This window comes from Tahibacter harae (genome assembly GCF_024437735.1).
GTDB classification, from domain to species: domain Bacteria; phylum Pseudomonadota; class Gammaproteobacteria; order Xanthomonadales; family Rhodanobacteraceae; genus Tahibacter; species Tahibacter harae.
Genome location: NZ_JANFQO010000024.1, coordinates 1 through 95,687, shown reverse-complemented (window position 1 = coordinate 95,687; position 95,687 = coordinate 1). Strand labels below are relative to the sequence as shown.

Sequence of the window (95,687 nt, the reverse complement as noted above, 5' to 3'; positions counted from 1 at the left end):
TGCGACGGATGCGTCGTCGTCCAGCCCGGCACCAGCGCCTCGGATACCTGGAAATAGCAGTTCGACGGCGCCGCACTCGGCAGCTCGAAGCCCAGGTTGACGAAGGTGCGTTGCACCTGGGCCGCCGCGGAGCCCGCGGCCAGTCCCAGCAGCAAGCCCGCGGCAGCGCGCCGGGCCGTCGTCAGTAACGGTAGTTTCATTGTCGTATCCCCGAAAAAAACGTGGCCAGACCGCCGACTACGGCCTGCCCGCACCCGATCCGGAGTGCGGCGTCCGGGGATAATCGGAAAACCAGAAAAAACAGAGTCAGGAAATTTGCGGCCCGTTTTCCGGGCAAGGGACCGGACGGGAATTCACCCGCGCCGCGGGCTTTCCGGTCCGCCACGGGCTGGCCAGCGCCCACACGGTTTTGCAGCGCGACAAAGAAAAAGCGGCCCGCAGGCCGCTTTTTCCTTCTGCCCCTGCTTGCGCAAGGCTATTCGGAAATATCCACGTCCTTGGTCTCGCGCAGGAACAGGCTGCCGATGACGAAGGTGCCCAGTGCGACCACGATGGGATACCACAGGCCCTGATAGATATTGCCGGTGGCCGCGACCAGGGCGAAGGCCGTGGTCGGCAGGAAGCCGCCGAACCAGCCATTGCCGATGTGGTAGGGCAGGCTCATCGAGGTATAGCGGATGCGGGTCGGGAACAGCTCCACCAGCCAGGCGGCGATGGGGCCGTAGACCATGGTCACGTAGATGACCAGGATGGTCAGCAGGATGAACACCATGAAGTGGTTGATCTGGGCGGGATCGGCCTTGGCCGGATAGCCGGCCGCGGTGACGGCGTCGCCGAGATCCTTGGAGAAAGCGGTGTTCTTGGCCTTGAACTCATCCGCCGACAGGCCGGCACCGTCGAAGCTGGGAATGACCTGGCTGCCGACCTTGACGTTGGCCACGCTGCCGGCCGGCGCCGCTTCATTCACATACGGAATGTTCTTGCCGGCGAGGAAGCCCTTGACGATGTCGCAGGAGCTGCGGAAGGTCACGTGCGATTTCAGCTCGCCGGGCACGAACTGGAAGGCGCACTGGGCCGGATCGGCGACGACGGTGACCGGCGAGGTCGCCGCCGCGCTTTCCAGCGCCGGGTTGCCGTAGTGAGTCAGCGCCTTGAAGATCGGGAAATAGGTCAGCGCGGCGATCAGGCAGCCCGCCATGATGATGGGCTTGCGGCCGACCTTGTCCGACAGCCAGCCGAACACGACGAAGAACGGCGTGGCCAGGGCCAGCGCACCGGCCATGAGCAGGTTCGCTGTTGTCGCATCCATCTTCAGGGTCTGTGTCAGGAAGAACAATGCGTAGAACTGGCCCGCATACCAGACCACGGCCTGGCCGGCCGTGGCGCCGAGCAGTGCGAGCAGGGCGATCTTGCCGTTGCGCGAGAAGAAGCTCTCGGTGATCGGCGACTTGGAGCCCTTGCCCTCGGCCTTCATCTGCTGGAACAGCGGCGATTCGTTGAGCTGCAGGCGTATCCACACGGAAATGCCCAGCAGCACCACCGACAGCAGGAAGGGTACGCGCCAGCCCCAGGCTTCAAAGGCTTCCGAACCCAGCCAGGTGCGGCAGCCCAGGATCACCAGCAGCGACAGGAACAGGCCCAGCGTGGCCGTGGTCTGGATGAAGCTGGTGTACAGGCCGCGCTTGCCGTTGGGCGCATGTTCCGCGACGTAAGTGGCCGCGCCGCCGTATTCGCCACCCAGGGCCAGGCCCTGCAGCAGGCGCAGGGTGATCAGTATGACGGGCGCGGCTATGCCTATGGTCGCGTAGCTGGGCAGTATGCCGACGAGGAAGGTCGACAGGCCCATGATGACGATGGTGACGAGGAAGGTGTACTTGCGCCCGATCAGGTCGCCGAGGCGGCCGAACACCAGCGCGCCGAACGGACGCACGGCGAAGCCGGCGGCGAAGGCAAGCAGGGCGAAGATGAAGCCGCTGGTCGGGCTCAGCGCGGTGAAGAACTGCTTGGCGATGATCGCCGCGAGCGAGCCGTAGAGATAAAAGTCATACCATTCGAACACGGTGCCGAGGCTGGACGCGAAGATCACGCGCTTGTGGCCTTGGGTGAGCGGCGCACCGCTGCTGGCGGCGGCCGAGCCGTAGGGAACGCTTGCCATCGTGGATCCTCCTCAGAACGAGTACTTGGCCATGAACTGCAGGCGATCGATGTCGCCGTCGGCACCGCTTTCGAGTTCGCGCCGGCCCAGCATGTATTCGACGCCCACATCGAGCTTGGGCAGCGGCGAATAGATCAGGTTGAGGCGGAAGCTGGACGAACTCTTGGTGGCGCCCGTTCCGGTGTAGGCCACGGGGTTGTCGTAATCGCTGCGGGCGTACATCACGTTGCCGCGCAGTTGCTTGCTGAAGATGTGGCGCCAGGCGACGTAGCCGGCCCAGCCGTCGATGCTTTCGAGATTGTTGTCGGCATCCAGCACCGAATCGGCGGTGATGCCGAAGCCGATGTAGCGGCTCATGCTGCCGGCGCTGAGCTGGTAGCGGATGTCGTTCTTCTCGCCCAGGTTCCACTTGCCGCTGACGCTGAGCGCGCCGCCGAAGCGGCTGTCCTCGATCGCCGGCGCGGTGCCCGCGGCGGCGCGGTCCACGCGCAGGTCGCGCAGCAGCGCGGCGATGCCGAAGTGGCCCCAGCTGCCTTTCCAGGTATAGCGCGCGGCCAGGTCCGGCACGGCGCCGCGGTCGGAACTTACCGACGCGCCGCCGCCGCGCGGCATCACCGTGGTCTGCGGGTCTTCCAGCGAAATCTGGAAATTGCCGCTGGTATAGCGCACCTGCGGCTGGCGCACGAAGACCACGCCGTCGGTGGGACCGACGAAGTCGACCGCGTCGGGCAATGCGGCCGTATCCACGAAGGTGGACCAGGTCTGGCCGGCCAGCCACTTGTTCCAGTAGGCATAGGCATGGCGCAGGGTGACGCCGTAGGTGTTGGTCGCGTTCTCGTTGCCCAGCGCGCCGCCGAAGAAATCGAATTCGACGAAGGCGCCGAGCTTGTCGTTGTTCTCCGTGACCGTGTCCACGCCGATGTTGACGCGCGAGAACTTGGCGCCGGCGTCATAGTCGGTATTGGAATTGTTGCCGCCGACCGGCGTCTGGCCCGGCAGGTACAGGTCGCGGCCGGTGGCTGAATCGGCGAGCTGGCCGCTGTCGGTACGGGTAAGCATGAAATCGGTCTTGATGAAGCCGCCGATCTTGACCGTGGTGCCGGGGTTGGCGCCCGGCGTCAGGGTGGTGACCTGGATCGGCGCCTTCACGCCGGGTGCGGCCGGGCCGGCGGCCGCCGGTGCGGCGGCGGGTGCGGCGGCGCTGGCCTTCTTCTGGGCATCTACCGCGGTCTTGAGTTCGGCCAGCTGCTGTTCCAGTTGCGCGATGCGGGCTTCCAGCGCCGCTTCGCTGCGGCTGTCGGCCTGCGCCGCACCCGCCAGCGACAGGAACACAGCCGCGGCCAGGGCGCTGCGACGTAGTGAAAAATGAAGCGAGATAGCCATTGGACAACCCCTCCCAAGGTGTGTGGCCGGGCGAGGTTGCGCCGTGCGCCGTTTGGACGCCTATTCGCCATTGGTCGAAGCATGCCGGCGTTTCGACTAAAGTCGGGTTGGTTGCGTACGCCGCTGGGCTACTGTTGATGCGATGCAGCAGGGGAGGGCCGCCGCGCACGCGGGTACTTTGCTGCCAAATATGAAGTTAAAAAAGGATACTGAGAGATGAGCAACAAGATCTATCCGGTGGACGCGGCCTACGCCGCGCAGACGCGCATCACGCGCGCGCAGTACGAGGCGCTGTACGCCGAGTCGGTGGCCGACCCGGAAGGCTTCTGGAGCCGCATCGCGCAGCGGCTGGACTGGATCAGGCCGTTCACCCAGGTCAAGGACGTCTCCTTCGCGGTGGAGGACTTCCGCATCCGCTGGTTCGCCGACGGCGCGCTCAATGTCTCGGCCAACTGCCTGGACCGCCACCTGGCCAGCCGCGGCGACAAGACCGCGATCGTGTTCGAGGGCGACGACCCGGCCGATTCGCGCCGCATCACCTACCGCGAACTTCATGCCGAGGTTTGCCGCGCCGCCAACCTCCTGCGCAACCTCGGCATCGGCAAGGGCGACCGGGTCGCGATCTATCTGCCCATGATTCCCGAGGCCGCCGTGGCCATGCTCGCCTGCGCCCGCATCGGCGCCGTGCACTCGGTGGTGTTCGGCGGCTTCTCGCCGGATTCGCTGGCCGGCCGCATCGCCGATTCCCAGTGCAAGCTGGTAATCACCGCCGACGAAGGCCTGCGCGGCGGCAAGAAGGTGCCGCTGAAGGCCAATGTGGACGAGGCCCTGACCCGGCCCGGCACGACCTCGGTGGAAACCGTGCTGGTGGTGCGCCGCACCGGCGCGCCGATCGCCATGCAGACCCCGCGCGACCGCTGGTGGGCCGCCCTGGTCGCCGAGCAGGCGGCCGAATGCGCGCCGGAGGCGGTCAATGCCGAAGATCCCTTGTTCATCTTGTATACCTCCGGCTCCACCGGCAAGCCCAAGGGCGTGCTGCATACCAGCGGCGGCTATCTGACCTATGTCAGCTACACCCACGAATGCGTATTCGACCTGCGCGAGGATGACGTCTACTGGTGCACCGCCGACGTGGGCTGGGTCACCGGCCATTCCTACGTGGTCTACGGCCCGCTGGCCAACGGCGCCACCACGCTGATGTTCGAGGGCGTGCCCAACTGGCCCGACATCAGCCGCTTCTGGCAGGTGGTGGACAAGCACCAGGTGACCATCTTCTACACCGCACCGACCGCGATCCGCGCGCTGATGCGCGAGGGCGAGGAGCCGGTCAGGCGCACTTCGCGCCAGTCGATACGCCTGCTCGGCACGGTCGGCGAACCGATCAATCCCGAGGCCTGGGAGTGGTACCACCGCGTGGTCGGCGACGGCCGCTGTCCCATCGTCGATACCTGGTGGCAGACCGAGACCGGCGGCGCGCTGATCACGCCGCTGCCCGGCGCCATCGACGCCAAGCCCGGCTCGGCTACCCTGCCCTTCTTCGGCGTGAAGCCGGCCATCGTCGATACCAACGGCGCCGTGCAGGAAGGCGCCTGCGAGGGCAACCTGATCCTGACCGACTCCTGGCCCGGCCAGATGCGCACGGTCTACGGCGACCACGAGCGCTTCATCGACACCTACTTCCGCACCTACCCCGGCGCGTATTTCACCGGCGACGGCGCGCGCCGCGATGCCGACGGCTATTACTGGATCACCGGCCGGGTGGACGATGTCATCAACGTCTCCGGCCACCGCATAGGCACCGCCGAGGTGGAAAGCGCCCTGGTCGCCCATCCCAAGGTGGCCGAGGCGGCCGTGGTCGGCTGCCCGCACGATCTCAAGGGCCAGGGCATCTACGCCTACGTCACCCTCAAGGCCGGCGAGAACGGCAGCGAGGAACTGCGCAAGGAGCTGGTGCAGTGGGTGCGCAAGGAGATCGGCCCCATCGCCTCGCCGGACTACCTGCAATGGGCGCCCGGCCTGCCCAAGACGCGCTCGGGCAAGATCATGCGGCGCATCCTGCGCAAGATCGCCGAGAACGCGACGGATCAGCTCGGCGACACCTCGACCCTGGCCGACCCGGGCGTGGTGCAGAACCTGGTGGAGCAGCGCCTGATCCGCGCCTGAGCGCCGCCGCAGCGGTCGGACCCGGTGCCTGCACCGTGGCGCAGCCCACATTCGGCCGCGCCCGCCATTGCCGCGGGCGCGCGCCGGTGCCATGCTCGGACGCATGTCCGAAATCCTCATCGCCGACGACCATCCGCTGTACCGCGATGCCCTGCGCCGTGCCCTGAACCAGGCCGCGCCGGGCGCCACCCTGTACGAGGCCGCGACCGTGCCGGATCTGCTGGCCCTGGTCGAAGCGCACCCCGACGCCGAGCTGCTGCTGCTGGACCTGCACATGCCCGGCGCGCGCGGCTTCTCGGCCTTGGCGCATCTGCGCGGCCAGTATCCGGGCCTGCCGGTGATCGTGGTTTCCGCACATGAGGAAGGCAGCGTCGCACGCCGTGCCCTGGCGCACGGGGCGACCGGCTATATCCCCAAATCCAGCTCCGCCGAAACCATCGTCGAGGCGATACGCCAGGTGCGCGACGGCGAGGTCTGGCTGCCGCCGGCGCTGGGCGCGCAGACCACGCCGCTGAAGGACGACGAGGCCCGCGTCGCCGCCCGCGTGGCCGAACTCACGCCGCAGCAGTTCCGCGTACTGGCGATGATCGCCGAAGGCCTGCTCAACAAGCAGATCGCCTACGAGCTGGGCGTATCCGAAGCCACGGTCAAGGCGCATATGACCGCGATCATGCGCAAGCTCGGCTGCAACAACCGCACCCAGGTCGCGCTGGCGGCCAGCCAGCTCGCGCTGGAACCCAATACGGCGCTGCCGCCGATGGATCCGGACGAGGCCTGAGCGCCGTGCCGGTGCGGGACCGCAGCACGATCTGATTGCGAGGCCGCCCGCCGCCGGGCGTATCCACGCACAGCGGCTTGGCCAGGTCCCGTTTCGGCAGCAAGCGCAGCAACCGGCAAATCCGCGCACCGGCGCCGCCCGCTGCCGCCACCGTCAACCCAGCCCGTAGGCCTTGCGCTTGCGATACAGCGTGGACGCATCGATGCCCAGCTGGCGCGCCGCCACATCCAGCGTCGGTGTGGCCCCGAGCACGGCCTCGATATGCGCGCGTTCCAGTTGTTCTATGGTCACCGGATCGCCCGCGCGCGGCGTCGCGCTGGCCAGGCTCGCAGTCACGCCGGCGGCGGCGAACGGCAGGTGCTCGTAGGCGATTTCCTCGCCGGCGCAGAGGATCACCGCACGTTCGATCGCATTGGCCAGCTCGCGCACGTTGCCGGGCCAGGAATAGGCCAGCATGGCGTTGCGCGCCGATTCGGCGAAGCGCCGCGCCGGCCGGCGGTAGCGCGCGACCAGGCTGGCCAGCAGGCGGTCGGCGATGGCCGGGATGTCCTCCGGGCGCTCGCGCAGTGCCGGCACGGTCAGCGCGATCACGTTGAGGCGGTAGTACAGGTCGTTGCGGAAGGTGCCTTCGGCCACCGCGGCGGCAAGGTCGCGGTTGGTCGCCGCGATCAGGCGCACATCGGCCGTGCGCGTGCGCGGGTCGCCAACGCGCTCGTATTCGCGGTCCTGCAGGAAGCGCAGGAACTTGGGCTGCAGCGACAGTGGAAATTCGCCGATCTCGTCCAGGAACAAGGTGCCGCCCTCGGCCACCTGGACGCGCCCCTGGCGGTGATCGTGGGCGCCGGTGAAGGCACCTTTGACATGGCCGAACAGTTCGCTCTCCAGCAGTTCCGCCGACAACGAAGGACAGTTCACCGTGGCGAAGCCGGCCTTGCGCCGCATGCTCCACAGGTGGATGTTGCGCGCCAGCACGTTCTTGCCGGTGCCGCTCTCGCCCAGGATCAGCACCGTCGCATCGGTTTCCGCGGCCTGGCGCGCCATTTCCAGCAGCCGGCCCATGACCGGGTTGGCGCTGTCCAACTGCTCCGGCACGGTTTCGGCGCGCGAGGATTCCAGTTCCTCGATGCGCCGCTCCAGCCGCCGCGCCTGCACCTGCTGCGCCACCGCGTGCAGCAGTTTCTCCGGTTCGCAGGGCTTGATGAGGTAATCGGCCGCGCCGGCGCGCATGGCGCTGACGGCGATGGCCGCATCCGACTCGGCCGTGGCCATGATAATGCGCATCCACGGCGCCGCCGCGCGCAGCTGCGGCAGCAGGTCGAGGCCGAATTCCTCGCCGATGTGCAGATCGAGTATGCAGACGTCGAACACGCTGCGCGCAACCGCGGCCAGGGCGGAGCTGGTGTTCGGCGCGGTATTGACCTGGTAGCCCTCGTCTTCCAGGCACAGACGGAAGTTGCGCAGCACGGTCGCGTCGTCGTCGACCAGCAGGATGCGTTCGCGCGGTGAATTGATCGTTTCGCTCATTGCGGCTCCATTGTCGGCGGCGCCCCCTTGCAGTCTGCACGGGCCGTCTCCGGTTTCCTGCAATCCGCCGCCGGGCCGAACCGCAGGGATAATTCCAAAGTCATGAAAATAAAGAAGAATTTTTTGGCGACGGGGCTGGCATGCGGAATGACTTGTCTTATCCGACCACGGTGACCTGTCTTCGATCCGTGGAAACGGAAGCCAACCAGGAGAATCCCATGCTGCACTACGCCGTTGTTTTCTTCGTTGTCGCACTGATCGCCGCGGTGCTGGGCTTCGGCGGAATCGCCGGTGCAGCCGCAGGCATCGCCAAGATCCTGTTCTTCGTGTTCCTGGTCCTGTTCGTAATTTCCATGATCACGGGTCGGCGCCGCGTGTAGAGCGTGCCGCCGCCCGGAACGGCGCTTCGTCCACCTTTCGCAGCCAAGGAGAAATCCATGAGCACCAGCAGCAACCTGAAGGACCTGATCGAACTTCTCAACGATGGCGAGAAGTTCTATGCCGAGGCCGCCGCCAAGGTGAAGATCCCTGCCTACGCCAACCTGTTCCAGCGCATGGCGCAGCAGAAACAGGCCATCGCCAGCGATCTGTCGGCGCGCCTGTCCGCGCTGGGCGAGTCCGCCCCGCAGGGCGGCACCATGCTGGGCTCGCTGCGCAAGTTCTACACGGATGTGCGTGCCAGCATGAGCAAGGACAGCGAGGCAGTCTATGTCGGCCAGCTGGAACAGACCGAGGACCGCATCCTCGAAGCCTTCCGCGACGAGCTGACCCAGAGCGAGGATCTGGAACTGCGCCGCATCGCCGAACGCCACTATCCCGATCTCAAGCGCACCCACGACGAAATGCGCGATCTCAAGCGCCGTCTGGCCGCCTGATCCCGGAGCCGCCCCATGAACAAGGACATCATCCAGGGCAAGTGGAAACAGCTCGCCGGCCAGGCCCGGGTCAAATGGAACAAGCTGACCGAGGACGACCTGGGCGTGGTGGACGGCCACCGCGAATACCTCGTCGGCAAGCTGCAGGAGCGCTACGGCTGGGCGAAGGACCAGGCGGAGCGCGAAGTGAAGCAGTTCGAGTCCACCCTGTGACCCGACTGCTGCGAGCGCCGGCCGCCGCCGCAACGCGGCGCGCGGCCGGCGCGACGGGGCCTTGAAACCAGGCACCGAGGAGCCATATCGCTGACACGGATGTTGAATTCCCCAAGTGGATCGGTCACTGCTGAACCCTTCCCCGACCGACCGATCCAGCACCGCTGTGAAGCGGCGCGGCACCGCCCTACCCCAAGAGGGCCACGTGCAGACCCGAAGCGGCGACGTTCCCCTGCGTCGCCGCTTTTTTATGCGCGGGATTCGGGATTCGGGATTCGCAGGGAGTGTGCGGCGGAATCCGGAGTTTTTTGGTAAGTGAAATTTGCCGGATTTCTTCGAGAAATAGCGGAAAGCTCCGTCTCTCCGCGCAAGCGCGGGGAAGAGAGACAGTCCGCACATCGCAGTGGGGGCGGCGAAGAGGAAACGATGCAGCATCGTGGAGGAAACTACGGGGCCGGAACTGCGCCAGCGGTTCGGCGTCGCTCAACAAGGCTGGTCTGCCATCACCCAGAGATCCTGGCAGCGGCGCCAGGATTTCCCCGGCCTGGGCGCCTTGCCGTGAATCTCGGCGACCGGGTTGTCCAGGCGGTGCGTATCCTTCCGTTCGTGACGGCGGGAATCGACGGACTGGCCGGAACAGGAAACCGCGGCCAGCGCCAGGGCGAGCACATGGACCGCGTATCTCGCTGCGTTTGCGCACGGCCGAAGCACACGCGGAACCGGCCGCCCCCGTAGTCCGGCAGGCATGCGGCCGCTGTTTGCCGGGGAAGCGGCCTTGGACCGCAACGAAAAGCCGCATTCCCCAGCGGTGCCCCGGGCAACAGCCCCGCCGGCCCGCTCACGGCGCCGACGCATCCTGCACCCGCCGGTAGTACGCCCTGCCCGCTACATGTTCCACCGTCACGGCGCGCACCTTGCCGAACGCATCGCGGTGGAATTCGTACTGGGTCGCGAACACGCTGGGCGCGATGAAGCGTGTGGGGCCAAGGGCCAGCAGCTTGCCGGTTTCATCGGGAATGCTTACGGACAGCGTGCCGGCGCTGTGGCGGATCTCCAGTTCGTCCACGTCGAAGAAATCGGTGAGTGCGCGGCGCTGGTCCAGCGGGAAATCGCGCTCCAGGCGGTAGCGGCCGGCGAATCCGGCGATACCGGCAGCAACGGGATCCAGCGCGATGCTGTGCACCGGCGGATTCACGCCGCAGCCGATCGCATCGGAGAGTGCGTTGCGGATTTCGCCGCGCAGGCGCGCGCCGCTGTCGCTGTTGGTGAGGATGACGAAGCCGGCGCCGCTGTGCGGATAGCCTTCCATCCAGGCGTGGTAGCTGTCGTTGGATCCGCCGTGATGGAACACGCGCGTGCTGCCGGCGCCGTCCAGGCGCGGCCCCAGGCCGTGCCAGCTGGGCGCGACCTCGCTCATCATCTGCAGCGCCAGCGGCTGCGGCAGGTAATCGCTGCGGCCCTGGTAGCTGCGGATCAGCGCGGCGGTGAATTCGCCCAGTTCGCGCGCCGTGGTCCACCAGCCGGCCGGCGCCTGCTGCGGAAAGGTCTGCCAGCCGCGCGGCAGGGCTTCGGGCCGGCCGTCGCGGTCGTGGGCCTTGGCCACGTTGAGCGTGTCTGCCGGCAAGGGGCTGGCGAAGGTGCTGCGCGAGAGTTTCAGCGCGGCGGCGAGTTCGCGCCGGGCGACCTGCTCCAGCGCCTGGCCGCTGACATCCTCGATCAACAGCTGCTCGACCAGGGTGCCGCCGCCGGAATAGTCGCCGAGCAGGCCCGGCGGCCGCTGCAGGCGCACGGGCTCGTTGCGCGCCGGCGCCTTGCCGTCCAGCGACTGCAGCGTCGTCGGCACGGCTTCGCCGGGCAGGAAATCCGGGAAGCCGTGCACGTTCAGGCCCGCGGTATGCGACAGCAGCATGCGCAGCGAAACCTTGCCCGCGCCGGCCGCCGCGGCCGGCGGTATCTGCCAGGATTTGAGATAGCTGTTGACGTCGCGGTCCAGCTCCAGCTTGCCCTGGGCGACCAGGCGCAGGGAGATCGCGGCGGTGGCGATCTTGCTGATCGAGCCGACATTGAACAGGGTATCGGCATCCACGCGCGATTCGCCGCCGGCCTGCAGCACGCCATAGCCGGCTGCGGCCGCGACCTTGCCGTCGACGATGACGGCGACCGCAACACCGGGCACGTGCAACTGCACCATGCGCTGCCGCAGCGACCAAGCCGGCAAGGCTTCGCCCGGCTGCAGCACGCTGGGGCGCAGACCGTGCTGCAGGGCAGCCAGCAGTTCCTCGCCACGGGTTCCGCCTGGTGCGCAGACAGCGGCCGCGGCAGCTGGAACCGCCGCCGTATACGACAGCAACGCGGCGGCGACGGCGCGCGCCAGGCGAGGTGTTCGAGCCGGTTTGCTCATGATTTCGCTTCCCTGAAGTGATGGGGAAACGAATCTAGTGCGGACCCGGCTGCGCTTCGCGCGCGAGGCCGGCGAGTCGTGCGCAGCTTGCGTTGAGCCGGGATTCGGGATTGCGGATTCGGGGAGCGAGAGTGCGCTGGCGGATCCACGCCGTGCCCGGTTTGCCGGCGCTAGAGCCGGCTATGAAAAGCGGCCGGATCCGCCGCTGCGTATCCCGGCCGGAACCGGAATTGAGGATGCGGTGCCTGCGATTTGCCGGCGCGGGAGCGCGCCGGCAAATCCTCCCGTCATCGGCCCTGTGCACCGGGCAGCGATCGGGAAACGGAAAGCGCAGAAGCGGCTTTCCCGAATCCCGAACGACAAATCCCCGTCTTCAGAACCGCTGCCGATAACTCGCATACCAGAACCGCCCCGGCACATCGTTGTCCGGGATGGTGGAATTGAACTGGCTGGAGAAGGAGATCGGCGGATCGCGGTCGAAGGCGTTGCGCACGCCCAGGGTGAAACGCGCCTGCCAGGGCGCGTCCCAGCTGGTTTCCAGGTCGAAATAGGTGATGCTGCCGATGCGGTTCTGCGGCGCCGCCGTGGCGACGCCGGAGCCGTCGATGTCGATTTCGCGATCCGGGTTGGAGCACAGCCGGCGCAGTTCGGGCTGTTCCAGGAAATCGGCGGTCTGGGTCACGACGCTGCAATCCTCGTCGCTGGGCGAGAAATAGCGCACGCCGACGGAGCTGCTCCAGGCGTCGCGCTGCCATTGCAGGCTGAGGTTGGAGCGCAGGCGCCAGACCACGCCGTAGAAGCCGCCGGCGACGCGGTTCTCGGCGACGGTATTGCCCGAAGCCAGCGAACCGTCGGGCAGCAGCGCATTGCGCGGCGGCTGGTGCAACTCGCCGTAGTAGCTCACGTAGGCATTGTCCCAGGCGACGCTGAAATTGCCGATGTCGGTGCTGCGGCGGTAGGTCAGGCCGAAATCCACGCCCTCGGTTTCCAGCCCGCCGGGCAGGTTCTGCGCGACGGCGATGACCTTGGTCAGGCTGCCGTCGGCGCCGCGCTGTATGCGCGCGCAGGCGCCGGCGTCGCCGCGTTCGTAGCAGTCGGCCAGCACGCCTTCGACGGCACGGTTGCCGATCGCATCGCGGATCTGGATGCGGTACCAGTCCACCGTCGCCTCGAAACCTTCCAGCCACTGCGGCGAATAGACGAAGCCGGCCGAACGCGACAGCGCGCGCTCGGGCAGCAGGTGCGGGTTCGCGCCGAAGGTCACCAGCGCGTCGGTTTCCTGCACGTCGGCCGGCACGCCGGCGGCCTGGCAGCGCGTCAGCACCGCCAGCGTGGGCGAGTTGGCCGCGGCGCAGGGATCGCTCAGCGGGCCGATGCTGTCGTAGGCGCCGGAGAACAGATCGAACAGGCTGGGCGCGCGGAAACCTTCGGCGATGTTGGCGCGCACCAGCAGATCGCGCGCCGGTTTCCAGCGCAGGCCGAGCTGCGAATTGGTGGTGCCGCCGAACAGGGAATAGTCGGAATAGCGCGAAGCCAGCGACAGGTCCAGCAGCTGCGCCAGCGGTTTTTCGCTGAGCAGCGGCAGGTTCATTTCCAGCCAGGCTTCGTTGACCGTGTAGCGGCCTTCGGTCGCGTCGTAGGTGACGCCGGTGCCGTTGGCGTCGCCGCTGGCGATGACCTGGTCGGGACGGTTGTAGCCGCTTTCGGAGCGCCGCTCGTAGCCGGCGGCCAGGCTGACCGGGCCGGCCGGCAGGTCGAACAGCTCGCCTTCGGCATGGGCGACGAAATCGCGCGAGTCCGAACGCTTGCGGTTGTGCGCGGAGATGCCGACATAGGCCAGCATTTCCGGCGTGATCGAACCCGGCGGGCCGAACAGGTCCAGCGGCACGCATCCGTCGATCACCGCGCCGGGCCGGCCGCAGCGGGCTACGCCGGCGGCGTCGCGGAAGGATGGCCCCAGGGCCAGCGCAAGCCGCGCGTTGGCGGCGTAGGGCGAGACGAATTCGCGCTGCTCCGCCCGCGTCGCGCTGTAGTTCACGCCCCAGCTGAAATCGCGCGAACCGAGCTGGAACACGCCGTCGACACTGAGGTTGACGCGGGTGGTGTCCACTTCCTGCTCGAAGCGGCGCGGCCCGGCCTCGATGAAGCGGCGCGCGCCGGTGATGATGGCTTCGTCGAAGGGGTTGTAGACATTGTCGGCGCTGATGCCGATGGGCTGGCCGGCGGGATCCAGCACCGCGCGCGAGAACGACACCGTCGGCTCGGCCAGCTGCTGCGCGGAGCGGCGCTCGTTGCGCAGCACGCTGGCGCTCAGGGCGAGCTGCGGGCTGATCTCGTAGCGGCCCTGGCCGAACAGCGCGCGGCGTTCCTGCGGGGTCTGCAGATAATTCTGCAAAGTGTAGTTGTAGCCATCGGTAGCCGCATCCAGCGGGCGGAAATCGTCCGGGGAAGTACCGTTGCGGCCTTCGATCAGGCGCAGCAGTCCGGGAGCGGAAGCGGGCCGGAAGCGGGTATAGCCGGTGATGAGCGAACCGGTCGCGCTGATGGGCAGGCCGTAGACCGGCAGGCGGGTGATCTCGCGGTCGCGCGCGAAGATCGGTTCGTCCTTGCTGTAGGAGGCGCCGGCGGCGGCGCTCCAGCCTTCGCCCTTGCTTCCCCAGGTCAGCTCGTAGGCGCGGCGCTGGCCGTCGTTATGGTCGTTCTCGCCGAAGTACATCATCGCTTCGCCGCCGCTGTAGTCGCGCCGGGTGACGATGTTGACCACGCCGGCGATGGCGTCGGAGCCGTAGATCGCCGAAGCGCCGTCGCGCAGCACTTCCACGCGCTGCACCAGCGCCAGCGGGATCGCGGTCAGGTCCACCGCGCCTTCCAGACCGGAGACCACGCGGTGGCCGTCCAGCAGCACCAGGGTGCGGTTGTCGCCCAGGCTGCGCAGGTTGACGCGGGCCTCGCCGTTGCCGCCGTTGTTGACGTTGCGGTTGAGGGTCTGGCCGTTGCTGGTGATGGTCTGCAGGATGTCGGCGACATCGGTCAGGCCGGTCTTGAGCAGGGCTTCGCGTTCGATCACGAGTACCGGATGCTGGGTCTCCAGATCGACCCGGCGCAGGTGCGAGCCGACGACTTCCACTTTCTCCAGCTTGATCGCTTCGCTGTCCACCTTGAGCTGCTGGGCCAGGGCCTGGTTGCAGGCCAGGGCGAGCAGGGCGGCGGAACAGGCGCGGAAGGATGGGTAAGACACGGTGTGCGGGCTCCCCTGGTTGGCGCGGCGGCGCGCGAGCCCCGGATAGTAGCGAAGCGGATAGATATAGGAAATCTTTCGTACGAAAGTGGCTTTAGTTGAGTGGCGCCGCTGCGGACCTGGATCGGTACGGCCCGCCGCCGCGGTACGGCGCCGGTCCTGGCCGCCGCGGCCGCGGCTTGCCACACTGTGGCTCGTACCCGCCACCGGACCGACCATGCTGAGCCCGCCACAGATCGTCTGCCTGCTCATCATCGCCCTGACCCTGCTGCTGCTGATTACCGAATGGCTGCGCGCCGACGTGGTGGCGCTGGGCGCGGTGGTGGCGCTGGTCGCCACCGGCGTGCTCAGTCCCGAGCAGGCGCTCAAGGGTTTCAGCAGCGAGCCGGTGATCGCGGTGATCGGCGCCTTCGTGCTGTCGGCGGCGGTGGTCAATACCGGCCTGGCCGAACGCCTGGGGCAATGGGTCACGCGGGTGGCCGGCACGCATCTGCTGTGGGGCCTGCTGGTACTGATGCTGGCCGCGGCGCTGCTGTCGGCGCTGACCCACCACCTGTTGATTACCGCGCTGATGGTGCCGATCGCGACCACGGTCGCGGCGCGCGGGCAGTTCTCGGTTTCGCGCCTGCTGATGCCGGTGTCGCTGTCGGCTTCGATAGGCACCACCCTGACCCTGATCGGTGCGCCGGCCTTCCTCGTCGCCGACCATGTGCTGCAGGAAGCCGGGCGCGAGGGCCTGGGCATCTTCTCGCTCACGCCCATCGGCATGGCCCTGGTCGCCTGCAGCCTGGTCTACATGCTGCTGCCGGGCCGCTGGCTGCTGCCCGAGCGCGTCGCCGGCGGCAGCAGCGGCGCGCGTTTCGCGCTGGACGACTACTACACCGAGATCCTGATTCTCGACGGCGCGCCCCAGGTCGGCCTGAGCTTCGCCGCGCTGGCGCAGCGCTACAGCGGCCGCTTCGAGATCATCGACTGGCTGCGCCGCGGCGATCCCATCCGCCACGGCCGCGAGGAACGCAGCATCGAGGCCGGCGACGTGCTGCTGGTGCGCTCCACGCCCGAAGGGCTGGCCGACATCGCCGACGAGAAAGGCCTGGCCCTGCACGCCGTGGCCAAGTACGGCGAAACCGCCGACGCCGCCACGGCCGAGCAGTTCGGCGACGAGCGCCTGGCCCAGCTGGTGATCGCGCCGCGCTCCTATCTTTCCGGCCGCGCCGTGGGCGAGGTGGATTTCCGCCACCGCTACGGCGTGATCGTGGTCGGCCTGTGGCGGCGCGAAGGCTGGCTGCGCGGCGAACTGTCCGGCGTGCGCCTGCAACCCGGCGACACGCTGGTGGTGTGGGGCGAGCCGGAACAGATCGACGGCCTGGGCGCGCAGCGCGAATTCCTCATGGCCCTGCCCTTCCGTACGCGCCGCCTGCGCCGTTCGCGCGCCTGGTGGGCGCTGGGCATACTCGGCGCCAGCGTCGCCACCGCGGCGACAGAACTGCTGCCGGTACACGTGGCCTTCCTGGCCGGCGCCATCGGCGTGGTACTGGCGCGCTGCCTCAGCGCCGAGGAAGCCTATGCCGCGCTGGAGCTGCGCGTGATCGCCTTCATCGCCGGCGCGATCTCGCTGGGCGCTGCGCTGGAGCAGACCGGCCTGACCACGCTGGCCGCCGCCGAATTCGCGCCGCTGCTCGACGGCTTCGCGCCGTTCTGGATCCTGCTCCTGATCTTCAGCGCCGGCGCCATCATCACCCAGGTGCTGTCGGATGCGGCCACCGTGGTGCTGCTCGCGCCCATCGTCGCGCGCATGGCCGCGCCGCTGGGACTGGCGCCGGAGGCGATGGTCGCCAGCCTCGCCATCGGCGCGGTCGCCGCCTTCCTCACCCCGCTGGGGCACCACGGCAACCTGCTGGTGTACGCGCCCGGCGGCTACCGCTTCGGCGATTTCTTCCGCGTCGGCGCGCCGCTGACCGTGCTGTTCGCGATCATCACAGCGCTGGTCGCGCTGCGCCTGTGGCCGGGCGGCTGATCAGGCCAGCAGCAGCTCGAAGGCGAACACGCTGCCGCCGCCGGGACGCGGCTCGAACCACAGATAGCCGCCCATCTGCTCGATATCGTCCTTGGCGATGGCCAGGCCCAGGCCGGTGGACAGGGTTTCGTCGGCGTCGGTGCTGGTCTGGGCGATGCGGGCGAAACGCTGGAACAGCTTGGTGCGCTCGGTCTCGGCGATGCCGGGGCCGCGGTCCATCACGAATACGCGGGCGTAGCCGGGCCGGTCGGCATCCAGGTGGACTTCGATCAGCGAATCCCGCGGCGCGTAGCGGATCGCGTTGGACAGCAGGTTCTGCAGCACATTGCGCAGCGCCGCCGCATCGGCCTGGGCCGACAGTTCCACGCCGCTGCGCATCACCTGCACGCCGCGCGCCTCGGCCGCGGCCTGCTGCCGCGCGATGGCGCGGTCGATCAGCGGCGCCAGCGCGACGGCGGCCAGTTCCAGGCTGCGCACGCGTTCTATCGTGGCGCGGCGCTGCAGGAAGCGCTGCACGAACTCGATCGCCTCGTCGCAGCAGCTGACGATGTCGTCGATCAGGCTGGCCTGGCGCTCTGCACCCAGCCCCGGCCGGCGCAGCATCTGCGCGGCGAAGCGGATGTTGGAAATGGGGTTTTTCAGGTCGTGCGCGACGATCGCGGTGACGTCCTCGCGTTCGCGCGCGATCAGGCGCAGGTGTTCCTTGGCGCGCTTGAGGTTGATGTGGGTGCGCACGCGCGCGAGCAGTTCCTCGGGCACGAACGGCTTGGTGATGTAGTCGACCGCGCCCAGCTCGAAGGCGCGCACCAGGAATTCGCGCTCGGTCGCCGCGGTGAGGAAGACCACCGGCACCTCGACCAGCTGGGCGTCGAGCTTGAGCCGGCGGCAGACCTCGAAGCCGTCTATGCCCGGCATCAGCATGTCGAGCAGGACCAGGTCGGGCCGGCGCGCCTGGGCGCGGGCCAGGGCCTGCTCGCCGGAGGTGGCCGGCATCACCTCGTAGCCGGCGCCGGAGAGGATCTGGCCCAGCAGCTGCACGTTGCCAGGCTGGTCGTCGACCACGAGCACCAGGGATTCGCGCACGGGAGCGGAAAGCGGCATATTCAGTTCACGTCATGCTGGTGCGCCGCAAGACGGGCGCGCTGGAGGGGAAAATCGGCGAGGCTGGTTTCCAGTGCGACCGGGTCGAACTGCCCGGCTGCCGCACTGAGCTGTTGAGCATAACGCCGCAGCGGTGCGGAATCGCAGCGTTCGGCCAATTGCAGCACGGCGGCGGCGAATTGCGCGGTTTCATGAACGGCCAGGGTCGCGCGCAGGCGCGGCCAGATTTCACTTTCCCATTGTGCAAGCTGCCGCAGCACCTCGCCCAGGGCCTGCGGCTGCCGCGGCGGTTCGTCCGTTTCGCCGGCAATGCCGGCCGGCAGCACGCGCTGCAGTTCGGCCAGCAGCAGCTCGCGCGTGATCGGCTTGCGCACATAGCCGTCGAAATGCTCGCGCAGGCGGGCTTCCTCCGACAGCAGGCTGGATGCGGTGATCGCGATGACGCGCGTGGCCGCCAGCTCGCTGTCGGCGCGGATGCGCGCCAGCGCCGCGACCCCGTCCAGGCGCGGCATGCGCACATCCATCAGCACCACCTGCGGCCGGTGCGCCCGCGCCAGGGCGACGGCCTGTTCGCCGTCCTCGGCCATGATCAGGCGATGGCCGCTGCCGCGGAACAGGGCTTCGATGAGCTGGCGGTTCAGGGCCACATCGTCGGCGACAACTATGGTCAGCGGCGCGGTGCCGCCCAGCGCCGACGCCGCCACCGCGGCGCTTTCGGCCAGCACCGCCAGCGGCACCTGCGGCAGGCGGATGCCGAAGCACGAACCCTGCCCCGGCGTACTTTGCAGGCTGATTTCCCCGCCCATCAGCCGGGCTAGGCGGCGCGTGATCGACAGCCCCAGACCGCTGCCCTCGCGCTGGCGCAGGCCAGGTTCGGCCTGGGCGAAGGGTTCAAAGATGCGTTCGCGGTCTGCCGCGGCGATGCCTATGCCGCTGTCCTCGACCTCGATCAGCACGGTGGCGCGCAGCTCGTCGTCCGGATCGGCGGTGGCGCTGGCGCGCAGGCGGACATGGCCGCGGTCGGTGTACTTGATCGCGTTGCCGACCAGGTTGAACAGCATCTGGCGCAGGCGCGCCGGATCCAGCTCCACGCCGTCGGGCAGCGAGGCGTCGATGCGCACCTCCAGGCGCAGGCTCTTTTCCGCCGCGAGCTGGGAGAACACCAGCTGCACGCCGTCGATCAGCTCGCGCAGGTTCATGGGCACGGCGCGCACATCCAGCTTGCCGGCCTCGATGCGCGACAGGTCCAGCACATCGTTGATCAGTGCGAGCAGGGAACGGCCGCTGCTGACGATGGCGTCGACATAGCGCTTGTCCTCGGGATCGGTGACGCGCTCGGCCAGCAGCTGGCTGAAACCGAAGATCGCGTTCATCGGCGTGCGTATCTCGTGGCTCATGTTGGCCAGGAATGCGCTCTTCTCGCGGCTGGCCCGGTCCGAACGCGCCGCCTCGGCGCGCAGCGCCCTTTCCTTGCGCAGCGAGGCCAGATGCCGGCGCAGCAGCAGGAAACCGGCGAAGCTCGCCACTATGGCCAGGCCCAGCGCGCTGAAGATGGAGATGTTGCGCTGGACGATGACCTTCTCCAGGCGCCCCTGCTTTTCCGCGATCAGACCGCGCGTATCCACGGTGAGGCGGCCGATGGAGCGGCGGATCTCCTCCATCACTTCGTTGCCGAAGCCCGAGCGGATCATGGCCAGCGCATGCTCCGGCCCCTGTTGCTGGTATACGGCCAGCGAGGCGGCGATCTCGCCGCGCTTCTTGGCCAGGGACTGCTCGATCGCGGCCAGCTCGGCGCGGGCCTCGGGGTATTCGTCCAGCGCCTCGTCCACGTCGCGGAAGGCCGTGGGAATTTCGCTTTCGGCTTCGCGGTAGGGCTTGAGATAGGCCTCATCGCCGGTGAGCAGGAAGCCGCGCTGGCCGGTTTCCAGATCGACCACGCGGGCCAGCAGCACCGACAGCCGCTTGGTCGCTTCCTGCAGCCGGCTCACTTCGCGCAGGGTCGCGTTGAGTTCCGCGCCGGTGCTCAGCGCGGCCCAGCCCACGCCGACCAGCAGCAGCACCGCCAGCAGCAGGAGCAGCAGGTAGCGCTGCCAGAGATTGCGCTCGGACAGCGTACCGGCTGCCGGGTCGGGGCGTGCTTCGTCGCTCAAGCGGGTTCCTCGCCGGCCGGGTCGGCCGCGGCACCGTGCGTTCTGCACGGGCGGCCAACCATAGAGTGGGCCTAGTGCAAGCCAGGTGATTTTTACCACTCAAATAAAATCAACAGGTTAAAAAATGGTCGTGGCTGGCACGAAGCCTGATCCGTTGTTGCTGCCGTCAACAGCACCGACCGGAGTAGCCATGAAGACCAGACCGCTGTTCCTGAGCGCCGGATTCGCCGCCGCCCTGCTGCTGGGCGCCTGCGACCGGCCCGAAGATCCCGCCAAGACTCGCGCCGACGTAGCCAAGGCCCAGGCCGAAGGCGCGCAGAAGGTGCAGGACGCCCGCGCCGAGGCAAACAAGGATGTCGCCGCCGCCCAGTCCGACCTCGCCAAGACCCAGGCCGATGCCAGCAAGGACGTCAACGCCGCCGAACGCAAGGCCAGCGAGGAACGGGCCGAGGCCAATGCCGATGTCGCCAACGCCGATGCCAAGGCCGCCGACAAGGTGGACAAGGAGCAGGCCGCGACCCTGCGCACCAAGGCCAAGGCCGATTACGAGGTTGCCAAGACCGAAGCCGACGCCGCCCACAAGGTGGCCGGCGAACGCTGCGACGCGCAGACCGGCGCCGCCCGCGACGCCTGCCGCGACAAGGCCAAGGCCGACCACGACGCCGCCGTGGCCGCCGCCGAAGCCCGTCGCGACCAGGCCCTGCGCGAGGCGGATGCGCTGGAACAAAGCCACAAGACCTGAAATCCCCCGTACCGCCAGGCGCCTGACAACCAACAAAAAGGAGTTCAGCCATGAAAGCCAGCTTCAAGACCATTGCCCTGCTCTGCGCCCTGCTGTTCGCCGCCACCCACCTCAGCGCCTGCCACACGGTCAAGGGCGCGGGCAAGGACATCGAGCGCGCCGGCGAAAAGATCCAGGACGCTTCCGACGACGCGCGCAAGTAAACCCCGCGCCCGGCACCTCGTTCCGGCCCGCGCCACCTCGCGGTCCGGAGTGGACCCCGCTCCGTGTGGAGCGGGGTTTTTTGTTTTGGGGGTTTTTGATTCTGGGTTTTGGATGGCTGGGGGTGGGGTGGTTTTTGTGTTTCTGATCGTTCGTTCCGGGTCTTCTGTTTCTGATCCCTTGTTCCGGATCCTCTGTTACCGATCCTCTGCTCCGGCTCATCTGTCCCGATCTGGTCGCAACCTCGAATCGCGATTCCGCAGCGGGAAAAGCCCTCTCCCCCAGGCGCGTTTACGCGCTTGGGGGATAGGGAGCTTCCCGCTTTTTCTCAAAGAAAACCGGCAAATTTCACTGAAAAATCAGATTGCGCCGCACACTCCCTGCGAATCCCGAATCCCGAATCCCGAATCCCGAATCCCGAATCCCGAATCCCGAATCCCGAATCACGAATCACGAATCACGAATCACGAATCACGAATCACGAATCACGAATCCAAACCTCGAAATCCCAAACACCAACCCTACGAACTCCGCTCCCTGCTCCGCGATTTCTCCTCATGCGACTGCAGCGCCTCGTCCACCGAATGCGTCTCGTGCACGCCGCCGTGCTTCTGCGCCAGTTCGGCCAGGCGGCAGTAGAAGCGGCGCAGGGTGGCCAGTTCGTGTTCGTCCAGGTCTTCGATCGCGATGAGGCGGTTGCTCGCATGGCGCTGGGAGGCGAGCAGTTCGTTGAGCTTCAGGTGCAGGGCCAGGCTGTCCTTGTTCTGCGACTGCTGGATCACGAACACCATGAGGAAGGTGACGATGGTCGTGGCGGTGTTGACCACCAGCTGCCAGGTCTCGGAAAAGCCGAACAGCGGCCCGCTCAGCGCCCACAGCAGGATGGAGACCAGGGCGATGCCGAAGGCCAGCGGCGTGCCCACGGCGTGGGTGACGGCGCCGGCGGCGCGGTCGAACCAGGAATGGCGCTTGCCGCGGCGGACGGTCTCCGCGGTCGGTACGTCGTCGGGCAGATTTTTCATGCGGAGGCTCCGGGCGCGGGATCGCGTCCAGGCTTGCACAGCGTGGGTAAGCGGCGGGTGAGAGCGGCGCCTGCCGGGAGTGCGGCGGTGGTCCTGCGGGAGGTCGCGGCATGGTCGACGCGCCGGCGACGAAGGCCCCAGCGCAAGGCATTCCACCGGCGTCCGCCCCGCATCGGGGTTGGTGGCCCGGCGACATCGGCGACACTGCCGCGCCCAGGCCTGGTCAGCACGAACGCGATGGACAGCAGCCGGCGCAACACCGTTGCACGCGCGCCGCGTCGCGGCGTGCAGCGCAGCTACCGGCTGGTTACGCGGCCGCGGGCAGTCCCAGCAACAGGGCCAGTCCCAGCGCGATGCGGTACCAGGCGAACGGCGTGAAAGTGTGCGTACGGATATAGCCCAGCAGCCACTTCACCGCGACGAAGGCGGTGATGCAGGAAACCGCGAAGGCGATGCCGAGCAGGCTCCAGTCCTCATGCGCGCCGTCATGCCTGAGGTTCTTGTACAGCTCGTAGCCCGAGGCCGCGAACATGGTCGGTATGCCGACGAGAAAGGCGAACTCGGTCGCCGCAGCGCGGCTGGTGGTGCCGGCGAGCAGGGCGACGAAGATGGTCGCGGCCGAACGCGAGGTGCCCGGAAATACGCCGGCCACCACCTGCAGCAGACCGACCAGGGCCGCGGTATGCCAGGCGATCGCCGCGGCCTCGGGCCGGTTCGCTACCCAGCGCTCGGCCAGCAGTATCCACACACCGCCGATGACCAGCGCCCAGGCCACCGGCGTCACCGCCGTCGGCAGCTTGAAGCCGCTCTTGGCCAGGGCCAGGCCCAGCACCGCCGTGATGCCGAAGGCCAGGGCCAGCTTGGCCGCGTAGTCGCGCTGCGCCGGGTCGCCGAGGTTGGTCGCCAGCTGCCACAGGCGCTGCCGGTAGATCAGGCAGACCGCGAGAATCGCACCGGCCTGGATCGCGATATTGAACAGGTCCGAACGCGCGCCCAGCCACTGCTCGGCAATCAGCAGGTGGCCGGTGCTGGAGATGGGCAGGAATTCGGTAATGCCTTCGATGATGCCTAGCAGGACGACGTTGAGGATTTCGTTCATGACAACGCGGGCACGGGACAGACCGCTAGCTTAGCGGTTTGGTACAGGCCGGATGAGGGCGGGCGGATGGCCGTATCCAGGCGGAATGCTGGCGCCGATCCAGGCGTCGGCGGCCGGCGCACTTACTCCCAAATTGGTGCAATTCGCCCACGAAAAGCACCAATTCAGTGCACAAGATACTGGGCCAGCAGCCGCTGCATCATGGTATCTGTTTGATATATAACACTTTGCTGCAATGGCACAACCCTTGCCATAGGCAAAGCGTTCTCAACCCCACAGAGGCTATACCCGCAATGTCCGCCGACAAGGTTCTCCAGCTCATCAAGGACGAAGGCATTGAATTCGTCGATCTGCGTTTCGCCGACATGCGCGGCACCCAGCATCACGTGACCTTCCCGGCCCATGCCATCGACGCCGGCACCTTCGAGGACGGCAAGATGTTCGATGGTTCGTCCATCGCCGGCTGGAAGGGCATCAACGAATCCGACATGGTGCTGCTGCCGGATCCGGCCAGCGCGGTGATCGATCCGTTCTTTGCGCACAAGACCCTGGCCATCACCTGCGACGTGCTGGAACCCAGCACCATGCAGGCTTATTCGCGCTGCCCGCGCTCCATCGCCAAGCGCGGCGAGGCCTTCCTCAAGTCCACCGGCCTGGCCGATACCGCCTTCTTCGGCCCGGAACCCGAGTTCTTCATCTTCGACTCGGTGCGCTGGCAGAACGACATGGGCAAGGTGTTCTACGAGATCGAATCGCAGGAAGCCGCCTGGAGTTCCAAGTACCGCTACGAGGAAGGCAACTCGGGCCTGCGCCCCGGCGTGAAAGGCGGCTATTTCCCGCTGCCGCCGGTGGATTCGTTCCAGGACCTGCGCGCCGAGATGTGTCTGGCGCTCGAAGCCCTGGGCCAGGTGGTGGAAGTGCACCATCATGAAGTCGCCAACGCCGGCCAGTGCGAGATCGGCACGCGCTTCAACACCCTGGTGAAGAAGGCCGACGAACTGGCGCTGATGAAGTACGTGATCCGCAACATCGCGCACAAGAACGGCAAGACCGTCACCTTCATGCCCAAGCCCATCGTCGGCGACAACGGTTCGGGTATGCATGTGCACCAGTCCCTGTCCAAGGGCGGCCAGAACCTGTTCTCCGGCGATCTCTACGGCGGCCTGTCGCAGACGGCGCTGTACTACATCGGCGGCATCTTCAAGCACGCGCGCGCCATCAACGCCTTCACCAACTCGACCACCAACAGCTACAAGCGCCTGGTGCCGGGCTTCGAGGCGCCGGTGATGCTGGCCTACTCGGCCCGCAACCGCTCGGCCAGCTGCCGCATTCCGTTCGTGACCAATCCCAAGGGCCGCCGCATCGAGATCCGCTTCCCGGATCCGATGAACTCGGGCTACCTCACCTTCACCGCGCTGATGATGGCCGGCCTGGACGGCATCCTGAACAAGATCGACCCGGGCGCGCCCATGGACAAGGATCTGTACGACCTGCCGCCGGAAGAAGAAAAGAACATCCCCACCGTCTGCCACAGCCTGGACCAGGCGCTGGAAGCGCTGGACAAGGACCGCGACTTCCTCAAGGCCGGCGGCGTGTTCTCCGACGACTTCATCGATGCGTATATCGAGCTGAAGATGCAGGAAGTGACCAAGTTCCGCGCTTCGACGCATCCGTTGGAATATCAGATGTATTACGCGATCTGATGGGTTGGGATCCGGGAATGCTGAATTCGAGATTCGAGATTCGAGATTCGAGATTCGAGATTCGAGATTCGGGATTCGGGATTCGGGATTCGGGATTTTGTAGAGCTTCGAGCCCTCTCCCCCAAGCTCGCTTGGGGGAGAGGGTTGGGTGAGGGGGCAACGCCTCAATCGCATCGCCGTCGTGGTTTTCGCGGACAGCTAGCGTGTACGGGCTTCTGGCGAAAACCTGGGCGGAACGCCGGGGTTTCAGCGTCGCCTCCTCACCGCAGCCCTCTCCCCCCACGCAAGCGCGGGGAAGAGGGAGTTGAAGCGCTGGTGCTTGCCGTGAAGGGCGGCGACGGCGCTGCAGTCGAACCATGAAATCCGGAAGAACCAAAACTAGAAACTAGAAAAAGCAAAAACAAGAACAGAAACAGAACCAGACGCCGCGCACGAAGCGCAGCGTTCGGGAAGGGCGGCGTGCGGGCTTTCGCGAGGCATCGCGCACCGGCCGCAGGAAGCGGCGATCGAGGTCTGTCCTGCGTCAGCAGCAGCGCGGGCGGAACCAAGGGGCGGTACAGCCCCGTGGTACCCGGAGTGGAGCGGCAAGGACTGCCACCGCCACGCGCGAGCGCGCGTAGCGGCGACCCAACTCACCGAACGGGATCACCTTCATGCCTCGCCTCAACGCCACGCTTTGCGTGGGCGCCGTGCTCGCGTCCACCGTTTTTGCCGCCAGCCGCGCCGCCGCGGCCACCAGCGGCACTCTCGCCCTGACCAGCGACTACCTGTTCCGCGGCATTTCCCAGACCAACCAGAAACCGGCCCTGCAGGGCGGCATCGAATACGCCCACGACAGCGGCTTCTACCTCGGCGCCTGGGGCAGCAACATCAGCTGGCTGTCGGACTATTCCAGCGCCGCCGCGCCGATCAGCAGCAGCCTCGAACTCGACGTCTACGCCGGCTGGCGCGGCAATCTGGGCGAATCGCTCAAGCTCGATGCCGGCATCTACAGCTACTACTACCCCGGCGACTATCCGCACGGCTTCGTGCGGCCGTATACCACCGAAGTCTATGTCGGGCTGGCCCTGGGCCCGGCCGCGCTCAAGTACTACCACAGCGCCGGCAACCTGTTCGGCTTCGCCGACTCCGACGGTTCGGGCTATCTCGATGCCAGCGTCAACTACGAATTCAGCCCGGGCTGGCTGCTCAACGCCCATGCCGGGCGGCAGCGCGTAAAAGGCAACTCTGCGGCGTCGTATACCGACTGGAAGCTGGGCCTCACGCGCAATTTCGACCGGGGCTGGTCGCTGGCCCTGGCCTACGCCGACACCGATGCGGAGCGCGCCGTCTACACCAACGCCTACGGCAATTTCCTCGGCCGTTCCACCGGCACCCTGACCCTCACCAAGGCTTTCTGAGCCAGGAGCAGCGATGAAACTGATTATCGCCATCATCCGACCGTTCAAGCTCGACGACGTGCGCGAGGCCCTGGCCAGCGCCGGCGTCAGCGGCATCACCGTGACCGAGGTCAAGGGCTATGGCCGGCAGAAAGGCCATACCGAGCTTTATCGCGGCGCCGAGTACGTAGTCGATTTCGTGCCCAAGATCCGCGTCGAGGCCGCCGTGCCCGACAGCCTGCAGGAACTCGCCATCGAATCCATCGTGCAGGCCGCGCGCACCGACAAGATCGGCGACGGCAAGATTTTCGTGCTCGACCTGCAGCACGCCGTGCGCATCCGCACCGGCGAATCCGACGATGACGCGCTGTAAGGGAGAACGACCATGACGACGACTGCTTTTCCCCGCCGCGCCCTCGCCGGCACCGCGCTCGCCCTCGCCGCCGGCCTGGCCGCGCCGCAGGCCCTGGCCCAGGCCGCCGCCGTGCCGAACAAGGGCGATACGGCCTGGCTGCTGGTCTGCGCGGCCATCGTGATCTTCATGACGCTGCCCGGGCTGGGCCTGTTCTACGGGGGCCTGGTGCGCTCCAAGAACATGCTGTCGGTGCTGATGCAGTGCGTGCTGGTTTTCGCGCTGGTTGCGGTGCTGTGGACGTTGTACGGCTACAGCCTGGCCTTCACCCCGGGCAACGCCTTCTTCGGCGGCTGGGACCGGCTGCTGATGAAGGGGCTCACGCCGGAAGCCAACGCGGCCACGTTCTCCAAGGGCGTGGTGGTGCCGGAACTGGGTTATTTCGCCTTCCAGGCGGCGTTCGCCTGCATCACCTGTGCGCTGATCGTCGGCGCGTTCGCCGAACGCATGCGCTTTTCGGCAGTGCTGCTGTTCACCGTGCTCTGGTTCACCTTCAGCTATGTGCCGGTGGCGCACATGGTCTGGTTCTGGCCCGGCCCGGATGCGTTCACCGACGCCGCGGCCGGCGAGGCGGCAACGGCGGCCTCGGGTTTCCTGTTCCGCCATGGCGCGCTGGATTTCGCCGGCGGCACGGTGGTGCACATCAACGCCGCGGTGGCCGGACTGGTCGGCGCCTGGCTGGTCGGCCGGCGCCTGGGCCACGGTCACGAAGCCATGCGCCCGCACAATCTGGCCCTGACCATGACCGGCGCCTCGATACTCTGGGTGGGCTGGTTCGGCTTCAACGCGGGCTCGGCGCTGGAAGCCAACGGCACCGCCGCGCTGGCCTTTGCGAACACCTTGATCGCACCGTGCGCGGCCATCCTGGGCTGGACCCTGGGCGAATGGCTGGGCAAGGGCAAGCCGTCCATGCTGGGCGCGGCCTCGGGCGCGGTGGCCGGCCTGGTCGGCATCACCCCGGCGGCGGGCTTCGTCGGCCTGGGCGGCGCGCTGGCGATCGGCTTCATCGCCGGGCTGGCCTGCCTGTGGGGCGTGACCGGACTCAAGCGCCTGCTGCGGGTGGATGACGCGCTGGATGTGTTCGGCGTGCACGGCGTCGGCGGCATCGTCGGCGCCCTGCTCACCGGCGTGTTCGCCGCGCCGTCGCTGGGCGGCACCGGCATCTACGACTACGTCGCCAACAAGACGGCGGAGACGTATTCGATCAGCGGCCAGTTGCTGGTGCAGGCCGGCGGCGTGGGACTGACCGTGGTCTGGTCCGGCGTGGTTGCGTTCATCGCGTTCAAGCTGGCCGATCTCACGCTGGGCCTGCGCGTGCCGGCGGACGAGGAACGCGAGGGCCTGGACATCACGGCGCACGGGGAATCTGCGTACGACCGGTGAAGCCGGTCATGGGATTCGGGATTGGCGATTCGCAAGAGCGTTTCCGCCGCGGCGGTACGCCCTGGCCTTTGCCAATCCCGAATCCCGGCCCTACCGCAACGGCACCCGCCGCAACATGATCGGCGCGGCACGCTGGCCGTCGCGCAGGCGCTGTTTCTGGTCGTCCCATTTCCAGATCTGGCTATTGGCGATGTAGACGAAGCTGGTGGGCGTGAGCGCGCCGGTGGTCGGTTCGTTGAGATCGACGATGCCCGATTCCAGGGTCTCCACGCGGCTCAGGCTCTCGCCGTCGCCGGAAAGGCGCATGCGCAGCACGCGGCCGGCGCCGAAGCCGTTCTGCACGCCGACCAGGCTGTTGCCGTCGAGGTAGAGGCCGTCGATGCCGCCGACCGCGGCGCCGCGCGGCGTATCCATGAGTTCGGCGGCGCCAGTGCCGGTATCGACCCGGCTGATGCCGTTGTAGACGGCGACATAGACCGCCCCGCGCGCGTCGTCGCAGGCCACGCCGTTGGCAGCGATGACGTGGCCGGGCTCGTCCCACAGGCGCAGCTCGGCCGCGCCGGGCGCGGCCTGCAGCAGGCGGCTGTTGGCGCTGTCGCTGGCGACGATGCGGCCGTCGCGCAGCAGGCAGAGGTCGTTCAGATAGCCCGCCTCCGGCGCCGGCAGGCGGCGCAGCTCGCGGCCGTCGGCCAGATCCAGCAGCAGGACGAAGGCTTTGTCGCCGGCCGCGCGCCGCGCGGCGGTGGGATTGACCGCGGCGTAGAGGGTGTGGCCATCGGCGGCTACGGTCATGCCGAGCACGCTCAGCGCTTCGTCGGAAGCCCAGATCCGGGTCACCTTGCCGCGCAGGTCGACGGCGTGGATCTGTGCCCGGTTGTAGGCGCCGATGAGGTAGCGCTGGCGCTGGCCGTCGAAGGCCAGGCCTTCGGGAATCAGGCCGGCGACATTGACCAGCACTTCGCGCTGGCCGCGCTCGCGCCGCTGCTGCTGGCGCTGCAGCTCGATCTTGATGGCGCGGAATTCTTCGTTGCCCTGCAGGCTGGGGAAATCGCGCGGGTTGATGCCCAGGTCCCAGCCGCGCTCGTCGAGCTTGCCCAGCCAGTCCAGCGCGGCTTCCTGCTGGCCGGCGTCGGCGTTGAAGCGGGCCAGCAGGTAGGCCAGGTAATGCGCCTGGGGCTGTTCCTGGTAGCGCTTGGTCAGTGCGGTGATCGCGTCGCCGGATTCTTCCTGTTGCGGCTGCTGCGCCTGCGCCGCGGCGCAGGCCAGCAGCAGCATTGTCAGTCCGATTCGCCGTATCACGCCCTGCTCCTGTACTGCCGGCCGGCCGCCGCAAACCCGAAGCTAGCGCCTGCGGCGGGCAGTGCTCAAGCCACGATGTTGCCAGGATTGCGGGCCAGGGCGACAGCGGCGGCGGGCGGATCCTGTTCACGCAGCCATCTCCCGGGCACGGCGTCGCCGCGCCGGATACCGCATGGCGGCGTATGTACAGGCCGGTGCCGCCGACCCGGCCGGCGGCACCGACCGTGACCGGCGTGCCGCGCAGGAGGCTGCAACGCTTCAGGGTGTGGCGAGCACGAAATTGTCGAACACCGCGCTGGTGCCGGCCATCTTCTGCCCGGCCACGACCAGGCCGCTCTTGCCGTTCTGGAATTCAGCGTCCTTGGCCTTGATGCTGCCGCCGTCCTGGGCGGAGAAGCGCAGTTCCTCGCCGCGGCAATCGACTTTCAGGCGCGTATCCACGGTGCCGGGCATCACGCTCTTGAGCTTGGCCTGGGCCAGCAGGGTGGGCTGGCCGTCCTTGACCTTGACGATGGCCATGACCGCGTCGCCGCGGGCGACGAAGGCGTAGAAGTTCTGGTGATCCTGAAAGCGGCAGGCCAGGCCGCCGGAGCCTGCGCCGATGCCGGCGTAGAGGAACAGGTCCGATTCCAGGTGTACGTCGCCGCCGTCGGCCTGGCGCGGCGCGGCGATGAAGCCGAGGGTGGAATCGCTGACCGGCGTCATCTGGTACTGGCCGCCGTCGGTGTATACGGCGAAGCCCAGGTCGCTGTCGCGGGTGGCGGCCTTGTTGGTCCAGCCGCTGGAAGCGTTGGAGAAATCGTCGCGCAGGAGTTCGGCGGCGGCGGCAGGCAGGGCAAGGCCCAGGGAAAGGGCGAAGGCGAGGACACGCAGGGACATGGGCAGGCTCCAGTGACGGCACCATGCCGTCTCGGGGCGCTGTACGCAGGATCGCGAAGTTTCCTCCGCCGGGTCGAAACGGCGTTCACCGGGCTGGCTCGGTGGGGATTGGTGCGGGATTTCTCCCGCGCGGTGGAAACGGCGCGAAACTGCGTACCGCCGGGCAAGCCCACTGCCAGCCAGGCGCGCCATGGCCCTGTCCTTTCCGCTCCGCCCTGCCCCGGCGCGCCTGCGCGCGCCGCGGCGCCTGCTGCGTCCGCGACGCAGCGCACGGCCGGGACTGCCGCCTCGGGTATGCTTGCCGCCCATGGAAAACGCGGCCGACATCACCGGATGGATTCGCGACTGGCAGCAGGGCGACGCGCTGGCCCGCGACCGCGTGTTCGCCCAGCTCTATGCCGAACTCAAACGCCTGGCGGCCGCGGTGCTGCGCAGCGAATCCGGCCATGACACGCTGCAGCCCACCGCCCTGCTCAACGATGCGCTGATCAAGCTGATCGAGGCTCAGAAAGCGCCGGCCGCCGAGGACCGCGGCCATTTCGCCCGCATCGTCGCCCGCGCCATGCGCCAGATCCTGGTCGACCGCGCCCGGCGCAAGCTGGCCGACAAGCGCGGCGCCGGCGTGGTACCGGAATCGCTGGACGCCGGCCTGGAAATTCCGCTGATGGCCAATCCGGCCGAACTGGTCGCGCTGGACGATGCGCTGGCCACCCTGGGCGAACTGGATCCGCGCGCCGCGGCCGTGGTGGAGCTGCGCGTATTCGCCGGCCTCACCATCGACGAGGCGGCGCAGGCGCTGGACATCAGTCCGTCCTCGGTCAACCGCGAATGGGCGCATGCCTGCGCCTGGCTCAAGAACGACATCTTCACCCCGGGCTGAAGGCGCAATGGACGCCGCCGCCTACCTGCGCCACAAACAACACTTTCTCGACCTGCTGGAACTGGACGCAACCGCGCGCGAACAGGCCCTGCAACGCCTGGCCACGGACGAACCGGAACTGGCCGCGGCGCTGCGCCGCCAGCTCGCCGCGAATGAAACTCCCGTCGCCCTGCTGGACCAGCCCGCCGCCGGCGCACCGCCGCAGGTCGCCCACTACCAGTTGCTGCGCGAGCTGGGCCGCGGCGGCATGGGCCAGGTCTGGCTGGCGGAGCGGCGTCTCGGCGAGGCGGCCCAGCTGGTCGCGCTCAAGCAGATCCTGCACAGCCACTGGAACGCCGAGGACCAGCGCCGCTTCGAGCGCGAGATACGCATCCTCGCCGCGCTGGAACATCCGCACATTGCACCCCTGGTCGATGCCGGCACCGACGCCAACGGCGCGCCGTTCCTGGCCACGGCCTATATCGAAGGCGAGCGGCTGGACCGCCACTGCGAGCAGCACGGCCTGAACCTGGCGGCGCGGGTGCAGCTGTTCTGCCAGCTGGCCGACGCGGTCGCCTATGCCCACCGCCAGTGGATAGTCCACCGCGACATCAAGCCCTCGAACATCCTGGTCAGCAGCGACGGCAATGTGCGTCTGCTCGATTTCGGCATCGCCCGACTGCTGCGCGAGGACGCCATCACCGCCAGCGGCGCCAGCCAGCTGACCCTGCGCTACGCCGCGCCGGAACAGCTGCAGGCCGATGCGGGCGCCGGCGTGGGCAGCGACATCTATTCGCTGGGCGTGGTGCTGTACGAATTGATCAGCGGCCGCTCGCCCTACGGCGAGGCAAAGGAAAGCAAGGCCCTGGTCGCCGCGATCCTGAGCCAGGAACCGCTGCCGCCGTCGCAGGCGGGCGCGCGCCGCGGCATCAACCGCGATCTGGATGCGATCTGTCTCAAGGCGCTGCGCAAGGATCCGGCCCAGCGCTATCTCAGCGCCGAGGCCCTGCTCGGCGACCTGCAGCGCTGGCTGCGCGGCGAAGCCGTGGAGGCGCGCCGCGGCGAACGCGGCTACCGCCTGCGCAGCACGCTGCGGCAGTACTGGCCCTGGCTCGCGGCCGCGGCGGCGGCGGCGCTGTTCTTCGCCTTCCATCTGTACCGGGTGCAACGCCAGCTCGACGAAACCCAGCGCGAGCGCGACAAGGCCCGCGCCGTGGCCACCTTCTTCCAGGAACTGTTCAACGCCGCCAACCCCGGCGAGACCCGCGCCGGCGAGATCAGCGCGCAGGAACTCCTGCGCCGCAGCAGCCGGCGCCTGCTGGAGGAAGGCGATACGGTGTTCGGCATGGGCGAGGACGCCCGCGCCAACATGCTGGCCGCAGCCGCGCGCGTGATGGCCAAGCAGGGCCTGAACAACGAGGCCGAATCCCTGTACAAGCGCGCGCTGGCGCTGTGGCAGCCGCTGCCGCAGCCGCCGGAGGACGACATTACCGACGCGCTGCATGAGCTGGGTGTCATCGCCTACGCCCGCGGCGACTACGCCGGCGCGCTGGCGCTGGAGCAGCAGGCGATACAGCGGCGCACCGACCTGGGCGACGACGACAGCTATTTCCTCGGCGTGCTGTACGGCAATGCCTCGGTCTACCGCCTCATGCTCGGCGACCGCGAAGGCTCCCGCGCCGACCTGCGCCGCGCCGCCGGCGTGCTGCGGGCGAACCTGCCCGGCTCGCGCGCGAACTACGCCGTCACCCTGAGCAGCCTGGGCATGACCGAGCTGTACCGCGGCGCCGCGGCGCAGGGTCACGCCTACCTGCTGGAAGCGCGCGCGCAGAATGGGCAGCTGGTGCCGGAACGCACCGCCGGCCGGCTGCAGATCGAACGCGGCATCGCCGCCAGCCTGCGCGAGCTGCGCCGCGACGCCGAAGCCGAGGCGGCCTATGCCAAGGTGCTGGCCGATGCGCGCGCCTTCTACGGCGACACCCATGTGGAAGTCGCGCGCATCCTGCATTCGCAGCTGCAGCTGTACCTGCTGCGCCGCGACTGGCCGCGCGCGCTGGCCGTGATCGAGGAAACCCGCGCGCTGGAGACGCGCCTGCAGGCGCAGAACAATCCGCGCCTGCTGTCGCTGCAGGCCGACCGCGCCCGCGTGCATCTGGGCCGCGGCGAATTCCGCGAGGCCGAAGCCCTGCTCGCTCCCGTCATCGCCGGCCGCGGCAGCGAACGCGCGGTGGAATCGGCCAGCGTCGACGCCGAGCGCGCGGCACTGGCCTATGCGCGCTGCCGCCTGGCCGCATCGGCGCAGACCCACGACAGCCTGGCCGCCGCCGTGGTCGCCCTGCGCGAGCGGCCGCCGCTGCCCTATGCCGGCCTGGCCCAGGCCGAAGGCTGGCTGGCCGACTGCGGCGTGCGCGTCGTGGCGGCGGCGGCGCGCGACTGAAGCCGGCACAGCGGGCTTTCAGACACCGCCGCTGACCGCCAGCGGCGGAGAAAGCGGCCCACCGCTGCGTACTGCAAGACGCGCACTCCGGCGCGTCAAGCGGCACTGCCATGATCCTGCCTCGTCTTTTCCTGCTCTGTCTGAGTTTCTGCGCGACGACCGGCGCGGCCCAGGCCGCCAACGCACTGGACCCGGCCTTCGGCGACGGCGGTCTGCGCCACTATGGCTTCCAGCCGGTCAGCGGCGGCAACAATGACCAGGGCGTAGTGGCCTGCGCCAGCGCCAACGGCACCCTGACCGCGGCCGGCATCGCCTCGAATAGCCGGCGCGTGGTCACCATCCGGCTGCACGCCAACGGCGGCTACGATCCCGCCTTTGGCGTGGACGGCAAAGCGAGCTTCGACCTGCCAGGCACTTTCAGCGGCTACATTCCCGGCCTGTGCCAGCCCGACGGGAACCTGGTCCTGGTACGCACGCTCACCGGCCAGGACGGCGAGCAGGCCCTGCAGATCGTGCGCGTACTCAAGCAGAGCGGCCAGCCGGATCCATCCTTCGGCAGCAACGGCGCGGCCGACATCGACCTGGACAGCTGGATACCAGGCCTGGGCCAACGCGAAACGCCGCTGAGCGTGAACGCCCTGCCCAACGGCGATCTTGCCATCGGCGGCGATGCCCAGCTGGCCGACGGCAGCTCGCGCGGATTCATCGCCCTGCTGCGCGCCGACGGCAGCGTGCGCACCGTGCAAGCCCTGGCCAACCTGCGCTCCGCCAACGTCTATGCCGCAGTGCAGGCGCCGGACGGACGGCTCTGGGCATTCGGACGCAACGGCCGCATCAGCGGCGTGTACCGCGCTACGCTCAACCGTGACTCGCTGGCCTGGGAAGGCGTGCTGGAATACGCGGCGCCGCCCGGCTACGTGTACGCGCTGGGTCCGGCGCGGCCGGTCGACGCGGATACCGTCGTCATGCCCGCAGCGACGGTGTCGCAGAATCCCGGCGCGGCGCCTCAGGTGATCGTGTTCCGCGCCAACAGCATCACCGCGCTGCCGCTGCCGGGACCGCCGGCCGGCTACCTGGCCAGCGGCGATCTGGGGCTGACCGTGTTGCCCGGCCGCCGCGTGCTGCTTTCCAGCCTGGCCTCGACGAGCGGCAGCAACAGCCGCTCGGCCATCCATTTCGCCACCGCGCGCATCGGCTACGACACGGATGGCGACCGCCTGGAAACGCAGTTCGGCGACGGCGGCACCCAGCTCGTCTCCTTCCGCGCACCCGATCCGGCCTGCGCCACCGTGGTGCCGCTGCACAGCTTCCTGCGCCTCACCCTGTGGGACGGCCTGCCAGTGCTGGCCGGCGGCGTGCTGCAGAACTGCCAAGGCGGCACGGATGCGCTGGATTATCTGATCGGTCGCCTGCGCCCGGACTACCTGTTCGGCGACGGCATGGACTGAGCCGAAAAACGGAAAACGGAAAACGGGTCAGGTTCACTTACCTGAAAAATAGAAATTGCCGCGCAGTCCGCGTACGTGGACCTGATCTCCGTTTAGGCACAAATACCCATTTCCATAAGTACGCGCGGCACCGCCTGCCTGAACGCCGCCCCACCGCGCCGCTGCAGCGCGGAGAAAACACCGTCCCGCCGCGTACTGCGCCCTGCGCCGTCGGGCGTCAACGCGAGAAGCCACCATGAAACCGTTCACCTTGTCCTCGATTGCCCTGTCGCTGGGCCTGACCGCCGCCGCGCTGGGCGGCAGCGCCGGCGCCCATGTCGGCCCGCTCGATCCCGCCTTTGGCGACGGCGGCATGCGCAACTACGCCTTCCAGGCCGTCAACGGCGGCAGCAACGACCAGGCCTCGGTCGGCTGCGCCGCCGCCGACGGCAGTTTCACCGTCACCGGCATCGCCTCCGGCGAGAACCGCCTGGTCACCCTGCGCCTGAAGCCCGACGGCGACTATGACGAGACCTACGGCGCCCAGGGCCGCGTCAGCGTGACCTTGCCGGGCAGCCCGAACGATTTTGTGCCCGGCCTGTGCCAGCCGGACGGCCACATGGTGATGGCGCGGGCCAGCACTGCCGCCGGCGAGGAGCAGAACCTGCAGATCCTGCGCGTGCTCAAGCACACCGGCCAGCTCGATCCGCAGTTCGGCAGCGGCGGCATCGTCAACCTCGACCTGGATGCGCAGGTGGTCACCGCACTCGGCCGGCAGGAAATGCCGCTGGGCGTGAACGCCCTGCCCAACGGCGATATCGCCGTCACCGGGCAGGCCCAGCTGCAGGATTCCAGCGAGTACCGCGGCTTCATCGTGCTGCTGGCCGCCAACGGCAGCCTGAAGCGCGCGCGCGTCTTCACCACCGACATCAGCGACAACGCCACCACCACGGTCGAGGCGCCGGACGGCCGCCTCTGGGTGTTCGGCCAGAACGGCCGCAACGGCGGCGCCTACCGGCTGACGCTCAGCCGCACCACGCTGGAGCAGGAAGATATACTCGAACGGCCGCTGCCGTTTTCCAACAGTGCGGTGGTCGGCGCCGGTCGCGCGCTCGATGCGCGGACTGTCGCACTGGCCGGCGCCATCCGCTACAACGTCCGCGGCAACAGTGCCGACCGGGTGCTGCTGTTCGTCTTCGACGAAGACTCGGCTTCGGTCGACGAGCTGGAGCCGGTCACGCTGGACGGCCAGCCGGTGACGATCGACCTCGCTCCGGGACGCCAGCTGATTACCGTGCTGCCGGGACGCCGCGTACTGCTCAGCGGCCAGATAAGGCCCTACAGCCACATGCAGCATTCCGGCATCTACCTGGGCATGGCGCACGTACGGCGCGACGGCGCGATCTACACCGAAAACGGTTTCGGCGCGACGGAGTCCAGCGTCATCGCCTTCCGTCCCGCCACGCCGCCGTGCGCCGGAACGCCGCCGGAACACCGCGTCTCGCGCCTGACCCTGTGGCTGGGCATGCCGGTGCTGGTCGGCGGCGTGACGCCGGATTGCGGCGCGGAGGCGAACAGCGAGGATTATCTGGTCGCGCGCATGCGGCCGGACTATCTGTTTGCCGATGGCTGGTAACAAGCCGGGATTCGGCATGTGGAAGCCGCCGGGGCGAGCGGCTGGGTGGAAGCGTTCCGGCCCGCCGCCCGCTATACCGCCTGGCCGAACGCACGCAGCAGGTAGTCGATGAACACGCGCAGGCGCAGCGGCATATGCCGCGCGCCGGGATACAGCAGCGAGAACGGCCGGGAACGGCCACCGTAGGGCTGCAGCAACTCCACCAGGCGGCCGCTGGCCAGGTCGTCCTCGACGATGAAGCGGTAGGTCTGCAGCACGCCGGCGCCGTGGCGCGCCAGGGTGACGGCGCAGAGCAGGTGTTCGCGGGTATGGATGGCGCCGCTGGTCGGCAGCTCCAGCTCGCGGCCGTCCTGGCGGAACAGCCAGGGCACAGGCTGGCCGTTGCGCGGCAGCAGGAATTGCAGGCAGTCGTGCGCGGCCAGGTCGGCCGGCGTGCGCGGCGTGCCGTGGCGCGCCAGATAGTCCGGCGTGGCCACCACCACCAGTTCCGCATCGCAGAGCTTGCGCGCGACCAGGCTGGAATCGGGCTGGGCGCGGCCGCGCACGGCCAGGTCGTAGCCCTCGGCCAGCAGATCGACGTTGCGGTCGCTGAGCTGCACGTCCAGCGATACCTCCGGATGGCGGCGGCGGAATTCCGGCAGCAGCGGCAGGATGCGGCAATGCCCCAGCGGCGTGGGCAGGCTGATGCGCAAGGTGCCGGCCGGACGCTGCTGCTGGCCGCTGAGTTCGCGCTCGGCCTCGGCCAGCTGGTTCAGCGCCTGGCGGCACTGCTGGTAGTACGCGCGGCCATCGTCGGTCAGGCGCACCTGGCGCGTGGTGCGGAAGAACAGGCGCACGCCCAGGCGCTGTTCCAGCCGGGTCACGGCACGGCTGACCGCGGCCGGCGTCAGCCCGGCGGCGGCGGCCGCGGCGGTGAAGCTGGCGTGCTCGGCGGTGAGGCAGAACAGCTCGATGCTGCCGAGCATGAGGTCGTCGAACTGTCGGCTCATTGCTTACATCAGGTAATGAATGAATTGAATGATGCGGGATTACTGCGCGGCGTACACGCAATTACCGTGGTGAAAACGGGGTCAGGTTTACTGACCAGCGGCACGACAGCGCTTTGCCTGCTCAGGTAAGTGAACCTGACCCCGTTTTCTCCTTCCCTGAAATCCGGAGTCGCCATGAACACGTGGAAGCAGACCGAACTGATGCGCCGGCTGGACCTGTCCCTGCCGCTGGTCCAGGGCCCGTTCGGCGGCGGGCTATCGGCGGCGGAGCTGGCTGCCGCGGTCAGCGAGGCCGGCGGCCTGGGTTCCTTCGGCGTGCATCACCTGGACGCCGCCGGCATTGCCGCAACCGCCGCCGCGATCCGCCAGCGCACCGCGCGCCCGTTTGCGCTGAACCTGTGGATCCCGTTCGAGGGCAGCGACGCCGCCAGCGCTGACGACGCCCAGTTCGCCGCCTGGCTGGCGCCGCTGCAGCCGTATTTCGACGAACTCGGCGTGGCGCCGCCGCAGCGGCCGGCACGCTACTCGCCGGCGTACGCGGAACAGGTCGAGGCCGTGCTCGCGGCAAGGCCGGCGGTGTTCAGCTTTGTCTACGGCATTCCCTCGGCCGACATCCTCGCGCGCTGCCGCGACCTCGGCATCTTCACCCTGGGCGCAGCGACCACGCCGGACGAAGCCGTCGCGCTGGAACAGGCCGGCGTGGACGGCGTCGTCGCCAGCGGCTTCGAGGCTGGCGGCCACCGCGTGTCCTTCCTGCGTCCCGCGGAAGAATCGCTGACCGGCACCCTGGCCCTGGTGCCGCAGGTGGCCGACGCGGTGCGCGTGCCGGTGGTCGCCGCCGGCGGTATCGCCGACGGCCGCGGCATCGCCGCCGTGCTGGCGCTGGGCGCCCAGGCCGCGCAGATCGGCACCGGCTTTCTCGCCTGCCGCGAATCCGGCACCAGCGATCTGCACCGGCGCGCACTGCTGGGGCCGCAGGCGCGCGACACCGGCCTCACCCGCGCATTCAGCGGCCGCCTCGCGCGCGGCATCCGCAACCGCTTCATGCGCGAGCTGGCGGCGCAGCCGGTGGCGCCGTATCCGCAGCAGAACTGGCTTACCGCACGGCTGCGCCCGGCCGCGACCGCGCAGGGCCGCGCCGATCTTATGTCGCTGTGGTGCGGCCAGTCCGCACCGCTGCTGGCCACGCCGGATGCACCCGAAGCGACCTTTCCCGCCGCCGCCGACTACATCGCGCGGCTGATGCGCGAGACCGCCGCCGCCGTGCAGCGACTCGAAAACGGGGTCAGGTTCACTTCCCCGAAGGGATAAGAACTGCCCTGCAATCCGGCAGGTGAACCTGACCCCGTTTTCCCCGGCGCGGCAGACGGCAACGCCGTACTTGCCGCGCCGCTGCGATTGCGCATAAGTTCCGATCTCACAATTCGTACCAGAAGTGCACGGCAACCCGCGCCGTGCACGGCGCGCGTGAGGCGGAGGGGCTGATGGCGCACAAGGGCAGTCTGGTTTGCGTGGGCCTGGGCATGACCCTGGGCTCGCACCTGAGTCCGCTCGCACGCAGTCATATCGAACAGGCCGACGTGGTGTTCGCCGGCGTCTCCGACGGCATCGTCGAGCTGTGGCTGCAGCGCCTGCACGCCGATGTGCGCAGTCTGCAGCCGCATTACCGCGAAGGGCAGTCGCGCCTGCACACCTACGAGGCCATGGTCGAAACCATGCTCGCGCCGGTGCGCGAGGGCCGCCGCGTGGTCGGCGCGTTCTACGGCCACCCCGGCGTATTCGCCCTGCCGCCGCACCGCGCCATCGAGCGCGCCCGTGCCGAAGGCTACGCGGCGCACATGGAACCGGGCATCTCGGCCGAGGACTGCCTCTACGCCGACCTGGGCATAGACCCGGGCCGGGTCGGCTGCCAGCATTTCGAGGCCAGCCAGCTGATGTTCTACCGCCGCCGCCTCGACACTTCGGCCTATCTGGTGCTGTGGCAGGTCGGCATTGCCGGCGACCTGTCGCTGGCGCGTTTCTCCACGCCGGCCGAGTATCGCCAGGTGCTGGTCGATGTGCTGGCGCAGGACTATCCGGCGGCGCATCCGGCGATCATCTACAAGGTCGCCACCCTGCCCATCCACCCGCCGCGCATCGAGCACACGACCCTGGCCGGCCTGGTCGATGCCGACATCGACCTGCACGCGACCGTGGTGCTGCCGCCGGCGCGCGCGCTTGAAGTCAATCACGAGATCCGCGAACGCCTGCGCCGCCTGGACCAGGCCGTGGGCTACGCATGAACCCGTCCGCCGCCGCCGCCGGCTTCGAGACGCCGCGCCTGCGCGTGCGGCCGCTGGCCGATGCCGACGAGGCGCTGTACTGCGGGCTGTATACCGACGCCGAGCTGATGCGCTACGTCGGCGCGCCCCTGCCCGCCGCCGCCGCGCAGCGCAGCTTCCGCGCCGCCCTCGCCGCCGCGGCCAGGCCGCAGCCGCCGCACCTCTACCTCAGCCTGCGTCCGCACGACGGCGGTGCGGCGGTAGGCGTCTGCGCGCTGCGCGCCATCGACACCGCCGCCAGCCGCGCCGAACTGGGCTTGATGCTGCGGCGCGAAACCTTCGCCCAGGGCTACGCCTGCGAAGCACTGAGCGGCCTGATCGCCTGGGGCTTCCGCCGCCTGCCGCTGGCGCAGCTCTACAGCCTGACCGATCCCGCCAACCTGCGCGCGCGGCGCCTGGCCGAGCGCGCCGGCATGAAATACCAGCCGCATCCTGCTGCCGGGCCGGCGGAAGGAGCCTGTCTGTTCGTTGTATACCGGCCTGATGTCCAACCCAGCACCACCACCAGCCACTGAGGGGAAAGTGATGTCCAACGTCATCGAGTTCCTGGAAAAGATGGGCAGCGACGCACGCCTGCGCCATTCCGGCACCGGCCAGATCGCCGCCACGCTGCAGCAGTCGAACCTGGATCCGGAGCTTGCCGCCGCGATCCTGGCCGGCGACCAGAAGCGCCTGGAAATCCTGCTGGGTGCGCGCACCAACGTGATCTGCGGCATGGCGCCGGCAGAAGAGGAACAGCAGCCCGACAAGGACCGCGAGGAAGAGGAAATCCGTCCCGCGCGCGCCGCGGCAGGCTGACTTGCAAGGTCGGTTGCGCAGGCTTGCAGCACCGCTGCGCGGCGGCCTTCGTGCCGGCGCGGCGGTGCTGTGTGCGCTCCTCGCCGTGGCGGGCGGCATCGCCGCCCAGCCCGGCGACTTCGACCGCAAGCTGGGCGAAGCCGACGCGCTCAAGAGTTCCGACTACCCGCGCTTCGCCGCGATCCTCACCGACGTCGATGCCGCCAAGGCCGAACTGGCGCCGGCCCAGCTGCAATACCTGAACTACCTCAAGGCCTGGGAGCGCGGCTACGCCGGCGACTACGAACAGGCCATCCCGCTGTACAAGGCGGTGATCAGCCAGTCCGAAGACGCGGTGCTGCAGTTCCGCGCCACCGCCAGCCTGGTCAGCAACCTGACCATCGCGCGGCGCTACCAGGAGGCCTATACCTACCTCGACATGCTGGTCGAGCGCCTGCCGCAGACCAGCAATCCGCAGGCACGCGAACAGGGCCTGCACGCCGCCGCCCTGCTCAACATCCAGGCCGGCCAGTACGACCTGGGCCTGGATTTCAGCAACCGTCTGCTGCAGGAACGCAAAGGCCTGCGCGGCGAATGCATCGCACGCGAGCTGCGCGTGGAATCGTTATACAAATCCAACCGGCTCGACCCCGAAGGCGAAGACGTCGCCCTGGCCCTGGAAACCTGCAACAGCCACGGCGAGGTGGTGTTCGCCAACATCGTGCGCGGCTACCAGGCCAAGGCGCGCATCGACAAGGGCCGCTACCGCGACGCCATCACCCTGCTCGACGCGAGCTATGAGGAACTGCAGCGCACGCGCTACCTGCGCATGGTGTCGGAGTTCGACGTGTTGCTGGCCAATGCGCATTTCAATCTCGGCGACCTGGCCAAGGCCCGCGCCTATGCGCTGCGCTCGGTCGACAAGCGCGTGCCCAACGAGGTGACCGAGCCGCTGGTCGCGGCCTACCAGCTGCTCTACCGCATCGCCCAGCAACAGGGCGAAACCAAGACCGCGCTGGCCTATTACGAGAAATACGCCGAAGCCGACAAGCAGCACCTCGACGATGTCAGCGCCCGCGCCCTGGCCTACCAGATGGCGCGTCACCAGGCCATCGCGACCAAGCTGCAGATCGAGGCGCTGAACAAGCAGAACCAGGTGCTGCAACTGCAACAGCAGCTCGCCGGCAAGGCCGCCGAGACCAGCCGGCTGTACATCGCCCTGCTTATCGCCGGGCTGCTGATGCTGTTCCTGTGGGCCTTCCACACCAAGCGCCGCCAGCTGCATTTCCGCCATCTTTCCCAGCACGACGGCCTGACCGGCATCATCAACCGGCCGCACTTCATCGACGTCGCCCGCCGCACCCTGGACGACTGCCGCCGCAGCGTGCGCGAATGCAGCCTGATCCTGCTCGACCTGGATCACTTCAAGACCATCAACGACCTGCACGGCCATGCCGCCGGCGACCAGGTGCTGAAACAGGTCGTCGCCGCCTGCTCCACCTATCTGCGCCCCAACCAGCTGTTCGGCCGCATCGGCGGCGAAGAATTCGCCATCCTGCTGGCCGACTGCAGCGCCGTCCGCGCCATGGCCCTGGCCGAACAACTGCGCCAGGCCGTCGCCGCCACCAGCGTCGGCAGCGGCCTGCCCGGCGTGAACATCTCCTGCAGCTTCGGCGTGGTTTCCAGCGTCACCGCCGGCTATGAACTGCGCCAGCTGCTGGCCAGTGCGGATGCGGCGCTGTATCAGGCCAAGCGGGATGGGAGGAATCAGGTGGTGCTGTATCAGGGGAAGCAGGGGGCGTTGGGGGCGGTGTTGCCGTAAGCGTGTGAGCGTTGGGTGGTGCGGCGATAACGGTGCCGTGCTGCTGCAATGCCTTGATATCGTTCCGTGTGGATTTGGGTCTGCGCAACTTCGCGCGGCGAATTGGTCTACGCCATTGCGGTCCGGACTACCGATGACTCGACGGGCCTTTCAGCGGAAGTTGAAAACCTACCTGGGCCCCTTCGCTATATCTGAGGGCTTTAGCGTGGGCTCTACAGCGGACAACATCTTTGTACACGATCTTGAACAGGCTCTTGTATCTCCTGTCGACACTTCCCGCATTGCTGCCTGCACCGGCGGCGTATGCGCTGAGCGCGGGTGCGCCGCAGTTGGCCAGCCGGGCATGGTACGGCGGTCCTACGGATGGCCCTTGTGGCTTCCCCAATCTTTCCACCAATGGTCAGTTCATCGCGTTCAGCTGCGCCGCCGATGACCTGGTGCCGGACGATAGCAACGAGCGCTATGACGTTTTCCTGCTCGACCGGCGAACCGGTGTGCTGCAGCGTGCCAGCCTCAACGCGGCCAATACCGAGCAGAGAAACCACGCCGATGTAGGCTTCCCGTCGACGGATGGCAGCCAGGTCGTATTTCTCGGTCAGGGCATGTTTCATCCCGATGTAAACGGCGATGCAGACCCCAATGGTGACGCGACGGTCGCGAATGTATTTCTCAGGGACTTCACCGTGCCCAGTACCGAGATGCTGAGCCGAGGTCCCGATGGCGGAGGCAATCCTGGAGGACGCAGCGCACTTCTTCAGGCTGCGAACCTCGACCGGCAAGAAGTACTGTTTTCGAGCAGCGGCAACTTCCTCACCAATAGCCCACTGATATTGAACGACGCGCAGCTGTTCGCACGCAGCTGGCTGACGGGCCAGATTGAACTGATTTCCGCACGGCCCGACGGTGAAATCAGCCGCCGGGGCTCAGGCAATGCCGGCTGGTCGGGCGATGGTCGCTTTGTGGTGTTCCAGTCCGGGGCTACCGACCTGACCGGCGATAATCCGTTGGGCTACTCGCAGCTGTTCCTGCGAGACCGGCTGGCACGCACGACGCAGCGGCTTGCGCGCCCCTGGAACGGCGGCGAGTTTCCTACCGGCTTTATCTACTATGGAAAGCCCGCGCTGACCCGCGATGGCAGATTTGTCCTGTTCCTGGTTGGATTGGTAGATGGCATAACACCTGACGACAATCCCGGCGTCAGCGACGTCTATTTGTTCGATCGGCACACCCAGTCCACGCAGTTGGTCACACGCAGTCGAAACACTGCCCCTGCTGATGGGTACGCTTATTCCCCGGACATCAGCGCCGACGGCCGCGTCATCGCCTATTTCTCACGTGCAACCAATATGCTGCCGGGCGTGACCAGCCCGCCGGCAGTCTATGTCGAGGATCGACTTACGGGCGAGCGGATCACCGTCTCCACCGCGCTGGCACCGCTGTTCGGCAACTTCTCGCCGCAGGTCGATCTGTCCGAGGACGGCCGTACCGTGGCTTTCAGTTGGCGAGCCGACGACACAGCGGATCCGTCGCTGCGCCGCCGATACCTGATTTATGTCGTAGATCTCGATGGCCTGGAGCCGCCGGCTTCCACCGCAGCGGCCGTACCGGCAGCTTCGCCTCGAGCCCTGTTTGTCATCGCCGGATTGCTCGCTGCAGCCGCCCTGGGGGCCCTGGCCGGTCGCCGATGAACGGGTCAGGTTAACTTCCAGCTCGTTGTTCGTGGAAGTTAACCTGAACCCGTTCGCCTGGTTTCCAATCCAAATAGGTAGGCACATGCCATGTCCACTCACCTTCTCGACAAACAACGGATAGCAGCGATCAACGCTCGGGTCGATGCCGCAACCAAGGGACCCTGGAAACCCATGATCGAGGGGCGAGACCACACAAGCGGGTCCAGTTGCATCGTGACCTCAGCAGGTGGAATTGACCTTGATGGCGCCTCTGACGAGGACATCGAATTCTTGGCACATGCGCGCCAGGATATTCCGTATCTCGTGGCGGAGTTGTGCCGTCTGGAGGCGATGTTGGAAGCGATACAAGCGACTTAGGAGCCTTCCCGGGTCCCTCCCCGTCGGCTGACCAGCCCACATCGCACCTGAACGCGCAACGGCAGCACACTGGATCAAATCAATTACAGCTACGACGGTTTCCCCAACCTGAAGAGCCCGGCCCGCGCGGGCAACAGCGCGACCCAGGCCTATGACCGGCGAAACCAATTGAGAGCGCGGATGAGCCGGACTGTTCGCCACGGCGAATCCTTCGCGCGATCCAGGAAAATCAAGATCGGTGTGATGGGCGCTCTCGCGATTCCGATAAAAGCGCATCGGGATTCGACAGGGAAGCTTCTGCTTCCCGGCTGCTTGTACAAGGAAACGCCATGCACGACTGGACGCTTTCGCTGGTCACGATCGATTGGATTTCCGGTTCCGGGTCTCTGCAGATCCGCAGAGACGGACAGGAACGCGAGATACGTTTTCAGGGCACCCAGCGCCTGGTCATGCCCAGGGAATTTCCCTGGGGACACAGCATCAGCATCAACACCGTCGATGGCCCTGTGCAATTCCAGGGCAAGCTGCAGTTGAAGATCGAAATGCAGTCGGGCGATGTCATCGAGATCATCGCAGACCGCTTCAGCATTCCTGCGGCTGGTGCCTGAGCGGTGGCCAACCGTCAAAACGATCGGCGCGGTTTGGTCCATTTCGGCAGACTCGGATAAACCGCCCCAGAGCCTGCCTACAGAGCCGGCACCGCATTCCTGCCATTCCGGGCTTCAACCCGCTACCGCACTACCCGCCCGCCAGACGCCCCCGCCCCGCTATGGCAAGCTACCCCCATGCAAGGCGTCCCCACCCACTTCGACTCCCCCACCGACGCTGCCGAATTCCGCCACCCGGCGCACCGCGGCGGCATCGAACTGTACCGCGCGCATATCGTGCGCCACGCCTTCGAGCCGCATATGCATGCTGCTTTCGGCCTGGGCGCGATCGAAAGCGGCGTGGAGCGGTTCCGCTATGCGGGGGCCGAGCATCTGGCGCCGCCGGATTCGCTGGTGCTGATGAACCCGTGCGAGGTGCATACGGGCCGGGCGGAAACCGAGGGTGGCTGGCGCTATCGCATGATCTATCTGGATGCGGAGGTGCTGGAGGAAATCAGCGGCGAGCGCAGCTGGTGGTTTACCGCGGCGGTGCAGCACGATCCGCAGCGCGCGCGGCGGGCGGGGCAGTTGCTGGAGCGGTTGTGGCAGGCGCAGTCGCCGCTGGCGCTGGACAGTCTGCTGCTGGAATTGCTGCGTGAAATTCAACCGCACGCACGCCGGCCGCGGCCGCTGGCGGCGGAGGGACGGCAGCGTTTTGCCGGGGTGATCGACTATCTGCAGGCACATATGGCCGAACGGATCACGCTGGAGCAGCTGGCCGCCGTAGCGGGACTGAGTCCGTTCCATTTCCTGCGCCGCTTCCGCGACCAGTACGACGCCACGCCGCAGCAGTGGCTGATGGCGCTGCGGCTGGAGCGGGCCAAGGGCCTGCTCGCGCGCGGGGTGGCGCCGGTGCGGGTGGCGGTGGAAACAGGCCTCGCTGACCAGGCCCATCTGACCCGCGCCTTCAGCCGCCGCTACGGCACCACGCCGGCGCGCTACCAGCGTCAGCTGCGCGGCTGAGCAATCTGGTGCAAGACGGTGCCGGCGCGCCGGCGCATGCTGGCGGCATGCTTACCGGAACGCTTTACGCACTCGCCGCCGGCCTGATGTGGGGCCTGGTCTTCCTCGGTCCGCTGCTGCTGCCGGACTATCCCGCGGCATTGCAGTCGGTGGGACGCTATCTCGCCTTCGGCCTGATCGCCCTGCCGCTGGCCTGGCTGGATCGCGCCGAACTCAGGCGCCTGTCCCGCGCCGACTGGATCGAGGCGCTGAAGCTCTCGGCCATCGGCAACCTGCTCTACTACGTCTGCCTCGCCGCCGCGATACAGCGCGCCGGCGGGCCGCTGCCGACCATGCTCATAGGCACCCTGCCCGTGGTCATCGCGATCTGCGCCAATCGCCGCAATGCCGGCCGCGACGGCCGCCTGCCCTGGCGCAGGCTGGCGCCATCGCTGGGGCTGATCGCGCTGGGCGTGGCCTGCGTCAACCAGGTCGAATTGCAGGCGCTGCGCGCGGATCCGCAGGCCGATGCCTGGCGTTACGCCGGCGGTGCGCTGCTTGCTCTGATCGCCGTCGCCTGCTGGACCTGGTATCCGCTGCGCAACGCGGACTGGCTGCGCGCGCACCCGGACCGCAGCCCGCGTGCCTGGGCGACGGCGCAAGGCCTGGTCACGCTGCCGCTGGCGGCGCTGGGTTATGCGCTGCTCTGGGGCGGCATGCGGCTGGTGGACAATCCCTTTCCCATGCCGCTGGGTCCGGATCCGCTGCGTTTCGTCGGCCTGATGGTGGCGATTGGCCTGTTCGCGTCCTGGCTGGGCACGATCTGCTGGAACCAGGCCAGCCAGCGCCTGCCTACGGTGCTGGCCGGGCAGCTGATCGTGTTCGAGACGCTGGCCGCGCTGAGCTACGCTTTCATCCTGCGCGGTCACGTACCGCCGGCGCTGACGCTGTCCGGCATTGCGTTGCTGATCGCCGGTGTGCTGTGGGCCACCCAGGTCAAACCTGAGCCGGCAACGACGGCTCAGACCCAGCCGCTGACGTAGAACACGCCGATCACCACGAACACCGCCGCGGTCTTGATCAGGGTGATGGCGAAGATGTCCTTGTAAGCCTGGCGGTGGCTCAGGCCGGTCACGGCGAGCAGGGTGATCACCGCGCCGTTGTGCGGCAGCGTGTCCATGCCGCCGGAAGCCATCGCGGCCACGCGGTGCAGTACTTCCATGGAAATTCCCGCGGCCTGGGCATTGGCGACGAAGGTCTCGGCCATGGCCGCCAGCGCGATGCTCATGCCGCCGGAAGCCGAGCCGGTGATGCCGGCCAGCGCAGTGATGGTGACGGCTTCGTTGACCAGCGGATTGGGTATCGCCGCCAGCGCCTGGGCCACCACGACGAAACCCGGCAGCGCCGCGATCACCGCGCCGAAACCGTACTCCGAAGCCGTATTCATCGAAGCCAGCAAGGCGCCGCCGATGGCGCTCTTGCTGCCTTCGGCGAAGCTGGCCATCACCGGCTTCCACGCCGTCAGCAGCACGCAGGCGATGCCGACCAGCAGTGCGCCTTCCACCGCCCAGATCGCGGCGACCTTGGAAACTTCCTGTACCACCGGCGCAGCCGTGCCCATGGCAGCCGGCACGAATTCGTGTTTTGCGCCATAGAAACCCGGGATCAGCGCGGTGAACAGCTTGTTCGACACGCCGACCAGCACCAGCGGCAGCAGCGCGACCAGCGGGTTGGCCAGCGTGCTGCCGGCGAACGGGGCCGGCTCGTTGAGCAGGCTTGCCGCATCGCCATAGCCCTCGCCGGCGGCGGCCGCGGCGCGGCGGCGCCAGTCGAGATAGACCAGGCCCACGATCAGGATGAACACCGCACCGGCGCAGCCCAGCACCGGCGCGGCCCAGGAATTGGTGCCGAAGAAGGTCGACGGAATGATGTTCTGGATCTGCGGCGTACCGGGCAGCGCATCCATGGTGAAGGTGAAGGCGCCCAGGGCGATGGTGCCGGGGATTAGGCGCTTGGGGATGTTGCTCTGGCGGAACAGCTCCGCCGCAAAGGGATAGACCGCGAACACCACCACAAACAGCGACACGCCGCCGTAGGTCAGCAGCGCGCATACGGCGACGATGGACAGCATGGCGCGGTCGGCGCCGAACAGGCGGATGGTGGCGGCGACGATGGCCTTGGAAAAGCCCGACAGCTCGATCAGCTTGCCGAAGATCGCGCCCAGCACGAACACCGGAAAATACAGCTTGAGAAAACCGACCATCTTGTCCATGAACAGGCCGGTGAACATGGGCGCGACCAGGGCCGGGTCGGTCAGCAGCACCGCGCCCAGGGCCGCGACCGGCGCGAACAGGATCACGCTGTGGCCGCGGTAGGCAATCCACATCAGAAAACACAGCGCGGCCAATACGATCAGAAAAGACATTCCCTGGCTCCAGAGCCCGACCCGGCGAGTGTCGGGAAGCCGCCCGGGACGGCCCATTGTCCGAAGGTACGATGCCGCGCGGCGGGGGCGCGGCCTAGCCTGTGCGGAGAACGGCGGCAGGGGTCCGCCCACAAGAAACACACCCGTAGGAGGGGCAGCATGAAGCGCAACTATCTGGCTCTGGCGATCGGCTGCGTGCTGCTCGCGCCCATGGCCTGGGCGAACGATTCGGCGGAAAGCACGGCGGAAACGGCAGCCGAGACCGCCGCCGCGGACAGCCCCGATGGCGCCGCCGACAGCAAGGCCACCACGCTGGATCAGGTCACCGTCACCGCGCGCAAGCGCGAGGAAACCCTGCAGGACGTGCCCGTCGCCGTCACTGCCTTCACCGCCGACGCGATGGAGAAGCTCAATGTCGAGGACATCGGCGACCTCGATGCCCAGGTGCCCAACCTCACCGTCTACGCTGCGCGCGGTTCCAGCAGCACGGTCACGGCGTATATCCGCGGCATAGGCCAGTCCGATCCGCTGTGGGGCGTGGATCCGGGCGTGGGCATCTACCTCGACGATGTCTACATCGCGCGGCCGCAGGGCGCCCTGCTCGATGTGTTCGACGTGGACCGGGTCGAAGTGCTGCGCGGTCCGCAGGGCACGCTGTACGGCAAGAACACCATCGGCGGCGCGATCAAGTACATCTCCAAGAGCCTGCCGAAAGAGGCCGAAGGCTATGCCCAGCTCACGGTCGGCAGCTACGGCCAGCTCGACGCCAAGGGCGCGCTGGGCGGTCCCATCGGCGGCAGCGACAGTCCGATCCGCGCGCGCCTGGCCGTGGCCAGCCTCAACCGCGACGGCTTCGGTGAGAACCTGACCAACGGCGCACCGGTCAGCGACAAGGAGATCAATGCCTTCCGCGCCAGCATCGGCGCCGATGTGAACGAACGCTTCGACCTGCTGTTCGCCTTCGACTGGATGGACGACCAGTCCGGCGTGCGCGGCGCCAAGATGCTCGCGCCGAACCGCTTTGCGCCGACCGTCGCGCCGCTGAGCGACCGCTACGACATCCGCAGCGGCATGCCCAACGTCAACGACACCAAAATGAAGGGCGCCTCCGGCACGGCAAACTGGCGCGCAACTGATTCCTGGGCCTTCAAATACGTATTCGCCCGGCGCGATTCCGATACCGAAACCAATATCGACTTCGACACCCTGCCCAACAAGATCGCCGACGTGAAGGCGTTCTACCGCGATGAGCAGACCACCAACGAGCTGCAGGCCAATTTCGACGGCGGCGGCAAGGCGCGCGGCGTGATGGGCCTGTACCACTTCGACGGCGAAGCCGGCGGCCAGGTGCTGAACAACTTCTTCAACGCCTCCTTCGGCGACACCCAGGGCACGGTCTATACCAAGGCCTTCGCCGCCTATGCGGACTGGACCTTCGATTTCACCGACCGCCTGTCGCTGGATGCCGGCGCACGCTGGACCGACGAGGAAAAGCACGCCGTCGTGCTCAACCGCGGCTATACCGACGCCACCTTCACTGTGCCGACGACAACCGTGGCGAATTTCAACCGCAAGGTGGACTTCACCAACGTCTCGCCCAAGCTGGCGCTGGATTACAAGCTCAGCGACACGACCATGCTCTACGGCGTGGCTTCGCGCGGCTTCAAGTCCGGCGGTTTCAACATCCGCGCCAATTCGGTGGCGGTGCCGCGTTCGGCCGAGCCCTTCGACGACGAGAAGGTCGACAGCTACGAGATCGGCACCAAGATGGCCCTGGCCGAGCAGTCGCTGTTCCTCAATTTTGCCTACTTCTACAACAAGTACGAAGACATCCAGCTGTCGGTGTTCACCGCCTTCGACAGCAACGGCGACGGCACCGACGACGCCTTCTTCGGCGATTTCACCAACGCCGGCCGCGGCCATGTGCAGGGCCTGGAAATGGAATACCAGTGGCTGCCCAACGAGCACTGGCTGCTCAGCGGCAACCTGGCGTGGCTGGATGCGAAGTACGACGAGTTCATCACCTCGGGCGTGGATGTTTCCGACAGCCAGAAATTCACCAACGCGCCGCGCTTCTCCGGCGCCGTGAACCTGGAATACCGCACCGAGCTGGCCAGCGGCGGCAATCTCTCCACGCGCGTGGGCTACAGCTACCAGAGCGAAGTGTGGCCGACCACCGATCTCAGCCCGGTGATACGCCAGGACGGCTACGGCCTGCTCAACGCCGGCGTGATCTGGCGCCTGAACCCGTCGCTGAGCTTCTCGCTGCAGGGCACCAACCTGACCGACAAGGCCTACCGCACCACGGGCTACAACATCCCGGTGCTGGGCGTGCTGACCGGCTTCTACGGCCCGCCGCGCCAGTACACCTTGAGCGCGCGCTACGATTTCTGATCGGCGCGACTACCGGCGCGCGGGCTGCCTCCCCTCCAACGCCCGCGCGCCGTCCTTTTTTCGGGCGGGCAAGGATGCCTTTTTCTGCATCGCATCCGGACACTGTTCCGGATGACGGCGAAGCCGTATCGACCCGGTTGCGCCGCCTGGGCTGACCCTTCCGCGGCGCCGCGGGGCCCTGCCTGCCGCTGCAACGGCAGCAGCGCGGCGCCGGCGGCGGCCTGCGCTATGCTCGGCCGCAGCGCGTCCACACCCCAGCCCATGCCTGCCAGAGCCTTTCCATGCTGAGCGTCAGCCTGGTCGTCTTCGCCGCCCTGGTCTGGCTGGGCGCGCTGTTCGGCGTGGCCCTGTACGCCGAACGCCGGCCGGCTGCGCTGGCGCGCTGGTGGCCGTACGTCTACGCGCTGTCGCTGGCGGTGTACTGCACCTCGTGGACCTTCTACGGCACGGTCACCCAGGCCGCGCGCTACGGCTGGCCGCTGCCGCCGACATTCATCGGCACCATCCTGCTCTACGCCTTCGCGACGGTGTCGGTGGTGAAGCTGGTGCGCCTGGCGCGGGCGTCCAATGCGACCTCGCTGGCCGATCTCATCGCCAGCCGCCTGGGCAAGGATTCGTGGATCGCCGCCACCGTCACCGCCGTCGCCGCGCTGGGCCTGATTCCCTATATCGCGCTGCAGCTCAAGGCCGTGGCCATGAGCTATGCCGTGCTGACCCAGTCTGCCGCACAGGCGCCGCAGCCGCTGTGGCAGGACGGTGCGCTGTACGTGGCCCTGGCCATGGCCCTGTTCGCCATGCTGTTCGGTACGCGCCGCATCAGCGCGGCCGAGCACAACCGCGGCCTGGTGCTGGCCATCGCCTTTGAATCGCTGTTCAAGCTGGCGGCGATGCTGGCGCTGGGCGTATTTGTCGTGTTCGGCCTGGACATGCCGGCCGCCAGCGTCGCCCCCGCGCGGCCCGAGACCGGCGGCTTCCTGCCGCTGGTGCTGCTGGGCGTGCTGGCCATGTTCACCCTGCCGCACCAGTTCCACGTGGGCGTGGTGGAATGCCGCGACGAATCGCATCTGCGCACGGCGCGCTGGCTGTTCCCGCTGTACCTGCTGCTGATCGCGCTGCCGCTGCTGCCGCTGGCCCACGCCGGCGATGTGCTGCTGGGCGGGCAAGGGCTTTCGCCGGACCTGTACGTGCTGGCCCTGCCGCTGTCGCAAGGCCATGCCGGCGTGGCCCTGTTCGGCTTCCTCGGGGGGCTGAGTGCGGCGACCGGCATGGTCGTGGTCAGCACGCTCACCCTTAGCCTGATGATCGGCAACCACTGGCTGGCGCCGGGCCTGCTGCGCGGCGCCTGGCTGCGTTCCGGCGGCGGCGATCTGCGCGCCACGGTGCTGCGTCTGCGCCGCATCGGCATCGTGGCCATCATGCTGCTGGCCTGGGCCTACAACCGGCTGATCGCCGGCAATGAGGCGCTGGCCGATGTGGGCGCGGTATCGTTTTCCGCATTGGCCACATTGACACCGGCCCTGGGCTTTGCCGTGTGGCGGCCGCAGACGCCGCCGCGTGCGGTGGTCGCCGGCATCATCGCGGGCTTCGTCATCTGGTGCTGGGCGCTGCTGGTGCCGCTGGCGGCGCAGGTGCGCGGCGTGGCGCCGGAATGGCTGCAACAGGGACTGTACGGCCATGCCTGGCTGGCGCCGGATGCCCTGTTCGGCCTCACCGGCTGGAGCCGGCTCGGCCGCGCGGTGGCCGCCAGCCTGTTCGTGGGCACGGCGGTCACGTTTGTCGTCGCGGCCTGGCGGCAGGGCCCGCGCCTGGCCAAGCCTGGCTTCGATCTGCGCGCGCTGCGCAATGCCGGCCGCCGCTTTCTGCCGGAACCGCGCCTGGACGAACTGCTGCGCGACGCGCCGCCGCGCGGCCCGGTGCCGGCGGCGATCGAGGCGCGCCTGGAACATGAGCTGGCCGCGGTGCTGGGCAGCGCCTCGGCGCGCCTGCTGCTGGACGCGGCCCAGCGCGAAGCCGGGCCGGATCTGGACACGGTCGCCGCCATCGTCGGCGAAGTCTCGCAGGACCTGCGCTTTAACCAGCGCCTGCTCGAAGCCGCGCTGGAGAACATGAGCCAGGGCATCAGCGTGGTGGACGCCCAGCTGCGTCTGGTGGCGTGGAACCGGCGCTATGCGGAAATGTTCGGTTTTCCACACGAGCTGCTGCGCGTGGGCGCGCCCATCGCCGAGCTGGCGGAATGGGCGCTGCGCCGCCTGCCCCACCGCGGCGACGCCGCCCAGGCGCTGCAGCGCCGCCTGGACTTCATGCGCAACGGCACGCCGCACCTGTCCGAGCGCGTGTTTCCCGACGGCAGCATCGTGGAGATCCGCGGCAATCCCATGCCCGGCGGCGGCTTCGTCGCCACCTTCACCGAAGTCACCGCCTTCCGCCGCGCCGAGGCCGCGCTGATCCAGGCCAATGAAACCCTGGAACAGCGCGTGGCCGACCGCACCACCCTGCTCGAACACGCCAAGCGCGAAGCCGAGCGCGCCAACGAAGCCAAGAGCCGCTTCCTCGCCGCCATCGGCCACGACCTGCTGCAGCCGCTGCACGCGGCGCACCTGTTCACTGAGGCGCTGGCCCAGCAGCTTACCGGACCGGCCCAGCGCGAACTGGTGACGCAGACCCGCGGCGCGCTGGATTCGACCACGGACCTGCTCACCGGCCTGCTCGACATGTCGCGCCTGGAAGCCGGCGGGCTTTCCGCGCAGCTGCGCGATTTCCCCCTGGCCGAAGTGCTGGAACCGCTGGTGTCGGAATTCCGCGTGCTGGCGGCGGAACGCGGCCTGCAATTCCGCTACCGCCCCAGCCGCGCCTGGGTGCGCAGCGATCCGCAGCTGCTGCGCCGCGTGCTGCAGAACTTCCTCGCCAACGCCGTGCGCTACACCGCACGCGGCCGCATCCTGCTCGGCCTGCGCCGCAACGGCGGCACGCTGCGGGTGGAAGTCCACGATACCGGCCCCGGCATCGCGGCCGCCGAACAGCAGCGCATCTTCGAGGAATTCCGCCGCGGCGACGACGTCGCCGGCCCGGGGCTGGGCCTGGGCCTGGCCATCGCCGAGCGCATGGCCCAGTTGCTGCAGGCGCCGCTGGGCCTGCGCAGCCGCGTAGCCGTCGGCACGGTATTCGCCATCACGCTGCCGCGCGCCGCGGCGCGCAACAAGGACGAACCGGCAGCCGGCGCGCGGCCGCGCCTGGCCGGCACCCACGTACTCGTCGTCGATAACGAAACCGCCACGCTGGAAGCGCTGCGCAAGCTGCTGGCCGGCTGGGGCTGCCGTGTCAGTGCCGCCGCCGCCGGCGAGGCCGCGCAGCGCGTACTGGCGACGCAGCCGGCCGATCTGTGGCTGTTCGACTATCACCTGGACGGCGGCGACACCGGCGTGGCCCTGCACGAGCGCCTGCGCCCGCTCCACGGCCCGCGGCCCGCGGTCATCCTCAGCGCCGATCCCGGCGAAACCGTACGCCGCGCCGTGCACGAAGCCGGCCTGCCGCTGCTGATCAAGCCCGTCAAGCCGCTGGCGCTGAAATCGGTGCTGGACCGGCTGCTGGCGGCGCGCAGCGTGCAGTAGAAGACACGCTGCGCTGGCTTCCGCAGGATTCATTCGACTGATGTCAGCCCCGCTGCTGCGCGAAGCTGCTCGCCGCAAGTTTCTTCCGGCACTCCGAGCGGTCCAAGCAAGTTCGCTTCTCGATACTGTGTACTTCAAGCGAGTTGCAGTGTCTGCACGCATTTGAGCAAAGCATGACGACCGAAACTAGCAGCAAAATTTTGCAAAATCGATCAGGACATAAACCAACGATCCAGGTCACTGCACAGCTTCCTGAAAGATCTGCAGCGCTCATATGCGGCGTCCATGTCCATTTTAGCAGCAAAAGCGGGTTGGTCTGTTGTTTCCCCGTAGCTACGCGCGCCCATACGACTACGCAGCCATCCTTTTGCATCGCGAGGCTGCTCTGGGTCAGATTTTAGATCAGCGGGAGATATTGTGAGTCCGCGGTAACCATCCAGCGACTTTGCAGCACCTATGTACCAAGCCTCAAACTCACGATTAGCAAGAACAACAGATACCGAACGGTGCGGAATTGCGTGGCGTGCGCGCTGCAGGAGGAAAGGTCCGAATGACGCAGGGCAATCATCGTCAGCATCGAGCAGCACCAGAACTGCATCCTCTTCCCTGGATTTCATCCCTGCAAGTTGCATGAAACGTTTGAACTGTTCTTCATCGTTAAGGAACTGGTCCCGCTTCACTCGAATAGGAGGAAGGACGTCGATATGACGTTCGGGGAACCGCCATGCGGCAATACGTCGAAGTAAGACGGGCAAAGCGATTACCTCGCCGTGTCCCTCCACTATGCAAATCACACGACTCATCCGACTGCCTCGTCGAAAAGATCGCGCTGGCTCGTAGATTGCTGACGAAGCAAATCCGGATCTGGCTGCAGCTGTCCAAGCTTCAGCAGTTCGCCTGCAGAGAACAGTTCTTCGCGTATTGCCTTGCGCGATGCACCGTCGACCGGTGCCAGCCTGGTTTCTCCCGCGTCGGAACTAACAGCGAGAATGTGGTCATCGCGTATTGATGTGTCATCCAGCAACTCGGGGCTGTGGCTAGTCACGATGACCTGCGTATGAGTCGAAGCGAGAGCCAGCGCCTCCCTCAATGCCGCACTGGCTGCTGGATGCAAGGCAGTTTCAGGTTCCTCAATGCCTATAAGTGTCGGTGCAAAGTCGTCGTTTCGCTGGAACAACGCAGTCAATACACCCAGCGCGCGCAGAGTTCCATCCGACATATTTTGGGCTGTGAAACGCCAAGGATCACGCGCGCCCGGGACATCCTGACGAAACTCCAGCGTTTCCATTGGACCAACTGCCAGCCGCTTCACCGCATGTACCGTAGGAACTACAGTTTGCAGATATTCCTCTATCGTGCGCAGTCCTTCGGGACATACTCGTTCCAAATGGCCTATTACGCTGGCGACATTCTCCCCAACCGACTTCAACAGACGCCCCTCCTGTGGTTTTTGTAGGTCCCGCATCAGCTTGGGGTTTAAGTTGTAAAACCCCATCGACGTAAGACCATCGAATATCGGGCGGAAAGAGCTGAGTCCAGATAGCGCCACGAGCGCCAGACGATCCTTGGTTAACGCAGGCAACGTTGGCTCGCTGCTTGCTTTTAAGACACCTCGTTCAATTCGGTAATATGGACCTTTCCCTGGTCCACCCAAACTGCAGATCTCTGTCTGCACTTCAAAGCCCCGATCCTTGAGTGCGGCGACGTTGAACGCGTAGATACCGGTTTTTCCGTCTATGTTGTACTCAAGTCGCACACCAAAATGGGTGGGGTGTCCACCGGAGCGACGACGTACTTCAGACAGTCCGCCACGGGTGTTCAGTGCCTGTTCCAGCGAGCTGGTCAGCGCATCTGAAACCAAATGAAGCGCGTCAAGAAAGTTGCTCTTTCCAGCGCCATTAGGCCCAACCAGGTATGTGAGCGCTCCCAGAGCCACATCGCACTGACCTATGCTGCGATAGTTGCGCAGCATGACTCGTGAAATGAAGGGTGCGCTCATTCGAAGTGATCCATTTGGACAAGGGCCCCATGGTATCAGGCGGAATTCGGAAAACGACGCAAATCCTTTACCTCAAAGGCTATAACTGCCGCGCCGGATCACTCAACTCCAGCTCGCGCAACACCACCCCCGCCTGCGTGCGATTGCGCACTCCTAGCCGCTCGAAGATCGCGGTGAGATGTGCCTTCACCGTGCGTTCCTGCACGTCGAGCCGGTCGGCGATCTGTTTGTTGAGCAGGCCTTCGGCCACCAGCACCAGCACGCGGAATTGCTGCGGCGACAGGCTGGCCAGGCGCGCGGCGAGGTCGGCGTCCTGGGCGGAAGACTGGGCGCGGGCCACGCTGCCGCGCAGGGCCGGCGGCAGCCATTGTTCGCAGGAGAGCACGGTACGGATGGCGTCGCGCAGTTCGTCGAAGCCGGAGCTTTTCGGTAGGTAGCCGGCGGCGCCGTGGTCCAGCGCGCGGCGGATGACGCGGGGATCGTCGTTGGCCGAGACCACCACCACCGCCACGCCCGGGTGCTGCGCGCGGATCGCGGCCAGGCCGGCCAGGCCGTGATTGCCGGGCATGTGCAGATCGAGCAGCACGAGGTCTATGTCGGGTTCGCGTTCCAGCGCAGCGAGCACGCCGTCCAGCGAATCGGCTTCGTGCACGCGCAGATCGGCGACGGCGTCGGCCGCGGCACCGCGCAGGGCGGCGCGGAACAGCGGATGGTCGTCGGCGATCAGCAGCGAAGGCATGGGCGTGTGCACGCGGCCGGTGGCGCGGCGAATATGTGCCGGCGCCGGCCTGCGCCCGTCACGGTTACTGCACCGTCCAGCCGCCGTCCACGTCGATGGTGTGGCCGGTGATGTTGCGCGCGGGCGGCGAGATCAGGAACGCGGTGATGCCGGCCAGTTCGTCGAAGCCGATGAACACGCCCTTGGGCATGGGCTTGAGCATGACGTCGCTGACGACTTTTTCTTCGGGTATGCCGCGGGTGCGCGCCTGGTCGGCGATCTGCTTGTCCACCAGCGGCGTCTTCACGTAGGTCGGGCAGATGGTGTTGATGGTGATGTCGGTATCGGCGGTTTCCAGCGCGATCACCTTGGAGAAACCGAGCAGGCCGTGCTTGGCGGCGACGTAGGCGCTCTTGAACGGGCTGGCCACCAGCGAGTGGATGGAGCCGATGTTGACGATGCGGCCGAAGCCGCGCTCGCGCATGCCCGGCAGCAGAGCGCGGGTCAGGCGGGCTACGCCGACCAGCATCACCTGGATCAGGAAATCCCATTTCTGGATGGGGAATTCTTCCAGCGGCGCGACGTGCTGCAGGCCGGCGTTGTTGACCAGCACGTCGACCGGGCGCGAGATCGCGGCGAGGGCGGCGGCGACACTGTCGTCGGAAGTCACGTCCAGCGCCACGGCCTCGGCCGAGCCGCCGGCGGCGAGGATCTGCGCGGCGACCGCATCGACTGCGGTGCGGTCCAGGTCGGTAAGCACGATATGGTGGCCGGCCGCCGCCAGTTCCGTGGCGATGCCGGCGCCGATGCCGCTGCCGGCACCGGTGATGAGAATGCAGCGATGGGTCATGGGTTTTTCTCCTGGCGCAAGCCTAGCAAGCACCCTGCACGCTGGCTTGGTACGAAAGTACGATAGTCGAGGATATCGGGCTTGCTAGGGTGGGCGTATGAAGATCAGACCGATGACGCGCATTTCCTCCGCCCTCGCCCTGCTCGCCCTGCTGGCCGGCTGCGAGCGCGCCCCGGCACCGGCCGCGCCCGCTCCCCAGCCGGCCGCCAGTCCGCCCACCGCCCAGCCTGCGCCGCGCGGCGCCCCGGAGGATGCCGCCATGTTCAGCGCCCAGCGTGTCAGCGAGCACCGTGACGGCGACGACCTGCTCAGCGCGGGCCTGGGCCTGGACGGCCTGCGCGGCATGGCGCCGCCGGCGTTTGCCAAGCCCGAGGCGCCCACGCCGGCCGAACTGCGCCGCCGCGCGCTGTGGGCGAACTGGCGCGGCATCGCCGATCTCGCGCCGGGCGGCGGCTATGGCGATGTCTACGGTTCCCTGGCCGCCGTGCCCGGGCGTGAATTCCAGGCCCTGGCGCGGCTGCCGGGCGCGAAGCAGCCGCACCGCGTACTGGCACAGATTCCCGACCGCTTCGACGCGAAGAAGCGCTGCCTGGTGGTGACAGCCTCGTCCGGTTCGCGTGGCATCTACGGTGCCATCGCCGTCGCCGGCGCCTGGGGCCTGCCCAAGGGCTGCGCGGTGGCCTATACCGACAAGGGCGCGGGCACGGACTATTACGACCTGGCCGAGAAACGCGGCGTGCGCGTGGACGGCACGCTGGGCGGCGCCGACGAAGTGCTCGCGTTCAAGCCGGAAACCGCAGCGGGCAGCGGCATCGCCTTCAAGCATGCCCATTCCCAGGACAATCCCGAGGCCGACTGGGGCCGCCATGTGAAACAGGCGGCCGAATACGGCCTGCAGGCGCTCAACGAAGCACTGCCGCAGCAGGCGCCGTTCACTTTCGCCAATACGCGCGTGATCGCCGTCGGCATTTCCAACGGCGGCGGTGCGGTGCTGCGCGCGGCGGAGCTGGACGGCGACTGGCTGGCGGCGGTGGTCGCGGGCGAGCCGAATGTCTACGTGCAGGGCGCGCGCGCGCTCTACGACTACACCACCGAAGCCGCCCTGCTGATGCCCTGCGCCCTGCCCCAGCTCGGCCTGCCGGCGGTGCCGGATATCGCGGCGCGCTGTACGGCGCTGGTCGAAGCCGGACTGATCCAGGGCGCCGATCTGGCCGCACAGCAGAAGGCCGCCTATGCCGCACTGCACGCCAGCGGCTGGACCGACGAAGCCCTGCGCGCCGGCTCCATCAGCGTGACCTTCGATCTGTGGCGCGCGGTCGCAGTGACCTATGCCGCCGCCTACGGCCGCTATGCCGCCGGCGAGGAGCCCTGCGGCTACCGCTTCGCCGCGGTGAACGCCGACCGCAGCGCCCGTGCCGCCACGCCGGCCGAACGTGCGGCCTGGTGGGCCGACGGCAGCGGCATTCCGCCGGGCGCCGGCGTGGGCATCGTCGATGCGGAGGCGGCGGCGCCGTGGAAGGGCCTGGGCTGCCTGCGCGCCCTCGCCAGCGGCAGCGATGCCGCGGCCGCGCGCGTGCAGCAGGGCATCGCGCAGACCCGCGCCGCGGCGCCGCGCAAGGGCCTGCCGGTATTCGTGATCCACGGCCTGGACGACGGCCTGGTGCCGGCCGCCTTCAGCAGCGCGCCGTATGTCGCCCTGGCCAAGGCCGCCGGCAGCGATGTGCGCTACTGGCAGGTGCGCCATGCGCAGCATTTCGACGCCTTCCTCGGCCTGCCGCAGTACGGCGCCAATTACCTGCCGCTGCTGCCTTACGTCTACAGCGCGCTGGACCGGGTCTGGGCCAAACTCGATGGCGGCGGCGAGCTGCCGGCCGATGCGGTAATCGAAACCACACCGCGCGGCATGGGCAAGCCGCTGCAGGCGGACAATCTGGCCATGCCGAAGTAGCCTGCTGTCCTGCGGGTGGCGCAGATACGCCGCCCGTCTTTGGCATTGCCGCAAACCGGAGCGCCGCATGACCACGCGAGAAGCCCACTGCAGCTGCGGCGCCCTGCGCGTGACGGTGGAAGGCGAGCCGGTCCGTGTGTCGATCTGCCATTGCCTGGCCTGCCAGCGCCGCACCGGCGCGCTGTTTTCGGCCCAGGCGCGCTTTGCGCGGGCGAATGTGCGCATCAGCGGCGTCGCGCGCGAGTTCGTGCGCCGCGGCGACAGCGGCGGCCTGCTGCGTTTTTATTTCTGTCCCGACTGCGGCGCCACCGTGCACTACCAGCTGGATGCCCAGCCCGACCTGATCGCCATTCCCGTGGGCGCCTTCGCCGATCCGGATTTCCCGCCGGCCTGGATTTCCGTCTACGAAAGCCGCCGCCACGCCTGGCTGGAACGGCCGCCGACGCGGGAACACCACGACTGAAACCGCCCCGGCGGCCAGGTCCGGCTCAGGGCCAGGTGGCAACTACGGGCGCGCCGTCCAGATAGTTCGCCGCAGTCGTGGCATTGCCGGTCTGGTTGATGTTGTAGGGCGAGACCGTGCCGGGATAACGCACTTCCATCGGCCGGTGGAAGAGCTGGGCGCCGACGAGGGTCCTGTCGTCGGGAAAGTTGACTGCCCAGATCGCAAAGCTGTCGCCATCGAGCGGATCGGTGCCGCGCGGGGCGTATTTCAGCACCGCCTGACGGAAGCTGCCGTCGCTGTAGTTGACCCGCAGCACCAGGTCGGCGCCCCACCAGAAGGCATCGCCGGAAATCCAGCTCTTGATGTCGGCGAAATCCGCCGGATCGCTCGGGTTCCAGGTTTTCTTCAGATGCCCGGTGTAGTGCATGGGCGGGCCTATCATGCGCGCCGCCGGCGTGGTGGTGCTGAAGGAGCCCCAGATCGTCACCACCTTGGTGTTGTGGCGCTGCGGGTAGTAGTGCTTCATCTGGTTGGCACTGAGCGCCGGCGGCGCCTGCTCGACGTAGTCGGCCAGCGCGGCATCCCACTTCTTCAGGAAGGGCTGCGGCCGGTTCGGCTGCAGCGCGACGACACGGCCGCCCTTGCCGGGAAAACTGAACGGCGTGGCGGCGGCATTGCCTGAAGGATCGCGCGGATAGGCCACGGTACCGGCATAGGTTTCCGCCGCGCCGACCAGGAAGCGGAACAGGAACAGCGAGGAATAGTCGCTGAAATAGTCATACGCCTGGCCCGCCGGCAGGCAGCTGCTGCCGCTGCGCTGCATGGGTTCCTGGCGCTCCTTGCCGGTGCCGGCGCAGACCGGCGCGATGAAACGGTCGGCGGCCAGGTCGTAGCCCCAGCTGTTGCCGAAGCCGCCGCCGGTGGGATTGGCCGGCAGGCTGCCGTATTCGCCCGCATACGGATGTTTCTGGCTGTTGTCGGCGGCCACGCGGCCGTACCAGCTGGTGCCCCAGTGCGGCATATCGGCGCTGTGGCCCATCTCGTGGTTGAAGGTCAGGCCGTAGTCGTCGCCGGCACCGACACCGCCGCCGGCCAGGCCGCCGCCGACGTGGGTGTTCGCCGCCATCGTGCCGTAGATCTGCGCATAGCGTTCCAGGCCGTTGGCATTGCGTATCGCGCCGAGCACGCCGCGGGCGCCGTTGAGCACCGCATAGCCGCCATAGCGCGTGCAGTTGCCGGCGCCAGCCTGGGCCGCGGTGCAGCTCGGCGCGGTGGTCGCGATCAGGGCCGGCTGCGGCGCGGCGACGCCGAAGCCGTCGCGGCCGTCGCTGCGCGGTTCTATCGGCAGGCGGTCGCTGACGATGGGCGCCAGGGTGGACACCTGCAGCGCGCTCGCCATCAAAGTGGACAAATACTGGATTTCCCAATTGGGCGGCTTGGGCGTGGGCTGCTGGTCGCCGAACAGGTACAGGTCGGGCGCAAGCAGGGCCAGCACCGGTTCCGGGCCAACCTTGAGCGTGGCCGCATCCAGCACCCGGCTCGCGCCGCCGGCGGTGACGGTGAGCGCCAGGCCGGGCTGCAGCCAAGCCGCGGGCAGGGTGACGGTGAAGCTGTCGGCGCGGGTCTGGGTGGCGGTGTCCACGCTCGCCGGCAGGCTGGCCGGGCCGGCCAGGCACAGGCTGCCCAGAGCGACCGCGCCGGCCGTCGCGCTGACCCGTACCTGGGGCGAAGCGCCGCTGCCCGTGACGTTCACCTTGAGCAGGGCCGGCCGCCGCGCCGCCAGCACGAACAGCGGGTGCTCGGGTTCCAGCACGTGGGTCTGGGCCAGGTAGACGCGGTCGATGCGGGCCGAGGCATTGGCGGCGCCGCTGCACGCAACGGCGTCGTTGCGGTCGGGGATGCGCACGGTGCGGAAGCCGATGCCGCTGTCGAAACCGTCGCCGAACATGGGTTCGTCCAGGGCCGCGGCCTGCGGGAACGGCAGCGCGCAGCACAGCGCGGACAGGCACAGCAGCGGCAGGCGCATGACGGCTCTTCCCGGAGCGACGGACAGCCGGTTTTTACTGCGCAGCCCCGGCAGCCGCAACAAAAGTGACATGCGCCGGCGGACGGCCGCCCCGCGGGTGCCGGCGCGAACACGTCAGGCGCAGCGATCCGCAGCGCTTCAGTCGCTGGTGTCGCCGCCGGCCAGATTAATCACGATCAGTGCCGCTTCGCCGGCGGCCGCCTGGGACGGGAGGAAGCGCAGCTCCTGCACCAGACGCCAGGCGGCACGGGCATAGGTCCAGTCGGGCCAGGCGTGGTCGATCTTGAGTTCCTGCGTCATGCCCGCCGCGTCGATGCGGAAGCGGATGCGCGCACAGCCCCAGCGCGCGCTGTTGTGGAACAGTGCCGCCGGCGCCTCGCCCGGGGCCGAGCGCCGCAGGCGCGCGCGCGTGGCGCGGATCAGCTGGCGATCGGCCGCGGCCAGGCCGGACATGCAGCGGTCGTCGAAGGGTTCGGTTTTCTGCGCGGCCGGCGTGACCGCTGTCGCCGCGCCGGCCGGCGGCGTTGCCGGTACGGCCGGCGGCGGCGTGAACGGCGCATCGGCAGCCGCCGGCGGGGCCGCAACCGCCGCCGCGCCGGCGGCAACCATCACCGCGACCGGCAGGCGCCGCAGCGCGGGCCGGAACCGCCCGGCGCGGCTCACGGCGGATTCCGCAGCGGCGCCAGCCTGGCCATGGCCGACAGCAGTGCGCGCAGCGCGGCCGGCTTGACCGGCTTGTGCAGCAGGGCGTAGCGGCGCAGGCGTGCGCGCTGCTTGAGTTCGGGGCTGCGGTCGGCGGTCAGCAGCGCGGCCGGCGGCGGCGGGCTGAGGCTGCCCTGCAGTTCGGCCAGGGCGTCCATGCCGTCCTGCACCGTGCCCAGGTGGAAGTCGGCGATGATCAAGTCGGGCCGGCGCTGGGCGATGGCCGCGCGCGCCTCGTCCAGGCTGGCGGCGAGATCGCAGCTCATGCCCCAGCGCGTGAGCAGGGCGGACATGCCTTCGAGGATCGCCGGCTCGTTGTCCAGGCACAGCACATGCAGCGGCGACAGATCGGCACTGGCCGGTTCGCGTTCGCGGCTGCTGCGCGCGGCATCGCGGGCGCGCCGCGTCACCACCGGCACGCGCACGGCGAAGCAGCTGCCCTTGCCCGGCTGCGAATGCACGCTGAGGCGATGGCCCAGGATGCGCGAGATGCGCTCGCAGATCGACAACCCCAGGCCCAGGCCCTGCTCGCCCCACGGCGAAGCCTGATCCAGGCGCTGGAACTCGTCGAAGATGCGCTTGAGCTGGGCCGGCGCTATGCCCGGGCCGGTGTCCCAGACCTGGATCAGCACATCCGGCCCGCGCGGCCGCACGCCGACTACGACACGGCCGCTGCGGGTATAGCGCAGCGCGTTGGAAATGAAGTTCTGCAGGATGCGGCTGAGCAGGTGGGCGTCGGTGCGCACCACGACACGGCTGGGGTGGAAGCTCAGCTCCAGCCCGCGCCGCTCGGCGATCATGGCGAACTGCTGCTGCAGCGGCTCGACCACTTCGTTGTAAGCGACGCTGGCGATATCCGGGCGGTATTTGCCGGCGTCCAGGCGCGAGGCTTCGAGCAGGGCGTCGAGCAGGGTCTCCGCGGCGCGGAAGGCGGTGTCTATGCGTTCGGCCAGCTGGGCCGATTCGGCATCCAGGCCAGGCTGGTGGCGCAGCGCCGAGGTAAACAGCTTGGCCGCATTCAGCGGCTGCAGCAGGTCGTGGCTGGCGGCGGCGAGGAAGCGGGTCTTGGACTGGTTGGCCGCCTCGGCCTCGAACTTGGCCCGCTCCTGCGCGGCCAGCGCGTTGGACAGCTGGGCGGTGCGCTGGGATACGCGCTGCTCCAGGGTTTCGTTGGCCTCGCGCAGGGCCTGCTCGGCGCGCTTGTAATCGGTGACGTCGGTGAAGGTGGTGACGAAGCCGCCGCCGGGCAGGGGCTGGCCGCGCATCTCCAGCACGCTGCCGTCGGCGCGCACGCGCTGGTAGACGTGGGCGGTACCGGCGCGCATGTGCTGCAGGCGCTTGGCCACGTGCGTCTCCACCTCGCCCGGGCCGCATTCGCCGTGCTCGGCGTTGTAGCGGATCAGGTCGGCGATGGGCCGGCCCACGTAGACCGAGTCGTCGGGATAACCGAACATTTCCATATAGCGGCGATTCCATGCCACCAGGCGCATGTCCGCATCGACCACGCTGATGCCCTGGGAGATGTTCTCCATGGTGGTGGACAGCAGCTCGCGGTTGTAGCGCAATTCCTGCGAGGCTTCGTCCAGCAGGGCCACCGCCTCGCTGAAATCCAGGCCGGTGCCGCGCAGCGCGCTGGTCAGCATGCGCCGGGCCGAGGCCGCGCCGATGGACGCGGCCAGGATGCGCTCGCTGTGCTGCAGCAGCGGCCGGTCGGCGGCGGCGGCATCCTGCAGCGGCTTGGCGGTGGCGGCGGCGTAGTCGTCGAAGGCGCGCCGTGCGCCGCGTTCGCCGATGATGCGGCCGACGATGGCGCGCAGGTCGGCCACGCTGACGCGGCCGCGCCATTCGCCGACCACGCCGCTGCTGCGGTCGGCGGAAAGATCGAGGAAGCTGGCTGCGCGCAGGCGCTCTTCCATGCTCGGCCGGTGGCGCAGCGACAGCACCAGGCAGCAGGCAGTATTGGCCAGCAGCGACCAGAAGGTGCCGTGGGTGAGCGGATGCCAGCCGCTGAGCTGGAACAGGGCCTGCGGCCGCAGCCATTCCAGGCCCCAGGGGCCGTGGCTGAGCCAGCGCGTGTCCATCCAGCCGGCCACCGACAGGCTGGGCAGCAGCAAGGTATAGGCCCAGACCACGAAGCCCACCGCCAGCCCGGTCTGCACGCCGACGCGGCTGGCGCTGCGCCAGTACAGCCCCGCGACGATGGCCGGCGCGAACTGCGCCACCGCGGCGAAGGAGAGCAGGCCGATCGAGGCCAGCTGCTCGCCCTGGGGCATGGCGCGGTAGTAGGCCATCGCCAGCAAGGCCATCACGACGATGGCCACGCGGCGCACGCCGAGCACGACGGCGGAAAGATCGTGGCGCTGGTCCAGCCGCAGCGCGCGCCAGCGCAGCAGGGCCGGCATCACCAGGTCGTTGGAGATCATGGTCGCCAGCGCCACCGAGGCGACGATGACCATGCCGGTCGCGGCGGAGAAGCCGCCGATATAGGCCAGCAGGGCCAGCACGTTGTTGTCGTGGGCCAGCGGCAGCCACAGCAGCCACACGTCCGGGCTCAGGCCGGTGCCCGCGGCCGCGCTGCGTCCGGCGGCGACGATCACCGGCACGAACAGGCAGATCAGCAGCAGGTACAGCGGAAACAGCCAGCGCGCGCGGCGCACGTCCTGCGGGTCCTCGCACTCGACCACGCCGACGTGGAACTGGCGCGGCAGGCAGAACATGGCGGTGAAGGCGAGCAGGGTCTGGGCGAGGAACGCTGGCGGCAGCTGCGCATCCAGGCGCAGGTCCACCTGCGCCGCGGGCAGATCGGCCAGGTGCTGCTGGGCGTACAGGCCTATGACCAGGAAGGCGATCAGCTTGACCAGGGATTCCACCGCCACGGCCAGCACCATGCCGTGGTGGTGCTCGGTCGCATCGACCCGGCGCGTGCCGAACAGGATGGCGAACAGGGCCAGCATCAGCGCCGTGTAGAAGGCCGAGTCGTGCAGCAGGTCCACGCCTTCGCGGGCCAGCTCGCCGCGGCTGAGCACGCCGATGCTCAGCGCCACGGCCTTGTATTGCAGGGCGATGTAGGGAATCGCCGCGACAATCGCGATCAGCGTGACCAGCGCACCCAGCGCGTGCGACTTGCCGAAGCGCGAGCCGATGAAATCGGCGATGGAGGTGATGTTGTTGGCCTTGGCCACGCGGGTCAGGCGCTCGGGCAGGCCGCTGCCGAACAGGAACAGCAGCATGGGCCCGAGGTAGATCGGCAGATAGGCCAGGGTGGAACTGGCGGCGCTGCCCACCGCGCCGTAGAAGGTCCAGGAGGAGCAGTACACCGCCAGGGCCAGGCTGTAGACCCAGGGCCGCAGCCCGGGCCGGGCCGGATACAGCGGGCGCGTGTCGCCCCAGTAGGCCACGCCGAACAGCAGGGCGACGTAGGCCAGCGACACCAGCAGCAAGACCCAGCCTGCGATCATTGCGAAATTCCCCGGATGGACGCCCGATTGTAGTGAATGCGCGCCGCCGTGCTTGACCGCCGCCGGCCGCCGGCCCAAGCATGCCGCATGGACCAGCCCTTCCCGCCCGCCACCGCCCCGCAGCCGCTGGCGGCCGATGAGATCCACCTGTGGTTTTGTGAATTTTCCGCCAGCACCGGCACGCGCGTGCAGGCCCAGCGCCTGCTGCTGCACCTGCTCTCGGCCTACTGCGGGCGGCCGGTCGGCAGCGCCGACCTGGACACCGGCGAACACGGCAAGCCGCGCCTGGCCGGCGGCCCGGGTTTCAACCTGAGCCACAGCGGCGATGCCGCCGTGGTCGCGCTGGCGCCGGGACTGGAGCTGGGCGTGGATCTGGAGCGCCCGGGCCGGCGCCGGCGGCATGCCGAACTGGCGCGGCGCTTTTTCTGTCCGCGCGAGGCCGACGCCGTCGCCGCCGCCGAAGGCGCGGCGCGCGAGGCGCTGTTCCTGCACCTGTGGACCGCCAAGGAGGCCGTGCTCAAGGCGCTGGGCCGCGGCCTCGCCTTCGGTCTGGAGCGGCTGGAATTCGCCGCCGGAGTGCCGGCGCAGCTGCTGCACATCGCCGCCGACGGCGGCGAGGCGCAGCACTGGCAGGTGCATGCGCTGAGTGCCGCGGCGCCCTGGAACGGACACGTCGCCTGGTACGGCCAGGCGCGCACGCTGCGCCGTTTTCGCCTGCCGCCGCAAGTTCTGGCGCAGGCGTGAAACATGACAGCGCAGTGACCGGCGACCAAGCCAATCGCCAGTTGTGGCTCACGCCCTAACGGGCTAAGTTCCGGTTAAACCCCGCGTCGCCGAGATCAGCCGTCAACATGTGGAAGCTGCTGCGCAATCTGCTGCTGTCGGCTGTCGTGCTCGCGATCGCGCTCAAGCTCGCCTTATGGACGGCGGCGCAGCAGCAGGCGCAGTGGCTGGCGGCCAGTCTGGCGCGCTGGGGCACGCTGAGCTGGTCCAGTGCCAGCGGATCGTTCAACGGCGAGATCCACCTCGGCGGCGTGCGCTTCCAGCCCAGGCCCGGGCACGAGATCGCCAGCTTCAGCGCGGCCGAGCTTAGCCTGCGTCCGCCCGGCCTGCTCTGGCTGCTCAGACGCGCGATCACGCGCGATGATTCGGTACCCGAACAGCTGGGCCTGCGCCTCAGGGACGTGAGCCTGCCGGCGCTGGAGCGCCTGGCCATGCGCACGGATCCGCCCTGGTTCGGCCCCCTCAGCCTGGTGCCGTTCGAGACCTTCGCCTGCGGCGAACCGGCGCGGCTGGGTCCGCGCGAATACCAGTCCATGCGCGTGCAGCCGGCGCTGCCGCAGCTGGAACTGGATTACCGCCTGGAAAGCGCCGGCACCGAACTGCGCGCCGATGCGCGCATCGGCAACGCGCCGTTCGCCGCGCTGCGCCTGCACCTGGAACTCAAGCCGTTCACCCTGCGCCTGCTCGACGACGCGGCGGCGCGCGAGGCGCTGCGCATCGCCTCGGCCGACGTGGAATACCAGGACACCGGCTATCTGGATCAGCGCAACAAGTACTGCGCGCGCCAGACCGGCGTGGACGTGGACACGTTCGTCGAACGCCATATCGCCGCGGTGCAGGAACGCCTCAAGGCGGCCCACCTGGTACCGGCCGAAGGCGTGGTCGAGATCTACCGCGACCTGCAGCTCAAGGGCGGCCAGATCAAGCTGTTGAGCCTGCCGCGCGAGGACATCGCCCCGGCCCAGTACGACACCTACGATCCCGAAGAAGTAATGCGCTGGCTCAACCTGACCGCGCGCCACAACAACGCGCCGCCGGTGCTGTTCAAGCTGTTCTTCCTGGCCGAACCGGTACAGGCCCTGGCCGGCATAGACCGCGCCCTGGTGCACGATCCGTTGGCCGAGCCGGAACCGGAAACCGTGGTCGTGCGTCCGGAAGCCAATCCGGTGCTGGCGACGACGACCGGCGTGCCCGCGGCCGCAGCGGCACCACCCGCCGCGCCGCCGCCGGTGGCGGAACCCGCGCCTGCGGCGCCCGCACCCGCCGAGCCCGTCGCCGCCGCGCCGCCCAGCCCGCCGCCGGAAAGCAGCCGCCCCGTCGTGGAGCGCCTGCCAGCCCGCGAGCCCGCCGCGCCTGCCGTGGTCACCGCGCGGCCGTCCAATACCCGCATAGACCCGCGCATCGCCGGCATACCGTCGGCGCCGCCGCCGCCGCCGGGTTCCACCGCGGCCCTGGTCTGGCAGGGTCCGCGCATAGATCGCCTGCCCGAGACCCAGACCACGCCGCGTGAACGCCCGTTCAGCGTGGTCGCCTACGGCGGCTTGTCCGCCCTGGTCGGCAGCCGCATTGTGTTGATAACGAACGCCGGCAAGGAGATCGACGGCAAGATTGCCGCCGTGGACGGCGACGGCGTGACCGTCAGTGTCACCCGCGAGACCGGCCAGGCCCGCATCTACGTCGAGCGCAAGCGCATCCTGGAGATCCGCGTGCCGCGGCGGGGCTGAACGCAGCGGCAAATGCCGGCCGGCTGCGACGGCCGGCGCCGCCGCAGCGTCCGAGGTTTCAGCATGAACATGAACTCCCCAGAACCCAGATCCGGCTTCGCCCAGGAGATCGACGCGGTCACCCTGGCGCGGGCGCGCCGCGGCGACGTCTCGGCCCATGCGGTGATCTACAAGACTTTCGCCCGGCCCTGCTACACCCTGGCCATGCGCGTACTGGGCAGCCCGGCCGCCGCCGAGGACATCGTCCAGGATGTCTTCCTCAAGCTGATGGACGCCGTGCGCCAGTACCGCGGCGATGCGCCGTTCGGCGCGTGGCTCAAGCGCATGACGGTGAATGCGGCGATAGACCAGTTGCGCAGCCAGCGTCATATCGGTCCGGACGATCCCGAGCGCCTGTTCGCCAATGCAGCGGAAACCGGCGCGGTGCTGGCCGCGGATGTGCATGACGTGATGGCCCTGCTGCAACGGCTGCCGCCGCGGGCACGTCTTATCCTCGTGCTGCATGAGCTGGAAGGCTATACGCACAAGGAACTGGCCGAGTTGTTCGGCCAGACCGAGAGTTATTCCAAGTCCATCCTGTCGCGCTCACTCAAGCGGCTGCAGGAATGGCTGAACACCAAACCCGACGTGGAGCTGCAGGCATGGCCGAGCAGGAGTTGAGTCTGAAATCGCTGCGCCTGGCCGGCCTGCCGGAATTCGATCCGCCGCCGCAGCTGTGGGCGCGCATCGAGGCCGCCCACGCGCGCCGCCGCCAGCAGCGCCGCCTGACGTACTGGAGCGCCGCCGCCGGCGTGGTGCTTGCCGTGGCCGGTCTGGTTGCCGTGGTGGCACCGCCGGCGCCGGCCAGGCCCAGCGCCCTGCTGCAGTTGGAGCGGCAATCGCAGGAATTGGAGCAGGTCTACGCGGGACTGGCGCAGCCTTTCTCGCCGCTGGAGAGCGAAGTGGAATTGCATGCGATCGAGACGGCCCTGCAGCAGGCCTACGACCGCGGCGCGGCGGCAGAAGAATTGGCACCGCTGTGGGAACAGCGCAATGCCGTGTTGTCGAGCCTGATCGCACTGTCGGCTGACGGTGCGCAGCTCACGCGGATTTGAGCGGAGAGTACGATGTTGATGTTCAAACACCCTGTTGTCGGATTGATCGCCCTGCTCGCCCCGGCCTTTGCGCTGGCGCAGGCGCCGGCGGGCGAGCAGCGCCTCAGCGAAGAAGTGCAGCTGGCCCTGGTGCGCCTGATCGAATCCGGCGCCTTCGCCGGGCAGTCCAGCGAGCAGATCGCCTTCACCCTGGACGAGCCCGCGCGGCGCGTGACCAACCTGGGCCTGCTGGTGGACAGCGCCAGTGCCGAGCGCGCCCGCGACGGCCTGCGCGTGCTTGGCGTGACGCCGCGCAGCAGCGCCCAGCGCATGGGCGTGAAGGCCGGCGACCGTATCCTCGCGATCAACGGCAGCAGCCTGGTCGGCCTGGGCGCCGACGCCGCCGGCCGGGCCCAGGCCGCAACCACCATGCGCACCCTGGTCGACGGCCTGCCCGACGGCACGCGGCTGGAGTTCTCCGTACAGCGCGACGACAGGCAGCTCGTGCTCAGCGGTGAGCTGAGCAGCATCACCCTGCCGCCCATCCACCTGAAGGTCGGCCGCGACGAACTGCTGGCCGCCGCCGGCAATGCCGGCAGCGGACGCAAGTCCGAATCCGCCGAAGCGCTGGCCGGCTGCGGTCATCTCAATGTGTTCGATTCGGCACCGCGCCAGCGCAAGCTCTACGGCGTGAAGCTGCTCAGCATCGACGGCAACGCCGCCGGCCCCACCGGCGTGCATCAGTTCCGCGTGCCGGCCGGCACGCATACGCTGAAGATCGCCGAGCAGATCGACGACAACGCCTTCCGCCGCTTCGGCCAGCGCGGCAGCGGCATCAACAACAGCGGCGCCAAGGAACTGACCGTAACGGTGCAGCCGAATACCACTTACTACCTGGCCGCGCAGCTCAACGAGGAGCAGCGCAACAGTCCGGCCGGCGGCGAGTACTGGGATCCGGTGGTGTGGAAGGAAACCGCGGCCGACTGCCGCTGAACGCAGCGCGGAGTTAGTTGCCGCGGCGGAACTTTCCCGCGCCGGAATGCTCAAAAACCCCGCACTCCCCTCCCACAGGGTGCAACCTGGAGCCACACGGATGTGGCGCTCTTTCTGGATTTTTCGCGACGGCCGCCGGCAACACCGCGGCCGTTCGTGTTGTCGGCTGTGATGCCGGCCCGCGCCGCCGGCGCATGCCAGACGCTATGCTTGGGCGTCATGCGCCTGCTACCTCGACTACTGATGGCTGCCCTGGCCGGCCTGGGCGGCACGGCCCTGGCCGAAGACGCCGGCCTGCCGCCGGCGCTGCAGGCCCAGCTGCAGCGCGGCGTGGAACACGGCGTGTGGCCGCTGGTGGCTGCGGGCTATGCCGACGGCGCGGCCAGCAGCTTGGCACTGCCGGGCAATAGCGATACCACGGCCGGCGCGGGAGCGCGGTTCGCCCTGGGCGACGCCGGCGCGATCTACAACGGGCTGCTGCTGGCCCGGCTCGCGAGCCACGGCCGCCTGCGCCTGGATGATCGCATCGCCGATTACCTGCCTGCCGGTTTCGCCTGCGCCGATGCGCGCGTCTGCGCGATCACGCTGCAGCAGCTCGCCACCAACGATTCCGGCCTGCCGCCGCTGCCGGCCAACCTGTTTCCGCGTCATCCGGGCCAGCTCTGGCGCGATTACCGCGAAACCGACCTGCTCGAATTCCTTGCCAATTATCAGCTGCCGCCACAACCTGCGGCGCGCGAATCGGCCCTGGGCCAATTGCTGCTGGGCTGGATACTGGGCCGTGTGCACGGCGGCGGCTACGCGGCGGCGCTGGCGCAGGAAGTCACCGGCCCGCTGGGCCTGGTCGAGACCAGCGGCTCGGCGCAGGGCCTGGTGCCCGGCAGCTACGACGGCCGCCAGAGCTTGCCGCCGCCGGCTGCGGAGTTCGCCCTGCCGCTGAACCTCAATACCAGCGCCGGCGATCTGTTGCGCCTGGTGCAGGCCATGCTGCGGCCCGGCGACTCGCCGCTGCGGCCGGCGCTGCTGCTGTCGCGCCAGCCGCAGGACCGCCGCGGCAATGCCGGCCTGGGCTGGCGCATCAGCCTGGTGCGCGATGGCGAACAGGAGTGGCCGCTGGTATGGCAGCAATCCAATCGCGGCGGCTATTCGGTCTTCCTGGGTTTCCGCACCGACCAGCAGCGCGCGCTGGTCCTGCTCGGTAATTCCGACGCCAACCTGACACCGCAGGGCCTGGCCCAGCTGATGGGCGGATCGCTGCCCACTTTGCCGCCGCGCGAAGCCGCCGCGCCGGCGGATCCGGCGCAGTACGCCGGCCTCTACGAATTTTCGCCCGGCAGCCAACTGCTGATACGGGTTACCCCGGCCGGCCTGAGCGCCCAGGCCAGCGGCCGCCTCGCCGCGCGCCTGCGGCCGCTGGGGCCGGACCAGTTCGACCTGCCTGGCGAAGCGATCCAGCTGAATTTCCAGCGCGACGCGCTGGGCCGCATCGACGCCCTGCGCTGGGTGGAGAACGGCCTGATCGTGCCAGTGCAGCGCCTCAGCACGCGCGCACCGCAGCTGCCGCGCACGCCGGTGACGCTCAGCGCCGGGCAACTCGCCGCGTTCTGCGGCGATTACCGCGTCGATGGCGACGTGCTGGTGCGCTTCCACTGCGGTGAAAAACCGGGGCTGCAATTCAGCGGCGGTATCTGGCGCGAGCTGAATGCCTACGGCGGCGATCATTTCGGCAGCGCCGACGGCGATTTTGAACTGGCCGCCCGGCGCGGCGCCGATGGCACGGTCAGCGGCCTGCAACTGGTGCTGCTGGGCGACGAGGCCGAATTGCCGCGCGTGCACTGGCCGGCGCTGGCGCCGGAAGTGGTGCAGAGCCTGCAGCGCGAACAACAGCACCGCGCCGCGGAAATCGCTGCGGCCCGGCAGGCTGCGCCGCCGGATACCGCGCCGGCGCAAGCCGCCGCACCGGCGCCCTGGCAGCCTGCTGTTGCGGCGTTGCAGCCGGCGGAACCTGCGCCGCCGGCGCCAGTGGTACTCGGTCCGCTGGGCTCCGTAGGTCACACTGCGCCGGCCGCCGCGATCAGGCCGGCGGCGCCAGGGCGAAACGAATCGGCACCGGCGGCACAGACGGTTTCAACGGTACGAGCGGTATCCGCGCCAGCAGCGGTCCCCGCATCGGCAGCATCCGCGTCGGCCTTGCCGGCGACGACCACCACGGGCCGCGCCGCGGCGCCGGCCCAGGTGCGGCCCGTGACAGCGCCGCCGCCCGCGGCGATCGAGGCCTTGCCCGAGCGCGAACAGCGCCCGCGTTTCGTGCCGCCACCGCCTCTCAAGGACAACAAGCATGACGCTACTTAGTGTCAATCTGAACAAGATCGCCGTACTGCGGAATTCCCGCGGCGAGCACGAGCCGGATCCGCTGCGCGCCTGCGACTGCGTGATCGAGGCCGGCGCCGGCGGTATCACCGTGCATCCGCGACCGGACCAGCGCCATGTGCGGCCCGGCGATGTCTATGCCCTGGCCGAGCGCATCGCCGGCCGGGTGGAATTCAATATCGAAGGCAACGGCTTCGCGCCGCCGCGCGGCGACTATCCGGGGCTGGTGGAACTGGTGCGTGCCGTACGTCCGCAACAGGTGACGCTGGTGCCCGATGGCGATGCGCAGATCACCTCCGATCACGGCTTCGATCTGGTCGCCGATGCGGAAAAACTGCGTCCGCTGATCGCGCAGCTGCGCGAACTCGGCGCCCGCGTCAGCCTGTTCGTCGACGCGGGCTGCGCCGAGGTCGAGCGCGCAGCGGAACTCGGCGCGCAGCGGGTGGAAATCTATACCGGGCCGTTCGCCAAGGCGTATGCGGCCGGCGCAGTCGCGGCCGAGCTGGCGCGCTGCGTGGAAACGGCGGAACGTGCCCGGGCGGCAGGGCTGGGGGTCAATGCCGGCCACGATCTGAGCCAGGCCAACCTGGCCGCGCTGGCCCAGGCGATTCCGTTTCTGGCCGAGGTTTCCATAGGCCACGCGCTGATCGGCGAGGCGCTGTATGACGGCCTGGCGCCGACGGTGCGCAATTATCTGCAGCTGCTGCGGCGCGATTGACCGGGCGGATGCGGCAGCGGCTCGTGTGCTGCAGATCGAAGCCGCAGATTCCTGCCGGCGAAGCGCAAACGCGACTTCGCCGACTTTGGAATAAATGAATAAAACGATAAATCAATAATTCAGCGCGGCGTCTCGATCGCGATGCTCTCCATGCCGCTCTGCCGCGCCAGGGCCAGTACATCGATCAGATACTGATGCGGTGTGGCCTTGTCCGGCCGCAACTGCAGCAGCGGCTTTTCCTTCTGACCAGCCCAGCTCAGCAGCTGGGCCTGCACTTCCACGGACTGCAGGGCCTGGTCATTGAACATGACCTGGCCGTCGGCGGCGATGCCCAGCTCCACCGTGCGCGGCTGGGCGGCACTATCCCTGCCGCCCAGCGGCAGCGGTATGGTCTTGGTCACCAGCGGCGCGGCGATCATGAAGATCAGCAGCAGCGCCAGCATCACGTCGATCAGCGGGGTTATGTTGATTTCGGCCAATGGCCGTTCGGTGGAACGTACGGTGAGTGCCGACATGCGCTTGCGCTCCGGATTCGCCGAGGGTGGCGGCCCCAGCATAGAACGCGGCATAGGCCATTGGTCATGGTCGGCCGTATGGGATGTTTGCGGAAATTGCGCGTTTGCGGGGTGGCTGGCGGCGGGATGAGCCGATCCGGGGCGATGTTCCACCGGACATTGGCCCGGTCCGCGAGGCAGAAAGCGGCAGGAATCGAATGCTTCCGGCTCGAAACCACAGCGGCATCAGTTATCGGTCCTCGCTTCGGCTACACGGCTCGGCCGGAAATCGCCGTGGCGGCCCAGCTCGCCGCTTTCTTCCGGGCACAAAAAAACGCCTCGGTTTCCCGAGGCGTTTTCTCCGGCTCGCACCGGCAGGGTAGCGTTGGCGAGCTTGCGTTGTTTACTGCTTACTGCTGGCTGCCTCGCGCACCCGGCGTGGTGACGAAGCCGATCTTGACCATGCCCTGGTTCTTGGCATCCGCCATGACCTTGGCCACGATTTCGTAGCGAGTGTTCTTCTCGGCACGAATCTGCAGTTCCGGCTGCACGGTCTTCTGTGCGCTGACGGCGAGCTGGGCCTTCAGTTCCAGATCGCTGATCTGGCTGTCGTTCCAGTACATCGTCCCATCTTCCTTGATGGCCAGGTCGATCGGATCGACCTGTTCGGTCTGCGTCTGATTGAGCGAGGCCTGCGGCAGGTCGATACGGATTTTGTGCTGCATCATCGGCGCCGTGATCATGAAGATGATCAGCAGCACCAGCATCACGTCGACCAGCGGCGTGACGTTGATTTCGGCCATCGGCGCGCCACCGCCGCCGCCGCCTGAACTGAATGCCATGGCTTACTTCCTCGCAGCAGGCGCCGCCGGAGCCGCGCCACGGGCCGGAGCGGGAGCCGCGCCAGCTTCGACACGCGAACCGGTAGCAAAGAAATCGTGCAGGTCGTGGGCAAATTCGTCGAAGCGCGCCAGGATCACACGGTTGGAGCGGACGAAGAAGTTGTACGCCAGCACGGCCGGGATTGCGACGAACAGACCGAACGCGGTCATGATCAGCGCTTCGCCCACCGGACCCGCCACTGCGGACATGGAGGCGTCGCCGGAAGCCGAAATGCGGATCAGGGCGTGGTAGATGCCCCACACCGTACCGAGCAGACCGACGAACGGACCGGTCGAACCCACCGTGGCGAGCACGGTCAGGCCGCCTTCCAGACGGCCGCTTTCGCGGGCGACGGCCTGGCGCAGGGCGCGGTCGATGAACTCGGAGCGGTTCAGCGCTTCCACCAGACGGCTGCCTTCATGGCGCTGGTGGTGGGCGGCGGCCGAAGCGCAGTCCAGGGCGATCTTGGAGAACGGCTCGGAAGCCGGCTGCTCTTCCATGAAGCGGATCGCTTCCTGGGCCGACGGCGTTTCCCAGAAGGTCTTCATGATGTTGTTCATGCGACCGCGGATAGCCGTGTTGCGGATCAGGTTCAGCACGATCCAGTAGATCGACATGACCGAGAACAGGCACAGCGTCACGAAGACGATGGCGCCGACCAGGTCGAAGTTCGGGTTCGACGGGTTGTAGTTCTGGATCAGGTGGCCAAAGCCCATTTCCTTCAGGGCTGCAGCATTGCTGTTGGTGCCGAGGGTGGGTGCAGCGGCAGCCGCTGCGTCCGCCGCCGGAGGAACGGACCCCGCCGGGGTCGAAGTATCTTGGAACATGACGCTACCCTTGAATTAAGTGTTACGTGGTGTGGAAGTTACAGTTCGTTGAGGCTGAAGCGGAACGGAACCAGTGCCCAGCCCTCAACCGCAGCACCGTTTTTCTGACCCGGATTGAACACCCAAGTCTGGGCGGCATCAATCGCCGCGCGATCCAGTTCGCGATATCCGGAGGATTTCTCGACCTGAATATCCTTGGGCTTGCCATCCACGCCTACCAGCACGCGCAGCACGACTTCGCCTTCATGGCGCTGACGCACAGCCTGCGGCGGATAGCGCGGCGGACGCGCCTTGCGATAGCTGATGTTCTCACTCGGCGCGATATCGGCGGGCGGCGCCGGGGGAGCCGGCGGTGCCGGCGGCGGCGCCGGAATCGACATCGGAGTGGCCTCTTCGGTCACGATCGCCGGCGGCGGCTCCGGTGGCGGAGTCGGCGGCGGCTTGACCTTTTCAATGATCTTCGGCGGCGGCTTCTTCGGCGGCTCCGGCGGCGGGGGCGGCGGCGGCGGGGGCGGCGGCGGCGGCTCGACGAATTCGACCGAGACGATGGCCTCCTTCTTCTTTTCCTTCGCCTGCGGCGGAGCCACCGGCGCAATCATCATGATGAAGGCGAGTGCATGCACGGCCATGGCGGCGGCCAGCGCTGAGGTGCGCCTCCAACTGTAGGTTTCGCGCTGGTCTTCTGTCGTCAACGCCATTTGCTTTGAACCAAGGTTCGCTGTGTGAGATCTATGGGCTAGTCGCGGGGTGGACCGCAATGCAGCTGTTTTGCGGGGCTGGCACCGTACACGAGGCCAGCCCGACGCTCAAGCTGAGTCGTCGGAGTGGCTATATTAACCCGGCCTGAAGGTCGCCGAATACCGCGCCGGTATTGCGCGGAATGCGGAGTGACTTACTTTTTATTAGGAACGCCGGAGCCCTTGATCATCTTGAGCCATTTCCCCGCCATGTCGGCGGTTTCCGGATAACCCTTGGCCTTTTCCATGGCCGCAATTGCTGCAGCTTTGTTTCCAAGTTCGTTTTCGGCATTGCCGAGCAGCACGTACGCCGCGCCCTGGCGCTTGACGCCGCGTTGCAGCGACTTGGTCAGCGACTCCTTGGCCGGCGCCCACTGCTGCGCATTGATCTGCAGCTGGCCGCGCAGGAAGTCGACTTCACCGTCCTTGGCCAGCGGCGAGGCCTTGTTGTAGGCCTCGATCGCCTTGGGCTCGTTGTCGGCCAGCGCGTAGGAGTCGCCGAGCAGCTTGGTCAGCTCATAGTTGGAGGCGGGAATCACGCCCTTCTGGAAGCCCTCTTCCAGCAGCGCGGCGCCTTCGGCCGGCTTGTCGGCCTGGGCGTAGAGCTGGGCCAGCAGCTTGTAGTCCTCGGCCGTGGTCATCAGGCCCTTGGACTTGGAATCGGCCAGCAGCTTGAGTGCCTTGTCGTTCTGGTCGCTGTTGACGTAGATCGAGGCGAGCTGCTGGATCAGCTTCTTGTCGGTGGGGTTCTTGGCCAGCTGCGCCTCGGAGATCTTGGCGGCTTCGCCGTAGTTGTTCAGCTCGAAGTAGCTGGCCATCAGGATCTGGTTCCAGCTGTCCTGCGGCTTGTCGCTGGCGGCGATTGCCGCCTTCATGGTGTCGGCAGCTTCCTGGTAGCGCTCGGCGCGGTACAGGGCGTTGCCCTTCAGCGCGATCGCCTCGGCCTTGCGGTCGCCGCTCTGGTCGATGTACTGGTCGACCGTCTTGATGGTGTCGGCGTACTGCTCTTCCTGCAGCTGGAACTGGGCCAGGGTGTAGATGGCCGGGAACTGGTTGTTGTTCGGCAGCGCGTCGAGGGCGATGGATTCCTTGAGGTCGGCAATGGCGCCGGCGCCGTCTTCCTTTTCCCACTTGGCGTTGGAACGCAGGTAGAGCGCGAAGGCCTTGGCGTACGGCGTGACCTTCTTGTCGTTGAGCACTTCCTCGATCAGGCCCAGGGCCTTGTCGGTGTCGCCTTCGGTCGCCGCGTCCTGCGCCTTGTTCAGCTTGGTGCCCAGCGAACTCGGCATGTCCGTTTTCGGATCATGGCGCTTGGCGTTCGGATAGGCGTTCTCTTCTTTCTTGGAACTCTTGCTGGAACGCTGCGATTCGGACGAACGCTCACCCGGTATGCGCGAAGCCGAAGCGACACCGGCCGCGAGCAGGGTTGCTGCACCGAGACAAAGGACGAGCTTCTTGACGTTGGGAACGTGCATTGGATGGCGCCTCGACTGGTTTCTCTAGGCCTGCGCAATGCGCAAGCGGTAAAGGGGTCGCAGAGGTTAATCCGCGAATGTGCAAACTACAAGCATATGTCCGGCCCGGTTCGTTACCGCGGCGTTAAACAGAATCTCAAGCATTCCAACCGCTTGCAACGAGTTGTTACGAATATGTCTGGACGTGTGGAACTTAGTCGAATCCCGGCTTGTTTACGGGGGTTTTCGTAGTCCGCGCCGGAAAACCACAAACGTAAATCAGTAAAAATTCCCAAATAAAAATTGTCCGGACCATTGGGTTCTGGCGGGCTTGCACCCTGCGGCGCCCTGCCCCGGGCCGTTCAGCCGTCCATTTGCGCAAAACCCGCGCGGACGGGGCGGAGCGGCGGCCGGCGCCGGCAGCGCGAGCCGCGATAACGCGGGAGCGGGCGCTGCGGGGTTGAAGCGGGTTGCACACCGTTTCCTGCCGGCGCGGGGGGCCGCCCAGCGCCGGCCGGCGGCCGGGCGACCTGGGCGTTTCGTTCAGACGTCGAGGTTGGCCACGCGCAGCGCGTTGCTCTCGATGAACTCGCGGCGCGGTTCCACGACGTCGCCCATCAGGGTGGAGAAGATCTGGTCGGCGGCGACCGCATCCTCGATGCTGACCTGCAGCAGGCGGCGCGTCTCCGGATTCACCGTGGTCTCCCACAGCTGTTCCGGATTCATTTCGCCGAGGCCCTTGAAGCGCTGGATGGTGCGGCCCTTCTTGGCCTCGTCCATCAGCCAGGTGCGGGCCTTGCCGAAGCTTTCCACGGGCGCGGCGGTGTTGCCGCGGCGGATCTCCGCACCGGCCTGGACCAGGTCGGCGAGATGGCGCGCGACGTCCAGGATGGGCTTCATTTCGGGGCTGGCGATGAAGCTGGCCGGGAGCAGCTGGGTATGGGTCAGGCCGTGCTGGTCGCGGTCGACCACCAGGGCAGCCGGATGGTCCGGCGTCGCCGGCTGCACGCGCAGGCGGTACTGGGCGCGGCCCAGGCCGACGTTGTTGAGGCGCGCCGACATGCGCTGCAGCCAGCTGGCGACGGCGCTCTCGCTGCCCCACACGTTTTCGTCCAGCGGCGGCAGCTCCAGCATGGCGCTGAGTACGTTGGCGTCGCAGCGGTGGCCCAGGCGGTCGATCTGGTCCAGCGCGATCTGGTAGTCGGCGAGCAGCTTTTCCAGCGCCGGGCCGCTTATCGGCGGCGCGTCCGGGCTGTAGCGCAGCTCGGCGTTGTCGACGGCATTGCCGATCAGGTACTGGTTCAGCGCGCTGTCGTCCTTGAGGTAAAGCTCGGTCTTGCCCTGCTTGAGCTTGTACAGCGGCGGCAGGCCGATATAGACATAGCCGCGCTCGATCAGCTCGGGCATCTGGCGGTAGAAGAAGGTCAGCAGCAGCGTGCGGATGTGCGAGCCGTCCACGTCCGCGTCAGTCATGATGATGATGCGGTGGTAGCGCAGCTTGTCCGGGTTGTACTCGTCCTTGCCGATGCCGCAGCCCAGCGCCGTGATCAAGGTGCCGACTTCGGCCGAGGACAGCATCTTGTCGAAGCGGGCACGCTCCACGTTCAGGATCTTGCCCTTCAGCGGCAGGATGGCCTGGGTCTTGCGGTTGCGGCCCTGCTTGGCGGAGCCGCCGGCGGAGTCACCCTCGACGATGAACAGTTCCGATAGCGCGGGATCCTTTTCCTGGCAATCGGCCAGCTTGCCGGGCAGGCCGGCAATATCCAGCGCGCCCTTGCGGCGAGTCATTTCGCGGGCCTTGCGCGCAGCTTCGCGGGCGCGGGCGGCATCGACCACCTTGCTGGCGATGGCGCGGGCCTCGGCCGGGTTTTCCAGCAGGAACTCTTCGAGCTTGGCGTTGACCACCTGCTCGACGATGCCCTTCACCTCGGAGGAAACCAGCTTGTCCTTGGTCTGCGAGGAGAACTTCGGATCCGGCACCTTGACCGACAGCACCGCGATCATGCCTTCGCGCATATCGTCGCCGGCGAAGGCGACCTTGGCGTTCTTGCCGATGCCGGAGGACTCGATGTAGTTGCTGATGCAGCGCGTCAGCGCAGTGCGGAAGCCGGTCAGGTGGGTGCCGCCGTCACGCTGGGGAATGTTGTTGGTGAAGCAGAAGCAGGTTTCCTGGTAGGCGTCGGTCCACTGCAGCGCCGCCTCGACCGTGATGCCGTCCTGCTGGGCATTGAAGGTCACCACGTTGGCGTGCAGGGGGGTCTTGAGCTGGGCCAGGTGCTGCACGAAGGACTTGATGCCGCCTTCGTAGGCGAAGACGTCGTGCTTGTCGTGGCGCTCGTCGATGATCTCGATTTTGACGCCGGAGTTCAGGAACGACAGCTCGCGCAAGCGCTTGGCCAGGATGTCGTAATGGAACTCGATATTGCTGAAAGTCTGCGTGCTGGGCAGGAAGCGCACGGTAGTGCCGCGGCGGTTCGAGGGATTGCCCTGCTTCAGCGGGTACAGCGGTTCACCGTGGGAATACTCTTGGATGAACTCGTGGCCGTCGCGGAAGATGTTGAGCCAGAGCCGCTCGGACAGCGCATTCACCACCGACACACCGACGCCGTGCAGGCCGCCGGAAACCTTGTAGGAGTTGTCGTCGAACTTGCCGCCGGCGTGCAGTACGGTCATGACCACTTCGGCCGTGGACCTGCCCTCCTCCGGATGTATGCCGACCGGAATGCCGCGGCCGTTGTCGGCGACGCTGACTGAACCGTCCTGGTGGATGGAGACGATGACGTGATCGCAGAAGCCGGCCAGGGCTTCGTCGATCGCGTTGTCCACGACCTCGAACACCATGTGATGCAGACCGGTGCCGTCATCGGTATCGCCGATGTACATGCCCGGGCGCTTGCGCACGGCCTCGAGGCCTTTGAGGACTTTGATCTTGCTATCGTCGTACTGATCGCTCATGCGTCTCGCCAGGCATGGCCGCAGCCGGAATAGCCGCGGCGGGTGACAGAATTGCGGAATTATAGCAGTGCTGAAGGTTGGGGCCTGTTCCACGTGGAACATAGGTCGGTGGCGAGACGCCGGGCGGCCAGTTACACGAGCATGGTAGTGGAAGGCTGCGCTCGTCCTTTCCAGGATACCCGCGATGGGCGGGACCGGACTGGCCGGATTTGCGTGTGGGCTTGGTTGCGCGCAGATCAGACGCTGGCAGGCACCAGAGCATTTCCCAGTGAGAAGGATCCCTGTGTGCTGGGATCTAACGAAACCCGAGCTTGTTGCACAGGCAGGTTCCCTGCCCGGCTCTCCACCTGTCTCGCCGCGCGCAGATCAGTGAGTGCTCCGGTGGACAGCGGTGGCTGAATTCGCCTGGGTCGAGTTCCCGCAGACTGGTGCGCTTCCTTAGCACATAGACGAACACCTATTTCGCAGCGGTCGTCTACTCGCGCGGCTCCAACCGAACTGGTTCATCTGTGTGCGCCTGCCTCCAGGAAAGAGTCCTGCAGCAGTTATTCCTGAGCAGATATCCCGTAGCAGTCCGCGGCGACGTGAGATTGAAAGTTACGTCGCTTCGCCCAGGACGCGACCGGCTTCCCTCCCCGGATCAGCCCAATCGTTCAATATGCCAAAACCCGTCCACGTTCCACGTGGAACATTTGATAGGAGCTTGCCTCGAACCCATTCTGGTCCAAGGCTGCGGTACCGGTAATCATCACCTGCGCTCCCGTTTGCAATAGCCAGCTCAGCACCCGCCGCTGATGTCCGGCATCCAACTCTGAAGCCAGGTCGTCCAGACACAATACGGGCCACTCGCCCCGCTGCCGTGAAAACAGCGCAGCCTGGGCCAGCAGAAAAGCCAGCGCGCAGAGCTTCTCCTGTCCGCGCGAAAGGTGCTCCCGCTCCGGGGCCAGTTCGAAGCCTATCTTCCAGTCAGCTCGATGGGGTCCGGTACTCGTATGCCCCCGCTCCAGGTCTCGGATGCGCCGTTCGCGCAAGGCATCGAGCAGATCCAGCTCGGGTAGCCAGCCTCGCGAATAGCGCAAATCCGGCGCACCCAGCTCCGGCAGCAGCAGCAGACAGAGTTGCTGCAACTCCGGCAGCAGCTCACGCAAATAACGGTCGCGCCAGTTATCCAGCAGAACACCGGATCGCGCCAACTCCACATCCCAGCTCTCCAACTCCGCTACTGCCCTGCCCGACCTGAGCAAGGTATTACGCTGCTTCAGCGCGCGGCGGTAACGCCGCGATACTTCCATGTATTCAGGTTCCACGTGGAACAACGCCCAATCGACGAAGTGCCGCCGTTCCTCCGAAGCGCCGGAAATCAAAGCATGCGAACCGGGTTCAAAACAGACCACCGCAATCTCGCCCAACAGCTCCGCCAGCGATGCGACTTCGCGCCCATCTACTCGTGCGGCCCAATCGCCTCGCCGCCGCGACAAACCCAGGCGCCGTTCCCCCGCCGCGCCGCGCAAGCGCGCGAACACATCCAATGAATCGGCCCCAAACTGGATCAAGCTCTCCCGTTTTACCGAACGGAACGAGCGGCCATGCGAGAGCATGAACACCGACTCCAGCACCGACGTCTTACCCGCGCCGTTCTCGCCCACGAACTCGCTGATCCCCGGCGCTGGCATCAGCTCCGCGAATTCCACGTTCCTGACATTGGCCAGTCTGAGTTCCAGGATTTCCATTCGCTTCGCCAACAAAAAAGCCTGCGGCTGAAATCACCGCAGGCTTTGCTGATTACCGGGTTCGTTGCGGGTCAGAGCCGCAGCGGCATCACCACGTGGCGGGATTCCTCCGAATCCTGCGCCCGCAGCAGGCAGCTGGACTGCCCATCACGCAGACAGAGCAGCACGTTCTCGCCGCTCAGTGCGCCCAGCGCATCCAGCAGATAGTTCACGTTGAAGCCGACACTCAGATCGCTGACCGAGGTATCGGCTTCCAGCTCCTCGTTCGCCTCTTCCTGCTCCGGGTTGTGCGCCACGATGCCGAGTCGGCCTGGCGCCACGTCCAGCTTCACACCGCGATACTTCTCGTTAGACAGAATGGCCGCGCGCTGCAGCGCCGTGCGCAACGTGTCCCGCCCGATGCGCACTTCCTTGTCCGCACCAATCGGAATCACAGCCTCGTAATCCGGGAAGCGGCCGTCAATCAGCTTCGAGGTGAACTGCACATCACCGCGACGTACACGCAGATGGTTCTTGCCGAATTCCAGCGCGACCACACCGTCGCCGTTCTCGAACAAGCCCTGCAGCTCCAGCACGCCCTTGCGCGGAATGATGATCTGCCGGCGCTGCGAAACCTTGGCTTCGACCGCCGTTTCGCCCAGGGCCAGACGATGGCCGTCGGTGGCAACACAACGCAGCGCATTCTCGCGCAGGTCGACCAGCATGCCGTTGAGGTAGTAGCGAACGTCCTGATGCGCCATCGCAAACGCCGTGCGATCCATCAGGTTCTTCAGGGTCGCTTCCGGCAGCTCTACCTTCTCCACCACTTCGATGTTCTCGACCGTGGGAAATTCGCCGGCAGGCAACGTGGCCAGCGTGAAACGACTGCGGCCAGCGCTGATGACCACGCGGTCGCCGCTGAGTTTCACATCCACATTCACGCCATCAGGCAGTGCGCGGCAGATGTCGAACAGCTTGCGCGCCGGAATCGTGACTTCACCGGGCTCGCTGGTCACGGCGGCAGTCGCAGCCACCATCTCGACTTCCAGGTCCGTACCCGTAAAGGACACCCGGCCATCCGAGACATTGACCAGCAGGTTGGCCAGCACCGGCAGTGTCTGCCGCCGTTCGACTACGCCGACGACTTGTTGCAGCGGTTTTAGCAGTGCTTCGCGTTGGAGGCTGAATCGCATGTTCGAGGATTCCCGGATCGCTAAAGAAAGTTCTTGTTCTTTTAGGAAGGTTTCAGTGGTTGTAGCGTAGGCGAAAAATCGGGAAAACCCGAATTTCCGCTTTAAAATCAGAAACTTGATGTTCCGCAAACTGTGCTGGAAACGCGCCGTACGCTTGTCGACCAACTGTGGATAACTTCGGCCCCCAGCGCTGCCCCCTGTTTATCCACAGGCAGTCAACCGGTCAAGATGCGCACCAGCTTTTCGTAATCCTGGCGCAGCTTTCCGTCGGTTTCCGTGAGGTCGCGGATGGTCCGGCAGGCGTGCAGCACCGTGGTGTGGTCGCGTCCGCCGAAGGCCTCGCCGATTTCCGGCAGGCTGTGTTCGGTCAATTCCTTGGACAAGGCCATCGCTACCTGGCGAGGACGCGCCAGCGAGCGCGAGCGGCGCTTGGACAGCAGATCCTGCAGGCGCAGTTGGTAGAAGTCGGCCACGGTCTTCTGGATGTTGGGCACCGTGATCGCCTGGGCGTGCACGGTCAGCAGGTCGCGCAGCGTCTCCTGGGCGAACTCCAGCGTGATCGCGCGGCCGAGGAAATTGGCGCGGGCGGCCAGCGTATTGAGCGCGCCTTCCAGGTCGCGCACGTTGGAGCGCATGCGCTTGGCGATCAGCAGGGCCACTTCCTCGGGCAGGTTCATCCCCTTGGCCTGGGCCTTGGACAGCAGGATGGCCGCGCGCGTCTCGAAGTCCGGCGGCTCGATCGCCACCGACAGGCCCCAGCCCAGGCGCGACTTCAGCCGCGGCTCCAGGTTCTCCACTTCCTTGGGGTAGCGGTCGCAGGTCAGGATGATCTGCTGCTTGCCTTCAAACAGCGCGTTGAAGGTGTGGAAGAACTCTTCCTGCGTGGTGTTCTTGCCGGCGAAGAACTGGATATCGTCGATCAGCAGCGCGTCCACCTCGCGGAAGCGGCGTTTGAACTCGTCCATGTTCTTGTTGCGCAGCGCGTCGATCATGGCCGACACGAACTGCTCCGAGCGCAGGTACATCACCTTGGTACGCGGGTTGTTCTCGCGGATCAGGTTGCCGGCGGCGTGCATCAGATGGGTCTTGCCCAGGCCAGTGCCGCCGTACAGCAGCAGCGGGTTGTAGGCGCGGCCCGGATTGGTCGCGACCTGGATCGCCGCGGCCTTGCCCAGCTGGTTCGACTTGCCCTCGACAAAGCTGTCGAAGGTGTAGTTCGGATCCAGGTTGCCGTCGAACTCGGCCGGCGGCGGCGGCGCCTCGGCCACGACCGCGGCGGCGGCGGCCGGCCGGTTCGACGCCGTACGCGCCGCCGGCGCCGCGCGGCGCGAACTCAGCGTGCCCACTTCCAGCCGCACCGATACCGGTTTCCCGGCCAGATGGCCGAGAATGGCGCGGATGCGCGGTAGGAACTCGCCCTCGATGCGTTCCAGCGTATACGCATTGGGCGCGAGCAGGCGCAGGCCGTCGTCGCCTTCGACCGACTGCAGCGGTTTGAGATAGGTGTGGATATCTTCGGCGCCGAACTCGCCTTCCAGGCGTTCCAGACAGCGCCGCCAGAGTTCGCTCATTACTTCCTCGTCGACTGGCGGGGTGCCGGGGATCCCGGCAAAGCGCGGAAGTCTACGCCGACGCTGGTTTTTCCGCCACGCGCGGCTTGACACTGCGGCGCGGCGGCTACTATTCTCCCGCCCCTTTTCCCCCATCCTGCCCTTTCGGAGACGACGCCATGAAGCGCACGTACCAGCCGAGCCGCCTCAAGCGCGCCCGTGACCACGGCTTCCGCAGCCGCATGAAGACCAAGAACGGCCGCAAGGTCATCAACGCTCGCCGCGCCAAGGGCCGCAAGCGTCTGGCTGTCTGAAGCCGTACCGCCGCGGCGCCATGGGAGCGTTCCGCTTCCCGCGCGCCGCGCGGATGCTCAAGCCGGGCGATTTCGCCCGCTTGCGCCAGGGCAGCCGCCGCATCGGCAGCCGCTACTTCAGCGCCGAATACCGCACTACCGCAGACACCGCCGCCCGGCTGGGCTTGGCGGTGTCTCGCCGTGTCTCGAAACTGGCGGTACAGCGCAACCGGCTCAAGCGCCTGGTGCGCGAAAGCTTCCGCCGCCACCGCGCGCAGTTTCCGGCCGTCGATATCCTGGTCATCGCGCGCAGCGCCGCAGTCACCACGTCCGGCGCCGAGCTGCTGGCCGACCTGGAACTGCTCTGGAGCAAACTTCCGCCGCCCCAGCGTTGAAGCCGCAACACGCCCCCGGCACAATGCGCGGTCGATTCGCGCCGCTTGCGGCGCGCCTGTCTTGATCGCACTGCGCCCCGTCCCCATCCGCGTCGGAACTTCTCCGGCAGCCAGCCTTGCCTAGCCCATGACTAATCCGCGTTCCATATTGCTGATCGCCCTGCTGCTGGTTTCCTTCCTCATGTGGAACCAGTGGCAGCAGGACTATGCCCAGGCCCCTGCCCCCGGCACCGCGCCCACCGCCGCGGCGCCGGCCGCCGCGAACGGCACCGCCGCCACCGGCCAGAGTACTGACGTGCCGGCCGCCAGCAATGCCGCGGCCGTGCCCGCCGCCGCTGGCGCGGTACCCGACAGCGCCGCCGCCGCCCAGGGCGAGCTGATCGAAGTGAGCACCGATGTGCTCAAGCTGTGGATAGACAGCCGCGGCGCCAGCGTGATCCGCGCCGAGCTGCTGGCCTATCCGCAGCAGCCTAAGGACTACGCCCACCCGGTGCGCCTGCTCGACGACAGCGCCGATCACTTCTTCGTCGCCCAGTCCGGCCTGACCAGCGCCACCGGCTCGGCCAAGTCGCCCAGCCACCAGGACGTCTTCAGCAGCGAACAGAAAAGCTACAGCCTCGGCGCCGACCAGAAGACGCTGGAAGTCCCCTTCACCTGGACCGATTCCGCCACCGGCCTGAGCGTGCGCAAGGTCTATGTGCTGGAGCGCGGCAGCTACGTCGTCGGCACCCGCCAGGAAATCAAGAACGAAGGCGGCGCGGCCTGGAGCGGCAACGCCTACCGCCAGCTGCAGCGGGTGATTCCGCCGGCGGCCAAGCATGGCTTCTTCGGCTCCATCACCAACCCGCAGACCTACAGCTTCACCGGCGCGGCCTGGTATTCGCCGGAAGAAAAATTCCAGAAGCTCGCATTCGATAAATTTGCCAAGAATCCGCTGAAGGATCAGGCAGTGACCGGCGGCTGGATCGCCATGCTGCAGCACTACTTCTTCGCCGCCTGGCTGCCGCAGGACAAGTCGCCCGAGAGCTATACCACCGAGATCCATGGCGGCAACGCCAACGCGGCGCCGCGCTTCCTGATCCGCAGCATGGGCCCGGGCATCAGCGTGCCCGCCGGCGGCAGCGCCACCAGCGAGGCGCGCCTGTACGTCGGCCCCAAGCTGCAGAGCACCCTCAACGACGTCGCCCCGGGCCTGGCCCTGACCATCGACTACGGCGTGCTCACCTTCATCTCCGAGCCGCTGCATTGGGTGCTGGCCAAGCTCTACGCGCTGACCGGCAACTGGGGCTTCGCCATCATCCTGCTGGTGCTGCTGATCAAGGCCGTGTTCTTCAAGCTCAGCGAAGCGCAGTACCGCTCCATGGCCAAGATGCGCAAGCTGCAGCCGCGCGTGCAGGCGCTGAAGGATCGCTACGGCGATGATCGCCAGAAAATGAACCAGGCGATGATGGAGCTGTACCAGAAGGAGAAGATCAATCCGCTGGGCAGCTGCCTGCCCATGCTGGTGCAGATCCCGGTGTTCTTCGCCCTGTACTGGGTGCTGGTGGAAAGCGTGGAGCTGCGCCAGGCGCCGTTCTTCCTGTGGATCCAGAACTTGACCGCGCCGGACCCGTACTTCGTGCTGCCGCTGCTCAATGCCGCGACCATGATCGCGACCCAGTACCTCACCCCGACCACCGGCATGGATCCGGTGCAGGCGCGCATGATGAAAATCATGCCGGTGATCTTCTCGGTGCTGTTTGCCTTCTTCCCTGCCGGCCTGGTGCTGTACTGGACCGTCAACGGCATGACCTCGCTGCTGCAGCAGTGGATCATCACGCGCCGCATCGAAGCCGCCGACGCCAAGTAAGCTTCACTCGCGCGCCCGGGCCTGAGTGGTCCGGGCGCGCCGTCACTCCCTTCCGCTTCACCGCTTGTCGCCGCCGCGGCAGCTCCCCTCCGCAGGCAGGCGCGACGCCAAAGGCCTGCCATGAGCAAGAACGCCGAAACCATCGCCGCCATCGCCACCGCGCCGGGCGCGGCAGGCATCGGCGTGCTGCGCGTCTCCGGCGCCGATGCCACGGCCATCGCAACCACCTTGCTGGGCCGCACGCCACAGCCGCGCCATGCGCACTATTGCGCTTTTCGCGACGCTGCCGGCGATCTCATCGACCGCGGCCTGCTGCTGCATTTTCCACTACCGAACTCGTTCACTGGCGAAGACGTGGTCGAACTGCAGACCCACGGCGCGCCCGTGGTGCTGGACCTGCTGCTGCGCCGCGTCTGCGAACTCGGCGCCCGCCCGGCCCGCGCCGGCGAATTCTCCGAACGCGCCTTCCTCAACGGCAAACTCGACCTGGCCCAGGCCGAAGCCATCGCCGACCTGATCGCCAGCCAGTCCGAAACCGCCGCCCGCGCCGCGCTGCGCTCGCTCGACGGCGCCTTCTCCGCGCGCGTGCGCAAGCTGCTCAGGAATCTGATCGACCTGCGCGTCTACATCGAAGCCGCCATCGACTTCCCTGAAGACGAAATCGACTTCCTCGCCGAACCCGAACTGCGCAACCGCCTGGACGCCGTCAGCGACGAACTTTCCACCCTGCTCAGCGAGACCCGCCGCGGCGTACGCCTGGCCGACGGCCTCCACGTCGTCATCGCCGGCCGTCCCAACGCCGGCAAATCCAGCCTGCTCAACGCCCTCGCCGCCCAGGACCGCGCCATCGTCACCCCTGTCGCCGGCACCACCCGCGACCTGCTGCGCGAGAACATCCAGCTCGACGGCGTGTTGCTGACCTTGGTCGACACCGCTGGCCTGCGCGATTCGACCGACGTGGTCGAACGCGAAGGCATGCGCCGCGCGCGCCAGGAACTCGAACGCGCCGACGTCGCGCTGCTCGTTACCGATGCCGAACACCTAAGTGAAGACCTCAAGCTGCTGGGCCCCGCCCAGTCCGGCGGCACGCGCCTGCTGATCTGCAACAAGATCGATCTCAGCGGCACGGAACCGCAGCGTCGCGAAGAAGCCAGCGGCATCCGCATCGACCTTTCCGCGCGCACCGGCGCCGGCCTCGATCTGCTGCGCAGCGAACTCAAATCCCTCGCCCACGGCGGAGATGCAGCGACCGGCGCATTCAGCGCGCGCACGCGGCATGTCCTGGCATTGGAGCGCGTAGCTGCGCATCTCGCCGCAGCGGAATTCGCGCTGGTGGCGCAGCAGGCTGGTGAACTGGCCGCCGAGGAACTGCGCCATGCGCAGCGGGATCTGGGGGAGTTGACTGGTGAGTTCAGCAGCGATGATTTGCTCGGTGCGATCTTTTCCAACTTCTGCATTGGGAAGTGAAGCACCACCTTGGCCGGCTTTGCCGAGCGCTTCGTCAGGGACATCCATTCGCACGACCGCAAGCACGTGACGATGTCTCTCCGCTACCTGGAAAAGGACATTCTGCCGCGCATCGGCAGCAAGCTGCCCGGGCCATGACCGCCGAGTACGTACGCAGCGCTACCTGGCGCAAGCAAAGAGCAAGCCTTCCACGCCGCTGCCGCCTAGGTGTGCCCCCATGCGACCTATGACCTACCGCACCGACATTGGTGCAGGAGCAAGGCTGGTCTTTGGACGTGGGAGAAAGCGTTAAACCACATCATTGGCGATGTGCGTGGCGTCTACAACCAGATGGAATACGCCGAACAGCGGCGGGAAACGCTACAGGCGTGGGCGGATCACATCGACGGGGTGGCGCAGTCGGCAAATCTGCTGGTGTAAGTCCGTCCAAGGCGCAGGTGGCGGCGCACGACGACTGAGCTGGCGGCAGAACAAATGCTGGCCGGCGGTTCAACCACACTCGTTGAAACCGCCCGCCGCCCGCTCAATACCACTCCAGCAACGACAGCCCCACCCCGATATACGTCGCCCGATGGTTGTAGTCGATCAGACTCTCGCCATACCCATCGAACACCTGCACATGCCCGCGCAGCTGGTTGTGGATCGGAAACGCCCAGTCGAACTGCGCCGCGCCGCCTTCGCTGGAGGGCCGCAGCATCAGCGCGAATTCGTGGCCGTTCCACACGCGCACCAGCTGCACGTCGCCGTGGCCGACGTAGTCGCCGATATCGGGGTTGTCGGATTTGTCGAAGGATTCCTTGAAGATCCACCACGGCCGCAGCATCACTGTCCAGTCGCCGCGTTCAAAGCCGACCTGCCCTATGACGCGGTTCCAGCTGCGTGACAGCGGCAGGCTGCGGCCGTTGGACTGGTGGTTGACGCCGATGCCGAACAGGCGGCCGTCCCAGCCCAGGATGTGATAGTTGGAGCGCAGCGTCAGCATCAGCTCCGGTTCGTAGTTGGTCTCGCGGAACGGGCGCGAGATCTGCGGGTTGGCCACCTGCCAGTGCGAGGCCTGGGTATAGCCCAGCCAGATATCGCCGTTGTCACCGAACAGGTTCTCGGCGATCTTGCCCTTGAAGCTGAGCTGGAACTTCATCTCGGCGGCCTTCAGGCGCTCCGGCAGTTCCACGTCATGACCGGGCGAGGGGCTGCGTGGCGAGGCGTTGATATTGGAGGTGTGAAAAAAGGGAAGAACGTACAGCGGCTTGTAGGCGCGGATATTGAAGACGCCGAGCTTGGATTGCGGATCCAGCTCCCAGCGGCTGTCGAGCAGGGAGCGCGGCGGCTGTTGCGCGGCGTCGCGGTCGTCGTGGGCGTAGAGCGTCTGCTGCTCCGCGGCCGGGCCGGCGGCCGGCGCGACCCGGCGCGGAAACAGTGTGTCGTAGCACGCCAGGCGCTCGGAATCCGATGTGATCCCGGCGCAGGCGCGCGGGTCGGTCGGGCTGGCGGCATGGGCCGCGGTCAGGGTCAGCAGCAACAGGACGGCGGCGAATGCGCGCTGGATCATGGGGGCTCTCCGTGCGAGTGCGCGCATGCTAGCAGGCGAACCGGCGGAATAAGGCGCAAAACGCGCCCCCCGCAACGCGGCGCGACATGACTGCGGCCACCCAAACCCGGTCTAATGGGGCCTTCGCCCGCCGATGGTGCTTTATGCGTACGATGCTTCTGGCCGGCCTGATGGCCATTTCCCTGCCTGCGATGTCCGAAAAACTCACCGTTGAACGCCTGCTGGACGACCCGGCCCTGCTCGGCCCCACGCCGCGCGGCCTGAAGATCTCGCCCGACGGCAGCCGCGTCACCTTCCTGCGCGGCAAGGCCGACGACCAGAACCTGCTGGATCTGTGGGAATACAACCTGGCCGACGACGCCACGCGCCTGCTGGTGGATTCGCGCCGCCTGCAGCCTGCCGAGGAAGTGCTGTCGGATGCGGAAAAGGCTACGCGCGAACGCCAGCGCATCGCCGGCCTCAAGGGCATCGTCAGCTACCGCTGGTCGCCGGACGGCCAGCGCCTGCTGTTCCCGCTGGCCGGGCAGCTGTACCTGTACGACCTCAAGGCCGCGCCCGATGACGCCGTACGTTCGCTCACGCCCAAGGATGCCGAGATCATCGACGCCCAGGTCGCCCCCAGCGGACGCTACGTTTCCTTCGTGAGCCAGCAGAACCTGTGGGTGGTCGATCTCAAGACCAATCTCAAGTTCCGCCTGACCGACGACGGCAAGGGCACGGTGCACAACGGCGAGGCCGAGTTCATCGCGCAGGAAGAAATGGACCGCTTCAGCGGCTACTGGTGGTCGCCGACCGGTGAATGGATCGCGTTCGAACGCTACGACGAAGCCCAGGTGCCCGAGGTGAAGCGCTTCGAGATCCAGGCCGAAGGCACCGACGTGACCGAGCAGCGCTATCCGGCCGCGGGCCAGCCCAATGCGCGCGTGCAGCTGGGCCTGATCCGTCCTTCCGGCGGCCGGCCACGCTGGATAGACCTGGGCAAGGACGAGGACATCTACCTCAACCGGGTCAACTGGACGCCGGACGGCAAGCACCTCGCCTTCCAGCGTCAGAGCCGCGACCAGCGCCGCATCGACCTGGTGCTGGTCGACCAGGAGACGCTCAAGCAGCGCGTGCTGCTCAGCGAGACCCAGCCCAACTGGATCAACCTGCACGAAGACCTGCGCTTCCTCAAGCGCCAGCAGGCCTTCATCTGGGCCTCCGAGCGCAGCGGCTACAAGCATCTGTATCTGTACGATATGGATGGAAAGGAAAAATTTGCACTTTCCAGCGGCAATTGGGTCGTGGACAAAGTGCTGGCCGTGGACGAGGCCGCCGGTCTGGTCTACGTCGCCGGCAACCGCGACCACGCGCTGGACAAGCAGGTCTACGCACTCAAGCTGGACGGCAGCAACGCCGCGGCGCCGCAGCGCATCACCGCCGAGGATGGCTGGCATGAAGCCAGCTTTGCCGGCGACAGCGAGGGCGTGAAGCTGTTCGTCGACAGCTGGAGCGATCCGCGCACGCCGACCCAGGTCAGCGTGCGCAGGCCCGACGGCTCGCGCCTGGCCTGGATCGCCGAGAATAAGGTCGACGACAAGCACCCGTACGCACCCTACCAGGCCGAGCACATCGTGCCCGAGTTCGGCAGCATCAAGGCCGCCGACGGCCAGGACCTGTGGTACCGCCTGTACAAGCCGGCGGGCTTCGATCCGGCCAAGCGCTATCCGGTGATCTCGCATTTCTACGGCGGACCCACGGTGCAGCTGGCCAAGCGCGATTTCGGCGATCTGCTGGACCAGTACCTGGCGCAGCAGGGCTATGTCGTCATCACCCTGGACAACCGCGGCATGTCGCGGCGCGGCCGCGCCTTCTCCGATCCGATTTACCGCCAGCTCGGCGCGGTCGAGGTGGAAGACCAGCGCGCCGCGCTGCAGTGGCTGGCCAAGCAGCCCTGGGTCGATGCACGCCATATGGGCGTGTTCGGCTGGAGTTACGGCGGCTATCTCACGCTGATGATGCTGGCCAAGTCCTCCGACATCGTCGCTGCCGGCGTCTCGGTCGCGCCGGTGACGGAGTGGACGCTGTATGACACACACTACACCGAACGCTATCTCAGCCTGCCCAAGGACAATGCCGAGGGCTATCGCAAGAGCGGCGTGCTGCCCTGGCTGGACGGCCTGACCTCGCCGCTGCTGCTGATCCACGGCATGGCTGACGACAATGTGCTGTTCACCCATTCCACCAAGCTGATGGCGGAACTGCAGAACCGCGGCAAGGCGTTCGAGCTGATGACCTATCCCGGCGGCAAGCACGGCATGTCCACGCCGGCGATGAAGAAGCATGTCTACAACACGCTCAAGCGCTGGTTCGACCGGCAGCTGAAGCCAGCCGCGCCGTAATCAATCGGAGCGATGGGGGAACGAGGAAGGGGCTGTGGCCCCTTCTTCGTTTGCGGCGAAAGAATCAGGAAAATTTCAAGCTATCCGGCGCAACCCTCCGCCCTGTCCGTCACTGGCGACGGGATCCAGTACGCGCCCGGTCAACTCAAAATCGAGGTGCACCCGATTGGTGCAGAGGGTGCGGTCGGTGCTGCAGCAGGACGGCACCCGCAGGCTGAGGCAGTGTGAAGCGTCATAGCCTGGAGTGCCGCCGGCATATCCGGTTCGCCGCCGCGCCGGCCCGGTCAGGACAGCTCGGCTGCGGTGGTATCAGAACCGCCCGGCCTGGAAATCGCGGATTGCCGTCATGATCTGCTCCTGCGTATTCATGACGAAGGGGCCGTATTTCGCCACCGGCTCGTTCAGCGGCTTGCCGGCGACGAGAATCAGTTTCGTCGCGGCACCGCCGGCGGCGAGCGTCACGCTGTCGCCCTGGCCAAGCACGCCCAGCTCGCCGCGTGCCAGCCTGCGTGCCGAAGCATCGCTGCCGATCGTGGCCTCGCCTTCGTAGACGTAGACGAAGGCGTTGTGCGTCGCCGGCACATCGGCGGTCCACTGCGCGCCGGCCTGCAGGCGCACATCGACGTACAGAGGCGCCGTCGCGACATCGGTGACCGGGCCGGCCACATCGCCGATGCGGCCGGTGAGCAGGCGCAGTTCCACGCCGTCCGCCGGCTGCAGGCGCGGCACTTGTTCCGGCGCGATGTCCTGGTAGCGCGGCGCGCACATCTTGTCCTTGCCCGGCAGATTCACCCACAGCTGGAAGCCCCACATCAGGCCGTCTTCCTGCTCCGGCATCTCCGAATGCACGATGCCGCGACCGGCCGTCATCCACTGCACGCTGCCGGCGCGCAGGCGGCCGGTATTGCCCTGGTTGTCGCCATGGCGCATGTTGCCGGCGAGCATGTAGGTGACGGTCTCGAAACCGCGGTGCGGATGGTCGGGGAAGCCGGCCAGGTAGTCGCCGGGCTGGTCGGAGCGGAATTCGTCCAGCATCAGGAAGGGATCCAGCATGTCCAGCGCGGGCTGGCCGATCACGCGGTTGAGCTTGACGCCGGCGCCGTCGCTGGCGGGCATGCCGCGTACGGTCTTGATGATGGTGCGGGGCGTGGGGGCTACGGTGTTCATGGACGGCTCCGGTGGACTCATCCGCGCAAGATGGTTGCTGCGATGCTTTGTGCCAAGCCGGCTGGCGTGAACAGCGTAGCTGTGTGGGGGAAACAATCGCGCTGGTTTCGGGGTTGGGGGAAAGATGCGTTGTGGATTGCGGGCTATGGGCTGCGGGATTGCTGCAGGCCTGGAAGCCCTCTCCCCAAGCGCGAACGCGCTTGGGGAGAGGGTTGGGGGCGGCGCTTCAGTCGCGAGGAATTCCGGTTTTCGCCGGCTCTTCGCGTGTTGAAGATTTTTGCGAAAATCCAACGGCGAGGGGCATTGATCGTCGCCCCCTCACCCCAGCTCTCTTCCCCAAGCTTGCCTGGGGGAGAGGGAGCCTTCCGCTTTTTCTCGAAGAAATCGGGCAATTGTCACTTGCCAAAAACCCCGGATTCCGCCGCACACTCCCTGCGAATCCCGAATCCCGAATCCCGAATCCCGAATCCCGAATCCCGAATCCCGAATCCCGAATCCCGAATCCCGAATCCCGAATCCCGAATCCCGA

Annotated in this window: 75 protein-coding genes; 43 read left to right on the top strand and 32 right to left on the bottom strand. The window is 67.4% G+C overall.

Going from position 1 to position 95,687, the window contains the following annotated elements; genetic code table 11:
• The 3 genes from NM961_RS20460 to NM961_RS20450 all read right to left on the bottom strand — a co-directional run.
• On the bottom strand, window positions 1-200 hold a 200-nt coding region (locus NM961_RS20460), incomplete at its 3' end, for a hypothetical protein (protein WP_255916281.1).
• A gap of 275 nt (window positions 201-475) precedes the next feature.
• The gene (locus NM961_RS20455) at window positions 476-2,155 is read right to left on the bottom strand and encodes an MFS transporter (RefSeq protein ID WP_255916280.1); all 1,680 of its coding nucleotides are present in this window, start codon (window positions 2,153-2,155) and stop codon (window positions 476-478) included.
• 12 nt (window positions 2,156-2,167) lie between these two features.
• A complete protein-coding gene (locus tag NM961_RS20450) occupies window positions 2,168-3,538 on the bottom strand; it encodes a DcaP family trimeric outer membrane transporter (RefSeq protein ID WP_255916279.1) in 1,371 nt (456 codons plus the stop codon).
• Between the two features lie 216 nt (window positions 3,539-3,754).
• Here NM961_RS20450 and acs point away from each other — a divergent pair, with 216 nt between their 5' ends.
• Both acs and NM961_RS20440 read left to right on the top strand, forming a co-directional pair.
• Entirely contained in the window at window positions 3,755-5,701 is a 1,947-nt protein-coding gene (gene acs, locus NM961_RS20445; RefSeq protein WP_255916278.1) for an acetate--CoA ligase, read from the top strand.
• Between the two features lie 103 nt (window positions 5,702-5,804).
• Window positions 5,805-6,479 (top strand): response regulator transcription factor, encoded by a 675-nt coding sequence (locus NM961_RS20440; protein WP_255916277.1) that lies wholly within the window; start codon window positions 5,805-5,807, stop codon window positions 6,477-6,479.
• Between the two features lie 153 nt (window positions 6,480-6,632).
• Here the strand turns inward: NM961_RS20440 and NM961_RS20435 are convergent, their stop codons facing one another.
• Window positions 6,633-8,003, bottom strand: a complete 1,371-nt coding sequence (locus NM961_RS20435) for a sigma-54-dependent transcriptional regulator (protein ID WP_255916276.1) — start codon at window positions 8,001-8,003, stop codon at window positions 6,633-6,635.
• A 218-nt stretch (window positions 8,004-8,221) separates the two neighbouring features.
• On the opposite strand from NM961_RS20435, the gene NM961_RS20430 reads away from it, so the two are divergent.
• From NM961_RS20430 to NM961_RS20420, 3 genes are read left to right on the top strand one after another with little or no spacing between them, the layout of a single operon-like run.
• Window positions 8,222-8,383 (top strand): DUF1328 family protein, encoded by a 162-nt coding sequence (locus tag NM961_RS20430; protein WP_255916275.1) that lies wholly within the window; start codon window positions 8,222-8,224, stop codon window positions 8,381-8,383.
• A 57-nt stretch (window positions 8,384-8,440) separates the two neighbouring features.
• A complete protein-coding gene (locus tag NM961_RS20425) occupies window positions 8,441-8,878 on the top strand; it encodes a PA2169 family four-helix-bundle protein (protein ID WP_255916274.1) in 438 nt (145 codons plus the stop codon).
• Between the two features lie 15 nt (window positions 8,879-8,893).
• Window positions 8,894-9,091, top strand: a complete 198-nt coding sequence (locus tag NM961_RS20420; protein ID WP_255916273.1) for a CsbD family protein — start codon at window positions 8,894-8,896, stop codon at window positions 9,089-9,091.
• An 838-nt stretch (window positions 9,092-9,929) separates the two neighbouring features.
• Here NM961_RS20420 and NM961_RS20415 read toward each other — a convergent pair.
• Both NM961_RS20415 and NM961_RS20410 read right to left on the bottom strand, forming a co-directional pair.
• Entirely contained in the window at window positions 9,930-11,492 is a 1,563-nt protein-coding gene (locus tag NM961_RS20415) for a serine hydrolase domain-containing protein (RefSeq protein WP_255916272.1), read from the bottom strand.
• A 373-nt stretch (window positions 11,493-11,865) separates the two neighbouring features.
• Window positions 11,866-14,730 carry a TonB-dependent receptor domain-containing protein gene (locus tag NM961_RS20410; RefSeq protein WP_255916271.1) on the bottom strand — a complete coding sequence of 955 codons (2,865 nt, stop codon included), beginning with the start codon at window positions 14,728-14,730 and terminating at the stop codon, window positions 11,866-11,868.
• Window positions 14,731-14,818: 88 nt separating this feature from the next.
• Between NM961_RS20410 and NM961_RS20405 the strand changes: the two genes are divergently transcribed.
• Window positions 14,819-16,747, top strand: a complete 1,929-nt coding sequence (locus NM961_RS20405) for an SLC13 family permease (RefSeq protein ID WP_255916270.1) — start codon at window positions 14,819-14,821, stop codon at window positions 16,745-16,747.
• Here the strand turns inward: NM961_RS20405 and NM961_RS20400 are convergent, their stop codons facing one another.
• On the bottom strand, window positions 16,748-17,848 hold the full coding sequence (locus tag NM961_RS20400) for a hybrid sensor histidine kinase/response regulator (protein WP_255916269.1): 1,101 nt from the start codon (window positions 17,846-17,848) through the stop codon (window positions 16,748-16,750). It lies immediately after the preceding gene.
• 2 nt (window positions 17,849-17,850) lie between these two features.
• The gene (locus NM961_RS20395; RefSeq protein WP_255916268.1) at window positions 17,851-19,998 is read right to left on the bottom strand and encodes a CHASE3 domain-containing protein; all 2,148 of its coding nucleotides are present in this window, start codon (window positions 19,996-19,998) and stop codon (window positions 17,851-17,853) included.
• Window positions 19,999-20,188: 190 nt separating this feature from the next.
• Here NM961_RS20395 and NM961_RS20390 point away from each other — a divergent pair, with 190 nt between their 5' ends.
• The gene (locus tag NM961_RS20390; RefSeq protein WP_255916284.1) at window positions 20,189-20,740 is read left to right on the top strand and encodes a hypothetical protein; all 552 of its coding nucleotides are present in this window, start codon (window positions 20,189-20,191) and stop codon (window positions 20,738-20,740) included.
• Window positions 20,741-20,790: 50 nt separating this feature from the next.
• Entirely contained in the window at window positions 20,791-20,943 is a 153-nt protein-coding gene (locus tag NM961_RS20385; protein WP_255916267.1) for an entericidin A/B family lipoprotein, read from the top strand.
• A gap of 519 nt (window positions 20,944-21,462) precedes the next feature.
• Here the strand turns inward: NM961_RS20385 and NM961_RS20380 are convergent.
• Both NM961_RS20380 and NM961_RS20375 read right to left on the bottom strand, forming a co-directional pair.
• Window positions 21,463-21,963 carry a low affinity iron permease family protein gene (locus NM961_RS20380; RefSeq protein WP_255916266.1) on the bottom strand — a complete coding sequence of 167 codons (501 nt, stop codon included), beginning with the start codon at window positions 21,961-21,963 and terminating at the stop codon, window positions 21,463-21,465.
• Window positions 21,964-22,270: 307 nt separating this feature from the next.
• Window positions 22,271-23,062, bottom strand: coding sequence for an undecaprenyl-diphosphate phosphatase (locus tag NM961_RS20375; RefSeq protein WP_255916265.1), 792 nt, complete (start codon window positions 23,060-23,062; stop codon window positions 22,271-22,273).
• A 293-nt stretch (window positions 23,063-23,355) separates the two neighbouring features.
• Between NM961_RS20375 and glnA the strand changes: the two genes are divergently transcribed.
• The 4 genes from glnA to amt all read left to right on the top strand — a co-directional run bounded on the left by glnA (window position 23,356) and on the right by amt (window position 27,939).
• Window positions 23,356-24,765, top strand: a complete 1,410-nt coding sequence (gene glnA, locus NM961_RS20370) for a type I glutamate--ammonia ligase (protein ID WP_255916264.1) — start codon at window positions 23,356-23,358, stop codon at window positions 24,763-24,765.
• A 653-nt stretch (window positions 24,766-25,418) separates the two neighbouring features.
• A complete protein-coding gene (locus NM961_RS20365) occupies window positions 25,419-26,165 on the top strand; it encodes a TorF family putative porin (protein WP_255916263.1) in 747 nt (248 codons plus the stop codon).
• 13 nt (window positions 26,166-26,178) lie between these two features.
• Window positions 26,179-26,517 carry a P-II family nitrogen regulator gene (locus NM961_RS20360; protein WP_255916262.1) on the top strand — a complete coding sequence of 113 codons (339 nt, stop codon included), beginning with the start codon at window positions 26,179-26,181 and terminating at the stop codon, window positions 26,515-26,517.
• Window positions 26,518-26,529: 12 nt separating this feature from the next.
• Window positions 26,530-27,939, top strand: a complete 1,410-nt coding sequence (amt, locus tag NM961_RS20355; protein WP_255916261.1) for an ammonium transporter — start codon at window positions 26,530-26,532, stop codon at window positions 27,937-27,939.
• A 90-nt stretch (window positions 27,940-28,029) separates the two neighbouring features.
• Here amt and NM961_RS20350 read toward each other — a convergent pair whose 3' ends face one another.
• Both NM961_RS20350 and NM961_RS20345 read right to left on the bottom strand, forming a co-directional pair.
• Window positions 28,030-29,238 (bottom strand): SMP-30/gluconolactonase/LRE family protein, encoded by a 1,209-nt coding sequence (locus NM961_RS20350; RefSeq protein ID WP_255916260.1) that lies wholly within the window; start codon window positions 29,236-29,238, stop codon window positions 28,030-28,032.
• Between the two features lie 258 nt (window positions 29,239-29,496).
• Window positions 29,497-30,117, bottom strand: a complete 621-nt coding sequence (locus NM961_RS20345; RefSeq protein WP_255916259.1) for a hypothetical protein — start codon at window positions 30,115-30,117, stop codon at window positions 29,497-29,499.
• A 307-nt stretch (window positions 30,118-30,424) separates the two neighbouring features.
• Between NM961_RS20345 and NM961_RS20340 the strand changes: the two genes are divergently transcribed.
• The 4 genes from NM961_RS20340 (at window position 30,425) to NM961_RS20325 (ending at window position 36,476) form a co-directional block, all read left to right on the top strand.
• The gene (locus NM961_RS20340; RefSeq protein ID WP_255916258.1) at window positions 30,425-30,997 is read left to right on the top strand and encodes an ECF-type sigma factor; all 573 of its coding nucleotides are present in this window, start codon (window positions 30,425-30,427) and stop codon (window positions 30,995-30,997) included.
• Window positions 30,998-31,004: 7 nt separating this feature from the next.
• On the top strand, window positions 31,005-33,413 hold the full coding sequence (locus NM961_RS20335; protein ID WP_255916257.1) for a serine/threonine-protein kinase: 2,409 nt from the start codon (window positions 31,005-31,007) through the stop codon (window positions 33,411-33,413).
• Window positions 33,414-33,523: 110 nt separating this feature from the next.
• The gene (locus NM961_RS20330; RefSeq protein ID WP_255916256.1) at window positions 33,524-34,861 is read left to right on the top strand and encodes a hypothetical protein; all 1,338 of its coding nucleotides are present in this window, start codon (window positions 33,524-33,526) and stop codon (window positions 34,859-34,861) included.
• Between the two features lie 235 nt (window positions 34,862-35,096).
• Entirely contained in the window at window positions 35,097-36,476 is a 1,380-nt protein-coding gene (locus NM961_RS20325; RefSeq protein WP_255916255.1) for a hypothetical protein, read from the top strand.
• A 71-nt stretch (window positions 36,477-36,547) separates the two neighbouring features.
• On the opposite strand, the gene NM961_RS20320 is transcribed toward NM961_RS20325, so the two are convergent.
• On the bottom strand, window positions 36,548-37,465 hold the full coding sequence (locus NM961_RS20320; protein ID WP_255916254.1) for a LysR family transcriptional regulator: 918 nt from the start codon (window positions 37,463-37,465) through the stop codon (window positions 36,548-36,550).
• 174 nt (window positions 37,466-37,639) lie between these two features.
• Between NM961_RS20320 and NM961_RS20315 the strand changes: the two genes are divergently transcribed.
• The 10 genes from NM961_RS20315 to NM961_RS20270 all read left to right on the top strand — a co-directional run bounded on the left by NM961_RS20315 (window position 37,640) and on the right by NM961_RS20270 (window position 47,065).
• Window positions 37,640-38,776, top strand: coding sequence for an NAD(P)H-dependent flavin oxidoreductase (locus NM961_RS20315; RefSeq protein WP_255916253.1), 1,137 nt, complete (start codon window positions 37,640-37,642; stop codon window positions 38,774-38,776).
• A 173-nt stretch (window positions 38,777-38,949) separates the two neighbouring features.
• Window positions 38,950-39,747 (top strand): SAM-dependent methyltransferase, encoded by a 798-nt coding sequence (locus tag NM961_RS20310; RefSeq protein WP_255916252.1) that lies wholly within the window; start codon window positions 38,950-38,952, stop codon window positions 39,745-39,747.
• Window positions 39,744-40,301, top strand: coding sequence for a GNAT family N-acetyltransferase (locus NM961_RS20305; protein ID WP_255916251.1), 558 nt, complete (start codon window positions 39,744-39,746; stop codon window positions 40,299-40,301). Before NM961_RS20310 ends, NM961_RS20305 begins: the two co-directional genes overlap by 4 nt.
• 10 nt (window positions 40,302-40,311) lie before the next feature.
• Complete coding sequence (locus tag NM961_RS20300) at window positions 40,312-40,584, top strand: hypothetical protein (protein ID WP_255916250.1); 273 nt, start codon at window positions 40,312-40,314, stop codon at window positions 40,582-40,584.
• A gap of 64 nt (window positions 40,585-40,648) precedes the next feature.
• On the top strand, window positions 40,649-42,385 hold the full coding sequence (locus tag NM961_RS20295; protein ID WP_255916249.1) for a diguanylate cyclase: 1,737 nt from the start codon (window positions 40,649-40,651) through the stop codon (window positions 42,383-42,385).
• A 230-nt stretch (window positions 42,386-42,615) separates the two neighbouring features.
• The gene (locus tag NM961_RS20290; RefSeq protein WP_255916248.1) at window positions 42,616-44,073 is read left to right on the top strand and encodes a TolB family protein; all 1,458 of its coding nucleotides are present in this window, start codon (window positions 42,616-42,618) and stop codon (window positions 44,071-44,073) included.
• Between the two features lie 90 nt (window positions 44,074-44,163).
• The gene (locus NM961_RS20285) at window positions 44,164-44,433 is read left to right on the top strand and encodes a hypothetical protein (protein ID WP_255916247.1); all 270 of its coding nucleotides are present in this window, start codon (window positions 44,164-44,166) and stop codon (window positions 44,431-44,433) included.
• A gap of 329 nt (window positions 44,434-44,762) precedes the next feature.
• On the top strand, window positions 44,763-45,041 hold the full coding sequence (locus tag NM961_RS20280; RefSeq protein ID WP_255916246.1) for a hypothetical protein: 279 nt from the start codon (window positions 44,763-44,765) through the stop codon (window positions 45,039-45,041).
• A 177-nt stretch (window positions 45,042-45,218) separates the two neighbouring features.
• Window positions 45,219-46,043, top strand: a complete 825-nt coding sequence (locus tag NM961_RS20275) for an AraC family transcriptional regulator (protein WP_255916245.1) — start codon at window positions 45,219-45,221, stop codon at window positions 46,041-46,043.
• A gap of 47 nt (window positions 46,044-46,090) precedes the next feature.
• Window positions 46,091-47,065, top strand: coding sequence for a DMT family transporter (locus tag NM961_RS20270; protein ID WP_255916244.1), 975 nt, complete (start codon window positions 46,091-46,093; stop codon window positions 47,063-47,065).
• Here NM961_RS20270 and NM961_RS20265 read toward each other — a convergent pair.
• Window positions 47,044-48,447: a GntP family permease gene (locus NM961_RS20265; protein WP_255916243.1), complete on the bottom strand. Its 1,404-nt coding sequence runs from the start codon at window positions 48,445-48,447 to the stop codon at window positions 47,044-47,046. The two genes, NM961_RS20270 and NM961_RS20265, sit on opposite strands and share 22 nt — an antisense overlap.
• A gap of 159 nt (window positions 48,448-48,606) precedes the next feature.
• Here NM961_RS20265 and NM961_RS20260 point away from each other — a divergent pair, with 159 nt between their 5' ends.
• Together NM961_RS20260 and NM961_RS20255 are read left to right on the top strand one after the other, a co-directional pair.
• Complete coding sequence (locus NM961_RS20260) at window positions 48,607-50,841, top strand: TonB-dependent receptor (RefSeq protein ID WP_255916242.1); 2,235 nt, start codon at window positions 48,607-48,609, stop codon at window positions 50,839-50,841.
• 281 nt (window positions 50,842-51,122) lie between these two features.
• Complete coding sequence (locus tag NM961_RS20255; RefSeq protein ID WP_255916241.1) at window positions 51,123-54,449, top strand: hybrid sensor histidine kinase/response regulator; 3,327 nt, start codon at window positions 51,123-51,125, stop codon at window positions 54,447-54,449.
• Between the two features lie 212 nt (window positions 54,450-54,661).
• Here the strand turns inward: NM961_RS20255 and NM961_RS20250 are convergent, their stop codons facing one another.
• From NM961_RS20250 to NM961_RS20235, 4 genes are all read right to left on the bottom strand, one after another.
• Window positions 54,662-55,252, bottom strand: coding sequence for a DUF4276 family protein (locus NM961_RS20250; protein WP_255916240.1), 591 nt, complete (start codon window positions 55,250-55,252; stop codon window positions 54,662-54,664).
• The gene (locus tag NM961_RS20245) at window positions 55,249-56,448 is read right to left on the bottom strand and encodes an AAA family ATPase (RefSeq protein ID WP_255916239.1); all 1,200 of its coding nucleotides are present in this window, start codon (window positions 56,446-56,448) and stop codon (window positions 55,249-55,251) included. The genes NM961_RS20250 and NM961_RS20245 overlap by 4 nt, the downstream gene beginning before the upstream one ends.
• A 79-nt stretch (window positions 56,449-56,527) precedes the next feature.
• On the bottom strand, window positions 56,528-57,187 hold the full coding sequence (locus tag NM961_RS20240; protein WP_255916238.1) for a response regulator transcription factor: 660 nt from the start codon (window positions 57,185-57,187) through the stop codon (window positions 56,528-56,530).
• Window positions 57,188-57,251: 64 nt separating this feature from the next.
• Window positions 57,252-58,016, bottom strand: coding sequence for a 3-hydroxybutyrate dehydrogenase (locus NM961_RS20235; RefSeq protein WP_255916237.1), 765 nt, complete (start codon window positions 58,014-58,016; stop codon window positions 57,252-57,254).
• Between the two features lie 97 nt (window positions 58,017-58,113).
• Here NM961_RS20235 and NM961_RS20230 point away from each other — a divergent pair, with 97 nt between their 5' ends.
• Window positions 58,114-59,964, top strand: coding sequence for a 3-hydroxybutyrate oligomer hydrolase family protein (locus tag NM961_RS20230; protein ID WP_255916236.1), 1,851 nt, complete (start codon window positions 58,114-58,116; stop codon window positions 59,962-59,964).
• A 67-nt stretch (window positions 59,965-60,031) separates the two neighbouring features.
• Window positions 60,032-60,427, top strand: coding sequence for a GFA family protein (locus NM961_RS20225; RefSeq protein WP_255916235.1), 396 nt, complete (start codon window positions 60,032-60,034; stop codon window positions 60,425-60,427).
• A gap of 25 nt (window positions 60,428-60,452) precedes the next feature.
• On the opposite strand, the gene NM961_RS20220 is transcribed toward NM961_RS20225, so the two are convergent.
• The 3 genes from NM961_RS20220 to NM961_RS20210 form a co-directional block, all read right to left on the bottom strand.
• Window positions 60,453-62,435 (bottom strand): M66 family metalloprotease, encoded by a 1,983-nt coding sequence (locus NM961_RS20220; protein WP_255916234.1) that lies wholly within the window; start codon window positions 62,433-62,435, stop codon window positions 60,453-60,455.
• A gap of 138 nt (window positions 62,436-62,573) precedes the next feature.
• A complete protein-coding gene (locus NM961_RS20215; protein WP_255916233.1) occupies window positions 62,574-63,098 on the bottom strand; it encodes a hypothetical protein in 525 nt (174 codons plus the stop codon).
• Window positions 63,095-66,595: a hybrid sensor histidine kinase/response regulator gene (locus tag NM961_RS20210; protein ID WP_255916232.1), complete on the bottom strand. Its 3,501-nt coding sequence runs from the start codon at window positions 66,593-66,595 to the stop codon at window positions 63,095-63,097. Before NM961_RS20210 ends, NM961_RS20215 begins: the two co-directional genes overlap by 4 nt.
• 87 nt (window positions 66,596-66,682) lie before the next feature.
• Here NM961_RS20210 and NM961_RS20205 point away from each other — a divergent pair, with 87 nt between their 5' ends.
• The 7 genes from NM961_RS20205 (at window position 66,683) to NM961_RS20175 (ending at window position 74,256) form a co-directional block, all read left to right on the top strand.
• Complete coding sequence (locus NM961_RS20205) at window positions 66,683-67,339, top strand: 4'-phosphopantetheinyl transferase family protein (RefSeq protein ID WP_255916231.1); 657 nt, start codon at window positions 66,683-66,685, stop codon at window positions 67,337-67,339.
• Between the two features lie 107 nt (window positions 67,340-67,446).
• Window positions 67,447-69,102 (top strand): hypothetical protein, encoded by a 1,656-nt coding sequence (locus NM961_RS20200; RefSeq protein ID WP_255916283.1) that lies wholly within the window; start codon window positions 67,447-67,449, stop codon window positions 69,100-69,102.
• 63 nt (window positions 69,103-69,165) lie between these two features.
• Window positions 69,166-69,762 (top strand): RNA polymerase sigma factor, encoded by a 597-nt coding sequence (locus NM961_RS20195; protein WP_255916230.1) that lies wholly within the window; start codon window positions 69,166-69,168, stop codon window positions 69,760-69,762.
• Window positions 69,744-70,196: a hypothetical protein gene (locus NM961_RS20190; RefSeq protein ID WP_255916229.1), complete on the top strand. Its 453-nt coding sequence runs from the start codon at window positions 69,744-69,746 to the stop codon at window positions 70,194-70,196. Before NM961_RS20195 ends, NM961_RS20190 begins: the two co-directional genes overlap by 19 nt.
• A 12-nt stretch (window positions 70,197-70,208) precedes the next feature.
• Window positions 70,209-71,168 (top strand): PDZ domain-containing protein, encoded by a 960-nt coding sequence (locus NM961_RS20185; RefSeq protein WP_255916228.1) that lies wholly within the window; start codon window positions 70,209-70,211, stop codon window positions 71,166-71,168.
• Window positions 71,169-71,411: 243 nt separating this feature from the next.
• Complete coding sequence (locus NM961_RS20180; protein WP_255916227.1) at window positions 71,412-73,520, top strand: serine hydrolase domain-containing protein; 2,109 nt, start codon at window positions 71,412-71,414, stop codon at window positions 73,518-73,520.
• Window positions 73,507-74,256: a pyridoxine 5'-phosphate synthase gene (locus NM961_RS20175; protein ID WP_255916226.1), complete on the top strand. Its 750-nt coding sequence runs from the start codon at window positions 73,507-73,509 to the stop codon at window positions 74,254-74,256. Before NM961_RS20180 ends, NM961_RS20175 begins: the two co-directional genes overlap by 14 nt.
• A 119-nt stretch (window positions 74,257-74,375) precedes the next feature.
• On the opposite strand, the gene NM961_RS20170 is transcribed toward NM961_RS20175, so the two are convergent.
• The 9 genes from NM961_RS20170 to dnaA form a co-directional block, all read right to left on the bottom strand.
• Entirely contained in the window at window positions 74,376-74,771 is a 396-nt protein-coding gene (locus NM961_RS20170) for an ExbD/TolR family protein (RefSeq protein WP_255916225.1), read from the bottom strand.
• Between the two features lie 389 nt (window positions 74,772-75,160).
• Window positions 75,161-75,592 (bottom strand): ExbD/TolR family protein, encoded by a 432-nt coding sequence (locus NM961_RS20165; protein WP_255916224.1) that lies wholly within the window; start codon window positions 75,590-75,592, stop codon window positions 75,161-75,163.
• Window positions 75,593-75,595: 3 nt separating this feature from the next.
• The gene (locus tag NM961_RS20160) at window positions 75,596-76,348 is read right to left on the bottom strand and encodes a MotA/TolQ/ExbB proton channel family protein (RefSeq protein WP_305119281.1); all 753 of its coding nucleotides are present in this window, start codon (window positions 76,346-76,348) and stop codon (window positions 75,596-75,598) included.
• Window positions 76,349-76,497: 149 nt separating this feature from the next.
• Window positions 76,498-77,157, bottom strand: a complete 660-nt coding sequence (locus tag NM961_RS20155; protein WP_255916222.1) for an energy transducer TonB — start codon at window positions 77,155-77,157, stop codon at window positions 76,498-76,500.
• A gap of 194 nt (window positions 77,158-77,351) precedes the next feature.
• Entirely contained in the window at window positions 77,352-78,671 is a 1,320-nt protein-coding gene (locus NM961_RS20150; RefSeq protein WP_255916221.1) for a tetratricopeptide repeat protein, read from the bottom strand.
• Window positions 78,672-79,193: 522 nt separating this feature from the next.
• Window positions 79,194-81,605, bottom strand: coding sequence for a DNA topoisomerase (ATP-hydrolyzing) subunit B (gene gyrB, locus NM961_RS20145; protein WP_255916220.1), 2,412 nt, complete (start codon window positions 81,603-81,605; stop codon window positions 79,194-79,196).
• Between the two features lie 653 nt (window positions 81,606-82,258).
• The gene (gene recF, locus NM961_RS20140) at window positions 82,259-83,335 is read right to left on the bottom strand and encodes a DNA replication/repair protein RecF (protein WP_255916219.1); all 1,077 of its coding nucleotides are present in this window, start codon (window positions 83,333-83,335) and stop codon (window positions 82,259-82,261) included.
• 71 nt (window positions 83,336-83,406) lie between these two features.
• Entirely contained in the window at window positions 83,407-84,507 is a 1,101-nt protein-coding gene (gene dnaN, locus NM961_RS20135; protein ID WP_255916282.1) for a DNA polymerase III subunit beta, read from the bottom strand.
• Between the two features lie 215 nt (window positions 84,508-84,722).
• Window positions 84,723-86,078 (bottom strand): chromosomal replication initiator protein DnaA, encoded by a 1,356-nt coding sequence (dnaA, locus tag NM961_RS20130; protein WP_255916218.1) that lies wholly within the window; start codon window positions 86,076-86,078, stop codon window positions 84,723-84,725.
• Between the two features lie 158 nt (window positions 86,079-86,236).
• Here dnaA and rpmH point away from each other — a divergent pair, with 158 nt between their 5' ends.
• The 5 genes from rpmH (at window position 86,237) to NM961_RS20105 (ending at window position 90,199) form a co-directional block, all read left to right on the top strand.
• Window positions 86,237-86,371 (top strand): 50S ribosomal protein L34, encoded by a 135-nt coding sequence (gene rpmH, locus NM961_RS20125; protein WP_255916217.1) that lies wholly within the window; start codon window positions 86,237-86,239, stop codon window positions 86,369-86,371.
• A gap of 20 nt (window positions 86,372-86,391) precedes the next feature.
• Window positions 86,392-86,745, top strand: coding sequence for a ribonuclease P protein component (rnpA, locus tag NM961_RS20120; RefSeq protein WP_255916216.1), 354 nt, complete (start codon window positions 86,392-86,394; stop codon window positions 86,743-86,745).
• A gap of 127 nt (window positions 86,746-86,872) precedes the next feature.
• The gene (gene yidC, locus NM961_RS20115) at window positions 86,873-88,594 is read left to right on the top strand and encodes a membrane protein insertase YidC (RefSeq protein WP_255916215.1); all 1,722 of its coding nucleotides are present in this window, start codon (window positions 86,873-86,875) and stop codon (window positions 88,592-88,594) included.
• A 120-nt stretch (window positions 88,595-88,714) separates the two neighbouring features.
• A complete protein-coding gene (gene mnmE / locus NM961_RS20110) occupies window positions 88,715-90,061 on the top strand; it encodes a tRNA uridine-5-carboxymethylaminomethyl(34) synthesis GTPase MnmE (RefSeq protein WP_255916214.1) in 1,347 nt (448 codons plus the stop codon).
• Window positions 90,062-90,070: 9 nt separating this feature from the next.
• Entirely contained in the window at window positions 90,071-90,199 is a 129-nt protein-coding gene (locus NM961_RS20105) for a hypothetical protein (RefSeq protein WP_255916213.1), read from the top strand.
• Window positions 90,200-90,584: 385 nt separating this feature from the next.
• Here NM961_RS20105 and NM961_RS20100 read toward each other — a convergent pair whose 3' ends face one another.
• Complete coding sequence (locus NM961_RS20100; protein WP_255916212.1) at window positions 90,585-91,610, bottom strand: phospholipase A; 1,026 nt, start codon at window positions 91,608-91,610, stop codon at window positions 90,585-90,587.
• A gap of 143 nt (window positions 91,611-91,753) precedes the next feature.
• Here NM961_RS20100 and NM961_RS20095 point away from each other — a divergent pair, with 143 nt between their 5' ends.
• Window positions 91,754-93,991, top strand: a complete 2,238-nt coding sequence (locus tag NM961_RS20095; protein WP_255916211.1) for a S9 family peptidase — start codon at window positions 91,754-91,756, stop codon at window positions 93,989-93,991.
• Window positions 93,992-94,300: 309 nt separating this feature from the next.
• Here the strand turns inward: NM961_RS20095 and NM961_RS20090 are convergent, their stop codons facing one another.
• Entirely contained in the window at window positions 94,301-95,158 is an 858-nt protein-coding gene (locus NM961_RS20090; protein ID WP_255916210.1) for a pirin family protein, read from the bottom strand.
• Between the last annotated feature and the right edge of the window lie 529 nt (window positions 95,159-95,687).

Coding starts and splice junctions, on each gene's coding strand:
- NM961_RS20455 (WP_255916280.1), bottom strand. CDS start 2,155: ATGGCAAGCGTTCCCTACGGCTCGGCCGCCGCCAGCAGCGGTGCGCCG.
- NM961_RS20450 (WP_255916279.1), bottom strand. CDS start 3,538: ATGGCTATCTCGCTTCATTTTTCACTACGTCGCAGCGCCCTGGCCGCG.
- acs (WP_255916278.1), top strand. CDS start 3,755: ATGAGCAACAAGATCTATCCGGTGGACGCGGCCTACGCCGCGCAGACG.
- NM961_RS20440 (WP_255916277.1), top strand. CDS start 5,805: ATGTCCGAAATCCTCATCGCCGACGACCATCCGCTGTACCGCGATGCC.
- NM961_RS20435 (WP_255916276.1), bottom strand. CDS start 8,003: ATGAGCGAAACGATCAATTCACCGCGCGAACGCATCCTGCTGGTCGAC.
- NM961_RS20430 (WP_255916275.1), top strand. CDS start 8,222: ATGCTGCACTACGCCGTTGTTTTCTTCGTTGTCGCACTGATCGCCGCG.
- NM961_RS20425 (WP_255916274.1), top strand. CDS start 8,441: ATGAGCACCAGCAGCAACCTGAAGGACCTGATCGAACTTCTCAACGAT.
- NM961_RS20420 (WP_255916273.1), top strand. CDS start 8,894: ATGAACAAGGACATCATCCAGGGCAAGTGGAAACAGCTCGCCGGCCAG.
- NM961_RS20415 (WP_255916272.1), bottom strand. CDS start 11,492: ATGAGCAAACCGGCTCGAACACCTCGCCTGGCGCGCGCCGTCGCCGCC.
- NM961_RS20400 (WP_255916269.1), bottom strand. CDS start 17,848: ATGCCGCTTTCCGCTCCCGTGCGCGAATCCCTGGTGCTCGTGGTCGAC.
- NM961_RS20390 (WP_255916284.1), top strand. CDS start 20,189: ATGAAGACCAGACCGCTGTTCCTGAGCGCCGGATTCGCCGCCGCCCTG.
- NM961_RS20385 (WP_255916267.1), top strand. CDS start 20,791: ATGAAAGCCAGCTTCAAGACCATTGCCCTGCTCTGCGCCCTGCTGTTC.
- NM961_RS20380 (WP_255916266.1), bottom strand. CDS start 21,963: ATGAAAAATCTGCCCGACGACGTACCGACCGCGGAGACCGTCCGCCGC.
- NM961_RS20375 (WP_255916265.1), bottom strand. CDS start 23,062: ATGAACGAAATCCTCAACGTCGTCCTGCTAGGCATCATCGAAGGCATT.
- glnA (WP_255916264.1), top strand. CDS start 23,356: ATGTCCGCCGACAAGGTTCTCCAGCTCATCAAGGACGAAGGCATTGAA.
- NM961_RS20365 (WP_255916263.1), top strand. CDS start 25,419: ATGCCTCGCCTCAACGCCACGCTTTGCGTGGGCGCCGTGCTCGCGTCC.
- NM961_RS20360 (WP_255916262.1), top strand. CDS start 26,179: ATGAAACTGATTATCGCCATCATCCGACCGTTCAAGCTCGACGACGTG.
- amt (WP_255916261.1), top strand. CDS start 26,530: ATGACGACGACTGCTTTTCCCCGCCGCGCCCTCGCCGGCACCGCGCTC.
- NM961_RS20345 (WP_255916259.1), bottom strand. CDS start 30,117: ATGTCCCTGCGTGTCCTCGCCTTCGCCCTTTCCCTGGGCCTTGCCCTG.
- NM961_RS20340 (WP_255916258.1), top strand. CDS start 30,425: ATGGAAAACGCGGCCGACATCACCGGATGGATTCGCGACTGGCAGCAG.
- NM961_RS20335 (WP_255916257.1), top strand. CDS start 31,005: ATGGACGCCGCCGCCTACCTGCGCCACAAACAACACTTTCTCGACCTG.
- NM961_RS20330 (WP_255916256.1), top strand. CDS start 33,524: ATGATCCTGCCTCGTCTTTTCCTGCTCTGTCTGAGTTTCTGCGCGACG.
- NM961_RS20325 (WP_255916255.1), top strand. CDS start 35,097: ATGAAACCGTTCACCTTGTCCTCGATTGCCCTGTCGCTGGGCCTGACC.
- NM961_RS20320 (WP_255916254.1), bottom strand. CDS start 37,465: ATGAGCCGACAGTTCGACGACCTCATGCTCGGCAGCATCGAGCTGTTC.
- NM961_RS20315 (WP_255916253.1), top strand. CDS start 37,640: ATGAACACGTGGAAGCAGACCGAACTGATGCGCCGGCTGGACCTGTCC.
- NM961_RS20310 (WP_255916252.1), top strand. CDS start 38,950: ATGGCGCACAAGGGCAGTCTGGTTTGCGTGGGCCTGGGCATGACCCTG.
- NM961_RS20305 (WP_255916251.1), top strand. CDS start 39,744: ATGAACCCGTCCGCCGCCGCCGCCGGCTTCGAGACGCCGCGCCTGCGC.
- NM961_RS20300 (WP_255916250.1), top strand. CDS start 40,312: ATGTCCAACGTCATCGAGTTCCTGGAAAAGATGGGCAGCGACGCACGC.
- NM961_RS20285 (WP_255916247.1), top strand. CDS start 44,164: ATGTCCACTCACCTTCTCGACAAACAACGGATAGCAGCGATCAACGCT.
- NM961_RS20280 (WP_255916246.1), top strand. CDS start 44,763: ATGCACGACTGGACGCTTTCGCTGGTCACGATCGATTGGATTTCCGGT.
- NM961_RS20275 (WP_255916245.1), top strand. CDS start 45,219: ATGCAAGGCGTCCCCACCCACTTCGACTCCCCCACCGACGCTGCCGAA.
- NM961_RS20270 (WP_255916244.1), top strand. CDS start 46,091: ATGCTTACCGGAACGCTTTACGCACTCGCCGCCGGCCTGATGTGGGGC.
- NM961_RS20265 (WP_255916243.1), bottom strand. CDS start 48,447: ATGTCTTTTCTGATCGTATTGGCCGCGCTGTGTTTTCTGATGTGGATT.
- NM961_RS20260 (WP_255916242.1), top strand. CDS start 48,607: ATGAAGCGCAACTATCTGGCTCTGGCGATCGGCTGCGTGCTGCTCGCG.
- NM961_RS20255 (WP_255916241.1), top strand. CDS start 51,123: ATGCTGAGCGTCAGCCTGGTCGTCTTCGCCGCCCTGGTCTGGCTGGGC.
- NM961_RS20250 (WP_255916240.1), bottom strand. CDS start 55,252: ATGAGTCGTGTGATTTGCATAGTGGAGGGACACGGCGAGGTAATCGCT.
- NM961_RS20245 (WP_255916239.1), bottom strand. CDS start 56,448: ATGAGCGCACCCTTCATTTCACGAGTCATGCTGCGCAACTATCGCAGC.
- NM961_RS20240 (WP_255916238.1), bottom strand. CDS start 57,187: ATGCCTTCGCTGCTGATCGCCGACGACCATCCGCTGTTCCGCGCCGCC.
- NM961_RS20235 (WP_255916237.1), bottom strand. CDS start 58,016: ATGACCCATCGCTGCATTCTCATCACCGGTGCCGGCAGCGGCATCGGC.
- NM961_RS20230 (WP_255916236.1), top strand. CDS start 58,114: ATGAAGATCAGACCGATGACGCGCATTTCCTCCGCCCTCGCCCTGCTC.
- NM961_RS20225 (WP_255916235.1), top strand. CDS start 60,032: ATGACCACGCGAGAAGCCCACTGCAGCTGCGGCGCCCTGCGCGTGACG.
- NM961_RS20220 (WP_255916234.1), bottom strand. CDS start 62,435: ATGCGCCTGCCGCTGCTGTGCCTGTCCGCGCTGTGCTGCGCGCTGCCG.
- NM961_RS20210 (WP_255916232.1), bottom strand. CDS start 66,595: ATGATCGCAGGCTGGGTCTTGCTGCTGGTGTCGCTGGCCTACGTCGCC.
- NM961_RS20205 (WP_255916231.1), top strand. CDS start 66,683: ATGGACCAGCCCTTCCCGCCCGCCACCGCCCCGCAGCCGCTGGCGGCC.
- NM961_RS20200 (WP_255916283.1), top strand. CDS start 67,447: ATGTGGAAGCTGCTGCGCAATCTGCTGCTGTCGGCTGTCGTGCTCGCG.
- NM961_RS20195 (WP_255916230.1), top strand. CDS start 69,166: ATGAACATGAACTCCCCAGAACCCAGATCCGGCTTCGCCCAGGAGATC.
- NM961_RS20190 (WP_255916229.1), top strand. CDS start 69,744: ATGGCCGAGCAGGAGTTGAGTCTGAAATCGCTGCGCCTGGCCGGCCTG.
- NM961_RS20185 (WP_255916228.1), top strand. CDS start 70,209: ATGTTGATGTTCAAACACCCTGTTGTCGGATTGATCGCCCTGCTCGCC.
- NM961_RS20180 (WP_255916227.1), top strand. CDS start 71,412: ATGGCTGCCCTGGCCGGCCTGGGCGGCACGGCCCTGGCCGAAGACGCC.
- NM961_RS20175 (WP_255916226.1), top strand. CDS start 73,507: ATGACGCTACTTAGTGTCAATCTGAACAAGATCGCCGTACTGCGGAAT.
- NM961_RS20170 (WP_255916225.1), bottom strand. CDS start 74,771: ATGTCGGCACTCACCGTACGTTCCACCGAACGGCCATTGGCCGAAATC.
- NM961_RS20165 (WP_255916224.1), bottom strand. CDS start 75,592: ATGGCATTCAGTTCAGGCGGCGGCGGCGGTGGCGCGCCGATGGCCGAA.
- NM961_RS20160 (WP_305119281.1), bottom strand. CDS start 76,348: ATGGGCTTTGGCCACCTGATCCAGAACTACAACCCGTCGAACCCGAAC.
- NM961_RS20155 (WP_255916222.1), bottom strand. CDS start 77,157: ATGGCGTTGACGACAGAAGACCAGCGCGAAACCTACAGTTGGAGGCGC.
- NM961_RS20150 (WP_255916221.1), bottom strand. CDS start 78,671: ATGCACGTTCCCAACGTCAAGAAGCTCGTCCTTTGTCTCGGTGCAGCA.
- gyrB (WP_255916220.1), bottom strand. CDS start 81,605: ATGAGCGATCAGTACGACGATAGCAAGATCAAAGTCCTCAAAGGCCTC.
- recF (WP_255916219.1), bottom strand. CDS start 83,335: ATGGAAATCCTGGAACTCAGACTGGCCAATGTCAGGAACGTGGAATTC.
- dnaN (WP_255916282.1), bottom strand. CDS start 84,507: ATGCGATTCAGCCTCCAACGCGAAGCACTGCTAAAACCGCTGCAACAA.
- dnaA (WP_255916218.1), bottom strand. CDS start 86,078: ATGAGCGAACTCTGGCGGCGCTGTCTGGAACGCCTGGAAGGCGAGTTC.
- rpmH (WP_255916217.1), top strand. CDS start 86,237: ATGAAGCGCACGTACCAGCCGAGCCGCCTCAAGCGCGCCCGTGACCAC.
- rnpA (WP_255916216.1), top strand. CDS start 86,392: ATGGGAGCGTTCCGCTTCCCGCGCGCCGCGCGGATGCTCAAGCCGGGC.
- yidC (WP_255916215.1), top strand. CDS start 86,873: ATGACTAATCCGCGTTCCATATTGCTGATCGCCCTGCTGCTGGTTTCC.
- mnmE (WP_255916214.1), top strand. CDS start 88,715: ATGAGCAAGAACGCCGAAACCATCGCCGCCATCGCCACCGCGCCGGGC.
- NM961_RS20100 (WP_255916212.1), bottom strand. CDS start 91,610: ATGATCCAGCGCGCATTCGCCGCCGTCCTGTTGCTGCTGACCCTGACC.
- NM961_RS20095 (WP_255916211.1), top strand. CDS start 91,754: ATGCGTACGATGCTTCTGGCCGGCCTGATGGCCATTTCCCTGCCTGCG.
- NM961_RS20090 (WP_255916210.1), bottom strand. CDS start 95,158: ATGAACACCGTAGCCCCCACGCCCCGCACCATCATCAAGACCGTACGC.